The 113,757-nt window shown below is 59.2% G+C and carries 110 protein-coding genes, 2 tRNA genes, 1 pseudogene and 1 riboswitch (1 of these 114 only partly in view); of the genes and pseudogenes, 45 read left to right on the top strand and 68 right to left on the bottom strand.

The window, feature by feature from the left end; translation table 11 throughout:
* Positions 1-196: 196 nt before the first annotated feature.
* From MN186_RS06500 to MN186_RS06530, 7 genes are all read right to left on the bottom strand, one after another.
* A tRNA-Gln gene (locus tag MN186_RS06500) sits at positions 197-271 on the bottom strand.
* Positions 272-401: 130 nt separating this feature from the next.
* Positions 402-1,871: a phosphomannomutase/phosphoglucomutase gene (locus tag MN186_RS06505; protein ID WP_242113564.1), complete on the bottom strand. Its 1,470-nt coding sequence runs from the start codon at positions 1,869-1,871 to the stop codon at positions 402-404.
* Positions 1,872-1,873: 2 nt separating this feature from the next.
* On the bottom strand, positions 1,874-2,707 hold the full coding sequence (gene kdsA, locus MN186_RS06510; protein ID WP_242113565.1) for a 3-deoxy-8-phosphooctulonate synthase: 834 nt from the start codon (positions 2,705-2,707) through the stop codon (positions 1,874-1,876).
* A gap of 1 nt (position 2,708) precedes the next feature.
* Positions 2,709-4,358: a KpsE/RkpR family capsule polysaccharide export protein gene (locus tag MN186_RS06515; protein ID WP_242113566.1), complete on the bottom strand. Its 1,650-nt coding sequence runs from the start codon at positions 4,356-4,358 to the stop codon at positions 2,709-2,711.
* Positions 4,336-4,995, bottom strand: coding sequence for an ABC transporter ATP-binding protein (locus MN186_RS06520; RefSeq protein ID WP_242113567.1), 660 nt, complete (start codon positions 4,993-4,995; stop codon positions 4,336-4,338). Before MN186_RS06520 ends, MN186_RS06515 begins: the two co-directional genes overlap by 23 nt.
* A 180-nt stretch (positions 4,996-5,175) precedes the next feature.
* On the bottom strand, positions 5,176-6,474 hold the full coding sequence (locus MN186_RS06525; protein ID WP_242113568.1) for a Na+/H+ antiporter NhaA: 1,299 nt from the start codon (positions 6,472-6,474) through the stop codon (positions 5,176-5,178).
* Positions 6,475-6,812: 338 nt separating this feature from the next.
* On the bottom strand, positions 6,813-8,186 hold the full coding sequence (locus MN186_RS06530) for an SLC13 family permease (RefSeq protein ID WP_242113569.1): 1,374 nt from the start codon (positions 8,184-8,186) through the stop codon (positions 6,813-6,815).
* 66 nt (positions 8,187-8,252) lie between these two features.
* Between MN186_RS06530 and MN186_RS06535 the strand changes: the two genes are divergently transcribed.
* Positions 8,253-9,020, top strand: a complete 768-nt coding sequence (locus MN186_RS06535) for a helix-turn-helix domain-containing protein (protein WP_242113570.1) — start codon at positions 8,253-8,255, stop codon at positions 9,018-9,020.
* Between the two features lie 13 nt (positions 9,021-9,033).
* Here MN186_RS06535 and MN186_RS06540 read toward each other — a convergent pair whose 3' ends face one another.
* From MN186_RS06540 to MN186_RS06550, 3 genes are read right to left on the bottom strand one after another with little or no spacing between them, the layout of a single operon-like run.
* On the bottom strand, positions 9,034-9,903 hold the full coding sequence (locus MN186_RS06540; RefSeq protein ID WP_242113571.1) for an MBL fold metallo-hydrolase: 870 nt from the start codon (positions 9,901-9,903) through the stop codon (positions 9,034-9,036).
* Positions 9,904-9,962: 59 nt separating this feature from the next.
* On the bottom strand, positions 9,963-10,406 hold the full coding sequence (locus MN186_RS06545; RefSeq protein WP_242113572.1) for a Dps family protein: 444 nt from the start codon (positions 10,404-10,406) through the stop codon (positions 9,963-9,965).
* Between the two features lie 57 nt (positions 10,407-10,463).
* The gene (locus tag MN186_RS06550; RefSeq protein WP_242113573.1) at positions 10,464-11,108 is read right to left on the bottom strand and encodes a peroxiredoxin; all 645 of its coding nucleotides are present in this window, start codon (positions 11,106-11,108) and stop codon (positions 10,464-10,466) included.
* 104 nt (positions 11,109-11,212) lie between these two features.
* Here MN186_RS06550 and MN186_RS06555 point away from each other — a divergent pair, with 104 nt between their 5' ends.
* From MN186_RS06555 to MN186_RS06565, 3 genes are all read left to right on the top strand, one after another.
* A complete protein-coding gene (locus MN186_RS06555) occupies positions 11,213-12,121 on the top strand; it encodes a hydrogen peroxide-inducible genes activator (RefSeq protein ID WP_242113574.1) in 909 nt (302 codons plus the stop codon).
* A gap of 484 nt (positions 12,122-12,605) precedes the next feature.
* A complete protein-coding gene (locus MN186_RS06560) occupies positions 12,606-13,214 on the top strand; it encodes a uracil-DNA glycosylase family protein (RefSeq protein ID WP_242113575.1) in 609 nt (202 codons plus the stop codon).
* On the top strand, positions 13,211-13,999 hold the full coding sequence (locus tag MN186_RS06565) for an SseB family protein (protein WP_242113576.1): 789 nt from the start codon (positions 13,211-13,213) through the stop codon (positions 13,997-13,999). Before MN186_RS06560 ends, MN186_RS06565 begins: the two co-directional genes overlap by 4 nt.
* A gap of 81 nt (positions 14,000-14,080) precedes the next feature.
* Here MN186_RS06565 and MN186_RS06570 read toward each other — a convergent pair whose 3' ends face one another.
* Positions 14,081-14,332: an accessory factor UbiK family protein gene (locus tag MN186_RS06570; RefSeq protein ID WP_242113577.1), complete on the bottom strand. Its 252-nt coding sequence runs from the start codon at positions 14,330-14,332 to the stop codon at positions 14,081-14,083.
* Positions 14,333-14,424: 92 nt separating this feature from the next.
* Between MN186_RS06570 and lgt the strand changes: the two genes are divergently transcribed.
* The 3 genes from lgt to pgeF are packed head-to-tail and all read left to right on the top strand — an operon-like array spanning position 14,425 to position 17,173.
* Positions 14,425-15,333 (top strand): prolipoprotein diacylglyceryl transferase, encoded by a 909-nt coding sequence (lgt, locus tag MN186_RS06575; protein WP_242113578.1) that lies wholly within the window; start codon positions 14,425-14,427, stop codon positions 15,331-15,333.
* Positions 15,330-16,418, top strand: coding sequence for a class I SAM-dependent methyltransferase (locus MN186_RS06580; protein ID WP_242113579.1), 1,089 nt, complete (start codon positions 15,330-15,332; stop codon positions 16,416-16,418). The genes lgt and MN186_RS06580 overlap by 4 nt, the downstream gene beginning before the upstream one ends.
* Positions 16,415-17,173 (top strand): peptidoglycan editing factor PgeF, encoded by a 759-nt coding sequence (gene pgeF, locus MN186_RS06585; protein ID WP_242113580.1) that lies wholly within the window; start codon positions 16,415-16,417, stop codon positions 17,171-17,173. Before MN186_RS06580 ends, pgeF begins: the two co-directional genes overlap by 4 nt.
* A gap of 15 nt (positions 17,174-17,188) precedes the next feature.
* Here the strand turns inward: pgeF and MN186_RS06590 are convergent, their stop codons facing one another.
* A complete protein-coding gene (locus tag MN186_RS06590; protein WP_242113581.1) occupies positions 17,189-17,689 on the bottom strand; it encodes an Lrp/AsnC family transcriptional regulator in 501 nt (166 codons plus the stop codon).
* A gap of 242 nt (positions 17,690-17,931) precedes the next feature.
* On the opposite strand from MN186_RS06590, the gene trxB reads away from it, so the two are divergent.
* Together trxB and MN186_RS06600 are read left to right on the top strand one after the other, a co-directional pair.
* Positions 17,932-18,873: a thioredoxin-disulfide reductase gene (gene trxB, locus MN186_RS06595; RefSeq protein WP_242113582.1), complete on the top strand. Its 942-nt coding sequence runs from the start codon at positions 17,932-17,934 to the stop codon at positions 18,871-18,873.
* Between the two features lie 238 nt (positions 18,874-19,111).
* A complete protein-coding gene (locus MN186_RS06600; RefSeq protein ID WP_242113583.1) occupies positions 19,112-21,187 on the top strand; it encodes a bifunctional sulfate adenylyltransferase/adenylylsulfate kinase in 2,076 nt (691 codons plus the stop codon).
* A 73-nt stretch (positions 21,188-21,260) separates the two neighbouring features.
* Here the strand turns inward: MN186_RS06600 and MN186_RS06605 are convergent, their stop codons facing one another.
* The gene (locus tag MN186_RS06605) at positions 21,261-21,500 is read right to left on the bottom strand and encodes a DUF1150 family protein (protein WP_242113584.1); all 240 of its coding nucleotides are present in this window, start codon (positions 21,498-21,500) and stop codon (positions 21,261-21,263) included.
* A 4-nt stretch (positions 21,501-21,504) separates the two neighbouring features.
* A complete protein-coding gene (locus tag MN186_RS06610) occupies positions 21,505-21,918 on the bottom strand; it encodes an Hsp20 family protein (RefSeq protein ID WP_242113585.1) in 414 nt (137 codons plus the stop codon).
* A gap of 169 nt (positions 21,919-22,087) precedes the next feature.
* Between MN186_RS06610 and MN186_RS06615 the strand changes: the two genes are divergently transcribed.
* From MN186_RS06615 to MN186_RS06630, 4 genes are all read left to right on the top strand, one after another.
* On the top strand, positions 22,088-22,306 hold the full coding sequence (locus tag MN186_RS06615) for a YdcH family protein (protein ID WP_242113586.1): 219 nt from the start codon (positions 22,088-22,090) through the stop codon (positions 22,304-22,306).
* A gap of 54 nt (positions 22,307-22,360) precedes the next feature.
* The gene (gene purE / locus MN186_RS06620; RefSeq protein WP_242113587.1) at positions 22,361-22,849 is read left to right on the top strand and encodes a 5-(carboxyamino)imidazole ribonucleotide mutase; all 489 of its coding nucleotides are present in this window, start codon (positions 22,361-22,363) and stop codon (positions 22,847-22,849) included.
* Positions 22,842-23,918, top strand: a complete 1,077-nt coding sequence (locus tag MN186_RS06625; protein WP_242113588.1) for a 5-(carboxyamino)imidazole ribonucleotide synthase — start codon at positions 22,842-22,844, stop codon at positions 23,916-23,918. The genes purE and MN186_RS06625 overlap by 8 nt, the downstream gene beginning before the upstream one ends.
* 222 nt (positions 23,919-24,140) lie before the next feature.
* Entirely contained in the window at positions 24,141-24,893 is a 753-nt protein-coding gene (locus tag MN186_RS06630) for an outer membrane protein (RefSeq protein WP_242113589.1), read from the top strand.
* A gap of 5 nt (positions 24,894-24,898) precedes the next feature.
* Here MN186_RS06630 and MN186_RS06635 read toward each other — a convergent pair whose 3' ends face one another.
* The 3 genes from MN186_RS06635 to MN186_RS06645 form a co-directional block, all read right to left on the bottom strand.
* Positions 24,899-25,384, bottom strand: a complete 486-nt coding sequence (locus tag MN186_RS06635) for a DUF2937 family protein (protein WP_242113590.1) — start codon at positions 25,382-25,384, stop codon at positions 24,899-24,901.
* A gap of 139 nt (positions 25,385-25,523) precedes the next feature.
* A complete protein-coding gene (proS, locus tag MN186_RS06640) occupies positions 25,524-26,876 on the bottom strand; it encodes a proline--tRNA ligase (RefSeq protein WP_242113591.1) in 1,353 nt (450 codons plus the stop codon).
* Positions 26,877-26,979: 103 nt separating this feature from the next.
* On the bottom strand, positions 26,980-27,165 hold the full coding sequence (locus tag MN186_RS06645; protein WP_242113592.1) for a hypothetical protein: 186 nt from the start codon (positions 27,163-27,165) through the stop codon (positions 26,980-26,982).
* Between the two features lie 171 nt (positions 27,166-27,336).
* On the opposite strand from MN186_RS06645, the gene MN186_RS06650 reads away from it, so the two are divergent.
* The 4 genes from MN186_RS06650 to MN186_RS06665 are packed head-to-tail and all read left to right on the top strand — an operon-like array spanning position 27,337 to position 32,937.
* Entirely contained in the window at positions 27,337-28,422 is a 1,086-nt protein-coding gene (locus tag MN186_RS06650) for an AI-2E family transporter (RefSeq protein ID WP_242113593.1), read from the top strand.
* Positions 28,422-29,105 carry an HdaA/DnaA family protein gene (locus MN186_RS06655; RefSeq protein ID WP_242113594.1) on the top strand — a complete coding sequence of 228 codons (684 nt, stop codon included), beginning with the start codon at positions 28,422-28,424 and terminating at the stop codon, positions 29,103-29,105. Before MN186_RS06650 ends, MN186_RS06655 begins: the two co-directional genes overlap by 1 nt.
* A gap of 41 nt (positions 29,106-29,146) precedes the next feature.
* The gene (locus MN186_RS06660; protein WP_242113595.1) at positions 29,147-31,345 is read left to right on the top strand and encodes an RNA degradosome polyphosphate kinase; all 2,199 of its coding nucleotides are present in this window, start codon (positions 29,147-29,149) and stop codon (positions 31,343-31,345) included.
* Positions 31,346-31,395: 50 nt separating this feature from the next.
* Positions 31,396-32,937 (top strand): Ppx/GppA family phosphatase, encoded by a 1,542-nt coding sequence (locus MN186_RS06665; protein WP_242113596.1) that lies wholly within the window; start codon positions 31,396-31,398, stop codon positions 32,935-32,937.
* 7 nt (positions 32,938-32,944) lie between these two features.
* Here MN186_RS06665 and MN186_RS06670 read toward each other — a convergent pair whose 3' ends face one another.
* The 3 genes from MN186_RS06670 to MN186_RS06680 are packed head-to-tail and all read right to left on the bottom strand — an operon-like array spanning position 32,945 to position 35,022.
* Entirely contained in the window at positions 32,945-33,289 is a 345-nt protein-coding gene (locus MN186_RS06670; protein ID WP_242113597.1) for a hypothetical protein, read from the bottom strand.
* Positions 33,290-33,325: 36 nt separating this feature from the next.
* Positions 33,326-34,342 carry an endonuclease/exonuclease/phosphatase family protein gene (locus tag MN186_RS06675; RefSeq protein ID WP_242113598.1) on the bottom strand — a complete coding sequence of 339 codons (1,017 nt, stop codon included), beginning with the start codon at positions 34,340-34,342 and terminating at the stop codon, positions 33,326-33,328.
* Positions 34,342-35,022 carry a molecular chaperone DjiA gene (locus tag MN186_RS06680; RefSeq protein ID WP_242113599.1) on the bottom strand — a complete coding sequence of 227 codons (681 nt, stop codon included), beginning with the start codon at positions 35,020-35,022 and terminating at the stop codon, positions 34,342-34,344. The genes MN186_RS06675 and MN186_RS06680 overlap by 1 nt, the downstream gene beginning before the upstream one ends.
* 392 nt (positions 35,023-35,414) lie before the next feature.
* Here MN186_RS06680 and MN186_RS16690 point away from each other — a divergent pair, with 392 nt between their 5' ends.
* Positions 35,415-35,564 (top strand): Na+/H+ antiporter NhaA, encoded by a 150-nt coding sequence (locus MN186_RS16690; protein ID WP_255743907.1) that lies wholly within the window; start codon positions 35,415-35,417, stop codon positions 35,562-35,564.
* A pseudogene (locus tag MN186_RS06685) lies at positions 35,521-36,128 on the top strand (Na+/H+ antiporter NhaA); the annotation flags it as partial. The gene MN186_RS16690 and the pseudogene MN186_RS06685, both read left to right, overlap by 44 nt.
* 159 nt (positions 36,129-36,287) lie before the next feature.
* Here the strand turns inward: MN186_RS06685 and MN186_RS06690 are convergent.
* The 8 genes from MN186_RS06690 to MN186_RS06725 form a co-directional block, all read right to left on the bottom strand.
* The gene (locus tag MN186_RS06690) at positions 36,288-36,926 is read right to left on the bottom strand and encodes a VOC family protein (RefSeq protein WP_242113600.1); all 639 of its coding nucleotides are present in this window, start codon (positions 36,924-36,926) and stop codon (positions 36,288-36,290) included.
* Between the two features lie 45 nt (positions 36,927-36,971).
* Positions 36,972-39,098, bottom strand: coding sequence for a methylmalonyl-CoA mutase (gene scpA / locus MN186_RS06695; protein ID WP_242113601.1), 2,127 nt, complete (start codon positions 39,096-39,098; stop codon positions 36,972-36,974).
* A 35-nt stretch (positions 39,099-39,133) separates the two neighbouring features.
* On the bottom strand, positions 39,134-40,678 hold the full coding sequence (locus MN186_RS06700) for a hypothetical protein (protein ID WP_242113602.1): 1,545 nt from the start codon (positions 40,676-40,678) through the stop codon (positions 39,134-39,136).
* Positions 40,679-40,680: 2 nt separating this feature from the next.
* Complete coding sequence (locus tag MN186_RS06705) at positions 40,681-42,726, bottom strand: acetyl-CoA carboxylase biotin carboxylase subunit (protein ID WP_242113603.1); 2,046 nt, start codon at positions 42,724-42,726, stop codon at positions 40,681-40,683.
* Between the two features lie 131 nt (positions 42,727-42,857).
* A complete protein-coding gene (locus MN186_RS06710; RefSeq protein ID WP_242113604.1) occupies positions 42,858-43,064 on the bottom strand; it encodes a lipoprotein in 207 nt (68 codons plus the stop codon).
* 337 nt (positions 43,065-43,401) lie between these two features.
* Positions 43,402-43,749 (bottom strand): hypothetical protein, encoded by a 348-nt coding sequence (locus tag MN186_RS06715; protein ID WP_242113605.1) that lies wholly within the window; start codon positions 43,747-43,749, stop codon positions 43,402-43,404.
* A gap of 14 nt (positions 43,750-43,763) precedes the next feature.
* On the bottom strand, positions 43,764-44,228 hold the full coding sequence (locus MN186_RS06720; protein WP_242113606.1) for a DUF6497 family protein: 465 nt from the start codon (positions 44,226-44,228) through the stop codon (positions 43,764-43,766).
* A gap of 2 nt (positions 44,229-44,230) precedes the next feature.
* The gene (locus MN186_RS06725) at positions 44,231-45,763 is read right to left on the bottom strand and encodes an acyl-CoA carboxylase subunit beta (RefSeq protein ID WP_242113607.1); all 1,533 of its coding nucleotides are present in this window, start codon (positions 45,761-45,763) and stop codon (positions 44,231-44,233) included.
* 169 nt (positions 45,764-45,932) lie between these two features.
* Between MN186_RS06725 and MN186_RS06730 the strand changes: the two genes are divergently transcribed.
* From MN186_RS06730 to MN186_RS06740, 3 genes are all read left to right on the top strand, one after another.
* Positions 45,933-47,147 carry a multidrug effflux MFS transporter gene (locus MN186_RS06730; protein ID WP_242113608.1) on the top strand — a complete coding sequence of 405 codons (1,215 nt, stop codon included), beginning with the start codon at positions 45,933-45,935 and terminating at the stop codon, positions 47,145-47,147.
* A 72-nt stretch (positions 47,148-47,219) separates the two neighbouring features.
* A complete protein-coding gene (locus MN186_RS06735; protein ID WP_242113609.1) occupies positions 47,220-48,623 on the top strand; it encodes a helix-turn-helix domain-containing protein in 1,404 nt (467 codons plus the stop codon).
* On the top strand, positions 48,620-49,444 hold the full coding sequence (locus MN186_RS06740; RefSeq protein ID WP_242113610.1) for an alpha/beta hydrolase: 825 nt from the start codon (positions 48,620-48,622) through the stop codon (positions 49,442-49,444). Before MN186_RS06735 ends, MN186_RS06740 begins: the two co-directional genes overlap by 4 nt.
* Before the next feature lie 56 nt (positions 49,445-49,500).
* On the opposite strand, the gene MN186_RS06745 is transcribed toward MN186_RS06740, so the two are convergent.
* The 4 genes from MN186_RS06745 to betI form a co-directional block, all read right to left on the bottom strand.
* Entirely contained in the window at positions 49,501-49,740 is a 240-nt protein-coding gene (locus tag MN186_RS06745) for an HP1242/YdcH family protein (RefSeq protein ID WP_242113611.1), read from the bottom strand.
* Between the two features lie 87 nt (positions 49,741-49,827).
* Positions 49,828-51,483 (bottom strand): choline dehydrogenase, encoded by a 1,656-nt coding sequence (gene betA, locus MN186_RS06750; RefSeq protein ID WP_242113612.1) that lies wholly within the window; start codon positions 51,481-51,483, stop codon positions 49,828-49,830.
* Between the two features lie 24 nt (positions 51,484-51,507).
* Entirely contained in the window at positions 51,508-53,016 is a 1,509-nt protein-coding gene (gene betC, locus MN186_RS06755) for a choline-sulfatase (RefSeq protein WP_242113613.1), read from the bottom strand.
* Positions 53,013-53,594, bottom strand: coding sequence for a choline-binding transcriptional repressor BetI (gene betI / locus MN186_RS06760; protein WP_242113614.1), 582 nt, complete (start codon positions 53,592-53,594; stop codon positions 53,013-53,015). The genes betC and betI overlap by 4 nt, the downstream gene beginning before the upstream one ends.
* 190 nt (positions 53,595-53,784) lie before the next feature.
* Here betI and MN186_RS06765 point away from each other — a divergent pair, with 190 nt between their 5' ends.
* The 3 genes from MN186_RS06765 (at position 53,785) to choV (ending at position 56,680) form a co-directional block, all read left to right on the top strand.
* On the top strand, positions 53,785-54,717 hold the full coding sequence (locus MN186_RS06765; protein ID WP_242113615.1) for a choline ABC transporter substrate-binding protein: 933 nt from the start codon (positions 53,785-53,787) through the stop codon (positions 54,715-54,717).
* Positions 54,718-54,795: 78 nt separating this feature from the next.
* Positions 54,796-55,626, top strand: a complete 831-nt coding sequence (gene choW / locus MN186_RS06770; protein WP_242113616.1) for a choline ABC transporter permease subunit — start codon at positions 54,796-54,798, stop codon at positions 55,624-55,626.
* A gap of 1 nt (position 55,627) precedes the next feature.
* The gene (choV, locus tag MN186_RS06775) at positions 55,628-56,680 is read left to right on the top strand and encodes a choline ABC transporter ATP-binding protein (protein ID WP_242113617.1); all 1,053 of its coding nucleotides are present in this window, start codon (positions 55,628-55,630) and stop codon (positions 56,678-56,680) included.
* Here choV and MN186_RS06780 read toward each other — a convergent pair.
* From MN186_RS06780 to MN186_RS06800, 5 genes are all read right to left on the bottom strand, one after another.
* The gene (locus MN186_RS06780) at positions 56,677-57,159 is read right to left on the bottom strand and encodes a hypothetical protein (protein ID WP_242113618.1); all 483 of its coding nucleotides are present in this window, start codon (positions 57,157-57,159) and stop codon (positions 56,677-56,679) included. The genes choV and MN186_RS06780 overlap by 4 nt on opposite strands.
* A gap of 104 nt (positions 57,160-57,263) precedes the next feature.
* The gene (gene polA / locus MN186_RS06785) at positions 57,264-60,053 is read right to left on the bottom strand and encodes a DNA polymerase I (protein WP_242113619.1); all 2,790 of its coding nucleotides are present in this window, start codon (positions 60,051-60,053) and stop codon (positions 57,264-57,266) included.
* 128 nt (positions 60,054-60,181) lie between these two features.
* Positions 60,182-60,379 carry a zinc-finger domain-containing protein gene (locus MN186_RS06790; RefSeq protein ID WP_242113620.1) on the bottom strand — a complete coding sequence of 66 codons (198 nt, stop codon included), beginning with the start codon at positions 60,377-60,379 and terminating at the stop codon, positions 60,182-60,184.
* Positions 60,380-60,448: 69 nt separating this feature from the next.
* The gene (locus MN186_RS06795; protein WP_242113621.1) at positions 60,449-60,835 is read right to left on the bottom strand and encodes a histidine triad nucleotide-binding protein; all 387 of its coding nucleotides are present in this window, start codon (positions 60,833-60,835) and stop codon (positions 60,449-60,451) included.
* A 23-nt stretch (positions 60,836-60,858) separates the two neighbouring features.
* A complete protein-coding gene (locus MN186_RS06800) occupies positions 60,859-62,436 on the bottom strand; it encodes a DUF5928 domain-containing protein (protein WP_242113622.1) in 1,578 nt (525 codons plus the stop codon).
* A gap of 154 nt (positions 62,437-62,590) precedes the next feature.
* Between MN186_RS06800 and MN186_RS06805 the strand changes: the two genes are divergently transcribed.
* Positions 62,591-63,409, top strand: a complete 819-nt coding sequence (locus tag MN186_RS06805) for a sulfotransferase family protein (RefSeq protein ID WP_242113623.1) — start codon at positions 62,591-62,593, stop codon at positions 63,407-63,409.
* Between the two features lie 22 nt (positions 63,410-63,431).
* Here MN186_RS06805 and MN186_RS06810 read toward each other — a convergent pair whose 3' ends face one another.
* Complete coding sequence (locus MN186_RS06810) at positions 63,432-64,424, bottom strand: adenosine kinase (protein ID WP_242113624.1); 993 nt, start codon at positions 64,422-64,424, stop codon at positions 63,432-63,434.
* Positions 64,421-65,065, bottom strand: coding sequence for an endonuclease III (nth, locus tag MN186_RS06815; RefSeq protein ID WP_242113625.1), 645 nt, complete (start codon positions 65,063-65,065; stop codon positions 64,421-64,423). The genes MN186_RS06810 and nth overlap by 4 nt, the downstream gene beginning before the upstream one ends.
* Before the next feature lie 130 nt (positions 65,066-65,195).
* Here nth and MN186_RS06820 point away from each other — a divergent pair, with 130 nt between their 5' ends.
* On the top strand, positions 65,196-66,044 hold the full coding sequence (locus MN186_RS06820; RefSeq protein ID WP_242113626.1) for a bifunctional helix-turn-helix domain-containing protein/methylated-DNA--[protein]-cysteine S-methyltransferase: 849 nt from the start codon (positions 65,196-65,198) through the stop codon (positions 66,042-66,044).
* A 95-nt stretch (positions 66,045-66,139) separates the two neighbouring features.
* Entirely contained in the window at positions 66,140-66,805 is a 666-nt protein-coding gene (locus tag MN186_RS06825; protein ID WP_476726584.1) for a YiaD family glycine zipper/OmpA-like lipoprotein, read from the top strand.
* 160 nt (positions 66,806-66,965) lie between these two features.
* Here the strand turns inward: MN186_RS06825 and MN186_RS06830 are convergent, their stop codons facing one another.
* The 5 genes from MN186_RS06830 to MN186_RS06850 all read right to left on the bottom strand — a co-directional run bounded on the left by MN186_RS06830 (position 66,966) and on the right by MN186_RS06850 (position 69,658).
* Positions 66,966-67,532, bottom strand: coding sequence for a F0F1 ATP synthase subunit B (locus tag MN186_RS06830; protein ID WP_242113896.1), 567 nt, complete (start codon positions 67,530-67,532; stop codon positions 66,966-66,968).
* 7 nt (positions 67,533-67,539) lie between these two features.
* The gene (locus MN186_RS06835; RefSeq protein ID WP_255743913.1) at positions 67,540-68,103 is read right to left on the bottom strand and encodes a F0F1 ATP synthase subunit B'; all 564 of its coding nucleotides are present in this window, start codon (positions 68,101-68,103) and stop codon (positions 67,540-67,542) included.
* Positions 68,104-68,176: 73 nt separating this feature from the next.
* Positions 68,177-68,413, bottom strand: coding sequence for a F0F1 ATP synthase subunit C (locus MN186_RS06840; protein ID WP_242110043.1), 237 nt, complete (start codon positions 68,411-68,413; stop codon positions 68,177-68,179).
* Positions 68,414-68,475: 62 nt separating this feature from the next.
* The gene (locus MN186_RS06845; RefSeq protein WP_242113898.1) at positions 68,476-69,279 is read right to left on the bottom strand and encodes a F0F1 ATP synthase subunit A; all 804 of its coding nucleotides are present in this window, start codon (positions 69,277-69,279) and stop codon (positions 68,476-68,478) included.
* A gap of 28 nt (positions 69,280-69,307) precedes the next feature.
* Positions 69,308-69,658, bottom strand: coding sequence for an AtpZ/AtpI family protein (locus tag MN186_RS06850; protein WP_242113627.1), 351 nt, complete (start codon positions 69,656-69,658; stop codon positions 69,308-69,310).
* Positions 69,659-69,884: 226 nt separating this feature from the next.
* On the opposite strand from MN186_RS06850, the gene MN186_RS06855 reads away from it, so the two are divergent.
* A complete protein-coding gene (locus MN186_RS06855) occupies positions 69,885-70,208 on the top strand; it encodes an ArsR/SmtB family transcription factor (protein ID WP_242113628.1) in 324 nt (107 codons plus the stop codon).
* Between the two features lie 8 nt (positions 70,209-70,216).
* Here MN186_RS06855 and MN186_RS06860 read toward each other — a convergent pair whose 3' ends face one another.
* Both MN186_RS06860 and MN186_RS06865 read right to left on the bottom strand, forming a co-directional pair.
* Positions 70,217-71,476, bottom strand: a complete 1,260-nt coding sequence (locus MN186_RS06860) for a glycerate kinase type-2 family protein (RefSeq protein ID WP_242113629.1) — start codon at positions 71,474-71,476, stop codon at positions 70,217-70,219.
* 82 nt (positions 71,477-71,558) lie between these two features.
* Positions 71,559-71,645: transfer RNA gene (locus MN186_RS06865), tRNA-Leu, on the bottom strand.
* 125 nt (positions 71,646-71,770) lie between these two features.
* On the opposite strand from MN186_RS06865, the gene lipB reads away from it, so the two are divergent.
* The 4 genes from lipB to MN186_RS06885 all read left to right on the top strand — a co-directional run bounded on the left by lipB (position 71,771) and on the right by MN186_RS06885 (position 75,661).
* Positions 71,771-72,457 (top strand): lipoyl(octanoyl) transferase LipB, encoded by a 687-nt coding sequence (gene lipB / locus MN186_RS06870; protein WP_242113630.1) that lies wholly within the window; start codon positions 71,771-71,773, stop codon positions 72,455-72,457.
* Positions 72,458-72,580: 123 nt separating this feature from the next.
* Positions 72,581-73,072 (top strand): c-type cytochrome, encoded by a 492-nt coding sequence (locus MN186_RS06875; protein WP_242113631.1) that lies wholly within the window; start codon positions 72,581-72,583, stop codon positions 73,070-73,072.
* A 192-nt stretch (positions 73,073-73,264) separates the two neighbouring features.
* The gene (locus tag MN186_RS06880) at positions 73,265-74,938 is read left to right on the top strand and encodes a cytochrome c oxidase subunit I (RefSeq protein WP_242113632.1); all 1,674 of its coding nucleotides are present in this window, start codon (positions 73,265-73,267) and stop codon (positions 74,936-74,938) included.
* A gap of 219 nt (positions 74,939-75,157) precedes the next feature.
* Positions 75,158-75,661, top strand: coding sequence for a DUF2244 domain-containing protein (locus tag MN186_RS06885; RefSeq protein ID WP_242113633.1), 504 nt, complete (start codon positions 75,158-75,160; stop codon positions 75,659-75,661).
* A gap of 112 nt (positions 75,662-75,773) precedes the next feature.
* On the opposite strand, the gene MN186_RS06890 is transcribed toward MN186_RS06885, so the two are convergent.
* Positions 75,774-76,484 (bottom strand): class I SAM-dependent methyltransferase, encoded by a 711-nt coding sequence (locus MN186_RS06890; protein WP_242113634.1) that lies wholly within the window; start codon positions 76,482-76,484, stop codon positions 75,774-75,776.
* Positions 76,485-76,682: 198 nt separating this feature from the next.
* Positions 76,683-77,141 (bottom strand): GatB/YqeY domain-containing protein, encoded by a 459-nt coding sequence (locus MN186_RS06895; protein ID WP_242113635.1) that lies wholly within the window; start codon positions 77,139-77,141, stop codon positions 76,683-76,685.
* A 195-nt stretch (positions 77,142-77,336) separates the two neighbouring features.
* Here MN186_RS06895 and carA point away from each other — a divergent pair, with 195 nt between their 5' ends.
* The gene (gene carA, locus MN186_RS06900) at positions 77,337-78,503 is read left to right on the top strand and encodes a glutamine-hydrolyzing carbamoyl-phosphate synthase small subunit (RefSeq protein WP_242113636.1); all 1,167 of its coding nucleotides are present in this window, start codon (positions 77,337-77,339) and stop codon (positions 78,501-78,503) included.
* A 106-nt stretch (positions 78,504-78,609) separates the two neighbouring features.
* Positions 78,610-80,592: a glycosyltransferase family 2 protein gene (locus MN186_RS06905; RefSeq protein ID WP_242113637.1), complete on the top strand. Its 1,983-nt coding sequence runs from the start codon at positions 78,610-78,612 to the stop codon at positions 80,590-80,592.
* On the opposite strand, the gene MN186_RS06910 is transcribed toward MN186_RS06905, so the two are convergent.
* The gene (locus MN186_RS06910) at positions 80,564-81,208 is read right to left on the bottom strand and encodes a GntR family transcriptional regulator (RefSeq protein WP_242113638.1); all 645 of its coding nucleotides are present in this window, start codon (positions 81,206-81,208) and stop codon (positions 80,564-80,566) included. The genes MN186_RS06905 and MN186_RS06910 overlap by 29 nt on opposite strands.
* 154 nt (positions 81,209-81,362) lie before the next feature.
* Here MN186_RS06910 and MN186_RS06915 point away from each other — a divergent pair, with 154 nt between their 5' ends.
* The 3 genes from MN186_RS06915 to MN186_RS06925 all read left to right on the top strand — a co-directional run bounded on the left by MN186_RS06915 (position 81,363) and on the right by MN186_RS06925 (position 83,542).
* Positions 81,363-82,037, top strand: a complete 675-nt coding sequence (locus MN186_RS06915) for a pyrimidine 5'-nucleotidase (protein WP_242113639.1) — start codon at positions 81,363-81,365, stop codon at positions 82,035-82,037.
* A gap of 3 nt (positions 82,038-82,040) precedes the next feature.
* The gene (locus tag MN186_RS06920) at positions 82,041-83,240 is read left to right on the top strand and encodes an FAD-dependent monooxygenase (RefSeq protein ID WP_242113640.1); all 1,200 of its coding nucleotides are present in this window, start codon (positions 82,041-82,043) and stop codon (positions 83,238-83,240) included.
* A 101-nt stretch (positions 83,241-83,341) separates the two neighbouring features.
* The gene (locus MN186_RS06925) at positions 83,342-83,542 is read left to right on the top strand and encodes a hypothetical protein (protein WP_242113641.1); all 201 of its coding nucleotides are present in this window, start codon (positions 83,342-83,344) and stop codon (positions 83,540-83,542) included.
* A gap of 47 nt (positions 83,543-83,589) precedes the next feature.
* Here the strand turns inward: MN186_RS06925 and MN186_RS06930 are convergent, their stop codons facing one another.
* The 3 genes from MN186_RS06930 to MN186_RS06940 form a co-directional block, all read right to left on the bottom strand.
* Entirely contained in the window at positions 83,590-84,717 is a 1,128-nt protein-coding gene (locus MN186_RS06930) for an aminotransferase class V-fold PLP-dependent enzyme (protein ID WP_242113642.1), read from the bottom strand.
* 66 nt (positions 84,718-84,783) lie between these two features.
* A complete protein-coding gene (locus tag MN186_RS06935) occupies positions 84,784-85,239 on the bottom strand; it encodes an Lrp/AsnC family transcriptional regulator (RefSeq protein WP_242113643.1) in 456 nt (151 codons plus the stop codon).
* Positions 85,236-85,691, bottom strand: a complete 456-nt coding sequence (locus MN186_RS06940; protein WP_242113644.1) for an Lrp/AsnC family transcriptional regulator — start codon at positions 85,689-85,691, stop codon at positions 85,236-85,238. The genes MN186_RS06935 and MN186_RS06940 overlap by 4 nt, the downstream gene beginning before the upstream one ends.
* A 138-nt stretch (positions 85,692-85,829) precedes the next feature.
* Here MN186_RS06940 and ilvC point away from each other — a divergent pair, with 138 nt between their 5' ends.
* Positions 85,830-86,852, top strand: a complete 1,023-nt coding sequence (gene ilvC, locus MN186_RS06945) for a ketol-acid reductoisomerase (protein ID WP_242113645.1) — start codon at positions 85,830-85,832, stop codon at positions 86,850-86,852.
* A gap of 100 nt (positions 86,853-86,952) precedes the next feature.
* Positions 86,953-87,861, top strand: coding sequence for a DMT family transporter (locus MN186_RS06950; RefSeq protein ID WP_242113646.1), 909 nt, complete (start codon positions 86,953-86,955; stop codon positions 87,859-87,861).
* Here the strand turns inward: MN186_RS06950 and glmM are convergent.
* The 8 genes from glmM to MN186_RS06990 all read right to left on the bottom strand — a co-directional run bounded on the left by glmM (position 87,858) and on the right by MN186_RS06990 (position 98,284).
* The gene (glmM, locus tag MN186_RS06955; RefSeq protein WP_242113647.1) at positions 87,858-89,210 is read right to left on the bottom strand and encodes a phosphoglucosamine mutase; all 1,353 of its coding nucleotides are present in this window, start codon (positions 89,208-89,210) and stop codon (positions 87,858-87,860) included. The genes MN186_RS06950 and glmM overlap by 4 nt on opposite strands.
* Before the next feature lie 3 nt (positions 89,211-89,213).
* The gene (gene folP / locus MN186_RS06960; RefSeq protein WP_242113648.1) at positions 89,214-90,221 is read right to left on the bottom strand and encodes a dihydropteroate synthase; all 1,008 of its coding nucleotides are present in this window, start codon (positions 90,219-90,221) and stop codon (positions 89,214-89,216) included.
* The gene (locus MN186_RS06965; RefSeq protein ID WP_242113649.1) at positions 90,218-91,102 is read right to left on the bottom strand and encodes a dihydroneopterin aldolase; all 885 of its coding nucleotides are present in this window, start codon (positions 91,100-91,102) and stop codon (positions 90,218-90,220) included. The genes folP and MN186_RS06965 overlap by 4 nt, the downstream gene beginning before the upstream one ends.
* Before the next feature lie 98 nt (positions 91,103-91,200).
* Positions 91,201-91,863, bottom strand: coding sequence for a cell wall hydrolase (locus MN186_RS06970; RefSeq protein WP_242113650.1), 663 nt, complete (start codon positions 91,861-91,863; stop codon positions 91,201-91,203).
* A 152-nt stretch (positions 91,864-92,015) separates the two neighbouring features.
* Positions 92,016-94,565: a pyruvate, phosphate dikinase gene (gene ppdK / locus MN186_RS06975; protein WP_242113651.1), complete on the bottom strand. Its 2,550-nt coding sequence runs from the start codon at positions 94,563-94,565 to the stop codon at positions 92,016-92,018.
* Positions 94,566-94,647: 82 nt separating this feature from the next.
* Positions 94,648-96,873: a glycine--tRNA ligase subunit beta gene (gene glyS / locus MN186_RS06980; RefSeq protein WP_242113652.1), complete on the bottom strand. Its 2,226-nt coding sequence runs from the start codon at positions 96,871-96,873 to the stop codon at positions 94,648-94,650.
* A 5-nt stretch (positions 96,874-96,878) separates the two neighbouring features.
* Positions 96,879-97,346, bottom strand: coding sequence for a DUF6446 family protein (locus MN186_RS06985; RefSeq protein ID WP_242113653.1), 468 nt, complete (start codon positions 97,344-97,346; stop codon positions 96,879-96,881).
* Positions 97,343-98,284: a glycine--tRNA ligase subunit alpha gene (locus MN186_RS06990; protein WP_242113654.1), complete on the bottom strand. Its 942-nt coding sequence runs from the start codon at positions 98,282-98,284 to the stop codon at positions 97,343-97,345. Before MN186_RS06990 ends, MN186_RS06985 begins: the two co-directional genes overlap by 4 nt.
* Positions 98,285-98,546: 262 nt before the next feature.
* Between MN186_RS06990 and MN186_RS06995 the strand changes: the two genes are divergently transcribed.
* On the top strand, positions 98,547-100,388 hold the full coding sequence (locus MN186_RS06995; protein WP_242113655.1) for a trypsin-like peptidase domain-containing protein: 1,842 nt from the start codon (positions 98,547-98,549) through the stop codon (positions 100,386-100,388).
* A 60-nt stretch (positions 100,389-100,448) separates the two neighbouring features.
* Here the strand turns inward: MN186_RS06995 and MN186_RS07000 are convergent, their stop codons facing one another.
* From MN186_RS07000 to metZ, 3 genes are all read right to left on the bottom strand, one after another.
* Complete coding sequence (locus tag MN186_RS07000) at positions 100,449-101,897, bottom strand: TrkH family potassium uptake protein (protein WP_242113656.1); 1,449 nt, start codon at positions 101,895-101,897, stop codon at positions 100,449-100,451.
* A 105-nt stretch (positions 101,898-102,002) separates the two neighbouring features.
* Positions 102,003-103,109: a GTP cyclohydrolase FolE2 gene (gene folE2 / locus MN186_RS07005; RefSeq protein ID WP_242113657.1), complete on the bottom strand. Its 1,107-nt coding sequence runs from the start codon at positions 103,107-103,109 to the stop codon at positions 102,003-102,005.
* A gap of 84 nt (positions 103,110-103,193) precedes the next feature.
* Positions 103,194-104,375 carry an O-succinylhomoserine sulfhydrylase gene (metZ, locus tag MN186_RS07010; protein ID WP_242113658.1) on the bottom strand — a complete coding sequence of 394 codons (1,182 nt, stop codon included), beginning with the start codon at positions 104,373-104,375 and terminating at the stop codon, positions 103,194-103,196.
* A gap of 71 nt (positions 104,376-104,446) precedes the next feature.
* Positions 104,447-104,525: riboswitch (SAM riboswitch) on the bottom strand.
* A gap of 132 nt (positions 104,526-104,657) precedes the next feature.
* Here metZ and MN186_RS07015 point away from each other — a divergent pair.
* The gene (locus tag MN186_RS07015) at positions 104,658-105,359 is read left to right on the top strand and encodes a glutathione S-transferase N-terminal domain-containing protein (RefSeq protein WP_242113659.1); all 702 of its coding nucleotides are present in this window, start codon (positions 104,658-104,660) and stop codon (positions 105,357-105,359) included.
* Between the two features lie 21 nt (positions 105,360-105,380).
* Here MN186_RS07015 and MN186_RS07020 read toward each other — a convergent pair whose 3' ends face one another.
* The 5 genes from MN186_RS07020 to MN186_RS07040 form a co-directional block, all read right to left on the bottom strand.
* Positions 105,381-105,989 (bottom strand): inner membrane-spanning protein YciB, encoded by a 609-nt coding sequence (locus MN186_RS07020; RefSeq protein ID WP_242113660.1) that lies wholly within the window; start codon positions 105,987-105,989, stop codon positions 105,381-105,383.
* Between the two features lie 9 nt (positions 105,990-105,998).
* On the bottom strand, positions 105,999-106,901 hold the full coding sequence (locus MN186_RS07025) for an EamA family transporter (protein WP_242113661.1): 903 nt from the start codon (positions 106,899-106,901) through the stop codon (positions 105,999-106,001).
* Between the two features lie 3 nt (positions 106,902-106,904).
* Positions 106,905-108,245, bottom strand: a complete 1,341-nt coding sequence (gene ftsY, locus MN186_RS07030) for a signal recognition particle-docking protein FtsY (protein ID WP_242113662.1) — start codon at positions 108,243-108,245, stop codon at positions 106,905-106,907.
* A gap of 71 nt (positions 108,246-108,316) precedes the next feature.
* Entirely contained in the window at positions 108,317-108,952 is a 636-nt protein-coding gene (locus MN186_RS07035) for a lysoplasmalogenase family protein (RefSeq protein WP_242113663.1), read from the bottom strand.
* 116 nt (positions 108,953-109,068) lie between these two features.
* Positions 109,069-110,754: an NAD(P)H-dependent oxidoreductase subunit E gene (locus MN186_RS07040; RefSeq protein WP_242113664.1), complete on the bottom strand. Its 1,686-nt coding sequence runs from the start codon at positions 110,752-110,754 to the stop codon at positions 109,069-109,071.
* Positions 110,755-110,900: 146 nt separating this feature from the next.
* On the opposite strand from MN186_RS07040, the gene MN186_RS07045 reads away from it, so the two are divergent.
* The 3 genes from MN186_RS07045 to MN186_RS07055 form a co-directional block, all read left to right on the top strand.
* Positions 110,901-111,962, top strand: a complete 1,062-nt coding sequence (locus MN186_RS07045) for an alkane 1-monooxygenase (RefSeq protein ID WP_242113665.1) — start codon at positions 110,901-110,903, stop codon at positions 111,960-111,962.
* A gap of 246 nt (positions 111,963-112,208) precedes the next feature.
* Positions 112,209-113,093, top strand: a complete 885-nt coding sequence (locus MN186_RS07050; RefSeq protein ID WP_242113666.1) for a 5-bromo-4-chloroindolyl phosphate hydrolysis family protein — start codon at positions 112,209-112,211, stop codon at positions 113,091-113,093.
* Positions 113,094-113,110: 17 nt separating this feature from the next.
* Positions 113,111-113,757 carry the 5' portion of a toxic anion resistance protein gene (locus MN186_RS07055; protein ID WP_242113667.1) on the top strand. It continues 547 nt past the right edge of the window, so the window shows 647 of its 1,194 coding nt (coding positions 1-647); its start codon is at positions 113,111-113,113; its stop codon lies beyond the right edge, outside the window.

Below are 113,757 nucleotides of genomic sequence, written 5' to 3' on the forward strand. Positions count from 1 at the left end.
GGGCTAACCCCGTGGGAGTATCACCAACGGTCAAGAGAGGACCAAACCCTGAACAGAGCTAACCAATAAACGCGGACTCCAAGGGGAGCAGGTCACAAGCATTACTCAAGTGACTTAACTAACTGCTACGATTTGCTGCTACAATCTCAGAGCAGCAAGCTTCATAAGTCATTGATATTTATCAGTTTGGCGGAAATGGCTGGGGTGGTAGGATTCGAACCTACGGTACACTGTACCAAAAACAGTTGCCTTACCACTTGGCTACACCCCAGTGATGCGCGCCTAACTAGCCAAAGCCGATCAAAGGCGCAACCCCAAAATAGGGGAAATTGGCCCAGAACCAATTTGTAGCAAACAATCGTCTGTTCGGGTCACGCACTCAATGAAGGTTTGCCCCTTGCTCAGAGGTCAGGGGGCCGGTCTTGATCCGGCAATGTTTGATCATATGGTCCCACAATTGACTGTTGCCGCAGGATCGCGTCGATGCCATTAAATACAGCGCCCAAGTCTGATGCGCTGGTGAAACTTTCACAGACAACCACAAGATTAGGCGTGTTCGACGACGCGCGCACAAGCGCCCAGGCACCGTCTTCCAGTTGGACCCGTGCCCCGTTCAAAGTCAGGATATCCTCGATGTTGCGCCCTGCGATCCGCTGGCCGTCGCGTTGCATTTGAAAAAGCGTTTCCGTCAGCCGATCCACGACATCGTATTTCTGATTGTCTGGACAGGCCGGGGATAGGGTCGGCGAGGTCCAGCTTGCTGGAAGCTCGGCCATAAGGGTCGATAAGGTTGCGTCAGGGTGGTGATCCATCAACCGGCAAAGCGCGACCACGGCCCCCAAGGCACAGTCATATCCCCGCCCAAACGGCGAGCCGAAATAGAAGTGGCCGGACTTTTCAAATGCCGCCTGTGCGCCAGTTGCGCGAAGCTGTCGTTTCACATGGCTGTGGCCGGTCATACAGTACTCAACCGTCGCGCCATGCGATTTCAGCACCGGATCGGTCGCAAACAGACCGGTGGATTTCACATCCGCCAAGAACCGCGCGTTAGGGTGCGCGCCAGCCAGATCCCGCGCCATGAGCAGCCCCAGCTTGTCGGCAAACACCGGTGTGCCTGTTTCGTCGACCACGCCGATCCGGTCGCCATCGCCATCCATACCGATGGCGAAATCCGCCCCGCTTTCGCGCACTGCCGCCGCCATATCAGCCAGCATTTCAAGCGCTTCGGGGTTGGGGTTGTAATGCGGGAAGCTGTGGTCAAGCGTGCAGTGACATTCGACCACCTCGACGCCAAGACGGCGCAACAGGTCGGGCGCAAACGCGCCTGCCGTCCCATTGCCCGTTGCACAGACGACGCGCAGGGGCCGTGTGATCGGCTCGCCGGCCAAGAGGTCGTCAAGATAGGCATCCTGAACATCTGTCACGGATTGCGCCGCGCCACCATCTGCCCGGTCGAAATCCCGCGACAAAACAATATCGCGCAACTCGGCCATGTCTTCTGGGCCGTGGGTGCAGGGGCGGTCAAAACCGATTTTCAAGCCTGTCCACCCGTTTGGGTTATGGCTGGCCGTCACCATCGCCACCGCACCTACATCCAGATAAAATTGCGCAAAATAGGCCATCGGCGACAGGCACATACCGATATCCAGAACGTGCGCGCCTGCCTGGCCTAGCCCCTTGATCAGCGCTGCCTGCACCGCGGGAGAGTAGCAGCGATAGTCCCGCCCCACGATAATTTGAGGCCCAAGACCGCGCCGCGCAAGCTGCGTCCCAAGCCCCAGACCAACTGCGGTGATCCCCTCCAGATCAATATCCTGCGGGAAACGCCACCGGGCGTCATATTCGCGAAATCCACTGGGGCACAATCGCATGATCACACGTCCAAAGGCCGTTCTTTTGCCAGCCGGTCAAAGGCGGCCAGGTCGGCGACAAGCTTCGCCATCTGGTCCAGCGGCACCATGTTTGGCCCATCCGACGGCGCGTGGTCTGGGTCAGGGTGGGTTTCGATAAATACACCTGCCACGCCCAACGCCACAGCGGCCCGCGCGAGGGCAGGTGCAAACTGCCGCTGACCGCCCGAGCTCGCCCCTTGCCCGCCCGGCATCTGGACCGCGTGGGTGGCATCCATAATTACCGGGTGGCCGGTCGCGGCCATCTGCGGCAACGCACGCATATCGCAGACAAGCGTGTTGTATCCGAATGCGGTGCCCCGCTCGGTCAGCATTACCTGCTCATTGCCTGATCGGGTGATCTTGTCGACGACATACTGCATGTCCCAAGGGGCCAAGGCCTGACCTTTCTTGATGTTGATCGGCTTGCCCGTGCGCGCCGCGGCGATCAGCAGATCAGTTTGTCGGCACAAAAAGGCGGGAATCTGAAGAATGTCGACGACTTTGGCAACAGGGATGCATTGGTCAGGCAAGTGCACATCAGTCAGCACGGGCACGCCAACCTTGGCCTTGACCTCGGCCAAGATCGAAAGCCCATCAAACATGCCCGGACCGCGCGCGCCGGACAGGGACGTGCGGTTGGCCTTGTCAAACGAAGCTTTGAACACGTAACCCAGCCCGTTGTCAGCACATATCCTTGCCATATGCCGCGCAATCGCGATGGCATGGTCGGCCCCCTCAAGCTGGCAGGGGCCAGCGATGATCGTCAGCGGGCGGTCATTGCCGATACGAACGTTGCTGACAACCACTTCTGCCATGTCAGGACGACACCTGTTCGCGCAGAATTGACACGGTGATTGAGGCCATTAGGTAAACGCCTGAAAAGATCAGGAACGCCAGCAACGTATTCTCGAACGCGCGGGGATAGGTCGGTTCGTCTGGTGCGACGGGACGCACACCCAGTTCCAGATAGCGGGTCTGCTTGTTCGCCTCGATCCGCGCGTTTTCAAGCTGTTGCAAGGACTGCTGCATAAGAAGAGTGCGCGTCTCAAGATTGGTCTGGGCGATCCGCAGCCGTCCGCTGATCGACGCAAGCGACCCGTTCTCACCTGCCGTTTCCGTCAGCCGGCCACGCAGTTCAATGATCAATGTTTCTAGCCGTCCGATATCGCCGCGCAAGCCATCAACCCGCGCCTGATTGGGGCGAGCATTGTCCATAAGCTGCTGCAGGGCCAGTCGCTTTTCCTGAAGCTGGCTTTCAAAACCCGTGATCTGCGACATTAACGCGGCAGCGTCCGACGTGGCATCGAACACGCCCATTTCCTCTTGCAGACGCAGCACCTCAGCCTGTGCGTCCAGCATGTCCTGTTCGGCCTTTTCATAGCTTGCGATCGCGCCTTCCATCTGGTCTTCGCGCAACCGCTGGGTCAGATTGTCGACCCGTTCTTCAGCGTACGACACCAGCACCTCGGAAAACTGCGCACTTTGTTCGGGCGCCGGGGCGATGACTTCCATCTTGACGATGCCTTCGGTGGGGTCGAACCCGATTTTTACGTTCTTCTTATAAAGCTTATAGGCCGCTTCGTTCGATGCCCCCTCCTCCAACCGCTGTATGGGGTCGATGTTATCGTCTGAGAAGATCGACTTATATCCAAGGTCGCCATCCAGCCTAAGCATCGCATCGCGCGATGTCAGATAGCTTTGCACCGTGATGCTGTCTTGCGACGTAGCAAGGCCCGAACCTGCAAACAGGCTGCCCAGCCCACTGCCGCCCTGCCCGTCCGCCTTCTGGATCACGAACTCGGTCTTGGTGGCATACATCGGAGTGGCGTAGTTATAGTAGTAGAGTCCAGCGATCACGGTTGGCAGAAAGACGAAAAACGCCAGTCGCAAGAACAGGAACCATAGCTTACGCCGACGGCGACGGGCGATGTCCACCTGAATGGCGCGCACCGATCGCGCGCGATCCGCATCATCATAGACATGGTTGGCGGGCAGGCGCGGCATTTGACGTGGTTCAGGCAGGTTGTTCGCCCCACTGCCATCTGCCCCCACAAGGTCGAGCATATTTGTGCGTTTGAACGGGTCGATGCCAGCTTTGCGCAGCTTGTGCACCGCGTCGAACTCTGTTTCGAATGCGATGCCGTGTTTTTGCGCGACCCGCCGCGCCATGCGCAGTTGTCGCCCGGTCAAACCCTCTTTGCGGATCGCCTCGACGGCCGGGTCAGCATTCTGATCGGCGGAAGTGTCGGGCGCACGGTCGTTGGCTACAAACCCTTCCTTGGGGAAGCCATCTTCGACACCCGCTTGTGCCATTTCTTCGAACGGGTTTGGTTTTCGCGCGGGTGCCGCGGGTTGGTCGGCGTTGTGTGCAGGTTGGGGCGCGCCACTGGGTTGCGCCGCGTCGGTCGGACGGGGGCGCGATGTGCGGGTGATGCGAAATTTCTTAGCCCTGGGTTTGGTAGTCATAAAGACGCTTCGCTTCTTCCAACGTTTCAAACATGTATAACTGACCATCCCGCAGCACGGCTGCCGACTGGCAGAATTTCTCAAGCGTCTGTGCCTGATGGGACACGATGACCACGGTGGATTTCGCCAATCGTTCCCGCAGCACGTCGCCCGCCTTTCGATTGAACTGCGCATCGGTGCTTTGTGGCATGCCTTCGTCAATCAGATAGATGTCGAAGTCCAGTGCCAACAGCAGCGCAAAGGAAAACCGCCCCCGCATACCCGCGCTATAGGTCGCAACGGGGAAGTCGTAATATTCCTCAAGCTCGCAAAGCCAACGGGTGAAAGCTTCGACATAATCGGCGTCAAGCCCATAGAGCTTGGCAATGTAGCGCGCGTTTTCCTTTGCCGACAGTTTCCCGATGATACCGCCCATGAAACCCAGCGGAAACGATACCCGACAGCCACGGCGAACATCGCCTTCGTCCGGCTTTTCCAGCCCGGCCATCATGTTGATCAACGTCGTCTTTCCGGTGCCGTTCGGCGCAAGGATGCCCAAGGATTTACCCAGTTCGACCCGAAAGGACACATGGTCAAGGATGACCTTGCGCTGGCGTCCCGTCCAGAACGATTTGCTGACATTGTCGAATTCAAGCATGGTTGTCCCGACATGGCTGCGGCCTGACGCGAGTAGATCAGTATTCTTAACGTCGCACCATAATCGCATACTTGGGCAGCATTATGTCCGACAAAACCGCGACACACCAACGGTATGTCGCAGTTTATATCGAAAACTTTTCACATCGGCCCCGATCATGACTGATCGGTGGCCAGTGCATCAACCCTCTTGCTTTTGCACTTTCAGCAACTTTCCTGCCGCAAGCGAAAGGAACACGGCGCCAAAGCTAAACAGCGCACCCATTTTGGCGGCATCCTGCACCGGACCGGGCGCAAAGGCGACGGACGCAACAAACAGCGATACTGTGAAGCCGATGGCGGCAACAAAACCAATCACCACAAGGTCGATTGGGCGCATGCCAGCTGGAAGGCCCAGCTTCATTGGATAGGCCGCAAGCCAGCCCATCAGAAAAATTCCCACCGGCTTGCCGATAATAAGGCCCGCAAGAACCAACCATGTGGCCTCGGAAATCGCACCAAACTCAACGCCGGCGTTCAGAAGGCCGAAGAAGAACAGGACCACATCGACAGGAATGGCCAAGCCGTGCTCCATCTGGTTCAGGGTGTCGGACAGATATCGTTCAGCATCGGCGAAGATGCCAAAGGCACGGTCGGCATGCGGGATCGCGGGAATGACCGGCAGAAGACCCAGCGCCGGGTGAATGCCCGCCTGCGCAAAGCCATACCAACTCAGGCAACCCGCGATGGCATAGGGATACCAACGCAGCTTCTTGCGCGCCCAGGTCGAGCGGGTGCGCAGTTGATCGCCCCGGTCCATGCGGCGCGGCAACCAGTTGAACACCAGAAACACCCCGGCAGACGCGGCCACTGACAGCAACAGCCACACTGGCGCAAGTTCACCCGAGGGATAGAAGATCGCCAGAATGATCAGCCCCGCCGCATCATCGGCAATGGCCAGCAGAAGCAGGAACCGCACCGCAGGGTGGCCCGCGCCAAAGACCATCCGCCCGACCAGATAGCTGAACGCGATATCCGTGGCCGTCGGAATGGCCCAACCGCGCGACACCGCGTCAAACGTCGTCGAGCCAAGAAAATAGGCAATACCAAGATAAACAGCGATTGGCCCCAGCATACCGCCAGCAGTCGCAACCAACGGCGTGGCCGCTTTCTTGCCACGCAGCGAACCGTTTTTCAGTATCACCGCCTCCCAGACCTCTTTGCCCGCAATCGCGAAGAACAGGGCCATCAGCATATCGTTTATAAGGTAGTGGAAAGTCACCACGCGCTCCACATCGCCGTATTCGAAGTGATACGCGGCCTCGCCATAAACTTTTTCCCAATAGCCGATGTCGATTCCGATCCAGCTGTTGAACCACAACGGGTATTCGACCACGTGGTGATAGGAATGCGGATCTATGTTAGCCCAAACCAACGCCAGCACGGCCCCGCTGATCAGAAGAATCGAGTAGGTCGTGATAAAATTCCACACGCGATACATAAGGATGCCCCGTCTAGTTCCTGTTTAGAAACAGGCCGCGCCCCTGCAACAAGTGGCTGGGGCGCGACCGTTTTTATTCGTGTATTTTCGGAAATACGGCAACTGCCCCCAAACGACAATGGTCCAGCCTGAAGTTCAGGTTTTTCAACGGGTCAGGCGATACCTCTCCAACTTAGTCCCGCAGCGTTGGCTCTGACCTTCAGCCCTATTTGGCGTCCGCTTCAGGTGACGCATCTGGCGCGTGTGGTCTGGCCAAAAGTCGGTTATACATCGTGTTCCAGCAACCGCGTCAGTTGGGGTAGCCGGAGGAAAGAGCCAAACAGATGTTCGACCTACATTCAGATGACACCGAGCAGTTTCCACCACAGATAATCCACCGGTAGAAGGACGAGCACGGTAACAACGAACAGAGCCACTGTAACCTTCAAGAGGGGCCGCGTGCTTTCGCCAGCCAATCCCATAGCCACGATCAGCGGACCGACCTGATAGGGAAAGACAACAGTTGAAAATCCGATAACCTGCGTCATCAAAACCGCATTGAGCGAGAATCCCGTGGTCTCGGCCAGGTCGGGTGCAAGGGGCGTCAGAACGGCAGGAACTCCCGGCATTGTGGTGAAGATCGAGGTGCCAGCCCCCAAAAGGGACAGCGAAACGAAATTCATGAAATCCTGGCCCGCTTGCAGGGGCAGGATGGAAAATGCCTCGGTCGCGATGATATCACCCAGGCCGCTTGAACTGACGATCGTTCCAAGCGTCAAGGCGCCCGCCACGAACAACAGCATCGAAAAATCGACCGATGACTTGAAAACCGGCGGTGGCACAAAGCCCAGTTGTGGTACCATCAGGACAAGGGACGCACCCAAGCCGATCCAGGCTGCGTTGATCCCGTGGAGTTGATCCGTGGCCCAAAGCCCAAGTGTGATCAGAAGGATCGCCATCAACGCCACCTGATGACGCCCCGAGCCTGCGCGCTGCTCGTCCTGCGTGTCATCTGGTTGCACTTGTGCGGGGAAGAACAGCAGCACGAGGCCCACGATAATGGCTGATTTCAACAGCCCCAGCACCGGGTAGTGTAGCAACAGGTAATCGGCATAGCTGAACTGCAGTCCAAAAGACTGCTCGGCCACACCTGATAAGATGATATTGGGGATATTCGACGGCAGGATCGCAAAACTGGGCATATTTGTCCCGATGGCAATGACAACGGCGACGCCTGTGCGCCCGGTTGATCCCTTCCCCAGCCCCAATGCATCCGCCAGCGCCATACCCACAGGCACCAAGACAGCGGCGCGCCCAAGGGATGAGGGCATAACAAAGCCCAGCGCCATGCTCAGAAGCATGAGCCCAGCGATCAAAGTGGCATAGCTTTTGGACAGATGCGGGTGCGCCACCGCCCCCATGCGTGCGCCCAGCCCCGAATGGGTGATGGCCGCGCCGATGACAAAGCCCGCCACCACAAGCCAGATCGCAGATGATGAAAAGCTGGCGAAGACATCCTGCGGGGTGGCCAGCCCGCCCAAGATCAGCGCGGTGAACAGAAAGGTCGACCCGACATATCCCGGAACCAGACCCGTGCCCCAGATCGCCAGGGTGACAAGCATGACGCCGAAGGTCAGCGCTTGTTCTGTCGACATGCCTGCGGGTTGGGCAAAAGCGCTCCAAGCGGCCAGCAGAAGTGCCAATGCAAAGATGAGTTCTTTAGCGCGTGTCATGGTGGACCCCTTCATTCCTTGCACTCAGAGGTATGCCTTCATCGCGCCATGTAGTAGGATGACAAAATGACAAAAGATGTCGAGTTTCCGCCAAATCCACCTGCACGGCTCATTGCGTGGTCCGGACAGCTGGATAAGGGTGCGCGCCCCGCCACGCGTTACAGCGACAGGGCGCAGGTATTGTTCTGTTATGACGGGCTGATGCGGATCGATGCGGGACAGGATCGTTGGTATATTCCGGACCGTTTCGGGATTTGGCTGCCCAAGGGCCTGAACGCGCAAATCGAGGTGGCGGAGCAGATCGAGTTTCAAAGCTTCTCGCTCCATGCGCAGGTGGCGCAGAGCCTTGGCATGCCCGATCGGCCCACGGTTTTGCGTGCCACGCCGCTTATCCGTGGTATCGGGCGGCGCTTGATGGATGGCGATGCCCTCACGCCCGCCGCGCAACGGCGTCTGGGGGTGGTCGCTCTGGACGAAATCGCGCGGCTTGAGCGCCCTGATCTGCATTTGCCGGGAAGCCGAGAGCCGCGCCTGTCGCGTGTGATGTCCCATCTGCTGGAACGCCCTCAAGACGCAGGCAGTCTTGCGGCACTTGCGGCCCGCGTAGGCACGAGCGAACGCACACTCAGCCGCCTTTTCCAGAAGGAAACGGGAATGAGCTGGCGCGCGTGGCGCGACAGAATGCGCTTCGTTCTGGCGTTGGAAGGGCTTCAGATTGGGCGCAACAGCACAGAGCTTGCGGCAACACTGGGCTATTCCAGCCCTTCAGCTTTTGTCGCGGCGTTCAGACGCCAAAGCGGGATGACGCCAACACAGTGGCGTCATCAGCGCTAAGGGCTGAAGCTGGTCAGCGGCTTTCAAAGTAGTTCAATGGCACCGTCAGATAAGACCGGCCATTGCTCTCCGCGTCGGGAAGACGACCGCCGCGAATGTTGATCTGCAACGCCGCCAGCATCAATTTGGGAAGCGGTAAGGTTGCATCCCGGGCATCACGCAGGGCGCGGTATTCTGCCTTTGTCGGGGCGTCTTTCCAATGGATATTTGCGGCGCGGTGTTCGGCGACTGTTGCTTCGCATCGCGCCTCGCGATCTGGGGCGTAATCGTGGCCGACGAAAACCCGAGTCTCGTCCGGCAGCGCAAGGATGGCCGAGATGCTGTCATAAAGCGCGGCGGAACTGCCGCCCGGAAAATCGGCGCGCGAACTGCCGCTGTCGGGCATCATCAGCGTGTCATGCACAAAGGCCGCATCCCCCGCGACATAGGTGATCGACGCCAACGTATGCCCCGGAGAGAACATCACAGTGACGGGCACGTTGCCGACCATGAACGTGTCGCCGTCGGCAAACAGGCGGTCCCATTGGCTGCCGTCGGTCGGGAAATCGTCTGGCAGGTTATAGATGCCCTGCCACAGCTTCTGAACGTCTGTGACGTTTGCCCCGATGGCCGTTGGCGCACCCGTCTGCGCCTTCAACCATTGCGCCGCCGAAAAGTGATCAGCGTGGGGATGGGTGTCGAGGATCCATTCAAGCTTGATCCCGGTCTTGTTCACATAGTCCAACAGGCGTTCGGCATTCGCGGTCGACGTCGCGCCCGCCAACGGGTCGTAGTCAAGAACCGGATCAACGATGGCGCCTTTCATCGTGTCGGGGTCGTGAAAGACATATTGCCAGCTTCCGGTCGGTTCGTCCCAGAGCCCTTTGACGATTGGATTTGTCATTTTCCTGCTCCTTCTCGGTCTTTTGTGGGGCGCCGCGCCGATGGCACGGCACGCAAAGCTCAGCGCAGGCTGGCCTTCATCATCCACAGCTCTTTTTCGTGCCACTCCAGACGGTCGGTTAACAGGCCCGCAGAAACTTCGTCACCTGCATCGCTGGCAGTCGCGATCGTATTGCGCAATGTTGCCGCAAGCGCTTCGTGACCTGCAACCAGTTTTGCCACCATGTCGTCGGCAGATTTCGCCAGGTCGTCTTCGGCGCTGGCCTTTGCCATGAGGCCGGCAACAGTTCCCGGAGCATAGGCCCCCAGAATACGGATACGTTCGGCGATCTCATCCAGCGCGCCCCAGAGGTTTTGGTATTGCGCTTCAAAGACTTCGTGCAACTGGCGGAAATTCGGCCCCTCGACGTTCCAGTGGTAACCATGGGTTTGAACATACAAGCGAAAGGTTTGCCCCAGAACCGTGTTCAGCGCCTCGATATTGTCTTGGGTCGTGGTGGTCATGGTTTTAGCTCCTGAATTAAATGTGGGGGGCGAGCCGCAATGGCCCGCCCATTTGCGTCACAGCATACGGGTCGAGAAATACCAGTCGACCGTGTCGTAGCCTTCGCCCGCGCGCGCCATTGCGGCCTCGGGCGTCGCGGGTGTTGGCACAATGACCGGCTGGCCGGGTGTCCAGTTTTCCGGCATCGCGCAGGCGTTCTCGTCAGCGGTCTGCATCGCAACCAGCAGGCGGTAGATTTCATCAACCGAACGCCCCGCGTTCATCGGATAATAGACCATGGCCCGCAGCACGCCTTCGGGGTCGATCAGGAAGGTCGCGCGCACGGCTGCCGTGTCGGATGCGCCGGGCTGGATCATGCCATAGGCTTGGGCCACCGCCATGTTCAGGTCCGCGATGATCGGGAACTTGATCTCGACGCCGAACTTCTCTTTGATGTTCAGCATCCACGCGATGTGGCTGTAGTGGCTGTCGATGGACAAGCCCAGAAGCTCGGTATTGCGCGCGGCAAACTCCTCATGTTTCTTGGCGAATGCGATGAACTCGGTGGTGCAAACCGGTGTGAAGTCGGCAGGGTGCGAAAACAGCACCAGCCATTTGCCACGGTAATCTTCCAGCGTTTTACGGCCATGGGTCGTGGGCGCGTCAAATGCCGGTGCGGGTTCATTCAAACGGGCGACGGGTTGTTGTATTTGGTCGGTCATTTTTGCTGTCCTTCTTTTCAGCGTCTTGATGACACAGAGATAGTGGATGGACAGTTATAGGTGAAATTGAATATAAAGATCATAGTTATAGGATTTGTCTATCAATGCTGACCCTTCGCCAGTTGCGCTTTCTGACCGCCGTCGCCGAGACGCTGAACTTCTCGCGTGCGGCAGAGATGTGTTTTGTCACACAGCCAACGCTCAGCGCAGGGATAAAAGAGCTTGAAGACCGTGTGGGTGTGCAGTTGGTTGAGCGGACCCGGCGCAGCGTCATGCTCACCCCGCTTGGCAAAGACATCGCTGCGCGCGCAAGGCGTCTGCTTCTGGATGCCGCCGAGATCGAAACCCTCGCCCGGGCGCATCAGAACCCCTTGGAGGGCGATCTTAAACTCGGGTCGATCCCGACAATCGGTCCTTACCTTTTACCTCGTACCTTGCCTGCGATCCGCAAGGCCTTTCCCGATCTGCGCGTCTATTTGCGCGAAGAGATGACCGAGAGCCTGATTGATGGGCTCAATGCCGGTCGGCTTGATCTGATCCTGATCGCGCTGCCGTTTGAAACCGGTGCATTGGATATTCTGCCGCTTTTCGAAGATGGGTATCAATTGGCCTCGCCCGCCGATTGGCCCACCCCGCAGGACGCCAAAACACTGACCCAAAGCGGGCAACTGATGCTGCTTGAAAAGGGTCATTGCCTTCAGCGTCATGCACTGGAAGCCTATCCCGGCCGGATCGTGTCCGCGGAAGACAGCTTTGCCGCGACCAGTCTGACGACATTGATTGCGATGGTGTCCGAGGGGTTGGGCGTCACGCTTTTGCCGAACCTCGCGGTGTCCGCGGGGGTTGTTGGAAGCAGCGATGTGCGTCTGACCCCGCTTCCCGACGCCTGTCCGCGTCGTGTCGTTCTTGCATGGCGCCCCGGATCGGCACGCCAAGAGCTGTTCAAAAAACTCGGCAACCTGTTGCAGCGCGAAAGTCGGTCCAGTTCAGGAACACCAAGGGCATCCCCTTAGCAGATGCCCGCCAAGGCTTGCGCCAAGCCTCATTTGGAAAACGGCTGATGGCCGATTGCAGCAGCGCGCCATACAGATATTCCAATCAAAACCGCGCCGTCTTGGTTATCGCGATACCCCCGCGCGCCGACTCTGCGGTCAAAGCGCAGGGCTGGCTAATGCCGTCCCACAGCACGGTATATGCCATTATCGGCGATCTGGCGGAACCAGAACCCCGATTGGCCGACCTATGACATCCCTGCTGTTTTCTGTGTCGATAAGGGCAGCGTTTTCACATCCGAGCAGCTGCAGGAAGGCAATCAAAACAGGATGAACGGCGTTATGTGCAGCAGCGTGGCGAATTGCGCGGCTGCGATATCGACATTGACCGGTCCAACAGTTTTTCTCATGTTGTTGGACATCCGATAATGAAATGACGGGCAAGCCTTACTTCAACATTTCTTGAAGTATTGCATCACGACTCACGCGCTTCTAAGCTAAACTCATGACCAGCCTGCCCCGCGAGATTGCCGCCTGCCGGATATGTGCCGACCGCTTCGCCGCAACCGCGACAGGCCACACCCCGCGCCCGGTCGTTTGGTTCCAACCCGGCGTGCGGATACGCATTATTGGTCAGGCGCCGGGGATGCGTGTGCATAAATCCGGCCTGCCCTTCGATGATCCGTCCGGCGACCGGCTGCGCGATTGGATGGGGGTGGATCGCCACAGCTTTTACGATATGTCGACGATTGCCATCACGCCAATGGGATTCTGTTTTCCCGGCTATGACGCAAAAGGCTCTGACCTACCGCCACCCAAAATTTGCGCGCAGACATGGGCGGATCGTGTGGACGCCGCCCTTGCCGATGTGCCCTTGACGCTGGTGGTGGGCGGATATGCCCAAGCGCGCCATCTGGGCCGCGGCAAAGGCGTGACCGCCACCGTTCAGGGCTGGCGCGATCATGCGCCGCGCCTCTTCCCCTTGCCACATCCGTCCTGGCGCAATACGGCATGGCTGAAGAAAAACCCGTGGTTCGAGGCCGAGCTGCTGCCGGTTCTGCGAAGCCGCGTGGCCCAGGTTCTGAGCGACCCAAACACAAAGTCCGACCAATGACCGACACCACCCGTCTTGATGATGCCCACGCCGCCATGCAGGCGGACCTGAATGACGACACTGCCCGGCTCAGGTTTTACGAACGACTGGCGGATGGCGAGCTGTTCGTGCTGTTGACCGAAGAACCCGAGGGCGACGATATCACCCCGGATATTTTCACGCTCGAAGAAGCCTCGTTCATTCTGGTGTTCGACCGCGAGGATCGGCTGGCCGATTTCGTCGGCGCCCCTGCCCCCTATGCCGCCTTGCCCGGTCGGGTGATCGCGGGGATGCTGGCGGGTCAAGATATCGGGCTGGGGGTCAATCTTGGCGTTGCGCCGTCCTCGATCCTGATCCCGGCCGAGGCCGTCGCGTGGCTGGCCGACACCCTGAAAACCGGCCCCGAACAAATCGAGGCTCGCATCGCCGAAGTCCACCGCCCCACCGCGCCCGACGCCCTGATCACCGCGCTGGATGCCAAGCTGGCCAGCGCGCAAGGGCTTGCCAGCCACGCCTGCCTTGCGGGCGTGACCTATACCGATGGGCGAAAGGGGCATTTGCTGGGTTTCGTCGATGCAGCCCAAGGTGCCGAACGCGCGCTGGCCGGTGCCGCGAACGAGGCGCTGACCTTTTCCGGGCTTGAGGAAGGCGAGATGGACGTGGGCTTCTTTGCCGGCAGCGATCAGGTCGCAGGGAAGCTTGCCGCGCTGGGCGTGCGGTTTGACTTGCCCGCCCCGGCCGCACCTGAACCGGTGCAAAGGCAGGCACCGGGGTCAGACCCCGAAAAACCACCGATCCTGAAATAAACGTCCATCACAGCCGGTCAGCGGACACAAAAAACCCGCGGATCCGGGCAGATCGACGGATCAGGATGGGATTTGTGCACCCTATTTCTTCGTCTTTTTCGTCTCAAGCGCGTCCAGACGGGCCTTCAACGCCTCGTTTTCTTCGCGCGCTTTTTGGGCCATCGCGCGCACGGCGTCGAATTCCTCGCGGGTGACGAAGTCACGGTCGGCCAGCCAGCGGTCCATCCAGCTTTTCATCGCGGTTTCGGCTTCGTCTTTTGCCCCCTGCGCCACGCCCATGGCGTTGGTCATCAGTTGGGACATATCGTCCAGTATCTTGTTGCGCGTCTGCATCGGCATCTCCTCGCTTGCTGGGGCCTATATGGGGATTTCCGCGGGCATAGACAAGGTTGACTTGTCCCGCCTGTCAGGGTCAGGAAGGCGCCATGTTTTTGGCGATCCCCTTTCCCGCCATCTCGCCCGAGATCTTCTCGGTCGAGATTGGCAATTTCACCCTCGCATTGCGCTGGTATGCGCTGGGCTATCTGGTCGGCATCGCGGTTGGCTGGTGGATTATCGCGCGGGCCATTGCGAATGCGTCCCTGTGGCGCGGTGATGCGCCGATAACGCGTCCGCAGTTAGAAGATCTTGCCACATGGGCGATCCTTGGCATCGTTCTGGGCGGGCGACTGGGCTATGTGCTGTTCTATGACCCCGTGCATTTCATCCAGAACCCGCTGGATATTCCGAAGATCTGGACGGGCGGCATGTCGTTCCACGGCGGGTTCCTTGGCATTGTCGTGGTGACGTGGCTGTTTGCCCGGAAGCACGGCATTGCGGTGGCGAAGCTCGCCGACCTTATGGCGATTGCCGCCCCCGTCGGCATCGGGCTGGTGCGCGTTGCCAATTTCATCAATGCCGAGCTTTGGGGCCGCCCGACCACCGCGCCTTGGGGCGTGATCTTTCCCGGCGAGGCGGCGCGAACCTGCCCCGGCTGGGACGCGGCCCTTGGCGCATGTGCCCGCCATCCCAGTCAACTCTACGAAGCGGTGCTTGAGGGGCTTGTCCTTGCCGCTGTGCTTCTGATCCTCGCCTTTCGCCGTGGCTGGCTGAAACGTCCGGGGATGCTGACAGGGCTGTTCTTTCTTGGCTACGGGTTGGCCCGCTTCACGGTCGAGTTCTTTCGCCAGGCCGATGACCAATTCATCACCCCCGAAAACCCATTGGGTCATGTGATCGGGCTGGGTGACTGGGGGCTGACGATGGGTCAGACGCTGACCCTGCCGATGATCATTGTCGGGGTCCTGACCCTGATTTGGGCCGCCAGACGCACGCCAAAGGCCACCATGTCATGACCCCACTTGGCGACATTCTGGCGCGACGGATTGCGGCGACTGGCCCGATATCCATCGCGGATTACATGGCCGAATGCCTGCTGCATCCCGAACACGGCTACTACGCCACCCGCGACCCGTTGGGCGCGCAAGGGGATTTCATCACCGCGCCCGAGATCAGCCAGATGTTCGGTGAAATGCTGGGACTGGCTTTGGCACAAGCCTGGATGGACCAAGGCGCGCCGCATCCCTTCACCTTGGCCGAGCTTGGGCCGGGTCGTGGCACCTTGATGGCCGACATCCTGCGCGCAACCAAGGCCGTGCCGGGGTTTCACGCAGCGGCTGATCTGCACCTTGTCGAACGGTCCTCGGTGCTGAAAGCCGCGCAAGCCCGCACACTTGCCCCGCACGCGATCACCCATCACGACACCACCGCCACCCTGCCCGACGCTCCGCTGTTTGTGGTCGCAAACGAGTTCTTCGACGCTCTGCCCATCCGCCAGTTTCAACGCGATGGGGAAGGCTGGCGTGAACGGCAGGTGGGACTTGACGGGGACCTTCTGACGCTTGGCCTGACCGCCCCCCTGCCCGTGCAAGACCTTGCCTTCCGGCTGGACGACACGCGCGATGGAGACGTGGTCGAGCGTTGCCCCGCCGCCGCCGCCATCCTTGCCGACCTGTCATCCCGAATTGAACCCCGTGGAGGTGCCGCGCTGATCATCGACTATGGCGACTGGCGCTCGGTCGGCGACACGTTGCAGGCGGTGGCGCAGCACGACCATGTCGACCCGCTGGCCGTCCCCGGTCAGGCCGACCTGACCGCGCATGTGGATTTCGAAGCACTGACCCACGCAAGCGCCCCGCTGACACCACACCTGCTGGCGCCCCAAGGCGTGTTTCTTGAGCGTTTGGGCATCACCCAACGCGCGCAAACGCTGGCGCAAAATCTCAGCGGTGATACGCTGGACGCCCATATCAAGGCGCACCGGCGCTTGACGCACCCGGACGAAATGGGGACGCTGTTCAAAGTGCTTGGGCTGACTCGCGCGAAAGCGCCGGACTTGCCCGGCCTCACCCGAAACCGACCCCACGCTGACGCTTCATGACCTTGGAAATCATCACCTCAAACGCCCTTTTGCCGCTGAAACATGGGTTCTTTACCCGCCGGGGCGGAGCGTCTTCGGGCGTCTATCAAGGCCTTAATTGCGGTGTCGGCAGCCAGGATCAATCCGAATTGGTGTCGATCAACCGCAACCGAGTGGCGCAGGCCCTTCAGATTGATCACGATAATCTGTGCGGGGTTCATCAGGTGCACTCCCCCGATGTCGTCACGCTGGACGGGCCGATCACCGGCGACAAACCCAAGGCCGACGCACTGGTTACGGCCACACCCGGTCTGGCCCTGACAATCCTGACCGCCGATTGCCAGCCGGTGCTGTTTGCCGACACGGAGGCAGGCGTGATCGGCGCGGCCCATGCAGGCTGGAAAGGCACCATCGACGGCGTGCTAGAGGAAACTGTGGACGCCATGCTGGCCCTCGGCGCCAAACGCAGCTCGATTACCGCCATTATCGGCCCGACGATCAGCCAGCGTGCCTATGAGGTTGGGCCTGAATTCTTCGACGAATTCATGGGCGCGGATCCCGACTATGGCCGCTTTTTCGCAGGCGGACAGGGCGACCGGGCAATGTTCGATCTGCCGGGCTTTGGCCTGCACCGCCTGCGTGAGGCGGGCATAGACCGGGCCGAGTGGATCGGGCATTGCACCTATTCCGACCCCGACCGGTTTTATTCCTATCGGCGCAGCTGCCATGCGAACGAAGCCGATTACGGGCGCTTGATCTCGGCCATCAGGCTTTAGCCGCGCAGACTACGGTCAGGGCGCTGCGTTCATCCGCGCCTCAAGCACATCGAAGGGCACGCCCGGTTCATCCTTTGCGCCGCGAATGACCAATGACGTCTTGACCGACGCCACGTTTTCGGCGGCTGTCAATTCCTCGGTCAGGAAGGTCTGAAAGGTGGACAGATCAGGCGCCACGCATTTTAGCACGAAATCTACCTCGCCGTTCAGCATGTGGCATTCGCGGACCAGTGACCAGCCTTGGCATTGAGCTTCGAACGCGGACAAATCCGCCTCGGCTTGGCTAAGAAGCCCGACCATGGCGAAAACCTGAACTTCAAACCCCAAGGCGCGCGCGTTCACATCGGCGTGGTAGCCACGGATCAGCCCTTGTTCTTCCAACGTGCGAACCCGCCGCAAACAGGGCGGCGCCGAGATTCCAACCCGCTTAGCCAGTTCGACATTGGTCATACGACCATCTGCCTGAAGCTCAGCGAGAATCATGCGATCAATCGGATCGAGTTTACTTGCGGACATTGGAAACCTTTTTCAAAGGAAGCTCTGATCCCGGCAGAGCCAGCGTTATCGATGGAAGTTGCGCAGAGATTACCGCTGGCAAATCAAATGCGCAACAATCTTTCACAGATGCGCAACTTAATTTCTTGGACGGCGGCGCTGTGCGCGTCCATGGTGCGGCAGATGGTCGGTTCAGGCGGGGTTCCAACCTGCCGCGTGGCGTCCTATATGCGGGGGAACGCTGACCGCTCAAGGAAATTCGCATGTCCGATATTCGCAACACCAAAGTCCTTATCATCGGCTCAGGCCCGGCAGGTTATACCGCCGCTGTCTATGCCAGCCGCGCCATGTTGGAGCCGATCCTTGTACAAGGCATGGAACCCGGCGGCCAGCTGACCACCACAACCGACGTCGAAAATTGGCCCGGCGAGACCGAAATTCAAGGCCCTGATCTGATGATCAACATGGAAGCCCATGCCAAAGCCGTCGGCACGGAAATCATTGGCGACCTGATCACCGATCTGGACCTGTCCGAACGCCCCTTCACGGCAACCGGCGATAGCGGCATGATCTACAAGGCCGACGCGGTCATCCTGGCCACCGGCGCGCGCGCCAAATGGCTGGGGCTGGACAGCGAAGAGAAGTTCAAGGGTTTTGGCGTTTCTGCCTGCGCCACCTGTGACGGCTTCTTCTATCGCGGACAGGAAATCATCGTCATCGGCGGTGGCAACACGGCGGTCGAGGAAGCCCTGTTCCTGACCAACTTTGCGTCTAAAGTGACGCTCATCCACCGCCGCGACGAATTGCGTGCCGAAAAGATCCTGATCGACCGACTGATGAAAAACGAAAAGATCGAACCGCTCTGGGATCACGTGTTGGAAGAGGTCGTGGGTGACGAAGACCCACTTGGCGTGACCGGCGTTCGGGTTAAGCATGTGACCACCGGCGAAATCACGGAAATCCCCGCCAAGGGCGTTTTTGTCGCCATCGGCCACGCGCCCGCGAACGAGCTGGTCAAGGACGTGCTGGAGACGCATATGGGCGGCTATGTTGTGACGAAGCCGGACTCGACCGCAACCTCGATCCCCGGCGTCTTTGCTGCTGGTGACCTGACCGATTACAAATATCGGCAGGCCGTGACGTCCGCAGGTATGGGCTGCATGGCTGCGCTGGAGGCCGAGCACTTCCTGGCCGAACAAGAATGACATCTGACACCGGCAGTGTCGATCGCCTGATTTTTTGCGGTCAGGACGTGACACTGCCGGTGTAGCCCTCCAAGCGGCCGCGATCGCCGGATCACCCATTCCGATTCCCTAAGCGCGCCCGACCGCGTTGCGGCCGGGCCACGGTTGATAAATTCCCGTCGATTCTGGTGTTTCCGCTTTGCCTTTGCGGCAATCTGTGCGATGCGTTCATCCGTGAACACACCTTGAGTCGTCAGCCATGTCGTCACCAGTGACAAAACCCAACCCGGAGGCGGAAGATCAGCTCTTCCGGCTTCTGCGCCAGCTTGATTCGGCGCCGGACGCCTCGCAGCGCGCGACGGCGGTGGCCATTGGCATCTCGCTTGGACGGTTGAATGCTTTGCTGCGAAACTGTGCCGAACGTGGGCTGATCAGGATCAGCGAACGCGCCGGACCAGACAAACGACAGCGCTTTGCCTATGCAATCACTGCACAAGGCGCGGCGGAAAAGGTGCGGCTTCGTGATAAGTTTCTTGCCCGAAAATTCGCTGAATACGACGCCCTACATGCGGAACTGACTGGCACCTCCAGCGGTCTTTCGCCCCTTAAACACAGGACACATCCAATGCAAAACAACCTCTCACCCATCCCCGAACTATATGTCTCGTACGAAAGTGCGCAGAAGCTGAAAGTTGATGCCGCTGACCTGATCAGCCATGACCTGACCCCGCGCCAGACCTGCGATCTGGAGCTTTTGATGAATGGTGGCTTCAACCCGCTAAAAGGGTTCCTTTCCGAGGAAGACTATAACGGCGTCGTCGACAACATGCGCTTGGCAGATGGCACGCTGTGGCCAATGCCGATCACGCTGGACGTGTCCGAGGATTTCGCCGCCTCAATCGATTTGGGTCAAGATATAGCCCTGCGCGATCAGGAAGGCGTTATCCTGGCGACGATGACCGTCACCGATCGCTGGGAGCCGAACAAATCCCACGAAGCTGAAAAGGTGTTCGGCGCCGATGACGACGCGCACCCGGCGGTAAACTATCTGCACAACATGGCAGGCAAGATATATCTGGGCGGGCCGATTGTCGGCATTCAACAACCCATCCATTATGATTTCCGCGGTCGTCGCGACACGCCCAACGAATTGCGCGCCTATTTCCGCAAGCTGGGCTGGCGCCGTATCGTGGCGTTCCAGACCCGCAACCCGTTGCACCGGGCGCACCAGGAACTGACCTTCCGCGCCGCAAGAGAAGCGCAGGCCAACCTGCTGATCCACCCTGTTGTGGGCATGACCAAACCGGGCGATATCGACCACTTCACCCGCGTGCGGTGTTACGAGGCCGTGCTGGACCAATACCCCGCTGCCACCACGACGATGAGCCTTCTGAACCTTGCCATGCGTATGGGCGGTCCGCGCGAAGCGGTCTGGCACGGGCTGATCCGCAAGAACCACGGCTGCACCCACTTCATCGTCGGTCGCGACCACGCTGGCCCCGGCAAGAACAGCCAGGGCGAAAATTTCTATGGCCCCTATGAAGCCCAAGACCTGTTTCGCGAACATCAGGACGAAATCGGAGTCGAAATGGTAGACTTCAAGCACATGGTTTATGTGCAGGACCGCGCCCAATACGAACCGGCGGATGAAATTCTGGATAAGGACGACGTGACGATCCTGAATATTTCGGGCACAGAATTGCGTCGCCGCTTGTCGGAAGGTCTTGAAATACCTGAATGGTTCAGCTTCCCCGCCGTTGTGGAAGAGCTGCGCAAGACCAAACCGCCGCGCGCCGAACAGGGCTTTACCGTCTTCTTCACCGGCTTTTCCGGCTCGGGCAAATCCACCATCGCCAACGCGCTGATGGTCAAGTTGATGGAAATGGGCGGACGTCCGGTGACGCTTTTGGATGGCGACATCGTACGGAAAAATCTGTCAAGCGAGCTTGGCTTCTCAAAAGAACACCGCGACCTGAACATTCGCCGCATCGGCTATGTCGCGTCTGAAATCACCAAGAACGGCGGCATCGCCATCTGCGCGCCCATCGCGCCCTATGCGACCACCCGCCGGGCAGTGCGCGAAGATGTCGAGCAATTTGGTGCTTTTGTTGAAGTGCATGTCGCCACCTCGATCGAGGAATGCGAACGCCGTGACCGCAAGGGGCTTTATAAGCTGGCGCGCGAAGGCAAGATCAAGGAATTCACCGGAATTTCCGACCCCTATGACGTGCCAAAAAACCCGGAACTCCGCGTCGAGACCGAAAACGTGGACGTCGACAACTGCGCTCATCAGGTTCTGCTAAAGCTGGAAAACATGGGCCTGATCCGGGGCTAAGACCCACCCACAAAAACGCGAAAACCCGGGGCATGTCCCCGGGTTTTTCATGTTTTCAACGAGTTGGCGCAGCTTAGTGCAGCGACACCGGCGAAAAATCATTTTCGCGCGCCAGCGTATAGGCCAGTTCGCGGTCCACGACCAACGCCAATTGCTCGCCATCTTCGCGGTGCACGGCATAAAGCGTGTCGGCCCCATCGGCTTGCGCGCGGGCTTCATCCTGAATGGCATCGGGCAGGTCGTCAATCGCGACCGGCTTGACGTAAACGATGTTCCCGATCTCGGCTTCTCCGAACGGTAATTTATAGTTCATTTGCTCACCCCTTCTTGATCTGAATGGTCTGCACGACCTTTTCGGGCTCGGCGCGCTCAAGGTCGATGTGCAACAGCCCGTTTTCCGTATGCGCGCCCTTCACATCCACGCCGTCCGCAAGCACAAAGCTTTTGACAAATTGGCGCGCTGCAATACCGCGATGCAGGAACACACGTTCATCCCTAGCGTCCGCTTGCGCCCCACGAACCACAAGCGTGGCATTTTCAACCGAGATCGACAGGTCATTATCGGCGAACCCGGCCACCGCAAGCGTGATACGATACGCACGGTCGCTGACCTGTTCGATATTGAAGGGCGGGTAGCCATCTTTGCCCGACTTCGCGGCTTGCTCGACCATGCGTTCAAGCTGTTCAAATCCCAGCAAAAAGGGATGGGTTCCCAAGTTCATCTTTGTCATCGACACGTCCTTGATAAAGCGACACGTTTCAAGGCCCCAAACCCGGCGACCTTGATGAAAATATGGGGGCTGGCGACAATGCTTGCAAGGGGCGCGTTTTCCTTGGCGTTAGCGCGGGCTTGACGCTAAGCTGCGCATGCATGTGCCAAAGAAAGAATGACCCAAGAAAATGAGCAACGCCAAAGAGATGAAGACCGAAGACGTGCTTCGCGTCGAGCTGGAGGTCTTCCGCGCCAAACACCGCGACTTGGACGATGCCATTCACGCACTGGAAGAACGCGGGCGCGCCGATCAACTGCAACTCAGGCGGCTAAAAAAGGAAAAGCTGTGCCTGAAGGACAAGATCGCGCAGATCGAGGACAAACTGACCCCCGATATCATTGCCTGATTGCATCACGGCGACAGGCCCTTATAAAGCGGGCTTCCAAGACGCGAGGTCACTATGACAGATGTGAAAGTCGGGATCATCATGGGCAGCCAATCCGACTGGCCCACGATGAAAGAAGCCGCGACCATTCTGGATGAACTGGGCATTGGCTATGAGGTCAAGATCGTTTCGGCGCATCGCACCCCGGATCGGCTTTGGAGTTACGGCAAGGCTGCCGCAGACCGTGGCCTTCATGTGATTATCGCAGGCGCAGGCGGTGCGGCGCATCTGCCCGGTATGATGGCGTCGAAAACCCGCGTGCCTGTTGTGGGCGTGCCGGTGCAAACCCGCGCACTGTCGGGCGTCGACAGCCTGTATTCCATCGTACAGATGCCCAAAGGCTTTCCAGTCGCGACGATGGCCATCGGCGCGGCGGGCGCGGCGAATGCGGGTCTTTTGGCAGCGGGCATCCTTGCGGTGTCTGATGCAGAGTTGGCAAAACGGCTGGATGCGTGGCGCGATGCCCTGTCCGCCTCTATCCCGGATGAACCGCACGATGACTGATCCCCTTACACCCGGTGCAACGATTGGCATTCTTGGGGGCGGTCAATTGGGCCGAATGCTGTCAGTCGCCGCTGCGCGCCTCGGCTTCAAGACACATATTTATGAGCCCGGAGCCAACCCACCCGCCGGGCATGTCGCCGATTGTGTGACGACTGCGGATTACAACGACACTGCGGCGCTTGAGGTATTCGCCGCTGCGGTCGACGTCATCACCTATGAATTTGAAAATATCCCAACAGCTGCGCTGGATGTGCTGGAGGGCAAACGCCCCATCCGCCCCGGACGCGAATCGTTGCGGATCAGCCAGGACCGGCTGACGGAAAAGGACTTCTTGTCCGACCTTGGGATCGCAGTTGCGCCCTATAAAAACGTCGAGGTGGTTAACGACCTGCAAGACGCAATGGCGCATGTGGGCACGCCTGCTATCCTTAAGACCCGCCGGCTTGGATATGACGGAAAAGGACAAGTCCGTATCACCGCGTCCGGTCAGGCGGAACAAGCCTTTTCCGACGTTGGCAAGGCACCTTCGGTCCTGGAAGCTTTTGTGGATTTCACGCACGAGGTCAGTGTAATCGCCGCACGCAGCTTGGGTGGTGACATCGCCTGTTTCGACCCCGGTGAAAACGTTCACAAAGATGGTATCCTTGCAACGACGACCGTGCCCGCCCGCCTGACCAGCGCCCAGCGCACCGATGCGGTTTTGTTGGCGGCAAAAATCTTGAACGCGCTGGATTATGTCGGCGTGATGGGGGTCGAGATTTTCGTTACGAAACAAGGCCTTATCGTGAACGAGATTGCTCCGCGCGTGCACAACTCGGGCCACTGGACCCAGCAGGGATGTACGGTTGACCAGTTCGAACAACACATCCGTGCGGTTGCCGGATGGCCGTTGGGTGACGGCACACGCTATGCCGATGTAGTGATGGAGAATCTGATCGGCGAAGACATAAACCGCGTGCCAGATCTTGCACAACAGGCCAATACATCGTTGCATCTTTACGGCAAGGTCGAGGTCAAGCCGGGTCGCAAGATGGGGCATGCAAACCGCGTCACCTCGGTCTTGAAATAGCAGTTTTACGCTATTGCTCAGTCAAGCCACCGCTTGCCCTTCCACCACTCAATATTGAAATATTGCAAATTCAACCTGCCAAGCCCGTCTTGCGATACAGCCCACTTCACCCCACCAGACCAAACGCCGCGCCCGTCCTTGTCAGGCAGTGATGTGCCGACACAAAATCTGTGCTTGAAAACAGTTTCGTCCGCAAAGTTTTGTGGATACACAAAGGACATAATGACTATTTTTATTCTGTGGATCGGTATCTTGTCCCATTTAAGCCCCCGCAAACTCGCCATTTGTCTGCCCCTAATCATGTCGTCGCAACCGGCCCTTGCCGGAAGCCTGTCCGACCCGATCATCGACACCCCCGTCGAATTGACCCTTGATAACGCTCGTCCTTATTGGGAGGGCGCTTATGTCGGTGGCACGCTAGGCTATAACTTCAGCGGAGGCGATCGGATCGGCGTCACCCAACCCACAGGTGGACGCGCGGCCTTGGGCAACTATGACATCGAAGGCTGGACGGGCAGTTTGCGCGCTGGCTATCGCTGGCAATTTGATCAATGGGTGTTCGGCCCCGAAATCGCGGTCGAGGGCGGCCAGGTCAAAGACACGTTTTCCAACGGCGGCTATCAAGGCACAACGCGTTTGAACCATGCGCTATCTTTGCGGCTGAAGGCCGGGTATGTCTGGCCGGTTCTGAACTCGATTTTCTTTGGCACGGTCGGGGTTTCGCGTGGGGATTTTGACTATAGCGTGACCGGATCAGGCTCTGCCGGTCCCATCGCGATTAATGATAACTATGCCACCACTGGTTATGTTCTGGGTTTGGGGATCGAACAGCCGTTGACCAAGCGTCTGTCGGTGACTGGCGAATATGAATACGTCAATTACGGCAAAGACACACTGTTTGACGGGCTGGGTAACAGCACGTTGGCGACTCCGTTGTTTCATTCGGTCAAGGTCGGGCTGAACCTGCGGTTCTAGGCGCCTCAGGCAGCGCGACGAAACGGACGCAGAAGCGCGCCCAGAAGCAGCGAAACCAGAAGCCAGCCGCTGACGAAGCCGATGCCGGCACATAAAAGACCATCCGCTGTCATGGGAATGGCCGGGCGAAAATCGTCCCAAGTGCGTTTGACAATATCAGTGTCGCGGAAGTGCCAGACTTTCGCCAGCCGGGCCAACGGTTCAGTTCCTTTCAGGGCGGTGTAGGCGGTATCCAACCGCTCGTACCGAATGAAATTGGTTTTCATCTGGTCGCGCAGCCGGTCCTGAAAATTCGTGCCACCCATGTTTTGTAAGGCTTCTTCGCGAGTATATCCGGCGGCTTGAGCGGTCAGATCAAACCCTGCGGTGACGATCTTCAGCTCAGACCGCGCACCGGAAAGCCGCTGCATGTATTGCTGGGAAAACTCGGGGAACTGGCTGAACACCACCGCGCCACAAAGTCCGCCGACCATCGCCAATGTCCGGATCATGACTGTCACCTGCTCATATTTATTCTTGACAAGCAGCCTTCCAAACAGGGGTGATCAGGTCAAGGGAAACCAACAGGACAGCCGGAAACGAAAACGGCGCGCCTGGACGATCGCGCCATTTGAACCTTACCAGACGCGTTCACAGCCCGCGCACATGGTGCGGTTTGAAAATTTCCACCACTTTGGCAACGGCAGCTTCTGGCGTCAGTTCTTCGTTTTCACCGGTCCGGCGGCAGGTCAGTTCGACCACACCGTTTTTAAGCCCGCGCGGCCCCACGGTAATGCGCCACGGCAACCCGATCAGGTCCATGGTCGCAAACTTGCCGCCCGCACGTTCGTTACGGTCGTCGTACAGCGGTTCCAACCCCGCATTGGTCAACTGGTCATACAGCGCCTCGCACGCTGCGTCAGCCTCTTCGTCGCCCTGTTTAAGATTGACAATCCCACAGTGGAACGGCGTCACGCCTTCGGGCCAGATGATGCCCTTGTCGTCATGGCTGGCTTCGATGATCGCACCCAGCAGGCGGCTGACGCCGATGCCGTGCGACCCCATATGGACGGACACCTGTTTTTGATCCTTGTCGACCACGGTCGCGCCCAGCTTGTCGGAATAGGTTGTGCCAAAATAGAAGATTTGTCCCACTTCTATCCCGCGTGCGATACGGCGGCGGTCTTCTGGCACCTCATCGAACGCTTCGGCGTCATGGGTTTCGTCTGTGCGGGCATAGCGGGCGGTGAATTCGTCCATCACGCCCTGACATTGTGCCACATTGTCATAATCAATATCGCGATCGCCGAAAGTCAGGTCGGTGACTTCGCTATCATAGAAGACCTCACTTTCACCGGTTTCGGCCAGCACGAGGAATTCGTGGGTATAATCGCCTCCAATGGGACCCGAGTCCGCGCGCATCGGGATCGCTTGCAGCCCCATACGCTCATAGGTGCGCAGATAGCTGACCAAATGGCGGTTATAGGCGTGCAGCGCGTCCTCTTTCGTCAGGTCAAAATTATAGCCGTCCTTCATGTAGAATTCGCGGCCCCGCATCACGCCGAAGCGCGGGCGGATTTCGTCGCGGAACTTCCACTGGATTTGATACAGCGTCAGCGGCAGGTCTTTGTAGGAATTCACATGCGCGCGGAAGATGTCTGTCACCATCTCTTCCGCGGTGGGCGAAAACAACATGTCGCGGCCATGCCGGTCCTGCATCCGCAGCATTTCCTCGCCATAGCCATCGTAACGATTGCTTTCGCGCCACAGATCCGCGGATTGAATGGTCGGCATCTGCATCGGGATATGCCCCGCCCGCATCTGTTCCTCGTGTACGATATTCTCGATCTTGCGCAAGACCTTGAAGCCGAGCGGAAGCCAGGAATAGATACCGGCAGATTGCTGTTTGATCATGCCGGCACGCAGCATGTAGCGGTGCGAGACGATCTGCGCCTCGGACGGGGTTTCTTTCAGCACGGGCAGAAAATAGCGGGACAGGCGCATGTGGACCTCTGATCAATCGCGAAAACGTCCCTAGCGGTCTATGCCATCATGACGCGCGGGGCAATCAGGCAATAACCGGACGTGCCCCATTAACATGCGGGGGCTAGATCGAGCCACCAACACCGATAGTCAGTTTGGTTTCGGTATGTGGTTTGACCGCGCCATCCTTATAGACGACGCCCACCCCGGCCTCACCGGAATAGGTGACGCCTGTCTGTTGCGGCGGTCGATCGTGGCCGGTGCATCCGGCCAGCACGGCACAGACAAGGCTGATCGCAATGATACGCATTTGATGCTCCTTTCAGGCGCCGGATAAGGCCCAGCTCCGCTATCATCCACTCCGCAGCCTGCAGGGACAAGCCGAAAATTTCGCCAAAACCCAAGGACGGCCACATTCACCACGCCCTTGAAAAATGAAGGAACTTGCGCAACATAGGAACCTGCACCAGCAGGAGCGCGCATGTCCCTACCCATTTCGACGCAAGTAAAATACTGGTCCATCTCTATCGCCTTACTGGCGCTGGTTCTATGGTATCTGGGCGATGCGATCATGCCCTTCATCTTGGGCGGTGCGATTGCCTATTTCCTTGACCCAATCGCGGACCGTATTGAAAAATTAGGGCTTTCGCGTGTTTTTGCGACCATCATCATCTCGGTCCTGATGCTTTTGATCTTTACCATCGGCGTCTTGCTGGTGGTGCCGACCCTTGTGTCGCAAGCCGCCGATCTGGCGGACGCCGTGCCCGGCCTGTTACGGCGGCTGCAAGGCTTCCTGACCGAGCGGTTTCCGGCGTTGATCGACCAGGATTCGACCCTGCGTCAATCGCTTGAAAGTATTGGCAAGACGATCCAGGAACGCGGAGGAGAGTTGGTCGGAACCGTTCTCAGTTCGGCGATGGGGGTGTTTAACGTCGTGATCTTGCTGGTCGTGACGCCGGTCGTGGCGTTTTATATGCTGCTGGATTGGGACCAGATGGTGGCCAAGATCGACAACCTGCTGCCGCTCGACCACCGCCCTGCCATTCGCCAGATCGCCTCGGATATTGACCACACGCTGGCCAGCTTCGTGCGTGGGCAAGGCACGGTCTGCCTTGTGCTTGGCACCTATTACGCCGTTTCGCTGATGCTGGTCGGGCTGCAATTCGGGCTGGTCATCGGGTTCATTGCCGGGCTGATCACCTTCATCCCCTATGTCGGTGCAATCGTGGGCGGCGCGCTGGCGATCGGCCTTGGCCTGTTCCAGTTCTGGGGCGAATGGTGGAGCTTGGGCGCCGTCGCCGGTATTTTCTTTTTCGGCCAGTTCTTCGAAGGTAACATCCTGACGCCGAACCTGGTGGGAAGCTCGGTCGGGTTGCACCCGGTCTGGCTGATGCTGGCCTTGTCGGTCTTTGGCTATCTGTTTGGCTTCGTGGGCATGTTGGTGGCGGTTCCCGTGGCCGCCGCAATCGGCGTGGTCGCCCGGTTCTTCATTGGAAAGTACCAAGAGGGGCGGCTTTATAAAGGGCTGACCAGTCAATCATTGGCTGATAAAAGCGACGCCGACTGATGGCAGAACAACTGACATTCGATCTGCCCGCCCACGCGGCGCAGGGACTGGATGATTTTTTGGTCACGCCATCGAATGCCGCCGCGATGGGCGCGGTTGAAGGCTGGCAGGACTGGCCCAACCGCAAGCTGGTTCTTGTGGGCACCGAAGGCACGGGAAAAACTCATCTAACCCATGTCTGGGCCAGCCTGTCCGGCGCCCGGATCATCGATGCTGCAGCCCTTGCCGACGCGGACATCCAAAGCTTCGCAGGCCAATGCGTCGCGGTCGAGGACGCAGAGCACATCGCAGGTCACGCCAGCGCCGAGGCCGCGTTGTTTCACCTGCACAATCTGGTGCTGGCCGAAGGCGGCGCGCTCTTGGTCACGGCACACTCTGCCCCCTCGCGCTGGGGCATCTCGCTGCCGGACCTGAAAAGCCGGTTGGAGGGCACAACGCTGGCCCGGCTGGACGCCCCCGACGACATGCTGCTGTCGGCCGTGCTGGTCAAACTGTTCGACGACCGCCAGATCGCAGCACCTGCCAACCTGATCGACTATCTGTTGCCGCGCATGGACAGATCACTTGCGGCAGCAGCGCGCCTGGTCGACCAACTGGACCGCGCGGCACTATCTCAAGGCCGCCGTTTGACGCGCACGCTCGCCGCACGGGTGTTGGATAACAGTGCCGGGTCAGGGACATAACGCCACCTTCCCGTCACGCGCAGACGTGGTAAGATAGTGTCATGAACAAAAGCGACACACCCCATATCCCGCTTGCCGATTTTCTGGCGTCAGATTTCCCTGCAGCTCAGGACCTTCCCGCCGAAAGTTTCGCCGGCCCGAAACGGTTTTTCAATCGCGAGCTTAGCTGGCTTGGCTTCAACTGGCGCGTTCTGGAGGAAGCCGAAAACTCTCGTGTACCTTTACTCGAACGGCTGCGGTTTCTGTCAATCTCGGCTGCCAACTTGGACGAATTTTATACTGTCCGCGTCGCGGGCCTGCGCGAACTGGTGCGGGAAGACGTGACCACCCCTGCCGCCGACGGCCTAAGCCCGAGCGAGCAGTTAAAGCTGATCAACTCGGACGCCCGTGCGCTGATGACCCATCAGCAAAACGTGTTTGAGCGGCTGGCGACCGAAATGCAGGACGAAGGCATCACCATTTGCCGCCGGGACGACCTGTCCGACGATGATCGCACACGGCTGGACCAGGTATTTCTGAGCCAGGTATTCCCCGTGTTGTCCCCTTTGGCGATTGACCCGGCCCACCCGTTTCCGTTCATCCCCAACACCGGCTACACACTGGCGCTGCAGCTGGAACGCAAATCTGACAAGCAGAAACTGACCGCTCTTCTGCCCATTCCGCAGCAGATCGACCGCTTCGTACCCCTGCCCGCCGCCGACGGTCAGTTCCGCTTTCTGCCGCTTGAGGATCTGTTGCTGGAAAATCTGGGGTCGCTCTTCCCCGGATATGTTGAAAAAGGAAGCTGCGCCTTCCGCATTCTGCGCGACAGCGATCTTGAGGTTGAGGACGAAGCCGAAGACCTTGTCCGCGAATTTGAAACCGCCCTGAAACGTCGTCGCCGTGGCGAGGTCGTGCGTATGAAAATCACAAAAAGCGCCCCGCGCGGCCTGTTGTCGGTGATCATGCGCGAATTGCGGGTCTCGGACGATGAAATCGTCGAAATCGAAGGCATGATCGGCATGGCCGATCTTGACCAGCTTGTTCTGAAAGACCGGCCCGATCTTCTGTGGCCCAATTTCTCGCCGCGTGTCCCGGAACGTGTGCAGGACCATGACGGCGATATGTTCGCCGCCATCCGGCAGAAGGATATGCTGCTGCACCATCCCTATGAGACATTCGATATGGTGGTCCGCTTCCTGCATCAGGCAGCACGCGATCCGAATGTGGTGGCGATCAAGCAGACGCTCTATCGAACCTCGCATGACAGTCCCATCGTCACCGCCCTGTGCGAAGCCGCCGAAGACGGCAAATCCGTCACCGCGCTGGTCGAACTGAAGGCGCGCTTTGACGAAGCCGCAAATATCCGCCAATCCCGCCGGTTAGAGCGCGCAGGTGCGCACGTCGTTTATGGTTTCATCAACTACAAGACCCACGCCAAAATTTCGACCGTGGTGCGACGTGAGGGGGACGAGCTGGTGACCTATACCCATTACGGCACTGGCAATTACCACCCGATCACCGCGCGCATATACACCGACCTCAGCCTGTTCACCTGCGACCCTGCCCTTGGGCGCGACGCGACGCGGGTGTTCAATTATCTATCGGGCTATGCCGAACCGCAATCGCTGGAAAACCTCGCCATCTCTCCTCTCGATCTAAAATCCACGCTGCTCGCACGCATTCAAACCGAGGTCGACTTCGCCGCCAAGGGCAAACCAGCCGAGATCTGGGCAAAAATGAATTCACTGGTCGAACCCGATGTGATTGACGCCCTGTATGCCGCCAGCCAGGCAGGCGTAAAAATCAGCCTTGTCGTGCGCGGCATTTGCGGGCTGCGCCCCGGTATCAAGGGCCTGTCAGAGAACATCCGGGTCAAATCCATCGTCGGCCGCTTTCTGGAGCATTCGCGCATCGTGTGTTTTGGCAACGGGCACGGCCTGCCATCGAAGAAGGCACGGGTTTATATGTCGTCGGCCGACTGGATGGGACGCAACCTGAACCGGCGGGTCGAAACGCTGGTTGAAATCCAGAACGCCACCGTCAAGGCCCAGATCGTCAGCCAGATCATGGCGGCAAACCTTGCGGATGTCGCCCAAAGCTGGGTCATGCAGGCCGACGGTGATTTCAAACGGGCCGATTTCAGCACCGTTGAACGACCATTCAATTGTCACCGGTTCTTCATGGAAAACCCGTCCCTGTCGGGCCGAGGTTCAGCGGGGGCATCTGACGTGCCTGAATTGACACACTCGCAAGATTGATCACGACCAGTCGCGCGGCTAGGATACTGGCAGAAGATAGGGGAACATTCATGGACGCAGGCGGCGATACCGGCGAAGATTGGGGGCCGTTCGGGCGTCCGTTATTCAATGACCCATCGGTGCGGGCGCTTAGTCGTGTCGGGGTTGTGGATGTCGGGTCGAACTCGGTCCGGCTGGTGGTGTTTGACGGCGCAGCACGCAGCCCAGCCTATTTCTTCAACGAAAAAATCTTGTGCGGGCTGGGCACGGGGCTGGCAGAAAGCGGGCGTCTGCACCCCGAAGGCCGCGTGCGCGCCTTATCCGCGATCAAACGGTTTCAGGCGCTGGCCAACAGCATGAAGCTGCCTCCCTTGTCTGCTGTTGCCACCGCCGCCGTGCGCGATGCCAGCGATGGTCCCGATTTCTGCGCCGATGTGCTACGCGAAACAGGTTTGAACATCTTCGTCATCGACGGCAAGGAAGAGGCACGTTATTCTGCGCAAGGTGTTCTGTTGGGCTGGCCCGAAGCCAGCGGCCTGATGTGTGATATCGGCGGCTCGTCGCTGGAATTGGCCGCCATCACGGATGGAAAGGTGGGGCACCGAGTGTCCTCGGCACTTGGGCCGTTGAAGCTGGCGGGCGTTCCCGGCGGCAAGAAAGGTGTGAAGGCCGAGATTGCGCGCGTGGTCGGGCAACTGGCTGATGATTTCGGCACCAATCACAAGCGACTGTATCTTGTCGGGGGGTCTTGGCGGGCCATCGCACGGCTGGATATGGAGCGGCGCGGCTATCCTTTGACCGTTTTGCACGAATACCGCATGACGCCCAAATCCCTTGGCACCACCCTGAAATGGATAGATGAAGTCGATCTGGAGGAGGTGCGCCAGCGCACCGGCACATCAGCAGCGCGGATGGCGCTGGTGCCGATTGCCGCGTTGGTTCTGAAACGTCTGGTGCGCGAATTTCGCCCCAAGGAAATCGCCGTCAGTTCCTATGGCATCCGCGAAGGGCTGCTTTATGAGCAGATGCCCGACCAGCTGCGCAAGCGCGACCCGTTGATGGAGGCGTGCTATGTCGCCGAACAGAAAGACGCGCGCATTCCAGGCTTTGGCAAACGACTGTTCAACTTTCTTCAACCGGTGTTCAAATCGTCCAAGCCTTCCGAATTGCGGGTGATCAAGGCGGCCTGCATGTTGCACGACGTCAGTTGGCGGGCGCACCCCGATTACCGGCACGAGGCTTGTTTTGACAACGCCACACGCGCCAACCTTGGCGGGTTGACACATGAAGAACGGATTTTTCTGGGGCTGGCGCTGCTGCATCGTTACAAGAACGGTCGCCAAGGGTCACGATTCGAGCCGTTGTTCGATATCCTGTCGGAAAAAAGCATGCGGCGCGCCGAGGTCTTGGGCAAAGCGATGCGCTTCGGCGCAATGCTGACGATGAAAGACCCGACAAAGATCGCCACGCTGAAGTTGTTTCCCAAAAAACATGTGTTGACACTAACCCTGAACGAACAAGGGGCAGACCTGTTCGGCGAGGTTGCTCAGGCCCGATTTCAAACTTTGGCGCAGGCGCTAGAGGCTGAAGGCGTCGTGAAATACCGCCGCTGACACGGGATTATAGCTCGGTTTCGCCCGGCAGTGAATCGTTCGGCGCAAGGGGGGTCCGTCGCCGAATGATGATGTCACCGTTGGGCAATGTCTCGGGTGGGTAATAAACGCTCATATCCCCAAATCGCTCAACCAGGTTGGCCCAACCTTCGGCCCATTTGTCTGCCATCGGCTCAACCTCTTTCGACAAACCTTCAAGCAAAAGTTTGAAACCACGGTTCAAAAGCTGGGTCCCCTCCGAGATGTCGGGATTGTCAGACAAGCCCTCGCTTTCACCTTCGGCCCAGACGGGCGTGGTGGCAATCGCAGCGACCAAGATGGCAGCAGCCGTTGTTTTCGCAATCTGTTCCATACACCACATGTAAGCGCGATCCGTCGAATGTGAAGATCAGAGCATCAAATCCATCGACACCGGAAAATGATCCGAGGCCGTCAGAAGCGCGTCGCGCAACCGCGGCGCGTCGTAGCATTCCAGGTCATCGAACGGGTGCCAGATACGCCAGCACGGCGACATCGCTGCCAGATCGGGCGACACCATGATGTAATCCAGAAGCGCCTGAAGATACCGTTTTTCGCTTGCAATATAAAACCGCGACGACGCTGGCCGCGCTCCGGCCTTGCGGGTCAGGATCATGCGAGCGTGCGGGTCATACATACAGGTCGCGTCATCCTCGCCCATTACAATCTCGATACCCGAACGTCCGAACAGCTTTTCATATTCGTCCAGCCCCGGGCCATCGTTGAAATCGCCCATCACGATCAGCGATTCACCTGCCGCAAGGTGTTCATCCACCCGCTGGCGTATCCAGATGCACTGTGCCATCTGCTTGCGGCGATTTTCGATTGCAACGCGCATGATTTCAGCTGGGCCGCGCGCACCGTGCGGGGCTTTCGACTTGGCGTGAACGCCGATAAGCCGCAGAACTTTGCCGCTGTCTCGGTGGATCAGCTCGACTTCAAGAGGCGGCTTGGAAAAGACGATCGGCTCGGGCGCGGCATCGGTATCAAGGTCAAGCTGAAAGGTCGTGTCGAACCGCGGCGCAAAGAGCGCGCCCGCCTCGCCGCGCGGATCATGGCGGGCGAAAAACACGTCTGGATCATACAGAAGGGCAATTTCCTGCTGCGTGTCATTGGCGAACCCAATGATCGCCTTGCGCGCGCGCAGATCAAAGATATTTGCGAAATTTTCAAGGGCCAGAACCGTCTGGCGGCGGCTATTGTGATCCGGTGCCTCAATCACCATCACGGCGTCGGCGTCCAACATCTTGAACACAACGCCAACAGCCTGAAACTGCGCGCGCCGCGTCACGTCATGGCGGGCAGACCATTCATTGTCGATCAACGGGCGGCCTTCATCATCAAAAAGGGCATTGAACCATTCGACGTTATAGGTCGCGATCCGCATCAGGCACGTTCCCGGCTGATCTCGTCCCAGGCACGATTGACGGCGATCAGCCGTTTTTCGGCCATCTTCACGGCCTCTTGCGGGACGCCACGCGCAACCATGCGGTCCGGGTGGCTTTCGCGCACCTCGTTTCGCCAGACAGCGCGGATATCGTCCAATGCCATGTCCGGGGTCACTCCAAGAACGGCATAGGGGTCTGGATGGGCGTCCGGCACAAGCCGCGACCGAAGCGCGGCGAACTTGCGCGGAGGCAGACCGAAAATCTTGGCCACATTTTTCAGGTATTCATCTTCTGCCGGATGATATTCTCCGTCGGCGGTCGCGATGTGGAACAACCCCTCCATCAAGTCGCACAGCGCAGGATCGGCGGGGCCGAACATTGCCGCGACTTTTTGGGCATAAAGTTCAAATCCCGCGACATCGGTGCGGGCCAGATTAAACAGGCGGGCTGCGTTCTTTTCTTCGTCTGGCGGAATATGAAACACCTCGCGAAAAGCCGAGACCTCATCACGTGTCACCTGCCCGTCGGCCTTTGCCATCTTGGCCCCCAGTGCGATCACGGCAATCGCAAAGCCCGCCGACCGTTCAGGCTGGGTGCGCAGATAAGCGAAGACGTCCGAGAGGCTTTCGCCCTTGGCAAGCGCAGACAGCGCGTCAGTGATACGGGACCAGATCGACATATCAGCTTGTTACACAGTCCACGCCCCGAAAACGAGTGCAAACCGCACCATGCACAAGATGTTTCTTGTCGCAAAAGCATGGGGTTGCACTTGGTTTTTGTCGGCTTTCCCAGTTGAATTTTGTACTCAGGGCACCATCCACTAAAATTCTACCAAAACAGTAGGATACGTGAATGCTTCTCAGAACGTTTGACCGCTTCTTTCGTCATGATGCTTCCGGGGCATACTTTTGATGGTATCGGCGGTCGCGGCCATGATTGTGGCCAACTCACCCATCGCGGGGCAGGTCAGCGACATTCTGGGGTCTAAATTTTCCATCCTGATCAATGACGAAGGACTGCCCAAGCCTTTGATTCTTTGGATTTATAGCGATCTACTTCCTGCTGATCGGGTTGGAGTTGAAGCACGAGCTGATGGAAGGTGAACTGCGCAACCTCGGTGACATAATTCTGCCGGACATGGCGGCGGTTGGCGGTATGGCGGTGCCTGCAATCATCTATGCAGCGATCAACTGGACCAATCCGGCCGCTTTGGCGGGGTAGGCCATACCGGCGGCGACCGATATCGCCCTTGGCAGTCTTGCGCTGGTCCGGGCGCGCGCCTGTTGCGTTGAAGTTTTTTCTGCTGACCCTTGTCATTCTGGACGACCTTGGTGCGATCATCATGATCGCCCTGTTGTACACGTCAGAATTAAAGGTGGTGTATCTGATCTATGCGTTGGTGCCGCTGGATCTGATGTTCTGGCTAAATATGCGACGCTCTCCGACGTGGAGACTGCGTTTTTCATTCCGATGACGAACCGCTGGGGCAAGTCGCCCTTGCACAGCTTTGAACACGGCTTGTCCCCTTATGTCGTATTTCTGATTGTTCCTGTCTTTACCTTTGCCAATGCGGGCATGTCACCTGATGCGCTGCTTCAGCCGGTGCCTATGAGTGTTGTGGCAGGGCTGGTCGTCGGCAAGCAGTTGGGGGTGTTCGGTCTGACGTTTCTGACCGTGAAACCTGGCTTTGCGCGGCTTCCTTATGGCGTGAACTGGGTGCATGTTTATGGGGTGTCGGCACTGGCAGGCATCGGGTTTACCATGTCGCTGTTCATCGGCGGACTAAGCTTTAGCGATGCTTCGCTTATGAACGATGTGCGTCTGGAGGCTTGTCGCGTCGGCCTTTTCAGCGGTGACTGGGGCAACCGTGTCGCTGATGGCTGGGTAACACTGACGAAGACGCAGCCGGGGTCGAGGCGGAAACCGCCTGCCCCGCCGTACCCGTCAAGGCAGTTCAACCATCCCGCGCGGCGTATCCAGCCATGCCACCAGACCCGGCGCACCACCGTGCAACGTGATACGTCCATCCGCAACCAAAGGCGCAAGTGCGACCGACAGCGCGTCGGCCTCGGGGTGGGTGATTTCCAGCGCGGCAAGGCGCAGCCCGTGATCCGCAAGATCGGGCGCAGGCTGCGCACCCTTCCAACTCAGCAGTCCGGGCGCACAGCCCGAAAACGGCAGTCGGCCATCAATCGGGATCGCCATATCCCATGCATAGGCCCCACGTTCCAGCGCGACGGCATCACCCATCCCATTCGGCGCACGGTGCAACGCGCCTTGCAAATCCGGCACCCGAAGCGCCCAGTTTGTCAATCGGGCGGGCCCCGTGAAATAGTCCAGATCGAACCACCGGGCGCGGTCCGGTGCGGGCGCGTCGGGGTTGATCGCGATCACTTCTAGATACGTCTCGGGCCCCAATGACAGAAGGGCGTTGTGGGTGCCCATGAGCGGGTGTTCTCCTCCCCCGGTCATGGGCACCGCCAGCAGGTCCTCAATCAACGCGACGCCTTCAGCAAGGGTCGCGGAGGACACCACAAGGTGATCAATCTGTCCCAGAGCCAATGCGCCCTCCTTCTGGTCCACGGGAACGGTGGCGGCAAACCCGGCCAACCGCAAGGGGCTTGTCGATCAGGCGCGCACTTTACGAACCAGTTTCAGGATATCTTGGGCCGCCTCAGGAATGTTCGTGCCCGGCCCGAAGATTGCCTTCACGCCGTTTTCATAAAGAAAATCATAGTCCTGCTGCGGGATGACCCCGCCACAGATTACGATGATATCCTCGGCTCCCTGTTCTTTCAGCGCATTCACCAATTGCGGGGCCAAAGTTTTGTGACCCGCGGCTTGCGAACTGATGCCAACAATGTGCACATCGTTGTCGATAGCGTCCTGTGCGGCTTCCTCCGGGGTCTGGAACAGTGGGCCAACATCCACATCAAAGCCAATATCAGCAAAAGCAGTCGCGATGACCTTAGCGCCCCGGTCGTGACCGTCCTGCCCCATCTTCACCACCAGCATACGCGGGCGGCGGCCTTCGGCTTCGGCAAAATCCTCGACCGATTTCTGGATGGCGGCGAAACCTTCGTCACCTTCATATGCGGCGCCATAGACACCGGCCAGCGTCTTCACTTCGGCGCGGTGACGGCCAAATTCTTTTTCCATAGCCATAGAGATTTCTCCGACGGTTGCGCGCGCGCGCGCGGCTTCTACGGCAGCTTCAAGCAAGTTGCCGCCTTCCTTGGTGCGACGGGTCAGTTCGGCCAATGCAGCGTCGCAGGCAGCGCCATCCCGCGTTTCGCGGATCCTCTCTAGACGGGCGACTTGGCTTTCGCGCACGGCCACATTGTCCACGTCCAGAATATCGATCGGGTCTTCTGTTTCCCGCTTGTATTTGTTCACGCCAACGATGGTTTCCTCGCCACGGTCGATCATAGCCTGACGCTTGGCTGCAGATTCTTCGATCCGCAGCTTTGGCATGCCGCTGGCAACAGCCTTGGTCATGCCCCCCATCTCCTCGACCTCCTCCATCAGCTCCCACGCTTTGTTGATCAGATCATCTGTCAATGCCTCAACGTAATACGACCCGGCCAAGGGATCGACCACGTTGGTGATACCCGTTTCTTCCTGCAAGATGATCTGCGTGTTACGCGCAATCCGGGCCGAGAAATCGGTGGGCAGCGCGATGGCTTCGTCCAGCGCGTTGGTGTGCAGCGACTGCGTGCCACCAAGGGCTGCCGACATCGCCTCATACGCCGTGCGGATCACGTTGTTATAGGGGTCTTGTTCCTGCAAGCTGACGCCCGAGGTCTGGCAGTGCGTGCGCAGCATCTTCGAGCGGTCCGATTTGGCACCGAATTCGGTCATGACACGATACCAAAGCGTGCGCGCAGCGCGCAGCTTGGCGGCCTCCATGAAGAAATTCATGCCGATGGCGAAAAAGAAGGACAGACGACCTGCAAACTTGTCCACGTCCATGCCCGCTTCAATCGCGGCGCGCACGTACTCACGACCATCCGCCAGCGTATAGGCCAGTTCCTGCACTAGGTTCGCGCCCGCTTCCTGCATGTGGTAGCCGGAGATCGAGATCGAGTTGAACTTCGGCATCTCGTTTGAGGTATATTCGATGATGTCCGAGATGATGCGCATCGACGGTTCCGGCGGATAGATGTAAGTGTTGCGCACCATGAATTCCTTGAGAATATCATTCTGAATGGTGCCAGACAGCAGCGCTTTGTCATGGCCCTGCTCTTCGCCTGCCACGATGAAGCTGGCAAGGATCGGGATCACAGCCCCGTTCATCGTCATCGAGACCGAGACCTTATCCAACGGAATGTCATCAAACAGGATTTTCATATCCTCAATGCTGTCAATCGCAACGCCCGCCTTGCCGACGTCGCCCACCACGCGCGGGTGATCGCTGTCATAGCCCCGATGCGTCGCAAGATCGAAGGCAACCGACACACCCTGCTGACCTGCAGCAAGGTTGCGGCGATAAAAAGCGTTCGATTCCTCGGCGGTGGAAAAGCCCGCATATTGCCGGATGGTCCACGGTCTGCCCGCATACATGGTGGCTTTGACCCCACGCGTAAATGGGCCAAAGCCGGGCAGAGTGCCCATATGATCAAGCCCCTTGGTGTCGTCCGCAGTATAAAGCGGTTTGACGTCAATCCCTTCCAGCGTGTTCCAGGTCAGGTCATCAAGGGCGCGGCCGCGAAGTTCCTTTTCGGCCAGTTCCTTCCACTTGGCTGTATCGCTCATCACGTGATCCTTTTCATCTTTCTGTATCCGCCCTGTCACGGCGCATCCTCAACCCACATTTCTGCGGCACCGACGACGCGCGGGGCGAAGTCGGCAATCTGTTTGCGTAATTCGGGCGCGGCCTCGGCGGTGGTCGCGTAGAAGCTAACATTCCGCCCGCCCAGAAACCCTCCGGCGCCTTGGTATTGCAGCGTGCCAACCTTGATCCAATCTGCCCCGATCCCGCTGCCAATTAATTCGTCATAGATCATCGCAAGCTTGACCCCAGCGTCCTGCACGATCTCGTCCGCCCAGCCATCCTGCGGGTTGTCCAACCGGGTCGACAATGCGCGATAAGAGGCAAGGCCCCAAAGATCCAGCACGTAATTGGGGTTGTTCCACGCAACATAGCCCAAGTCATTCACCGCAACGGGTTTTTGATAAACCTCTTTCGCAAAGCTGCTCATGTTGCGCTGTTGCGAATAGATGGCCAGCGCGCCGTATTTACCGTTTTGAACCAGCCATATTCCATAAGAAAAAGCCAGATACGCGAAGCCGACCAGCAACAGCGCGCAGGCGGATTTCATGTCATCGGCTCGAAAAAGGCCAAGCATCAACATGCCCAACACGAAGCTGAGGGCATAAAGCTCGTATCGGTTGAACCACCCAAACTGCCCCAGCAAAAGATGCCCGGCGCCAGCAAACACCGCCCCGGCGATCAGCGCGCGGGCCCGCCCCGCGACCCGCACCAACGCGACCGCACCGATGATAACGGCGACAAGCATGACGATGGCCTTGTCGGACGCGGCGACCTGCGCCACCACTTTCAACGGCAGCGTCGTCAAGCTGAACCGGCTGTCCTGCCCGCCACCGGCCAGCTTTGCCATGACCGAATTGGGCAGAGGCTCCAGCCCGATCGAGGTCAGAAATACCATGAACCCGGCGACCAGCGCCGCCGCCGCCCCGAACAGCGCCGTGCCTGTTTTCCAACGCCCCGTCATCGCCAGCGCAAGCGCGGCGCCGCCGGTCACGGCCAAGCCTTCGAAGCGGATCATCGGCCCCAGAACCATGCCCGCAACCAACAACCAGTGCAGCCGACCTTGGTCGAGCTGTATTTGCAAACCGCGCAGCACAGCCATCCCTGCCAGCACATGCAGGGTATGTTCCATCCCCACCTGGGCAATGCCGGCAAGGTTGAAGGCCAGTGGACCAAGGACCGCCAACGCGAGCGCCGCGAGCCGATCCGTGACTGCATCCTGCACAATCCGGCCCCACAGAAACGCCACCAGCACCAGCGCAACCGCGTTCCACGCCAGCGGCAGATACACATGCCAAGCTGTTCCAGCGAAGGGGACAAGCAACAACGGATATATTGGCGACGACGCGGCCGAGGTGTATTCGCCGGGGTTTACCCCATACCCCCCGGCGGCGATCTGCTCGGCCACAGCCAAGTGGATATAGACATCATCCAACGGATACTCAAACGTCCCCACCAGTTGGTAAGCCATGGCCTGTACAAGGATGAACATCGCCACGCCAACACCTGCCGCAATCGCGGGCTCAAAGCGTCTTTCGGCTGTTAGTGTGGCGGCGTAGGCCATCCTTATTCGAACTCCATGATAACTTCGTCGACGCCAAGGCTGTCGCCCGGTCCCGCGTTGATCTTGGTGACGACACCCTTCTTTTCAGCGCGCAAGATGTTTTCCATCTTCATTGCCTCGATGGTGCACAAAGGCTGGCCTTCCTGCACCTCTTGGCCCGCTTCGACATCCACTTTCACCATTAGGCCCGGCATTGGGCACAACAGCATTTTCGAGGTATCAGGCGCGATTTTTTCCGGCATCAGCCGGGCAAGCTCGGCTTGACGCGGCGTGTAGACATGAACGCTCATATCCGCGCCGCGTGATCGCATACGGAACCCATTGGTGATATCGTCAACCTTCAAGACCAGCGGATCGCCATCGACAGTCAGGCGCGCCAAGCTGTCGCCCGGCGTCCAGTCGGATTTCACGCGCAGCTTCGATCCATCTTCGAATTTGACAGTCGATCCTTTCTTGTCCGCCTTTATTTTCACGGCAAACTCGGTCTCTTGCAGCACGACAACCCACTTCTTGCCCACCTTGCGTTCGTGATTATCCATCCGGCCGGTGACGCGCGTGCGGCGAATTTCTTCCACCCGGAACATTGCAGCCGCCGACGCGGCGATGCGCTTCAGAATATCCGGCGAAAGCTCGACCCCTTCGAACCCATCGGGATACTGCTCTTCGATAAAGGCTGTCGTCATCTCGCCCTTGATGAAGATCGGATGATCCATCACCGCCGACAGGAACGGCAGGTTGTGGCCGATGCCTTCGACCTCGAAACTGTCCAGCGCCACGCGCATGGCTTCGATTGCCTCGTCACGGCTGGGCGCCCAAGTGCACAGCTTGGCGATCATCGGGTCGTAATACATCGAGATTTCGCCGCCCTCGTAAACCCCCGTGTCATTGCGCACGGCGATATAGCCGTGGGGCGCATCGCCCTGCCACTTGTCGTTTTCCTGCAATGGCCCCGCTGCCGTTTCCGCAGGCGGTCGATACTGCGTCAGGCGCCCAATCGACGGCAGAAAGCCGCGATAAGGGTCTTCGGCATACAGCCGGTTCTCAATGGCCCAACCGGTCAGCGCCACGTCGTTTTGACTGATCGACAGTTTCTCGCCTGCCGCCACGCGGATCATCTGTTCGACCAGATCGACGCCGGTGATCAACTCGGTCACCGGATGTTCCACCTGCAGGCGGGTGTTCATCTCTAGGAAATAGAAGTTCTTGTCCCCGTCCACGATAAACTCGACCGTGCCAGCGCTGGCATAGTCCACCGCCTGCGCCAAGGCGACTGCCTGTTCGCCCATCGCCTTTCGGGTCGCCTCGTCAAGAAACGGGCTTGGCGCTTCTTCCACAACCTTCTGATTGCGTCGCTGGATCGAGCATTCACGCTCGCCCAGATAGATGCCGTTGCCATGAGTATCGCACAGAACCTGAATTTCGATATGACGCGGCTGGGTCACGAATTTCTCGATGAAGATGCGGTCATCACCGAACGAGCTTGCAGCTTCGTTCTTCGATGATTGAAACCCTTCGCGCGCTTCGTCGTCATTCCAGGCGATCCGCATCCCCTTGCCGCCGCCGCCAGCCGAGGCCTTGATCATCACCGGATAGCCAACCTCGTTCGAGATTTTCACGGCCTCGTCCGCATCTTCAATCAGACCCATGTAGCCGGGCACGGTCGACACGTCGGCTTCCTGAGCGATCTTCTTGGAGGTGATCTTGTCGCCCATCGCCTCGATCGCACCTTTGGGCGGGCCGATGAAGGCAACACCGGCCTTTTCCAGCGCCTCGGCGAATTTCGAGTTCTCGGACAGGAAGCCATAGCCTGGATGCACTGCTTCGGCGCCCGTCTCCTTGACCGCCTGCATGACCTTGTCGATTACGATATAGGACTGGTTCGCGGGTGATGGGCCGATATGCACCGCCTCGTCCGCCATGCGCACATGAAGCGCGTGCTTGTCCGCATCCGAATAGATGGCAACCGTCTGGATGCCCATTTTGCGGGCGGTCTTGATCACGCGGCAGGCGATTTCACCGCGGTTTGCAATCAGGATCTTCTTGAACATGTCCTGTCCCTTCCGTTCATATCTGTGCGCGGCGGGCATGGCCGCCGGACGAATTGGCATAGAAAAGCCCACCGGATTTACGTCCGGCGGGCTGATTGAAAAACTCGGAGCCGCCCGAGGCGGTGATTTGATCAGTTACAGATGCGCATACCGACATCGTCGCACAGCGCACCCGCGCCGGCACCGATGACCGCACCTGTAAGAAGGTTGCCGCTGGCCGCTTTCGCAACCACCGCACCAGTTGCTGCGCCGACGCCGGCGCGCTGAATGTCGTTCCACTGGCATCCCGCCAGCATGACAAGGGCCAAAGCCCCCACGAAGATTTTGCTGATCTGCATTTTTGACTGCCTCTGGTTGTGTTCTTATTGCAGAACATTGTGCCGCGCTTTGCTTGATTTCGAAAGCGAAATCTTGCGTCATACGGCAAAGCAGCCGTCCGCAGCGCAAAGCCGCGACCAAAAAAGAGGCCCGGTTCCGTTGCTAACGCAAAGAACCGGGCTAAAGAAGGGGAAGGGTAATGGTTTTGACAAACCATAGCGAAAAACGGGGATATGTCTTCCGCTTGAGAATGACATTGGCATGCTTCACCCGCTCTGCAAGAACGTGATTCCGTGGCACCCGCCTTTTGGGCTGGAATTTGCCGGTTCGACGTAAGGAGGGGCGATTTCATGCCGATCACCGCTCGAAAACATCAGGAAAAGAGACTGACGCGCGCGTCACGTCGATCACCAGCATAGCCTCGTAGCTTTCGGGGTCGAACGGATCTTCGGCGGCGATGACCTCGCGCCCGAACAGCCATGACAGGCGCCCGGCATCCAAATTTCCGCGTTCAAAAGGCTGATCGCCGAAATAGTCCCACAGCGCCTCCATGAAACCAGCATCCGCACGCCGGTCCGCTGGCCTGCGATCAGCATAGCGTTCGCGCGCAACAAGGGGAGTTGCGCCAATTTTGCTGGGGCGCCGGATGGTAAACTGATAATCCGTGCTGGGCAGACGTCCGGGAAAGCCCTTGTGTTTGGTCATATATGGCAAGGCCATCAGAACCCCTCCCAGATGCAATGGCCGTCCTCGGGACGGTAGGCTTCGAAAAACTGCGTGGCCTCGGGGTCGGCGACCCCAAATTCCACCACACGGTCGGACAGGACAATGATGATCTGCGTGGGCAGGTCCGCACCCATTGTCGTCAAAAGCGGCAGGGCATAGTCCTGACACAGCGCCGCCATGTCGTCTTCGGCCTGCATGAACGCAACGTCGCCCTTATCACGCGCAATGCGCGGGGCGAGAAAGCGAAAGCGAACCGTTGGGCCAAACGTGCCCTCATCATCTTCAATCATATCCAGAACGGTGATTTCTTGCCCGGATGGGACGGTGATCGAAGCGCCCTCTTCAACGAGGGTGTTGGCGGCGCAGGCCGCGCTTGGGGCGTTAAAAGCCAACGTGGCGGCAAGACCAGCCGCCCCCGTCAGACCCCCAAAGCCCTGATATCCCCCCGTGCAACCCATCACTACAGCGGAATATTGTCGTGCTTTTTCCACGGATTCTGCAGCTTCTTGTTGCGCAGAGATGCAAAAGCACGACAGATCCGCATCCGCGAAGACCGCGGCTGTATCACCTCGTCAATAAAACCACGCTCGGCAGCAACGAAGGGGTTGGCGAACCGATCCTCGTAATCCTGCGTGCGTTGAGCGATCTTCTCTGGGTCGCCAAGTTCCGACCGATACAGGATTTCCGTGGCGCCTTTTGCGCCCATCACCGCAATCTCGGCGGTTGGCCAAGCATAGTTGAAATCCCCCCGAAGGTGTTTTGATGCCATCACGTCATAAGCCCCGCCATAGGCCTTGCGGGTAATCAACGTGACCTTCGGCACTGTCGCCTCGCCATAGGCGAACAGCAATTTAGCGCCATGCTTGATCACGCCACCAAATTCCTGGCTGGTGCCCGGCAGAAAGCCCGGCACATCGACCAGGGTCAGGATCGGGATTTCGAACGCGTCACAGAATCGGACAAATCGCGCCGCCTTGCGCGAACTGTCGATATCCAGACATCCCGCCAACACCATCGGCTGGTTGGCGACAACGCCTACGGTCTGCCCTTCCAGCCGGACAAAGCCAGTAATAATATTGCGGGCGAAATCCTCTTGTATCTCATAAAAGTCGCCTTCATCCGCCAGCTTGGCGATCAGTTCTTTCATGTCATAAGGCGCGTTCGCATTCGCAGGCACCAAAGTATCAAGGCTTTCGTCAATCCGAGCCGGGTTGTCAAAGAAGGGCCGCGTGGGCGCTTTGTCGCGATTATTCAACGGCAGGAAGTCGACCAGTCGCCGGATTTCTGCCAACGCCTCGACATCGTTTTCAAAAGCCCCGTCGGCGACCGACGATTTCTTGGTATGGGTTGAAGCGCCGCCAAGCTCTTCGGCAGTCACGACCTCGTTCGTGACGGTCTTGACCACATCGGGGCCCGTCACGAACATGTACGAGGTATCTTTCACCATGAAGATGAAATCCGTCATCGCAGGTGAATAAACCGCCCCGCCAGCACATGGCCCCATGATGACCGAGATTTGCGGCACCACACCCGACGCCATGATATTGCGCTGAAACACCTCGGCATAACCGGCCAGCGACGCGACACCTTCCTGAATGCGCGCACCGCCGGAATCGTTGATGCCAATGACGGGTGCGCCGTTCTGCATGGCCATATCCATGATTTTGCAGATCTTTTCGGCGTGGGTTTCAGACAGCGAGCCGCCAAAAACGGTAAAATCCTGACTGAAAACATAGACCAGGCGCCCGTTGATCGTGCCCCATCCGGTGATCACGCCGTCGCCTGCGGGGCGTTCGGCCTCCATCCCGAATTCGGTGCAGCGATGGGCTTTGAACATGTCAAATTCTTCGAACGAGTCTTCGTCCAACAGCAGTTCAACCCGCTCGCGCGCGGTCAGCTTGCCTTTCTGGTGCTGGCTGTCGATCCGGCGCTGTCCGCCACCCAAGCGGGCGATCTCGCGGCGGTCCTCAAGTTCCTGAAGAATATCTCTCATCTGGCGCACTCCTTGATTTCGCCGCAAACTAGCGGTTTCCGGGACGTCCTGAAAGAGAAATCAGGCGAATTTGCAAACCCACTACAGAAGGCTGACTGCAAATTGAATATTTGCAAATACTCAACAGCACAGCATGGACAGTCCGCGCCCGTTTGCCTAGCCATAGCTTATGTCGTCCGCGCCCCCCTCCAGGTTTCTTGACCCCACCACACCGCCGCATGTCTTCACCCTGACATTCGTTGCGGCGGCCGCGACGGTGTCGATGAATGTTTTCTTACCCTCGCTGCCTGGCATGGCGGTCTATTTCGACGCCGAATATCGTATAGTCCAGCTGTCGGTTGCGCTTTATCTGTGCATGAACGCGCTGATGCAGGTTGCGGTCGGACCGCTATCCGACCGGTTTGGGCGGCGGCCGGTTATTCTGTGGGGCTTCGGCATTTACATTTTGGCAACGTTGGGTTGCCTTTATGCACCGAATATTCAGATATTTCTAGGATTTCGGATGGTGCAGGCGGCGGTCGTAGTCGGCGTCGTGCTATCACGCGCCGCGATCCGCGACATGGTGCCCGGAGATCAAGCGGCATCACTGATAGGTTATGTCACGATGGGCATGTCGATTGTCCCAATGATGGCCCCAACGATCGGTGGCGTTCTGGATGAAGCGTTCGGGTGGAAAGCGAACTTCTGGCTGCAAGCCGTCGCGGGCGTGGCTGCGATGGCGCTGACCTGGCGCGATCTGGGCGAGACGATCACCCCGCAGCCGGGCGGCTTCGCTGCGCAGTTCCGCGCCTATCCATCGCTGCTCAGATCGCCGCGTTTCTGGGGCTATTGCGCATCTGCCGCGCTGACCTCTGGCGCCTTCTTTGCCTATCTGGGTGGCGCGCCCTTCGTGGGCAGCGTCATTTACGGGATGAGCCCGGCCCGCTTGGGCTTGTTCTTCGGCGCACCCGCGGCAGGGTATCTGGTCGGGAACTATCTGTCAGGCCGATATTCGATGCGGCTTGGGATGACGAAAATGGTCTACTGGGGCGCGCTGATCACAGCCACAGGGCTGAGCATCTCACTTGCACTTTTCCTGCTTGGGCTGGGATCCGAGTATATCTTCTTCGGCTTCATGACCTGGGTTGGCGTTGGCAACGGGATGACCTTGCCCAACGCTAATGCCGGCATGATGAGCGTGCGGCCAGAGCTTGCCGGAAGCGCCTCGGGTCTTGGTGGCGCGATGAATATCGGTGGCGGCGCCGCGTTATCGGCACTTGCGGGATGGCTGCTTGCGCCGGGGTCCACCGCACTGCCGCTTCTGATTCTTATGTTAACCTCATCGGCTCTGGCAGTGGTTGCGATCTTGCTTGTGATAAAGCGAGAAAAGCGGCTGAACCTTTGACGGCACACATTTGCAAATGGTACAATACAGCGACAGCAAACTTTGCAAATCAAACACAGGATTTTCCCGTCAATGGCAACGCAAAAGCTTTATGCCGGCGTAAAACTTCGTGAAATCCGGTCACGCCTTGGGCTGACGCAGAAGGCGTTTGCCGAAAAACTGGGCGTCAGCCTGCCCTATCTGAACCAGATGGAGAACAATAACCGCCCCGTATCGACCGGCGTTGTGCTGGCACTGGCGCAAGAGTTTGGCTTTGATGTGGCCGAGCTGTCGACCGGCGACTCCGAACGTTTGGTCAGCGACATGCGCGAGGCGTTCGCCGACCCGGTATTCTCGGACGTGCCCCCATTGGCAGACATGCGCCTTGCGGCTTCGAACGCGCCTGCGCTGGCGCACGCGCTTTTGGAACTGCACCGCGCCTATCGCATGGGGCACGAGCGGCTGGCATCACTGGACGAAAACCTTGGTACTGACGAGCCGGGATCAAAAGCAAGCCCATGGGACGAAGTGCGCGACTTCTTTCACTATTGCGATAATTACATCGACGCGGTCGATCGTGCTGCCGAGCATTTCGCGAAAACTGGCAAGTCGCGTGGGCTTGATCCCGGCAGCATGGCCGAGGCAGTCTTGGGCGACCGCGGCATCACCGTCGAGCGGGCCAATCAAGACGCTCTGCGGACTTATGACCCTAATCACCGCGTCCTGACCCTATCGACCCGCCCGCCCCGCGCCACGCAACAATTTCAACTGCTCATGCAGGTCGCGTTACTGACACAGGATGCTTTGCTTGAGGCAACACTGGATTTCGCCCGTTTCCAGACAGACGAAGCCCGCGCCATCGCGAAATTGGGGCTCGCTAACTACTTTGCGGGCGCCGCCCTTCTGCCTTATGAGCAGTTTCTTGCCGCAGCCCGCGACACCCGCCACGACCTTGAACGGTTGGCTGTTCTGTTCGGCGCCTCGATCGAGCAGATCGCCCACCGTCTTTCCACGCTGCAACGCCCCGGCGCCAAGGGCATTCCTTTCTTTTTCGTTCGGGTGGATCAGGCGGGAACGATCACGAAACGCCATTCGGCCACGCGGCTGCAGTTTGCACGATTCGGTGGCGCGTGCCCTTTGTGGAATGTCCACCAAGCCTTTGAAACTCCGGGGCGTTTTCTACGCCAACTTGCTCAGACACCCGACGGGGTGAGGTATTTCTGCCTGTCGCGCAATGTCTCGAAATCCGGTGGCAGTTTTGATGCACCGGTGCGGCGCTATGCCATCGGGTTGGGATGCGAAGTCAAACACGCCCGCGCCTTGGTCTATGCCGACGTTCTTGATGTGTCGAACGACGCTGCGTTCGAACCCATCGGCGTGTCTTGCCGGATCTGCGAAAGACAACATTGCCACCAACGCTCAGTCCCCCCCCTTGAACGTAAGTTGCAAGTCGATCCATATTCGCGTGGCATGCTTCCCTACGAGATTAAAAGATGAAACGGTTTTTCTATTCGGTTGTTTTGGCAGTCTTCGTAATCGCGTCACTGCCCGGCAGTCCGGCAACTGCGCAGTCGGCGCAGACATTGTTGGAACGCCGGGTCTTTTATCAGTTCAATCCAAAATGGACCCATCCCAAAAACGTAGACGAACGGCTGAAACAACACAGGTTTGAGGGTCTTATCCTGTGGGTTGGCCAGCCTAAACCAGGCAAGCCAACGATCCTTTATCTGCCGGGATCTGGCGGCAACCTTGCATTGAGGCGTTACAAACTGCCCTGGTTCCTTGATCGCGGCTACGGCGTTGTTGCGATGAGCTATCCCGGCATGGGCGGAAGCGAGGGTAAACCAAGCCACCAGCGCATTCAGACGCTGGCGAACAAGCTGTATCAGCGGCTTCCGAAATATGTCGGTGACAGCCCCACGATCCTGTGGGGAGAGAGCCTTGGCACCGGCGTCGCACTTGAAATCGCCACGCACTCGGTCGCTCGGAAACGGCCACCACTTGGGATTGTATTGCAGGCACCTTATACGTCGATGGTCGATCTGGTTGCGCACAAAAAACCCGCGATGCTACCCTTGTTTCAATCGCGATCTGATCTTTGGCCTTCAAAAACTACCATCAAGCAGACCAAAGCACCGTTGTTCATCTTGCATGGTGGAAAAGACGACACTGTTCCCGTCTCAATGGGTAGGACGCTATACAAGCTGTCACCCAGCCCCAACAAAGTGTTCGTCACTGATCCAGAAGCCGGTCACACATCCATCTGGCGCAAAGACGCATTGGCCAAGATGCTTGATTGGATCGAAGCCCTTTATTAGGCTGCGACAGCGCCCCAGAGCTTCCTCTGGGGCGTATTGATCGACCATCTCGCGGCTTACGCTGAAGTCAGCATTCGATAGATTTCATCCTTCAGGGTTGCACGTTTCTTGCGCATATCCTCTTCGTTGAACTGGTCTGTCGGCTCCAGATTGGTTTCGGCGCGGTGAACGGCATGGTTCACCTCGTGATATTCATCGGCCAGTTTGGCGAAATGCGCGTCCGATTGTTTCAACGCGGCCATTTTTTCCACCATTTCGGGGAATTCTTCGTTCAACTCGTGCGGGGTGTGAGCCATTTGCAATCTCTCCTATCCTCATGGGTTAAGTTCAGAATGCTAGGGTTCGCCTGTCGACGCCTTGACCGGGATCAAACCCGAGGGCGTCTAACGCTGTTTCTCGTGCCAATTTGGGTGAATCCAAGGCGCGTCATTGGCCGATGCAAGCCTCTTGCCCAAAATATGGTCTGATGCTTTCTCGCCCACCATGATCGACGGGCCGTTCAGGTTCCCATTGGTGATCCGCGGAAAGACCGAGCTGTCGGCGACCCGCAAGCCATCGACGCCGATGACCCGCAGGTCAGGATCAACCACAGCGTTCGGATCATCGGCCCGACCAATCCGGCAGGTGCCGCAGGGGTGATAGGCGCTTTCGGCCTCGTCCCGAATGAAGCTGTCAATCTCGTCATCAGTTTGCAGCGCCTCGCCCGGTTGGATTTCATGCTTCACGTACTCTTTGAACGCATCCTGCGCGAAAATCTCGCGGGTCAGGCGAATGCAGGTGCGGAAATCCTGCCAATCCTGATCGGTGGACATGTAGTTGAAAAAGATGCGCGGCGCCTCGCTCGGGTCGGCGCTTTTCAACGTGACTTCCCCGCGCGAGGGCGAGCGCATCGGGCCAGTATGGGCCTGAAATCCGTGCCCCTCAGCCGCGGCTTGCCCATCATAGCGCACTGCCATCGGCAGAAAATGATATTGGATGTCCGGGTATTCCACCCCGGCGCGCGACCGGATAAAGGCGGCACTTTCAAACTGGTTGGATGCACCCAACCCCGTCTTGGTAAACAACCACTGCGCCCCCAGAATGCCCTTCCAGACCATGTTCCAATAGCGATAAAGCGTGATCGGTTTTTTAGAGGCATATTGGATATAGACCTCAAGATGGTCCTGCAGATTTTGCCCAACCCCCGCACGGTCGGCGATCACGTCAATGCCATGCTCGGACAGATGTGCGGCGGGACCGATACCCGATAACATCAGAAGCTTGGGCGAATTGATCGGGCTGGCGGCGATAATCACCTCGGCCTCGGCACGGATCACTTCAATCTTGCCGCCTCGCTCAACCTCAACCCCCACGGCGCGACCGTCTTCAATCACAATTTTGCGCGCAAGGGCGCGGACCAGGTCGCAATTATCACGCTTCAGCGCCGGACGCAGATATGCGTTCGCCGCAGACCAGCGTCGCCCGCGCCAGACGGTCTGTTCCATCGGGCCGAAACCTTCCTGCTGCTGGCCATTATAGTCATCCGTCGTGGGATATCCGGCCTCTTTTCCGGCCTCGACGAAAGCATGGAACAGCGGGTTGGCGCGCGGCCCGCGCGTGACATGCAGGGGGCCATCGGTGCCGCGCCAGTCCCTGTCGCCGCCGTGTCCGCCATCATGCCAATGCTCCATCCGTTTGAAGTAAGGCAGCACGTCGGCAAAGGCCCAGCCATCCGCGCCCATCTCGGCCCAGTGGTCGAAATCGCGCGCATGGCCGCGCACGTACACCATGCCGTTGATGGAACTGGACCCACCGATCACCTTGCCGCGCGGCGTGACCAGTCTGCGCCCGCCCAGATGCGGTTCGGGTTCGGTTTTGAAGCCCCAGTCATACTGCGGCATGTTCATGGGATAACTGAGCGCCGCGGGCATCTGGATGAACGGTCCCGCATCCGTTCCGCCATGTTCGATCACCAGCACACGTTTGCCAGCCTCGGCCAGCCGATAAGCGATTGCACAGCCGGCACTACCTGCGCCCACGATAATATATTCTGCTTGCATGTTCATTCCGTCGTTTGCCGCCGGTCATTCCCCGCGGGGAAACCGTTGACCATTCTCCAAAGTGTCCAGATTCATGTGGTTGCGCATGTAGCGTTCCGATGCTTTTTGCAGCGGTTGATAGTCCCACGGGAAATACGCACCGTTGCGCAAGGCTTCATACACCACCCAGCGTCGCGCTTGGCTTGCCCGCACATCTGCGTCGAAGTCAGCCAGATCCCAGCGCGCGTCAGCGTGCGCGCGCAGGCCATCCAGGGTCTCTTGATACACAGGATCGTCTGCGAGGTTCGTCAACTCGTGTGGGTCGACGTTAATGTTGAATAACTGCTCGGGATCAAGCACACAGCGGGTATATTTCCACGGCCCATGTCGTAAAAAGACAAGTGGGGCATAGGATGCCTCGGCCGCGTATTCCATGGCAACCGGGCTTTCACGCCCCCCACCGGTCGCAACCGGCAACAGGCTTTCCCCATCGACCCACGGCGTCACCTCGTCCAATGACACCCCCGCCAGATCAGCCAAGGTGGGGGTCACATCTAAGGTCGAAACCGGCGCATCAACCACCCCCGGCTCAAGCCCCGGCGCGGCAATCATAAGGGGAACCCGCGCGGACCCCTCATAGAAGTTCATTTTGAACCACAGCCCACGTTCACCCAGCATATCGCCGTGGTCCGAGACAAAGACGATGATCGCCTCTTGCCGGGTGCGTTCCATCACGTCCAGCATCTCGCCCACCTTGTCATCCAGATACGAGATGTTGGCGAAATAGGCCCGGCGCGAACGGCGGATGTCCTCGTCCGTGATGTCGAAACTACGCCAGTCATTGGCATCGAAAATCCGCTGCGCGTGCGGGTCGTGGTCGTCGTAATCCATCGCGGGCACGTCCGGCAGAAGGTGTTCGCAATCCTCGTAGAGATCCCAATACTTGCGGCGCGCCACATAGGGGTCGTGCGGATGCGTGAAGCTGACGGTCAGGCACCACGGGCGGTCGTCATGCCCCCGCGCCAGATCGTAAAGCTTGGCACAAGCGTGGTAAGCAACTTCGTCATCATACTCCATCTGGTTCGAAATCTCGGCCACGCCGGACCCAGTGACGGAGCCCATATTGTGATACCACCAATCGATCCGTTCGCCCGGCTTGCGATAGTCCGGCGTCCAGCCGAAATCGGCGGGATAAATGTCAGTGGTCAACCGCTCCTCGAACCCGTGCATCTGGTCGGGACCGACAAAGTGCATCTTGCCCGATAACGCGGTTTGATAGCCCGCGCGGCGCAGGTGGTGGGCATAGGTCGGGATATCGGACGCAAATTCTGCCGCGTTGTCATAAACGCGCGTGCGGCTTGGCAACTGGCCCGACATGAAACTGGCGCGACCGGGCGCACAAAGGGGGCTGGCGGTGTAGGCGTTGGCAAACCGCACGGATCGCGCGGCCAATTTTTTCAGGTTGGGCGCGTGTAGCCAATCGGCAGGCCCGTCTGGAAACAGGGTGCCGTTCAACTGGTCAACCATGATGATAAGGATGTTGGGTTTGGTCATTGGTGTGCCTCCAGCAGCGCGTCAAGACAAGCCAGCACACGATCGCAGGCGCGGCCAGCGTTGGGCGGAGCGTCACGCAGGGCGCGGCGGATATAGAGACCGTCGATCATCGCCGCCAGCGTATCGGCCACCTCGTGCGCCGCATCCCCCACAAGGGGGCGTAGGTCGTAGACAAGGTTGGAATGAAGTCGGCGCTGATAGACGCGCAACAGACGCCGCGCGCCATCGTTGCTTTGCGACATGACATAGAAATTCAGCCATGCCGACACAATTTCGGGGCGGAAGTTGCCCGCTTCGAAATTGGCGCGGATGATCGCCTCGACCCGGTCGCGCGGCGCGACTGCCCCCAGAAGAGCGGCCCGCACCTGCGCGCCGTAAAGCGACAGGATATGCCGCATCGCCGCAAGAAATATCTGATCCTTGCCGCCAAAATAGTGATGTGCCAGCGCACTGGACATGCCCGCGCGTTTTGCGATCTGCGTGACGGTCACATCCAGACTGCCCGCGCGCCCGATCTCGTGGATCGTGGCCTGCACCAGGGCGCCGCGCCGGATCGGCTCCATTCCTATCTTGGGCATAATACCTCCTGATCAAAAACGTACTATGGATTTGCGGGTTTTTGATTGACTCGTCAATCAACAAAAAGCACCCTAGTCGAAAATTATGCCGGTTTCACCTGTGCGCCTGCTGCGCTAATGTCACCACGAGCGGTGTAAGGGTCCACGCCTTTGCGCAACGAAACCGCACCAATATAACAGGGAGCAAAACATGAACCTCAAGACCACCCTATCCGCCATAGCACTGACGACCGCCGCGACAGCCGCGTTCGCCGACGAGCATTGCAAAGAAATCGTATTCTCGGATGTTGGCTGGACCGACATTACCGCGACAACCGCCGCGACAACCGTTGTTCTGGATGCGATGGGGTACGAAACCGATATCAAAGTGCTGTCGGTGCCGGTTACATATACCTCAATGGCCAATGGCGACATTGATGTATTCCTTGGCAATTGGATGCCCACGATGGAAGCCGATATCGCCCCGTATCGCGAAGCTGGCACCGTCGACACCGTCCGCATAAACCTTGACGGCGCGAAATACACGCTGGCCGTGAACAAGGCGGCGATGGATATGGGCATCAAGGATTTCGCCGATATTGCAGCCCAAAAAGATGCTCTGGACGGCCAGATTTATGGTATCGAGCCGGGCAATGACGGCAACCGCCTGATCCAGTCGATGATCGACGAAAACGCCTTTGGCCTTAAGGGGTTCAAGGTTGTCGAAAGCTCGGAACAGGGGATGCTGGCGCAAGTGGCGCGCGCTGATAAGAAGGACGATCCGGTTGTGTTTCTTGGTTGGGAACCACACCCGATGAACGCCAATTTCGACATGGGATATCTGACCGGTGGGGATGATTATTTCGGCCCCAATCTGGGCGGCGCGCAAGTGTTGACCAACACTCGGAAAGGCTATGTCCAGGAATGCCCCAACGTGGGTAAGTTCCTGCAGAACCTTGAATTCACCTTGGCGATGGAGAACGAAATCATGGGCGCCATTCTTGATGATGGCGAAACCCCCACCGATGCTGCCCGCGCGTGGCTGAAAGCCAACCCCGATGCGTTCACCGCATGGCTTGACGGCGTCACCACCGTCGACGGGGCTGACAGCACAGCGGCCGTGAAGGGCGAACTGGGGCTTTGATCTGACCCCACCCAATAATGCGCCGGGGCTGTCCCCGGCGCATTTCTTTGACCGACCAACAGACAGAGATGGACACAGATGGAGTGGCTGACGGACACGAAGATTCCGGTGGGCAAAACCGCCAAACGGCTTTTCGACTGGCTTCAGGACGCGGGCGAGCCGTTCTTTGATTGGCTCAGTTGGTTGATGGACCTTTTGATCGAAGGCATCCTCTGGGTGCTTCAGACCCCGCACCCCATCTTGGTCACATTGGTGTTCGTCGCCATCACATGGATTTTGCAGCGCAACTGGAAAACCTGCGCGTTGGTGTTCTTTGGCTTTCTGTTCATCCTGAACCAGGGGTATTGGGAGGAAACGACAGAAAGCCTGACGCTGGTCCTGTCAGCTTGCGTCGTATGCATGGCCATTGGTACCCCAATCGGCATCGCCGCAGCGCACCGGCCACGCCTGTTTCGCGTCATGCGCCCGGTTTTGGACCTGATGCAAACCCTGCCGACCTTTGTGTACCTGATCCCCGCCATCGTGTTTTTCGGCATCGGCATGGTGCCCGGCCTGATCGCAACGGTGATCTTCGTGCTGCCCGCGCCGATCCGCCTGACCCACCTGGGCGTCAGCTCGACCCCTTCTGCGCTGCTTGAAGCGGCTCAGGCTTTCGGAGCAACGCCGCGCCAGACGTTATGGAAAGTCGAACTGCCCTATGCGCTTCCGCAAATCATGGCGGGCCTGAACCAAACCATCATGCTGTCGCTGTCCATGGTGGTGATCGCGGCCCTTGTCGGGGCTGACGGCTTGGGCGTACCCGTGGTGCGGGCGCTGAACCAGGTGAACACTGCGCTTGGCTTTGAAAGCGGTATCATCATCGTGGTCGTCGCCATCATGCTTGATCGCATTCTTCGGGTGGAGCGTTGATATGACCCATCAAGAAAACACGACCGCCCGTGTTGCGGTGAAATTCGACAATGTCTCGATTGTTTTTGGCGAGCAGCCGAAAACCGCCCTGCCCCTGATGGATCAAGGGCTTAGCCGTGAAGAAGTGCAGCAGCAGACCGGCCAAGTGCTGGGCGTGCATGATTGTTCGTTGACGGTTCAAGAAGGGGAAATCCTCGTTCTGATGGGCTTGTCCGGGTCCGGCAAGTCGACGCTATTGCGGGCGGTGAACGGGCTGAATCCGGTGGTGCGTGGGTCGGCGCATGTATCGGATGGCGAAACCCTTGTCGATGTCACACACGCCGACAAGGCCACGCTGCGCCGCATCCGGGCGCGCCACGTCGCCATGGTGTTTCAGCAATTCGGTCTGCTGCCTTGGCGCACGGTCCGCCAGAATGTCGGACTTGGGTTGGAACTTGACGGCATCTCGGCCGCGGATCGCAAGGAGCGGGTGGATGCCCAGCTTGATCTGGTCGGCCTGTCCGAATGGGCTGACCGCAAGGTGGGCGAGCTGTCGGGCGGGATGCAGCAACGCGTGGGCCTTGCCCGCGCCTTCGTGACCAACGCCCCGATCCTTCTGATGGACGAGCCATTTTCGGCCCTGGACCCCTTGATCCGCACCCGCCTGCAAGACGAGTTGATGGAGCTGCAACAGACCTTGAAGCGCACGATCATCTTCGTCAGTCACGACTTGGACGAAGCGTTCAAACTGGGTGACCGGATCGCCATTCTGAAGGGCGGCCGGATCGTACAATGCGGCACACCACGCGACATTTTCACCGCGCCCGCGGATGATTATGTCGCTGATTTTGTGGCACAAATGAACCCGTTGGGCGTTCTGACCGCGCGCGATGTGATGACGGCAGGCGTCAGTCAAGGCAATGTCAGCATCGATACCCGCGCGCGGATGCCTGATGTCATGACCGCTCTGGACGGACAGGCCGAGATTTCCGTCACTGACCAGGGCACCCCCGTCGGTCGGATCACCGCACATGATGTCATGCAGCGCCTGCTTGACCCGCGCGGCGACGCCTAGTTCACAGCGACGCAATATCGGCGCGAAGGTTTCTTGCCCACCGCCTTGCGCGGACAGGCGGCACCGGTCAAGGCAGGCGTTGCCGCATTACCACTGCTGCGAACCGCGACAACCTCGTGCGCCCACCCGAACGGGCGGGCCTGCAACACCCAGCCAGCCAAGACCGGCGAAGCATCACCCGCCGCGCGCCCCAAATGCCGGTCATCGGCGGGCAGCAACACCCAATAACTGCGCGTGCGTAGACGGGGATGGACCTTTGCGACCTTCACCCAGACGCCATCGCCCGCAGGCTTGGCGCAGACCTCGGCGCGCGTGACTGCCCGTTCGGCCTCTGGCTCGCCGTTGATCGGTTGCCATCCCACGACGCGGTCGCAAAATGACGCAGCCCCGCGCGAAGTTTGGGCGTTGCTTTTGTCTGATTGGCACCCTGCCAAAGCGATGGTTGCCGCCGTTGCGGCAAGAATGGTGAAACGGCGCATCAAGGCCCCCTGTTTGATTATCGAGACCTTACCGCGCCCGGTAATCTGGTCAAGCGGCACGAACATCGGGCCGGACTTGTGCGGGGGCACGCTTACGGCGGGCGTTAATGCGCTTCAGCCCAGTTCATGCCAACGCCAGCATCAACCGTCAGCGGCACGTCCAGCTTGACGACTGGGGCCGCCGCGCCCTCCATGACGCCGCGCACGACCTCGATCACATCGTCAATGGCGCCGTCTTCGACTTCGAAGATCAATTCGTCATGCACCTGCAACAGCATCTTGGCGGGCAGCTTGACGATGGCGTCGGGCATACGGATCATCGCCCGGCGGATGATATCGGCGGCAGTCCCTTGAATAGGTGCGTTGATGGCGGCCCGTTTGGCAAACCCCGCTTGCGGCCCCTTGGCGCCGATTTCCGGCGTGTGGATGCGACGTCCAAACAGGGTCTCGACCCGTTTGTGCTCCTTGGCGAACGCCACCGTGTCATCCATGTATTTGCGAATACCGGGAAAGCGTTCGAAATAGCGGTCGATGAAGCCCTGCGCTTCGGACCGTGGGATGCGCAGGTTGCGGGCCAAACCAAAGCCCGAGATGCCATAGATCACCCCGAAGTTGATTGCCTTGGCTTGGCGGCGAATGTCCGGCGTCATCTCGTCCATCGGCACGTCGAACATTTCAGACGCGGTCATGGCGTGGATATCCTGCCCGTCGCGGAACGCTTGTTTCAGTGCATCAATCTCCGCCACATGGGCCAGGATGCGCAGTTCAATCTGGCTGTAATCAAGGCTGATAAGCTTCGTGCCTTCGGGGGCGACAAATGCCTCGCGGATGCGACGCCCTTCTTCAGACCGGACGGGAATGTTCTGCAAATTCGGATCGGTCGAGGCCAGCCGCCCTGTGTTCGCCCCGGCAATCGAATAGGACGTGTGCACGCGCCCCGTATCGGGGTGGATGTGGTCTTGCAGCGCATCGGTATAGGTCGATTTCAGCTTCTGAAGCTGTCGATAATCCAAGACCCGAGCGGCAAAGTCATGTTCGGTGGCAAGGTCGGCCAGCACATCGGCTGGCGTGGACCACTGGCCGGATTTTGTGCGTTTGCCGCCCTCAAGCCCCATTTGTTCAAACAGGATTTCACCCACCTGCGCGGGGCTTTGGACATTAAATTCGCGGCCCGCCATCTCGTGCAACTCAGCCTCGAACCCCGCCATTTTCTGCGAGAACGCGTTGGACATGCGCGACAGCACCTCGCGGTCGACCTTGATGCCGTTCATTTCCATCTGTGCCAGAACCGGCACCAGCGGGCGTTCAAGCCGTTCATAGACCCGCGTGACCTTGGCGCTGTGCAGGCGGGGCTTCAAGTAATGCCACAGGCGCAAGGTGATATCCGCATCTTCAGCAGCATACTTCACCGCGTCCTTGACCGGCACACGGTCAAAGGTGATCGCCGATTTGCCCGACCCCAGCAGAGGTTTGATCGGTATCGGCTGGTGCCCCAGATAGCGGTCGGACAGCGTGTCCATCCCGTGATTATGCAGGCCCGCATTCTGCGCGTAAGACATCAGCATCGTGTCATCAATCGGCGCGATATCGACCCCAAGGCGCGCCATGATCTTCGCGTCATATTTCATGTTCTGACCGATTTTCAGGATCGCAGGGTCTTCAAGCATCGGCTTAAGGATCGCCAACACCTCGTCCAGTGTCATCTGCCCGTCGGCCAGATCGGTGCCGCCGAACAGATCGTCGGTCTGGCTGGTCTTGTGAGTCAACGGGATATAGCACGCCTGCCCCGGTTCGACCGCCAGCGAGATTCCCACCAGATCGGCCCGCATTTCATCCAATCCGGTGGTTTCCGTATCAAACGCCACATATCCGCGCGCCTTGATCCGGTCGAGCCAGACGGTCAGCGCATCGGCATCCTTGACCCATTCATAGGCGCTGGCGTCGATTTCGTGCATTTCGGGGGCGGTTCTGGCCTCGGGTTCGGCGATCTTGATCTCGGGGGGCTCCACCCCCATTTTTTTCGCCACGCGGTTGGTCAGGGTGCGAAATTCCATCTTGGCAAGGAAGTCCAGCAGAGTGTCAGCCTCCGGCTCTTTCAGCTCCAGTTCCTCGAACGGCAGGTCCATATCCATCCCGTCGTCCAGCTTCACCAGATCGCGGCTGACGCGGATCTGGTCGGCGTAGTCGATCAGGGTCTGGCGGCGTTTGGGCTGTTTGATTTCGTCCGCGCGGGACAAAAGCGTTTCAAGATCACCGAATTCGTTGATCAGAAGCGCCGCAGTCTTGACGCCGATCCCCGGCGCGCCGGGCACGTTGTCTACGCTGTCCCCGGCCAGCGCCTGCACGTCCACGACCCGGTTGGGGCCGACGCCGAATTTTTCTTCAACGCCTTCGGTATCAATGCGCTTGTTTTTCATGGGGTCCAGCATTTCAATGCCACCGCCCACAAGCTGCATCAGGTCTTTGTCGGACGACAAGATGGTGACGCGCCCGCCCGCCTTGTCCGCACGTTTGGCAAGGGTTGCGATGATGTCGTCAGCCTCGAACCCTTCGACCTCGATGCAGGCCACGTTGAAGGCACGGGTGGCATCCCGGGTCAGGGGAAATTGCGGCACAAGGTCTTCGGGGGCCGGGGGTCGGTTCGCCTTGTAGGCCGGGTAAAGGTCATTGCGGAACGTCTTGCCCGAGTGGTCAAAGATCACCGCCACGTGGGTCGGCGCGTCGGGGCCTTCGTTATCCTCGATAAACTTGAACAACATATTGCAGAACCCGGCCACCGCACCAATCGGCAGACCATCGGATTTGCGCGTCAGGGGCGGCAGCGCGTGATAGGCACGGAAGATAAAGGCCGACCCGTCGACCAGATGCAGATGACAACCTTTTCCGAAGCTCATCGCCCCCTCCCATTCATTCACGCGCGGTTGGGCCTGCAAGGACGGCAAAGGCCGCGAAGCCCCTGCCCGCGGCCCAGTCAATTCCAGTCATCTCCGGTCCGGTCAAGTGTCACGGATGGCACGACCGCTTAGGCGGCGTGCCCGCCACCCAGCTTGTCGGCGAAGTCTTTATGAACGTATTTGCAGTCGCAATAGGGGCATTCGACCCATCCATCCTCGGCCGGAATAAGCAAATAGACGCGCGGATGGCCAAGGGCGCCTTCGCCCCCGTCGCACGAGACCTTGAAGCTGTCGACGATCTTGGTTTCCGGTGGGGTGTGGGTCATCTGTGACACCTCGTTCATTCGTTTCGCGCCATGATACCAGCGCCGCAACTCTCTGCAAGCCAGAACCGATCAATCGGCGGCGCGTTCCAGCATTCGGCCCAGCGGGCGACCGCCCAGAATGTGAGTGTGAAGATGTGGCACTTCTTGCACCCCATCCTCGCCCGCGTTCGAAATTGTGCGAAAGCCCTGCCCCCCCGTGCCCGGCTCGACCCCCATCAACGCGCAGACCTTGCCGATGGCGCGGGTATAGCCAATGATCTCGGCATCCGTGGCGGTGTCGGCGAAATGGTCATAGGTGACATAGGGGCCTTTGGGAATCACCAGCACATGCACCGGCGCTTGGGGCTGGATGTCACGAAAGGCCAGCGCATGTTCATCTTCGTAAACTGTATCGTTGGGGATCTCACCCCGCAGGATTTTCGCAAAGATGTTCTGGTCGTCATAGACATAGGTCATGGGTCTTCTCCGTATTGATGGGGTTAGTCCAAGAACAGGTGGCTCAATCCGGCAATCTCGCGCGCCCGATCCTCGGTCACGGACAGAAACCGCGAGATGGCGATGGTGTTTTCTTCAAGGCTCGCCGTTTCACTCATCCGGTAGTATTCCGCAAATCCCGCATCCCTGATCTGATCGCTTTCGAACGCCACATCCGACCGGATCGTCGGCAGCAGACGGGCAATGGCCGTCGGGGGCGTATTGTCCCCAGCCAAGCCGACACGTTTGGCGTGACCAAGCAGGTAGTCATCCGAGAACTTGCAGTCGATTTCAAGTAATCGCGTCGTCGAGCGGTCGGCAAAAAAATCCTGCATCAGATCAAGGTTGTCCGGGTCCATGCAGACAACCAAACGATCCGTATCGTAATAGTCAAACAACATCCGCATCAACGCCCGACGGTGCCGCGTGCGTTTGCCCAGACGGGTCTGAATGCCGCCCAGATCGGGCATCGGGCAGCTTTCTTCGTCAAACAGGTATTCGATCGTCGGAAGGCCAGTCACCTGCCCGATCTTGTGCACAAGCCGTTTGCCCACGTGCCATTTCTTAGCAACGATGATCAGTAATTCCCGATCCCGGCCCAGCGTGCTTTCGGCTTCCCAGAACCGAGGGGCGAAACGTTGGCCAATGCGACCACGCCCGGTCATGAACTTGAACAGGCTGCGCCCCTCGTTCGAAATCTGGAAGCTGACCCCTTCGGCGGCATACAGGTCGCCAAGGCGGCTTTTCAGCTCATGCGCTTCGGGGCTGATCTTGCGGGCGAACAGGAAATCCTGGCTTAGCAGCAGGTCATAGTGATCATCGTAAAACGTCACCGGCATCCCGTAATCCGTAAACATCAGGAATGTGGGCGTACGCGAGCGTATTTCATGTTCGGGCACCAAATGACGCACAAGGGTCTGAAAGAATGTCTCGTCCGGTATCCAGGTGGTGCGGAAGAACCGCATCACGTCCTTGCGCTTGCGGGTGAAGTCGACGATCCATTCCACCGTGCGCCGCCTCAGGCACCACCACTGGCTGCCGATCATCACCTGCACATCATGCGGCACATCGCGCGTCAGACCAAGCTTTTGTTGCAGGTTGAAGCTGGTATAGAAACGGCGCTTTTGCGTACGTTCGTTGAAGAAATGGCGATAAATCAGCCGCTCTTCCTTCATGCCGGTCTTGATCCAATCGCTTTCGAAATAATCGAAGCTTTCGATGTAATCCACATCAGAGGCATCCAGAAAGTTATGTGTGTATTCGGCCGATTTGATCGCCATACAGTCGCCCGACACCATGTAGAAATGCGTGGCGCGGGGAAAAGCGTCCAACGCGGCCTCGACGGCATTCAGGGTGGCCTGCACCAAGGACCATTCTCCCCAACCGCATTTCACACGTTTGCGCGCGAAGGTAACGTTGGGGTTATCGGCCAACGCTGCGCGGATCTTCTGGTAATGCTCGGCCTTGGCGCTTGCATCGAAATGGATCGCCATGCAATCGCCCACCGCCGTCAGCTGGATCGCCTGGTTGATGATGGCATCAGGGTCCTTGTGACAAAGCAATATGAAGGCGATTCTGGCCATGAGGACGTGACATATTCCTGAAGAACACGAAGACTGCGATTCTTTGATAGCGTGAAAGGTGTTTGAATAAACAGTGTTTCTTTGCTTTTTTCCCACTGATATAGCTATCATCTAGATTGACGGTCGTCGATCCCGCCAAGAAGGAACTAAACATATGGGATTTCCCGGCACATGGATGACCGAAAGCGAAAGCGTCGTATATCGGGTCGTTCCCAAATGCGCGTGCTCGACCATTGGTCAGATCATGTATTATTCCGATCACGGCCAATTTTTCGACGGTGACATTCACGACAGCACGGATCGGCTGCACAAGTGGGCGCAGGACGAATCGCAACCGCTGATCGAAGCGAATGTTCTGGCGCACAAAAGCTATGCGTTCACCTGCGTGCGAAACCCGTATACCCGCATTCTGTCCAGCTTCTTTGACAAGATTTGCGGCATCCAGCGCAACGGGCGGCGTTATCGTGGCAACCTGGTGCCGCTTCTGATCCAGAAATACGGAATCGAAGTTGGCGACCCCGACAATGGCTTCGAATTTGACCAAATCCAGAGCTTTCGCCGCTTTTTGCTGTTTGCCCGCGACACCATCCGCTGGCGAAAGCCGATGGACCCCGACATTCACTGGTCTGCCATGTCAGGCCATGTTGCGACGTTCATCGCCAATGGCGGGCATTATGACAGGATTATCTGGACCGAGCAGTTCAATGACGGGATGCAGCAGGTGCTGGACGCGATCGAGACACCGCATGACGTCACGCTGTCCGACATTCCCCGTTTCAACGAAAGCGAAGGCCACGGCCCCAAACGCGCCCACCCCGTAGAAGATTATTTCGACGACCTGTCGATGCACTTGGTTTACGAGATATACAAACGCGATTTCGAGCTGTTCAAATATGACTTTGAAAATCCCGCCAACAAGATGCCGGTGGGCGAGGTCGATCTGGACGAGGTGCACGCCAAGCTGGGCGACTGATCCGAAAGCAAGGGCGCGCGGCCTAGGCCAGTCCCTTGTCGCGCAAAAGTGCCAGCAGATTGCGGTCGGCACGCGGCCCGATATGGCGGATGACCTCGCCTGCGATGGTGCAACCCATCTCGCCGCAGGTGCGCATGTCGCGACCCTGCGCCAGCCCATACAGGAACCCGGCAGCAAAGCCGTCCCCCGCCCCGGTCGCATCAACCGGCACGATGCGTTCTACGGGCACGTCCACACGTTCGCCATGCGCCAGAATGGCCACGCCATCGCCCGAACGGGTGCAGACCACCATCGAACAGATCGCGGCGGTCTTGGCAATCGCCTCCTCCCTGTCGTCGGTCTGAAACAAGGATTTGATCTCTTCCTCGTTGCCGATGACGTAGTCCAGTTCATGTTCGATCAGGGTCAGGAAGTCAGCCCGGTGACGCTCCACGCAGAAGGGATCGGAAATCGCGATTCCCGCCAGCCCGCCAGCCGCCCGACAGGCCCGCGCCATGGCAATAAACGCGTCCTTGCCCTTGTCCTTGTCGAACAAATAGCCTTCGAGGAACACTATTTCGGCATCGGCAGCCACCGCAGGGTCGACGTCTTCGGACCCAAGCTCTGCCGAAATGCCCAGATACGTGTTCATCGACCGCTCGCCATCCCCCGACACAAAGATCATCGACCGCGAGGTCGGAAGCTCGCCCCCCGGCACCGGCGCGTTGATGAACCGGGTGCCGTCCATCTCCATCGCGTCGGCATAAAAGTGCCCCAGCGCGTCATCATGCACCCGTCCAACGAACCCGGTCGGCAGACCCAGCTTGCCGATCCCGGCCAGCGTATTGGCCACCGACCCACCCGCCGCCTGCTTTCGGTCTTTCATCGCGGCATACAGCACCTCGGCCCGGTCACGTTCGACCAGCTGCATGATGCCTTTTTCAATGCCCATCAGTTCAAGAAAACTATCATCGGCCACGGTCAACACGTCCACAACGGCATTGCCGATGCCGACAACCTTGTACTTTTTCGTCATATGTTCTTGTCCTCGAAGGGGCAAAGGTCCCGGATAATGCAGTTTGCGCACATTGGCTTGCGCGCCTTGCAGGTATAGCGGCCGTGCAGGATCAGCCAGTGATGGGCGTGTTGCTGGTAATCGGCTGGCACGTGATCCTCGATCGCGCGTTCAACCGCATTTACGTCCTTGCCCACCGCGATACCGGTGCGATTGCCGACGCGAAAGATATGCGTGTCCACCGCCTGTGCAGGCACGCCCCACCACATGTTCAACACGACATTCGCGGTCTTGCGCCCCACCCCCGGCAGTGATTGAAGGGCGGCGCGGGAATTGGGCACCTCACCACCGTAATCTTCCGCCAGAATGCGGCTTAGCTTGATGACGTTCTTGGCCTTTTGCCGATACAGGCCGATGGTCTTGATGTGTTCGGTCAGCCCTTCTTCACCCAGTGCTAGCATCTTTTCAGGCGTATCGGCGACCTTGAACAGCGCGCGGGTGGCCTTGTTGACGCCGACATCGGTGGCCTGCGCCGACAGCGCCACCGCCACGACGAGGGTGTAGGCATTCACATGCTCAAGCTCGCCTTTCGGCTCTGGCTCGGCTTCGTGAAAACGGTCGAAGATCGCGCGGATCTGGTGATAACCAAGTTGTTTTGCCATGCAAACGCTATGCCTGTTTCTGGCCAAGGCGACAAGATGCCAGCCGCCCGTTTTTTCGGATGCGCAACTTCCGGGTCGCTTTGGCAGGCCGATCTGCGCCATTGTGAAGGAAGAAAAAAGGAACAGGCCCATGACCGCGCATGACAACAGCTATCATTACAACGTGATCCGCCGCGCGATTGACGAAATCGACGGTGCCGGAGGCGAGGCACTGTCGCTGGACGCACTTGCCGCTAAAATGGACATGTCGCCCGCCCACTTTCAGCGGGTCTTTTCGCGCTGGGTCGGTGTGTCACCCAAACGCTACCAACAATTTCTGACGCTGGGACATGCCAAGACGCTGCTGCAAGATAGGTTCTCGACCCTCGACACCACGCAATCGGTGGGGCTGTCGGGCCAAGGGCGCCTGCACGATCTTTTTCTGCGGTGGGAGGCGATGAGCCCCGGCGCCTATGCAACGGGCGGCGCGGGTCTGACGATCCGCTGGGGGTGGTTCGACAGCCCCTTCGGTCCCGCGCTGGTCATGGGGACTGGCAAGGGGATCTGCGGGTTGGGGCTGGCATCCGAGACAGGCGAAGCCGCAGCGATGGAGGATCTGCGGTCGCGCTGGCCCAACGCTGAGTTCATCGAAGGTTCCGCGCAACTTGCCCCTTGGGTCGAACACGCGTTCAAGGCGCGTGGCATGACCCCCCTGCACCTGATCGGCGCCCCTTTTCAGATCAAGGTATGGGAGGCCCTGCTGGCCATCCCCTCGGGCCACGTGACGACCTATTCGCAAATCGCAGAGAAGATCGGATCGCCTCGCGCGGTGCGGGCTGTCGGCACGGCGGTCGGGCGCAACCCGGTCAGCTGGCTGATCCCCTGCCACCGGGCGCTGCGTAAATCCGGCGCATTGGGTGGTTATCACTGGGGTCTACCCATGAAACGCGCACTTCTGGCATGGGAAAGCGCGCAGGCGGATGCGGCAGACACCGCCTGAGCGCGGCCATTCACCGCCCGTTTCGGGGCTTGTTATTTGATATCAAAGCGCATTCATATAAACCAAATGCGAATAACAAACCCGAGGAACGCAGTATGCACCTGAAACACTCTGTATTGACGATGGCCGTTGTGGCCACAATGACCGCCACGGCTTGCACAGCCCCGATGCAAAGCCCCACCAGCAACGTCGGCCCACGCACGCAAAGCGGCGCAGCTATGGGCGCGGTCGCGGGTGGGCTGCTTGGCGCGACGCGCAAGGGCGACGGCAAGCTTGGCAAGGCAGCCGTCGGCGCCGTAATCGGCGGCATTGTTGGTGGCGCCATCGGTCAGCAACTGGACAAGCAGGCCGGCGACCTGCGCCAGTCAATCGACAACGACCGAGTTCAGATCGTGAACACCGGCAATGAGCTGATCGTCACCCTGCCCCAAGACATCCTGTTCGCGACCGACAGTTCGCAGGTCGGACCGGCCCTGCAAAGCGATCTGCGCGCGGTGGCGCAAAACCTGCGCGCTTACCCCAATTCGGTTGTCGAAGTCGTGGGCCATACCGACAATGTGGGCAATGCCGACTATAACCTGGCATTGTCAAAACGTCGCGCTGCTTCGGTGGCCTCGGTTCTTTTGTCAAACGGCGTACCCTCGTCGCGGGTGGTTACAATCGGCTATGGCGAAGATCGACCAGTTGCCTCGAACCTGAACGAATATGGTCGCCAGCAGAACCGCCGGGTCGAGATCATCATTCGTCCGATTCGGAACTGACGCCTGCCAAATCCACGTCAAAAGCCGGGCCTCATCGCCCGGCTTTTTTCGTTGAAATTATACCCTCATTGGGTGTGTTCCGCTGTGAAAAGTCAAATCGAGCAACAAAAAAACCCGACCACTTGGGCCGGGTTCTTTAAGTGCTTTTTTTAAGACGTGCTTAGTGCAGCTTGGTTTCGACCGTCTTGATCGCGTCGTCAATCAGGCTATTGCCCTCGGTCGCGGTCATCTGTTTGGCGATCACTTCGCGGGCTGCAGCAACTGCCACCTGTGCGGCGGTGTCGCGCACCTCTTTCACAGCGGCGGACTGGGCCGATGCGATCTGATCTTCCGCCGCGGCCAGACGGCGCGCGATTGAGGTTTTCAGGTCTTCCTTGGCGGACACCGCAGCATTCGCGGCCTCGTCCTTGGCGTGGGCGATGATGCGTTCGGCTTGCTCTGCCACTTCCTTTTGCTTGCGCTCATAAGTTGCCAGAATGGTCTGGGCCTCTTCCCGCAAGGCGCGGGCTTCATCCAGTTCAGACTTGATGCCGTCCGCACGCTTGTCCAGCTGGTCACCCAGCATCTTGTGAACGCCCATATAACCCAGGAACGTCACGAACAGCAGGAATGCCAGCGTGACGACCATGTTGGTATTCGCCAAGTCCGTCCAGCCTGCATCCCCCGCCGCAAGGGCGGGTGACGTCGCTGCCATCACGGCAACCGGGACAAGGATGTAATTTTTCATCATGCTCTTACCCCTTCATCCGTGCGTTGACAGCCGCGGTGACGCTTTTGGCATCGGCCTTGTATCCCATCGTCGCAAGGATTTCCTTGGCGGCATCCTTGGCAACAGTCTTGACGCTGTCGACCGCACCGGCGCGGATTTCGGCGATTGCGGCTTCGCTTTCGGCGGCCTTGGCAGCGATTTCCGCGTCTGCCTTGGCAGCGGCGGCATCAACATCAGCCTGAATTTCGGCACGCGCTTCGGCGACGATCTTGTTCGCTTCCGCACGGGCATCAGCCAGCGCCTTGTTGTAAGCGTCTTCGGCCTCGACGGCCTTCTGCTTCAGGTCTTCGGCCGCAGCCAGATCACTGGTGATCGTGCCCCGACGTTCGGACAACACGGCCTCGATCCTGGGCAGTGCGACCTTTGTCAGAACGAAGTAGATGACAACCAGCGTCACAACGAGCCAGAACACCTGGTTCCCGAAGGTCGAGAAATCCAGCTGAGGCATACCCGTCGCTGTTTCCATGCCTTCTATCTCGCTTGCATGACGCGCGGCGTCGCCTGCAACCTCTTGCGTAGTATTTGCCATGTCTTCTCTCCCGGAACCGGACTACATCGGGCGGCGGATCAACCCCCGCCCGCGCGTAAGGATGGTTCAGGTCTTAGACAGCAAACATCAGCAGAAGTGCGACCAGGAACGAGAAGATGCCCAGTGCTTCCGCAAATGCGATACCGATGAACAGGGTCGCCGTTTGTGCAGCAGCAGCCGACGGGTTGCGCAGGGCGCCCGACAGGAAGTTACCGGCAACGTGGCCCACACCGATAGCGGCGGCACCCGAACCGATAGCTGCCAGACCTGCACCGATGAATTGACCCATTTGAGCGATATTGCCTTCCATTGTGATTTCTCCTTACGTTGGAATGCTAGAATTAGATGGATGAGCGGGCTGCACCCAGCCGCTTAGTGCGACGGGTGCAGGGCGTCTTTCAGATACACGCAGGTCAGGATCGTGAACACGTAGGCCTGAATGAAGGCCACCAGAACCTCCAGCGCATAGACGGCCGAGATGGCCAGGATCGGCAGGAAGCTGAACAGGCCCAAGGCCGCAGCAAAGCCGGCGAAAACTTTGATCACCGCGTGACCGGCCATCAGGTTGCCCGCCAAACGAATGGAGTGGCTGACCGGGCGCACGAAATACGAGATCAGCTCGATCACAGCCAGGATCGGGCGCAACGCCAAAGGCGCAGCCGTTACCCAGAACAGACCAAGGAACCCCGCGCCGTTTTTCACAAAACCCAGCACGGTCACGAAGACGAATACGATCAAGGCAAGAACACCTGTGACCGCGATGTGGCTGGTGGGGGTGAAGCTGGTGGGGATCAGACCAAGGACGTTGGCAAACAAGATGAACATGAACAGGGTCATGATGCCGGGGAAATATTTGACGGCATCCTTGCCCGCCACATCCTCGACCATCTTGTATACAAAGCCGTATGCCAGTTCGGCGACCGACTGCCCGCGTGTCGGCACGATGGCGCGACCGCGCGACCCGACAACAAGCAGGACCACGACACCGACGATGGCCAGAACCATCCAAAGCGTTTGATTGGTAGGTGTGAAGAGGCCCAAATTATCACCGCCGAAAAGCGGTTTGATTTCAAACTGGTCCATCGGATGAATGGCAAGGCCGGGATGTTCGGGCGAAAAAATTAGCCCCGAAATCAGGACCAACGCCAAAACGGCAAAGAATGCAATCTTGATGATCGGGCCGCCACCCTTGTTTGCGCCTTGTTCAGCCACGTCCGTTACCCTTTTCTTCTGCGGCGGTCTGCGCGTCCTGCGCTTCTGCCGCTTTCTTCTGCATCTGGGCCGCAGTGGACAGCATGACCTTAACGCCCGCCGCAAAACCCAACATTATGAACAGCACCATGAAGATAGGTTTCGTGCCAAACAGCGTATCCAACCCAAATCCGATGCCGAAGCCGATCAGCAGACCGACCGTAAGCTCGATGACCATCTGCCAAGCGAAGGATGCCTGGTTATAAGCCGCGTCACTGGTGTCTTCTTGCTTGACTTCACCCGCCGCCTTTTTCAAGCGCGCCTCGAGCTGTTTCAGCCGCTCGGGATCAGGGTTGTCGGACAAAAAGGGCCTCCGATGACAGTTGGGCATTAGCTAAGGCCATGGCGGCACCGAGTCAACGATGTTTAGCGCCAACATGAACCTTGCTAATTCACTGTAATCATTCGAATTTCGTTACGCCCGCGAATCTAGGGCGCCTGCCATCCGGTGATCCACCAGCGTTTCGCGACGAAACCCCTTATTCAACCATTTGGTTGACGATTGCCGCGTCCCGACCTAACCCGATGGCATGGACACCCGCCTTGACCTTGCTTTCGCCGCCCTGTCAGACCCGACCAGACGCGCCATTCTGACCATGCTTCTGGAAGATGACATGGCAGTGACGGATGTGGCCCAGCCCTTCGATATGTCGCTGGCGGCGGTGTCAAAGCATCTAACGATCCTGACCCGCGCCGGGCTGATCAGTCAGGAAAAGCGCGGGCGGGTCAAATGGTGCAAGCTGGAGCCCGACGCCCTGCGCGATGCATCGGTCTGGATGCAGGGCTTCGGGCAGTTCGAGCCGGTCAACCTTGACGCCTTCGAACGCTTTCTGGAAGCCGAACTGGGCGACTAGGCCACCCCCTATCTGATCAGGATGGCGCGGAAATCGTTGACATTGGTGCCGGTCGGCCCCGGCGAAAACAGATCGCCCAGCGCATCGAACGCGCCCCATGCGTCGTTGTCCGACAACAGCGCCGTCGGGTCATAGCCCATCGCGCGCAGCCGCCTAGCGGATTGACCGTCTGCAAAGGCACCGGCGTTATCTTCCGATCCGTCAATCCCGTCTGTATCGGCTGCCATGGCAGTGAAACCCTCCAGCCCGTCGCAGGTGATCGCCAAGGACAACAGAAACTCGGTGTTGCGCCCGCCACGCCCGGCACCTCTTAATGTAACGGTGGTTTCACCGCCCGAAAGCAGAACACACGGGGTGCGGAAGGGGCGGTTGTGGGTCAGAACCTCGCGCGTCATGGCGCCGTGCATCCGAGCCACCTCGCGCGCTTCGCCCTCAATCGCGTCGGACAGGATGACCGCCGGGACGCCGAGCGCTTCGGATCGCGCCGCCGCCGCTTCAAGGCTTAACCGGGCCGAGGCGACGACCTGCACTTCGTTTTGTGCGAAAATGGGGTCGCTTGGTGACGGGGCCGGGTTGGCGCGAATGTGGTCAAGGATGCGGGTGGGCAGATCAATGTTCCATGCCGAGATTGCCGCCAGCGCCAGCGCCTGATCGGCACCATCCGGCACCGTGGGGCCCGAAGCAACCTGCGCGGGCGCATCCCCCGGCACATCAGACACGATCAGCGTGACCACCCGCGCCGGCGCCGCAGCCATCGCCAGCCGCCCGCCCTTGATACGCGACACATGCTTGCGGATCGCGTTCATTACAGAAATCGGCGCGCCCGACGACAAGAGCGCCTTGTTCAACTGCTGCTCGTCCTCAAGACCCAGCCCGTCCGGCGGGGCTGGCAACAGGGCCGAGCCGCCCCCGGTGATCAGGGCGACCACCAGATCATCTTGGCCCAAGCCGCTGACCGCTTGGATCAACGCCTTTGACGCCTCTATCCCGGCCTTGTCCGGCACCGGGTGCGCGGCTTCGATCACACGAATGTGCTTGCAGGGCGCAGCGTATCCATAGCGCGTTACCACAATGCCCTCGACCGGGTCGCCCCACAGGTCTTCGAATGCGGCGGCCAGTTGCGCGGCCCCCTTGCCAGCACCGACTACGACGGTGCGACCCTTGGGTTTTTCAGGCAGATGCCCTTGCAGCACCACCCGTGCATCCGCGGCCGCGACGGCGGTATCAAACAGGTCTGTCAGGAACGCTTGGTCGGCTGCATCAATCATTGCACGACCATAGCCGCGCATCGGAATGTGCCGCAAGCTGGCAACGCACTGCGTTGAAGCGATAATTGATTTTTTGGGGGGATGGTGCGGTCGGTGGGACTCGAACCCACACGAGTGTTACCTCACAGCGACCTCAACGCTGCGCGTCTACCAATTCCGCCACGACCGCGAGCCCAGGCTTGGTGACGCGCTTCATAGCGAAGGGGTTTGGGGTTGTGAAGTCCAAAAAACATCCGCGGGACGGAAATCGCCATGCGCTTTGACAAAGCGGCGGCGCGGTGCCAAATGATGCCCATGAAAGCCCCGCCCGATATGCCGCCCGTCACATGGGAAACTGCCGACACGCTGGTCGACTATGACGCCGCCGTTGCAAGGATGGAGGCACATGCCGACGCCATGGCCCGCGGTGAGGCGGGCGAGATGATATGGCTGCTGGAACACCCGCCGCTTTACACCGCCGGCACGTCGTCCGACCCCAAGGATCTGGTCGCGCCGGATCGGTTTCCGGTCTATCCGTCCAAGCGGGGCGGGCAGTATACCTATCACGGCCCCGGTCAGCGCGTGGCCTATGTCATGCTGGATGTGGGCAAGCGCGGGCGCGACGTGCGCGCTTTCGTCGCCGCCCTGGAAGAGTGGGTGATCCGCACGCTTGCGGAATTCAACGTCACCGGCGAACGGCGCGACGGGCGCGTGGGCGTCTGGGTCGTGCGCGACGACAAACCGCTGACCGCTCTGGGTCAATCGCCCGAAGACAAGATCGCCGCTATCGGCGTGCGGCTGCGCAAATGGATCAGCTTTCACGGCATCTCGATCAATGTTGAACCTGATCTTGAACATTTCTCGGGTATCGTGCCCTGCGGCATTTCCGATCACGGCGTAACAAGTTTGGTTGATCTGGGTCTACCTGTGACCATGGGGGATGTGGACATTGTTCTGCAGCAGTGTTTTGATAAGGTGTTCGGCCCGATCGGCGACAAATAGCCAAAGGGCAACCGTGGACGATATGCGGCCGTTCGGTATCTTGTTATCGGGTCGTAATTGTTGCAGGGTCCGCGCGACCAAAAAACGTATGATACGTAAAACAGATCTAGCATGAGGACACACATGAAGACGATTATTTCTTCCGCCGCCATGATCCTTGCCCTGTCGGGCACCGCATTTGCCGAAGGCGATGTCGAAAAGGGCGAAAACGATTTTAAGAAATGTAAAGCCTGCCACATGATCGTCGATGATGAAGGGGAAAAACTGTTCAAAGGCGGTCGCACCGGCCCGAACCTTTACGGTATCCTTGGCCGTCAGGCTGGCACCATTGAGGACTTCAAATATGGCGATTCGATCATCGCCGCAGGCGAAGCTGGCTTGGTCTGGACCGAAGAACTGCTGATGGATTACATCAAAGATCCCAAGACGTTCCTGAAAGAGCAGTTGGACGATCCGAAAGCCAAGTCGAAGATGACCTTCAAATGGGGCAAGCCGGAAGATCTGGTCGCGTTCCTTGCCACCTTCTCGCCCGAGGATGCCGGCGAAGGTGAAGCAGCTGAAGGTGAAGCGACCGAAGGCGAAGCCGCCGAAGACGATTCGGCCAAGACTAACTAATTGCCCCGGCCCCATGGCCGATCGCATACCTGAATACGACGCCCCGCCCGGTAAAACCCCGTGCGGGGCGCTTTTTTTGCGACTTACTGTCATTGTGACATTGCCCCGACCCCGCCCCGCATATTACACACGTTAAAAAGCCGGGTGGAAAATTCCCCACCCCGGCCACGTAAACCCTAAAGGGAGGGAAGCATGGCGGACGCAGCCATTCACGACCACGACCACCACGACGAGCGCGGGTTCTTTACCCGGTGGTTCATGTCGACCAACCACAAAGATATCGGCATCCTGTATCTGTTCCTGGCCGGTGTGACCGGTTTCATCTCGGTCTGTTTCACCGTTTATATGCGGCTAGAGCTGATGGACCCGGGCGTTCAGTATATGTGCCTTGAGGGCGCCCGCTTTATTGCCGACGCGTCGGCCGAATGTACGCCGAACGGGCATCTGTGGAACGTTCTGATTACCTATCATGGCGTTCTGATGATGTTCTTCGTGGTCATTCCGGCGCTGTTTGGCGGGTTCGGCAACTATTTCATGCCGCTGCAAATTGGCGCACCGGACATGTCCTTCCCGCGGATGAACAACCTGTCTTTCTGGCTTTACGCGGCTGGTGTTGCGCTGGGCGTCGCTTCGCTGCTGGCGCCGGGGGGCAACGGTCAGTTGGGATCGGGCGTTGGTTGGGTGCTGTATCCGCCGCTGTCAACGACCGAAGGTGGGTATTCGATGGATCTTGCGATCTTCGCAGTGCACGTTTCGGGTGCGTCGTCGATCCTTGGGGCAATCAATATCATCACCACCTTCCTGAACATGCGTGCCCCCGGCATGACGCTGTTCAAGGTGCCGCTGTTTGCATGGTCGATCTTTGTCACCGCGTGGCTGATTTTGCTGTCGCTGCCGGTTCTGGCCGGTGCCATCACCATGCTGCTGATCGACCGCAACTTCGGTGGGACATTCTTTGACCCGTCCGGTGGCGGCGATCCGGTTCTGTATCAACACATCCTGTGGTTCTTCGGCCACCCGGAGGTGTATATTGTGATCCTGCCCGGTTTCGGCATCATCAGCCATGTCATCGGCACGTTTGCCCGCAAACCGATCTTCGGCTATGTGCCGATGGTCTGGGCGCTGATCGCCATTGGCTTCATCGGCTTTGTCGTGTGGGCGCACCATATGTACACGGTCGGTATGTCGCTGACGCAGCAATCCTATTTCATGCTGGCGACCATGGTGATCGCGGTGCCCACGGGGATCAAGATTTTCTCATGGATTGCCACGCTATGGGGCGGCTCGATCGAGTTTCGGACACCGATGCTGTTTGCAATGGGCTTCCTGTTCCTGTTCACCGTTGGCGGTGTAACCGGCGTGGTGCTGTCGCAGGCGGGCGTGGACCGACTGTATCACGACACCTACTACGTCGTGGCGCACTTCCACTATGTCATGTCGATTGGCGCCGTGATGTGTATCTTCGCTGGCATCTATTACTGGATCGGAAAAATGTCCGGACGCCAGTATCCCGAATGGGCCGGCAAGATCCACTTCTGGACCTTCTTCGTCGGTGTGAACCTGACCTTCTTCCCGCAGCACTTCCTGGGTCGTCAAGGTATGCCACGCCGGTATATCGACTATCCCGAGGCTTTTGCTTATTGGAACAAGATCAGCTCTTACGGTGCGTTCCTGTCCTTTGCATCATTCGTGTTCTTCATCGGCATCGTGTTCTACACGCTCTTCAAGGGCAAACGTGTGACCGAGAACAATTACTGGAACGAATACGCGGATACACTGGAATGGACCCTGCCCAGCCCGCCGCCCGAGCATACGTTCGAGACCCTGCCAAAGCAGGAAGATTGGGACAAAGGTCATTCACACTAAGACAACCTGACAGACCAAGAAGGCCCGGACAGATCGTCCGGGCCTTCGTCGTTTGCCGCCGCATCTTACTGTTTCGCAGGCAGGTTCAGCCGATACCGCGCTTCGTCCGACCCATCCGCGCTGATGTGGCCACTTAACTCTCACTCTCACTTTTTCCTTGCCTCATGTCCCACGCCGGGTTTTCTTGAGGTTTCTCACGACGATGGACCCTTGCGCGCCATGCCCTATGAATGGATGCCCACCGATGCCCCCGACAGCCCACAGGCCGAACTGCACCTGTGGCCGTTTCGGTCCCTGCCTCGGCGTGGCTTTGTGTGGGTGATGGGGATTGGGTTTTCCATGATGCTTATCCCGTTGCTGGGTTTGCTTGGGTCAATCGCGCTTTGGTGGCTTCTGCCATTCGCGTTGGGCGCGATGGGCGCGCTGTGGTTCTTCATCGAGAAAAGTTACAAGGATGGCGAGATCCTTGAGGAGCTTCTGATCCAGCGCGACCTCATCACACTGACCCGCCATGACCCGCGCGGCGACGAACAGCACTGGAACGCCAACCCCCATTGGGTCACCGTCGAGATACACAAACGCAGTGGCCCCGTGCCGAATTACGTGACCCTCAAGGGGAACGGGCGCGAGGTCGAGATCGGCGCGTTTCTGTCCGAAGACGAACGCCCCAAGCTTTACGAAGAACTGCGCGAGGCTCTGTTGCGGGTAAAGTCGTTCGGTTGAGTTGTTCAGCCACGACGCAAATGTCATCTCTGCGGTTGCAACACACGATGATACATAGATCTTCGTTATCACTTCCCAGCTAGATGGATGACCGGGAATTAATAAGGAAAACCTAAACCACCGGATAGGAGGTATAGTGGCTTTGAACGATCGGCGCCTCCGGTCCGTCCCGATGCCGCTTGCGCACGGCATAAAAGATAAACTGAGGTTTTTTGAACGACTGTTCACCTCCTCGCGGTTTGCCCGTCGGGTCTGGAATTTCCTGGAAGTCGCCCGAACTGCGATTATACACGCAGCATTCCATCATTTCGTATCCTAAACTTGCGACCCAATAGCGCCAGGGAATATCTGGCCCGATCTGATAGAACCCATGACCAAACCAACCGTCTGCACCAACGTTCGAGATAAACACCCCGTCGTCAGTCAGCATCTTGTCAATATTCCGAAATGCTTGCGCGATGTCAAAAATATGCTCGGTGGTACCGCCGTCATAGATCAGATCAAATCGGCCTTTCAGGTCATCAGGAATGGGTTGCCCGAGATCATGAACATACTCGGCACCCTCCATAGGAGTGAAATCCAAACTCTCCATCTTTGGCCATCCGATCGCGTTCAGATAGGCCTCGCAAAATTTGTCCTCCTGAAACAGATCGTCCTGTTGCACGTCATACCCTAACGCATTCAGGCGTTTGGTAATCTCTTCTTTCCATCCGGGTCTTTTGAAATGCATCTTCTGCCGACCAAGCATCAGACCATTGCGACACTGACCTAGCTTTGGAGATATCCGCGCGAGTTGCGTCGCAATGTTCAGACTTATGCCCATACCTTTATGCCCATACCGGAATCTCTATTGGTTGTCCCCAACTGCAAATGAGAATGTTTGCCAAGTTACTCAACCAAACGGAAGTTGATGCGACATGATATAAGGGCCACCGACGGCAATGCACGTTTGGCCGTTACGATGTTCCTTCGCGCCCCTCGCGGTCACATTGTTTCGGACGGGTCCAATCAGGCCCGCAACCTATCCCAGCTTTTCCTTCACCATTGGGCCGACCTTGCCGAAATCCATCCGGCCAGTGTATTCGGCTTTCAATTCGCCCATCACCTTTCCCATGTCGCGTATGCTGTCAGCGCCCACATTGGTAATTGCTTTTTCGACGGCGACATCAGTCTCGTCTTTGGACAGTTGCTTGGGCAGAAAATCCTCGATCACCTCGATCTCGGACAATTCCTTTTCGGCCAGTTCCAGTCGCCCGCCTTCTTCATAGGCGCGCGCGCTTTCCTGGCGTTGCTTCACCATCTTGCCCAGAATCGCCAGGATGTCGTCATCGGTCAGCTCACGCTCGTCATCCGAGCCGCGCATGGCGATGTCGCGATCCTTGATGGCGGCGCAGATCAACCGCAGCGTCGACAAACGCTCGGCATCCTTATTTTTCATGGCTGTTTTCAGGGCATCATTTACCCGGCTTCGCATGTCCATGGCACCATCCGTTTGCTGTGACCGTTACGAAGCTCGCAATTTACCGAAAAGGGGGCAAGCATTCAACCGGGCTTCAACACATGTAAGTCATTGAAAATAAACGATCAGTGAAAATGGTTGTGGAATCGACCGCCCCTTGACCTTACCCGCCCGCGACACTAGTTTCACGCAGATTTGACGTTCGGGAGTCGCCCCATGACCGCTGCCACCGCCCCAGTTGGCGCAAAACCCACCGCCTGCTTGGCCCTTGCCGATGGCACCATATTCTATGGTCACGGCTTTGGCGCCACCGGCATCACCACCGCCGAGCTGTGCTTCAACACCGCGATGACAGGGTATCAAGAGATCATGACCGACCCGTCCTATGCCGGTCAGGTCGTCACCTTCACCTTTCCGCATATCGGCAATGTCGGTGTGAACCCCGAAGATGATGAAGCCGGCGATCCGGTCGCGGCTGGTCTGGTGGTCAAGTGGGACCCGACCGAACCTTCGAACTGGCGGTCAACCGAAAAGCTGGTGGATTGGCTGGCAAAACGCGGCCGCATCGGGATCGGCGGGATCGACACCCGCCGCTTGACGCGCATGATCCGGCAGCAAGGCGCGCCGCATGTGGCGATTTCGCATGATCCGGACGGGAATTTCGACATTGACGCCTTGGTGGCTGAAGCCCGCAACTTTGCCGGTTTGGAAGGGGTGGATCTGGCGAAAGATGTCACCTGCGCGCAAAGCTATAAATGGGACCAGATGCGGTGGGCTTGGCCTGACGGCTATCCGACACAAACCAACCCACGCCACAAGGTTGTCGCGCTAGATTATGGTGCGAAACGAAACATTCTTCGCTGTCTTGCCTCGGCAGGGTGCGACGTGACCGTTTTGCCCGCGACCGCAACAGCAGATGAGGTTCTGGAGCACCAGCCCGACGGGATCTTCCTGTCGAACGGCCCGGGCGATCCTGCCGCGACCGGCGAATACGCCGTCCCGATGATCAAGACCATTCTTGAGACAACGGACCTGCCAATTTTTGGAATTTGCTTAGGTCATCAGATGCTTGCGCTTGCCTTGGGCGCCAGCACAATCAAGATGAACCACGGCCACCACGGCGCGAACCACCCGGTGAAGGATCACGATACCGGCAAGGTCGAAATCACGTCGATGAACCACGGCTTCGCGGTGGACACCGACAGCTTGCCCGACGGGGTGATTGAAACCCACGTGTCCTTGTTCGATGGGTCGAACTGTGGGCTGCGCTTGAAAGATCGCCCGGTCTTTTCGGTTCAACACCACCCCGAAGCCAGCCCCGGCCCGATGGACAGCTATTACCTGTTCGAGCGGTTCGCCAAAGCGATGGAAGACCGGGGCTGAAACGCCTCAAATCGCACAGAAAATTCTTGCTCAGGTGGCTTGGTTAACCTTGTGTTAACCAATAGTCCGCAATGGTCCTCTGGTCTGATTGCGCAAAGAGCCTCTGATGCCCGCCACCAACCTGCGTCTAGTTCCGTCTGATGCCCTGCCCGCAGGGGGTGATCGTCGTTCTGCGCGCGCCGGGTCGGGGCGTCACCGCCGCAAGCCGCTGGGTCAGATTCTGGTCGAGATGGGGGCGCTCACCCCTGAAAACCTTGCCATGGCGGTGTCACTTCAGTCGCGTGAGGACGCGCGGTTTGGCGACATCCTTCTGACCAATGGCTGGGTCCGCGAAGCCGATCTGTATGCAGCGCTCGCACAGCAATATGATTGTCAGATCGCGAATTTGCAGGACGATCCCCCCGACGTCCGGCTGATCGACCGGCTTGGGGCGACCTATTGCATCCGGCACGGGATCGTGCCGTGGAAACAAGCGGGCGGCGCGACCGTCATCATTTGCTCGCATCCAGACGAATTTCAGCGCGTGCAAAAGGACTTGCCCAGCGATTGGGGGCGCTGCTTTTTGGCCATCGCGCCAGAAGGCGATATTCAGGCCGCGTTGGTCTCGATGCGTCACAGATCACTGGCCGCGCACGCCGAAAACCGGGTGACGCAGGCCGAAAGCTGCCGGGGGTGGCGTACCGGCGCGGTGGCGCGCTTTGCCGCCGCGCTGTTTATCGCGCTGGCTGGCTTGTTCGTCGTGTCGCCCTTCGCGGGATTTGCAACGCTGGTCGCGTGGGCTGTGGTGACATTGCTGCTGAACTCGACGCTGAAGGGTATTGCGGCGCTGCAATATTGGCGGCGGGGTCGTGCAACCGATGGCACGGACGTTCCCCCCGACGCCGACCGCGGGTTTCTAAAACTTCCTACTGTGTCGATCCTCGTCCCCCTTTATAAAGAGCGCGAGATTGCCGGGCGACTGGTAGAACGGCTCGCCCGCCTGTCTTACCCGCGTGAACTGCTGGATGTGTGTTTGGTGGTCGAAGAAGACGACACCCTGACCCAGCAGACCCTTGCCCGGTCAAACCTGCCGCGCTGGATGCGCCAGATCGTCGTGCCGCGCGGGGTGGTCAAGACCAAGCCGCGTGCGATGAATTTCGCGCTGGATTTCTGTCGCGGTTCGGTGATCGGGGTCTACGATGCCGAAGACGCGCCGGCACCGGACCAGATTCACAAGATCGTGCGCAGGTTCGCCCAGCGCGGACCAGAAGTCGCCTGCCTGCAAGGCAAACTGGACTTCTACAATGCGCGGACGAATTGGCTGAGCCGTTGTTTCACGGTTGAATATGCGACCTGGTGGGGCATCGTCCTGCCGGGCGTCGAACGGGCGGGCTTTGCCATTCCACTGGGCGGCACGACGCTGTTTTTTCGCCGCGACGCGCTTGAGGCGCTGGGTCGATGGGACGCCCACAATGTTACCGAAGACGCCGATCTGGGCATTCGGCTGGCCCGCCATGGTTATCGCACCGAGCTTGTCGACACCGTCACCGAGGAAGAGGCGAATTGCCGTGTTTGGCCATGGATCAAGCAGCGGTCCCGTTGGATCAAAGGCTATGCGATGACCTATGGCGTGCATATGCGCCACCCACGCAAGCTGTGGCGCGATCTGGGGTGGTGGAAATTCCTGGGCTTTCAGATCCTGTTTCTGGGAAGCCTGTCGCAATTCCTGCTGGCCCCGATCCTGTGGACTTTCTGGGCCTTTCCCCTTGGCCTACCCCACCCGTTGCGGGGTGTCATGCCGAATGAGCTTCTGATCATCCTGGGCACGGTATTCATGGCGACCGAGCTATTGACGATCACAGTGGGCGTGCAGGCCGTCAGCAACGCAAAGCTGCGCTGGTTGCGGTTCTGGGTGCCGACCTTGCATTTCTATTACCCGCTGGCATCTCTTGCTGCGATGAAAGGCTTTGTCGAGATCGTGACAAAGCCGTTTTACTGGGACAAGACCCAGCACGGGAAATTCGACGCAACTGTTTCCGGGGGCGATGCACCAACCGACGCCCTGCCCCACACGGACGCAGTCATTCCCCCGCCATTGAATCCAGCTTGATCCGCGTCTCGAATGCCTTGGAAATATGTGTTTTCAGGGCCTCGTGCGCTGCGGCCTGGTCGCGCGCTTCGATCGCGGCGACGATGGCGTCATGTTCGGCGATCGCCTTTTCGCTGCGCCCTTCGGCGGCCAGCGACGTGGTGGCCAACAACGCCATGGTGCGATGCACAAGGTCGAGTTGTTGGACCAGATACCGGTTGTGCGACGCCAAATGCAATTGCTTGTGAAACCGTCGGTTCGACCGAGACAGGGCGGCGGGGTCGGACAGGCGTTTTCGATCATCCTCGACCATTTCGCGCAGCACGCGGATTTCTTCCGGCGTGGCGTGTTGCGCGGCCAATGACGCCGCCAGCCCCTCAAGCTCGGACCGCACGACGTAGAGTTCGGCCAGTTGATTATGGCTCAGCGATGCGACGATCAGGCTGCGCCCGTCGCGGGTCAGAAGCGATTGTGTCTCAAGCCGCTGCAAAGCCTCGCGGATGGGGGTGCGTGACACGCCGAACCGATCGGCCAGTTCACTTTCCACCAGACGGTCGCCCGGTCTGTAGGTGCCGGTATCTATCGCGTCGAGGATCAACTCGTATGCGTCTTTTTGTCCCTGCTTGGCGTCTGCCACGGTGTCCTCGTTTCTTGGTCGTGCGTTCTAATGCGCCAACATAATCACGTGCATCACGCCAAGGCAAACACGAAGGCGGCAACAGACTATCACCTGCAGTCGATTTCCCGTCTGCCCCCTTTCCCCCACCAGCCAAGCCGAGTAGTTTGGGACCATGATTGCCGATAATTTCTCTCATGTCAGCGCGTGGGTCTTTGATCTGGACAACACGCTTTACCCGCCACATGCGCGGCTGTTTGACCAGATCGAGGTTCGCATGACCAACTGGGTGATGGACGAACTTGGCGTGGACCGCGACCGGGCAAACCATCTGCGCCACCATTACTGGCAAACCTACGGCACGACGCTTGCCGGGTTGATGCGCGAACACGGCGTTGACCCGGCCCCTTACCTGCATGACGTGCACGATATTTCCATGTCGGGGTTGGAGGTCGATCACGGCCTTGCCCAGAATATTCGCGAATTGCCGGGGCGCAAGATCGTCTATACCAACGGCTCGGCCCCCTATGCCGAAAGGGTGCTGGCCGCCCGCGGGCTAAGCGGCCTGTTCGACGCGATCTATGGGGTCGAACATGCGGACTTCCACCCTAAGCCCGACCGTGCCGCCTTTGACAAGGTCTTCGCCCGCGATGGGCTGACCCCCAAAGTTGCCGCGATGTTCGAAGATGACCCCCGCAACTTGGCCGTGCCCCACGAATTGGGGATGCGCACCGTGCATGTTGCCCCGGACCCGCACTCGGCGGATCATATTCATCACCATACCGACGATCTGACCGGGTTCCTGAACGATCTTATCGGTGGCCAACGCGCGGCAGACACGAAAGACTGAACCATGACAGACCATCATGCAGACATCTTCATCTCGGGCGGCGGGATCGCCGGACAAGTCAGTGCTGCGGCCTTCGCCGAAGCTGGATTTACCGTGGTCATGGCGGACCCGTTCACACCCGTCGTAACGTCGGATGACGAAAAATCCGACCTGCGATCAACGGCGTTTTTGCAACCCGCCCGACAGCTTTTCGACCGGATCGGTCTTTGGCCACTGCTGCAACCCCACGCCAAACCGCTGGAGCAGTTGGCGATCATCGACACGGTGGGTTGGCCACCGGAAATTCGCGACCGGCGGGTTTTTCAATCCGGCGATATGGGGGACGAGCCATTTGGCTGGAACCTGATGAACTGGGTCGTGCGGCGCGAAATATGGGGGTATCTGCAACAGCAGCCGCGGATCACGGCGCTTTATGGCACCGGTTTTCGGTCGATTGTGCAGCGCACGGGCGAGGTGATCGTCACCCTGACCAATGGTGACACGGTGCGCGCCCGGATGGCGGTTGCGGCCGACGGCAAGATGTCACCCCTGCGCGAGGCGGCGGGCATTTCCGTTTCCACCACCCGCTATGGCCAGAAATCGCTGGCCTTTACGGTGACGCATGATCTTCCGCACGACAACATCTCGACCGAGATCTATAACGAAGGCGGCCCGTTCACCATCGTGCCCCTGCCGGATATCGACGGGCAGAATGCGTCCGCCATCGTGTGGATGAACAAGGGGCCGCGCGCGGTTGAGTTGTTAAATATGCCCGTGCCGGAATTCGAAGAGGTAATGTATGCCCGCTCGACCGGTCTTTTGGGCCGGATGCGGCTGAAAGGCCATCGCTCCAGCTGGCCGATCATTACCCAGACGGCGGACCGGCTGACATCGGGCCGCGTCGCGGTAGTGGCCGAAGCCGCCCATGCCCTGCCGCCCGTTGGGGCGCAGGGGCTGAACACCTCGTTAAACGATGTGATCGCCCTGCTTGAACTGGCCGAGGCATCGCCCGGCACGCTGGGCAACCCGGGCATGATGCGATCCTATGAGAAAGCCCGCAGCGGCGACATCGCCAAGCGCGCCCGCGTGATTGACCTGTTCAACCGGGTCACGGGGTCGGGCGACAGTGTGGTGCAGACGATCCGATTGCTCGGATTGAAAGCCGTGCATGACGTGGCCCCAATGCGCAAGCGCGTAATGCGCGCAGGATTGGGTCCGGGTTGACCCGCCTGCGACATCCCGCCGCACTGCGGCTTTGTCACATTTCAATATGAACGGCGCCAGTGGATACCCGGCGTCACGCAGCGAACAAGGAGAACCCGATCATGACAACCGAACAGACCCCCGAACAGAAAGCCGCCGAATCCCGCGCCGAGAAGATCACTTTCGGGATCTTCGCTGCAATCATTGTCGCGCTCGTGTTTGGTTGGGCCGCCCTGGGACTGGTCGGTGTAGGGTTGGTGGCGCTGGCAACCGTTCCGGTGATCTATGTCCTGTTGATCATGATGGCGGGCGGCAAGGGCTGAGACCTGCGCAAGACTGGCGCGCAGGGCGAACCCCGCGCGCCTGTTCGTTACAGCACTTTTGACAAGACCGCATCCAGCCGTGCGACGCTTTCGTCCACGTCATAGAGCTTGTCCAGACCAAACAACCCAAGACGGAAGCTGGAATAGTCGTCACCTTCATCGCACATCAGGGGCACTCCGGCGGCGATTTGCATACCTTCGGCTGCAAACGCCTTGCCGGCCTTGATATCCGGATCTGACGTATAGGCCACGACGACCCCCGGCGCGGTGAACCCGTCCGCCGCCACTGATTTCACACCCTTTGACGCCAGCAATTCGCGCACCCGACGACCCTGTTCCCACTGCGCATCGCAAAGCTTGTCGAAGCCGTATTCCTTGGTCTCCAACATCGTATCGCGGAAAGCACGCAGCGCATCCGTGGGCATTGTCGCGTGATAGGCATGGCCTCCGCCCTCATAGGTTTCCATGATGGACAGCCATTTGCCCAGATCAACGGCGAACGAGGTCGACGTGGACGCCTTCGCCAGTTCGCGGGCCCCTTCGTCCATCATCACCAACCCGGCAGAGGGTTGCGCCGACCAGCCTTTTTGCGGGGCCGAGATCAGCACATCGACGCCGGTCGCTTTCATATCGACCCAAGCGCAGCCTGATGCGATACAATCCAAAACAAAGATGCCGCCCACAGAATGCACAGCGTCCGCGACGGCTTTCAAATAGTCATCCGGCAAGATCATGCCGCTGGAAGTTTCAACATGCGGCGCGAACACCACGTCTGGGCGTTCATCCTTGATCCGGGCGACCACCTCGTCAATCGGGGCGGGTGCGAAGGGGGCGTCGGGCGTGTTGCCGACGCGACGCGCCTTCATCACCGTTTCTTCCGCCGGGATCGACCCCATCTCGAAAATCTGGCTCCACCGGAAGGAAAAGAAGCCGTTGCGGATGACCATGACGCGTTTGCCGGTGGCAAACTGACGCGCGACAGCCTCCATCGCATAGGTCCCGCCGCCGGGCACAACGGCCACGGCATCTGCATTGTAAACGTCTTTCAAAATGGACGAAATGTCGTTCATCACACGCTGAAAGGCCGCCGACATGTGGTTAAGGGATCGGTCGGTGAACACGACCGAGAATTCCAGCATTCCATCGGGGTCAATATCGGGCAAAAGGGCTTTCATTTCGGGCTCCTATCTCATCCATGTGTTGTCGTTACCGTGACGTAAATCGCGCAGGATGGGAAGGTGTCAAATCGGGCCGGGCCGACGTTCTTCGGACATTACGACGTTCGCTTCGACATCACCTACGCCAGGCAACGGCATGATGCGACGGCGCAAGACCCGTTCGAAATCGGCAATGTCGCGGGCCACGACACGCAGACGAAAGTCGTAAAGGCCCAGCACATGCTCGACCGTTTGCACCTCGGGAATAGCGCAGACGGCGCGTTCGAAATCCTCAAGGCTCACCCGCCCCTTGGTGGCCAGTTTGATGCCCAGAAAGACGGCGACGCCAAAGCCCAAGGCCTCGCGATCAAGATCCAACCGCCGCCCAGCGATCACGCCGTGATCGGTCAGTCGCTTGATCCGACGCCATGTTGCCGGTTGGCTCAGCCCGACATCACGCCCCAACGCCCCCGCCGATTGCGTGGCGTCCTTGGACAAGGCGCGCAGCAACGCGCGGTCGATATCATCCAGATCAATCACAGCGGCAAAGCCTCGTCCGACTTGATGCGTGCAACATGCATTAGCGCCTCGATATCCGCGATATGGGGTAGTGATAGCAGTTGGTCGCGATAGATCGCCTGATAATGCGCCATGTCGCGGGCGATGACGGACAAGCGGACGTCAACGCGGCCCAGAAAGGTCTGGATCTCGATCACCTCGCGGATGTCACGCGCGGCGGCGATGAACTCGTCAAATGCCCGCGCCTGTGTTTTGTCCAGCGTGATGCGCAAGCTGACCTCGACCGTGTAGCCCAAGGCGCGCCAGTTGATGACGGCCCGCGGCCCTCGCAGGATATTGCGGTCTCGCAGCCGTTCAATGCGGCGGGACAGGCGTGCGGTGGACATGCCTGTTAGGTGTGCAAGGTCGGGTGCGGCCATCGCCGGGTCGCCTTGCATCTGTCTTAGAATGCGCCTGTCAGTGTCATCAAGCATGATTTCATCATTATCAGCACCTATAACGAATTGAAATATCCATCTTGGCTAAAGAATATGCCGGTTCTCATATCGCCACCCCGCCCCCGCATCCCTAAGATGCCCAGCAGAATGAAACCGATGGAAGGAGCGCCCAATATGCGCGTTTATTATGATCGCGATTGCGACATCAACCTGATCAAAGACAAGAAGGTGGCCATTCTAGGCTATGGTAGCCAAGGCCACGCCCACGCGCTGAACCTGCGCGACTCGGGTGCGAAGAACGTTGTGGTCGCCCTGCGCGAAGGGTCGAAATCCGCCAAGAAGGCCCAGTCCGAAGGGCTGGAAGTCATGGGTATCGCCGAAGCGGCTGCCTGGTGTGACCTGATCATGTTCACCATGCCCGACGAATTGCAGGCCGAGACCTACAAGAAATACGTGCATGACAACATCAAGCCGGGTGCCGCCATTGCGTTTGCTCACGGCCTGAACGTCCATTTCGGCCTGATCGAGCCGAAAGAAGGCGTCGACGTCATCATGATGGCCCCCAAAGGCCCCGGCCATACTGTGCGCGGCGAATACCAGAAAGGCGGCGGCGTGCCCTGCCTTGTGGCCGTTGACACCGACGCCACCGGTAAGGCGCTGGAAATCGGCCTGTCCTATTGCTCGGCCATCGGTGGCGGGCGCTCGGGCATCATCGAGACGAACTTCCGCGAGGAATGCGAAACCGATCTGTTCGGCGAACAAGCCGTTCTGTGCGGCGGCATTGTTGAACTGATCCGTTGCGGTTTTGAGACCCTGGTCGAAGCAGGCTATGCGCCCGAGATGGCATATTTCGAATGTCTGCACGAAACCAAGCTGATCGTGGACCTGATCTATGAAGGCGGGATTGCCAACATGGATTACTCGATCTCGAATACGGCGGAATACGGTCAATACGTCTCTGGCCCGCGCATCCTGCCCTATGAGGCCACCAAGAAAGCCATGAAAGAAACGCTGACTGACATCCAGTCGGGCCGTTTCGTTCGTGACTTCATGCTGGAGAACGCTGTGGGGCAGCCGACCATCAAAGCGTCGCGTCGCGCCAATGACGAGCACCAGATCGAGGTTGTCGGCAAGAAACTGCGCGACATGATGCCTTGGATCTCGGCTGGCAAGCTGGTCGATCAGGAGAAGAACTGATCCGGATCAAGCTTCGCGGCGGGTTGCAATCGACCCGCGCATCAGATCAGGTGGGGCGTCGAATACCGGCGCCCCATTCACTTTTTGCACGGGCCACAAGATGACCGACCAACCCACACGCCGCGATTGGGGCGGCGTCATATCGTTGGGCCTGATCTGGGGTGCGACCTTCATGGTGGTGACCATTGCGCTGGACGGCTATGGCCCGGTCACAGTCGCAACCGCCCGCACGACGTTGGGGGCAGTGGCACTGTTGGCCGGCATGATCGCAACCGGGCGCCGGATACCGGGCTGGAACAGGACGCTTTGGACAGCGATCATCTGGATTGGCATTCTGTCGACTGCCCTGCCCTTCGTTCTGCTGAGCTGGGGCCAGCAATATGTGCCGTCGGCCTTTGCTGGGCTATCGATGTCGGCCATCCCCTTGATGGTGCTGCCATTGGCGCATTTCTTTTCGGACGAACCTTTGAACTTGCGCAAGTTCATTGGCGTGTCGTTGGGATTTTGCGGTGCCTTGGTACTGATCGGGTCGGGATTGGCACAGCTTGGGCAAGGGTCCGAACCGCTGGCCCAGCTTGCCTGTGTCGGCGCGGCGCTGTGTTATTCAATCGCGTCAATTTTCACCCGACGTTGTCCACCCGTTGACCCGGTGGTGTTGGCCGCGATGACGCTGGTGGTTGGCTCGGTCCTGCTGCTGCCGCTTATGTTGATCACTGAAGGCGTGCCCGGTTGGGCTGGTGCGCAACCGGGGCTGGCCATCATCGCGCTGGGGCTGATCCCCACTGCGCTGGCCACATTGCTGAGGGTGTCGGTTATCCGCAGCGCCGGGTCGGTGTTCATGACACTGGTCAATTATCAGGTGCCCGTCTGGTCGATGGTCTTCGGTGCCTGGGTCTTGTCCGAGGTGCTGCCCTTGCGCTTTTTCATCGCTCTTGCGCTGATCCTGACGGGGCTTGCGATCAGTCAATGGGCCAGCCTGAAAAAGATGCTCGGCGGTCGGGACGCTTAACCGGTCGCAGCGACGGCTTCGACCTCGGCCACGATGCCGTCGACGATCTTGCCCAGAAGCACGTCATCCTCGCATTCCGCCATCACGCGTATCAGGGGTTCCGTGCCTGACTTGCGGATCAGCAACCGCCCCTGCCCATCAAGCTTCGCCTCGGCGTCCGAGATCACGGCTTGCACGCTGTCCGCCTCAAGCGGGGTTTGCCCCGCGGAATAACGGACGTTCTTGAGAAGCTGCGGCACGGTGTCGAACATCTTGCACAGCTCGGACGCAGGTTTGCCGGTTTCGACCATGCAAGCCAAAAACTGGATGCCAGCCAGCAGACCATCGCCTGTCGTGGCAAAATCAGTCATCACGATATGACCCGATTGTTCGCCGCCAAGGTTATAGCCGCCCTTGCGCATCGCCTCGACCACATGGCGGTCGCCGACTTTGGTGCGCAGCAGCTGCAAGCCTTGGTCGGACAGGAAACGCTCTAACCCAAGGTTCGACATTACGGTGGCCACCAGCGCCCCGCCCTTCAGGCGACCGGCGCGCGCCCAGTGGCTGGCAAAAAGCGCCATGATCTGATCGCCATCCGCCACCTGCCCCTTTTCGTCGATGATCATGATGCGGTCGGCGTCGCCATCCAGACAGATGCCCAGATCAGCGCCAGTTTCGACAACGGTGCGCGCCGCCAGCGCGGTGTCGGTCGACCCGCAGCCCTTGTTGATGTTCTTGCCATTGGGTTCCACCCCAACGGGCACAATCTCGGCCCCTAATTCCCAAAGTGTTTCCGGTGCGGTGCGATAGGCCGCGCCATTGGCGCAGTCGATCACGACCTTGATCCCGTTCAGGCGCTTATTGTCGGGGAAGGTGGTTTTCAGATACTCGGTATAGCGCATCCGCCCTTCGTCGATCCGCTTGGCCCGGCCGATATTGTGGTTCTGCACGGGTTCGACCCCTTCATGCACCAGCCGTTCGATCTGGGCTTCATCATCATCGGACAGTTTGAACCCATCGGGGCCGAAGAATTTGATACCGTTATCGTGAAACGGATTGTGCGAGGCGGAAATCATGATCCCCAGATCCGCGCGCATCGAATGGGTCAGTCGGCCCACAGCTGGCGTTGGCACCGGGCCAAGCAGCAACACGTTCATCCCCGTCGAGGTCAACCCGGCCGTCAGCGCGTTTTCCAGCATATAGCCCGACAAACGTGTATCTTTGCCGATGACAACCCGGTGGCCGTTCGACCCATCGCGGCGAAAATGGCGCCCCGCAGCGGCCCCAAGGCGCAACGCCATATCGGCGGTCATCGGCCAGTTATTTGCCAGACCACGCACGCCATCGGTTCCGAAAAGCTTATCAACCACTGCTCAAATCTCTCTTTCCATCATTGCCTGTTGCAGGCGGATGGCCTGCCGGGTTTCATACGTGTCGTGCACCCGCAAAATTTGTGCGCCCTGCTGGGTGCCATGCAGCGCAACCGCCAACGACCCCGCCATCCGGTCTTTTGCCTTGTCCGCCCGCCCGATGGTTCCGATGAAGCGCTTGCGCGACACGCCAAGAAGGACCGGCAGGCCCAGATCGTGTAACAGCGACAGGTTCCTGAGCAAAGTCACATTGTGTTCCAGAGTTTTACCAAAGCCGATGCCGGGATCGGTCACAATCCGCTCACGCGCGATGCCCCGGCTGGTGGCAAAGGCGATGCGGTCGTCCAGAAACTCCATCACGTCGAGCAGCACATCGTCATAGCGCGGGTCGTTCTGCATCGTGTCCGGGCGGCCTTGCGCGTGCATCAGGCAGACCGGCACATCGCGTTCTGCCACAAGGTCCGCAAGCTCTGGATCAAAAGTGAAGGCGGCTACGTCGTTGACCATGTCGGCGCCAGCGTCCAACGCAGCCTCGGCTACGCGGGCCTTGCGGGTGTCTATGGAGATTGGTGTCTCGACCCCTGCCGCGCGCAAAGCCGCGATCACGTCAGATGTGCGGCGAATCTCGTCGGCAATGGTGACATCGTCGGCGCCGGGTCGGGTGCTTTCGCCACCAATATCAAGGATATCGACGTCGCCAGCCATCTGTCGCGCGCGCGCCACAGCGGCGGTCAGCGTCGCATGATCGCCACCGTCCGAGAAGCTGTCCGGCGTCACGTTCAACACGCCCATGATCCGGGGCCGGTCCATTGCCAACCCACAGATCGGCGCGCGGGGTTCGGTCAGGCGGGTCTGAGCGTCCGGGGCGCAATCAGCCAAGGGCACCGGGCCTGTCACTGACTCACGCCCGCGTAAGATCACCTGATCGCACCAGACCGTCGCCGATCCGGCCAACGGCGGCCCGTCGAACGGCGCACCGCTGCGGGGGATCGGTTGGCAGCGCCGGGTCATGGCCGCCCCGTCAGAAAGGGGTGATCGAGGGCGATGACCTGAGGCGCGTCCGCGCCCAGCGTCATGGCAAGCCAGCCGGCAAGCGCGCGTGCATCCGTGTCGCGCGGCCCGTCAACAGCATCCAGAACCAGTTTCGAGGGCGCCCAGACACTGATCTGGTCGTTCTTCACGCCCCAGTCCAGCTCGGTCCGTGTGCCGACGACCACGCAGCGCGGGTCAATAGCCGCCAGGCGCCATGCGTTCTGTTCGATGGCCAGAAGGTCGATATGCCGCTGCGCCGTCGCCTGCCCCACCTGCGGGACGGTATGCGCGCCCGTGCCGACACACAGGACAAAGGCGTGCGGGTCAGCACGCAGCCGGTCGACAAGGTCCGGCAGTTTGGCGTCCGTGAAGACCGCATCCTCGACAAACAGGATCACCGGAGCGCTGACTGGATCATCGGTCGCGCTTGGCGCGGCTGCTTGGCGCGTGCGCACGATCTCAACCCCCAGCTTGCCGGGGCCGCGGTCAAGTTTCTCGATCCGCAGAAACACGCGGAGGGGTTGCGGGGCGGTTAAGATCCGGTCCGCGATCCGCTCGGCCAGTGTTTCCAGCAGGTTCAGACGCTCGGCCGCAAGCTCGGCCGCAATAGCGTCGGTGATCGTGTCATAGGAAAGGATATCGTCCACGTCGTCGGTCTGCGCGCCGTCACTGGGCGCGACTTCGACCACGACGCTGAAGCTGAGCCGTTGGGTGGTGTCGCGTTCGGACTGAAAGGCGCCGATCTCGACTTCGACGATATGATCGCGCAGGGAAATGCGGTCGGGCGGGTTGCCCGCGTCGCCCTCTTGGCTTGCGCGCTGGTCAAGTGCAGCAAAGGCGATGGATGTGTCGTCCGTCATTTTGACCCTCGTCCAGAATGGGGGCACATTGCCCTTATCCGGCACCCGATGACCAGTGCAAAACGAACAGGTCCAAGCCGTTTCGGGCCAGAAACACGCTAGCGATAGAAGCGATGAATGCCGATCTTGGTCGTATGGGTCAGCCTTTTGGCCCAGACGGGTGCGACGGCGCTGGTGTGATAGTGGGTTGCCCCGCCGGTCAAGGCGCGTTCGGTCCCATCCAGCATGGCGCGGGCAATCTTACCCAGACGGGCGAAGGACGCGGGTTCGTTGATCACCTCGGGTCGCCCGTCACAGGTGAACGTGAACTGGCACGCAAACTTACGTCCCGTTCCTTGCTTGATCACCCCGCAGACCGAATTGGGATAGCGCGGATTGTCTACCCGGTTCAGGATCACCTCGGCCACAGCAAATTGCCCCTTCAGCGTTTCACCACGGGCTTCGAAATACAGCGCCTCGGTCATGCAGCGCCATTCGGCGTCTTGCTGCGGGCGGGGCTGTGTAGACAACCATTTGGTGGAGTATTTGGAGGATAGGACCTCGCCCCCCTGTTTGACTGACCGCGCGGTCGGCAAGGTGCCCAAAGCGGCGATCCGGTCACCTGTCATCGCCCCTACGCCTGCCCGGTCTTGCGACAATAAAAGCCCGAACGGATTAGCGTTCGCTTGGGCCACACCGTCTGTACCAGCCGATGCCGGAGCCGTTAACATGGTCAGCGCGACGCAAACTGACGCCGCCATCTTCATAAGAAGTTGGTTCATTTCGTTTCCCCCACACCTTTTGGGTTCAGGTGACGTGCGGTTGAATAGCAAAAAAAGCGCCAATGCGTCCAGCCCGGCAGGTTGTCACAGTGTAAAGGCGCAGAAACACGGCGAAACCACGTGTATATCACCGTTTTTATTGCTTTTTTAAATCAATCAGTTGCAAGATCTTTTCGCACATAATCTTCCAACGCCAAATGGGCAGCGGCGAGCCGCGCCACCGGCACGCGGAAAGGGGAGCACGAAACATAGTCGAACCCGGCATCACGGCAGAATCGGATTGATTCTGGGTTGCCGCCATGTTCGCCGCAGATTGATAGGGTCAGGTCGCGGTCCACGTCCCGTCCGCGGGCGGCACCGATTTGCAAAAGCTCGCCCACACCATCGGTGTCCAGCGTGTGAAACGGGTCCTCTTCATACACGCCTTGCGACACATATTCGCCCATGAACCGACCCGCGTCGTCGCGCGACAGACCATAAGTCATTTGGGTCAGGTCATTGGTGCCAAAGGACAGAAACGCGGCGTGTTGCGCAATCTCGCCCGCCCTAAGCGCTGCGCGCGGAGTTTCGACCATCACGCCCAACCGATAGGTGAAATCCGCACCGGTTTCGATCCGCACTTCGGCGGCAACCGCATCAACACGGGCTTTCACGATCTCGACCTCGCGCTTGGCTGACACAAGTGGGATCATCACCTCGGGCACAACCGGATCACCGCGCTTTGATGCCTCGACCGTTGCTTCGAAAATGGCGCGGGCCTGCATATCATAGATCTCGGGCACAGTGATGCCCAGCCGCACACCGCGCATTCCCAACATCGGATTGAATTCGCGCAGGCCCGCGACACGCCGTTCGACATCGCGCAGGGGCAAGTCAAGTGCCTCGGCCAGTTCGCGCAGACCTTCGCGCCCATGTGGCAGGAATTCGTGCAACGGTGGATCGAACAGCCGGATGCAGACGGGCAGACCCTGCATGATCTCGAACAGCTCGGTGAAATCGGCGCGCTGCATGGGCAGCAGGCGGTCGAGTGCCGCGCGGCGGTCATCGGCATGGTCAGCAAACACCATTTCGCGCATGGCCAGAAGGCGGTCATCGTCGATGAACATATGTTCGGTGCGGCACAAGCCGATCCCTTCGGCGGCAAACATCCTTGCGTTGCGCGCATCGGGCGGCGTGTCGGCATTGGCCCGAACGCCGATGTCGCGAAAGTCATCCGCCCATTCCATAAGCGTCTGAAACGCGATGCCCAGTTCTGGCGACAACATGGTGACGGCGCCTGCATATGCCTCGCCGGTAGAGCCATCGATGCTGATCACATCACCTTCGGTGAAGCTGCGCCCATCACGAGTGGCGAGCTTGCGTTGCTTTTCGTCGATCATCAGATCCTGCGCCCCAACCACGCAGGGCAGACCCAGCCCCCGTGCAATCACCGCTGCATGGCTGGTGATCCCGCCGCGAACGGTCAGGATACCCCGCGCGGCGTGCATGCCGCGGATATCCTCGGGGCTGGTTTCGCTGCGCACAAGGATGCAATCGTCCCCCTTCGCCGCCGCAGCCTGCGCCGCGCGGGCGTTGAACACAATCTTCCCAGTCGCCGCGCCGGGACTGGCGGCGATGCCCAGCCCGAAGCGATCACGTTTGTCCGTGGGGTCGAACTGGCTGTGCAACAGTTCGCTGAGCGCGCGGGGCGGGATGCGCAGAACGGCATCTTCACGGCTAATGATCCCGTCATTGGCCAGTGACACCGCGATGCGCACATTTGCGCGTTCGCTGCGCTGGACTCGCACGGCGTCAAGGATAAACAGCTCTTCATTATCGATGGTGAACTCGATCTCCATCTCTTCGCGCAGGCGGGTGCGACACAGATCACCGAATTTGACAAGGTTCGCGAAATTCTCGGGCAGAACCTCTTCGATCGAGCGTCCGCGCGAATCTTTCGTCAGATACATGACGTCGCGATCACCCTCTTCGGCCAAGGCGTCCCGACCTTGGCTTTTGCACAGATACCGCCCACGGATTTTGCGATGCCCGGTACGGCCATCCACGAATTTGATCACACCCGAGCCGCAGGTATTCTGCCCCACGCCCAGCGCCATTTTCTGAACCACAAGCCCCAGCCCCGCATCCGCCGGCGCCCCCTTGGCCTGCCTGAGCAGACGCGCAGTGGTGCCTTCCCAAGCGCGTGCCATGGAGCGCAGGATTTCGGCCAGTTGCTCTTTCGGGTCTTGCGGAAAATAGCTTTCCGTTTCCTCTTCATAAAGCTCAAGCGCGGCGCGCAGCGCGTCATCGGTGGCAATCGAAAAAGTTTCGAATTCGTCCGGGTCAAGGCGGCCAACATGCACCGCATAGGCTTGGATAAACCGCAAATAAAGCGCGTTCGCCGCCACCTCGCCATGGGTACTTGTCAGCTTGGCATGCACGGCGTCGTTCATCCCGATATTCAGAATGGCGCCGGGGCCGCCCCAGTCGGGGTCCTCTGACGACGGCCGCACCGAGACAAGAGGATCGGGGCCGAAAAGCGCCAGCATCGCGTCCAGATCGGGCATATCGCCCGTGGAAATGCGGTGAACGGCATCAAAGCTCAGCGCGACGGTGCGCGGTACTGGCATATCAAGCCGGATCAGACGTTGCAGGCACTTTGCCCGCCCGCCGTGGCGCGCATCTTCAATGGTCGCCGATGGTGTGATCTCTGTAAAGGTCATGTTACCCGATTTCTGCAACGCAGCACTCAGATTACCATAACGTGCAGATCGCATCGCACAAGAGTTAGCCTTGCACCCCGCGTCAGCCTTCGATGCGCGACAGGTCCGCAACCCCCGCACTGATGACACGGATGCGCGCCAACAGGTTCAAACGATTGCGACGGACGATCTGATTGTCAGTGTTAATCTGGACCGCTTCGAAAAACGCATCAATGGGGGCACGCAGCGCGGCTAGGGCGGCCATAGCGGCCGCGAAATCCTCGGCCTCGATCGCGGGTTTGATGGCCGCCTCGGCCACGTCAAGGGCCGCGAACAGGGCTTTTTCCTCGGCCGCATCAGCGAATTTGACATCCGCCCCATAGGAGTATTCGACCCCGTCCTTCTGCTCGGCCTGCGCCAGAATATTGGCCGCGCGTTTGACCCCTAGCAGCAGGTTTTCACCATCGTCCGTGGCAAGAAACGCGCCCAGCGCCTCGGCCCGTTTGACCAGCAGGGTCAGGTCGTCATTGCCTGGCATCGCAAGGCAGGCGTCGATCACGTCATGGCGCACGCCCTTGTCGCGCAGGTGCACCTTCAACCGGTCATGGAAAAAGTCCAGCAGGTCATGCGCGATGTCGGGCAGGATGTCTTTCACCTTCTCAAGATGTTTGGACAGAGTGCCATCGAAATGATCCAAAACCGTGCGGATGGCCGCGCCGAACACGCCGTGTTTCGCGATTTCGTTGTCCAGATCGCGCAGCAACGCCTGCCGCACCGACCCGTTTTCGTTCAACGCGATCTCATGGCGTAAGACTTGGGCATCGAAAAGCTTGACCAGCGACAGGCGCAGGTCGTTGTTCAGGATCAACCGGATCACCCCAAGGGCCGCGCGACGCAGCGCGAACGGGTCTTTCGATCCCGTAGGCTTTTCGTCGATGGCCCAGAACCCGGTCAGAATATCCAACTTGTCAGCCAGCGCGACCGCAACAGACACGGGCGCCGAGGGCACATCATCCGTCGGCCCAAGGGGGGAATAATGGTCCAGCGCCGCATCTGCGACCTGCGCAGAATAACCCGCCGAAGTGGCATAATACTTGCCCATCAAGCCCTGAAGTTCGGGGAACTCATACACCATTTCGGACGAGAGATCGGCCTTGGCCCAACGCGCGGCCTGTTCTGTCAGGTCCGTGTCGGCGTCAACCAAGGGCGCAATAGCGCGGGCCAATTGGGCAATACGTTCGATCCGTTCGCCCTGCGTGCCCAGTTTGTTATGAAACGTCACGTTTGACAGGCTGCCCAACCACGCCTGCCCGCCGGTTTCCGCGATGCGCAGGTCATTTTCCCAGAAGAATTTCGCATCGGCCAGACGGGCCGACAACACCTTCTGATTGCCGGCCAGAATAGTGGCCCCGTGGTCGGCGGTTTCACGGTTAGCGACGGTCACGAATTTCTCGATCAGGTCAGATTTAGGGTTCTTCACCGAAAAGAACTTCTGATGTTCACGCATCGAGGACTGAAGCACTTCAGGCGGCAGTGGAATGAATTCATCGTCAATATCGCCGATCAACACGACGGGCCATTCGACCAGCCCCGCGACTTCGGCCAGCAGACCCTTGTCCTCGACGATTTCCAGCCCTTGGGCGAAGGCAGCGTTCTGCGCTTCGGCCCAGATATGATCGGCACGTTCTTCCGGCGACAGGATGACTTTGGCGGCTTTCAGTTTGGCTTCGTAATCGGCAAAGCCCGTTACGGCGAAGCGGCCGGGGGCCATGAAGCGATGACCTTCGGTGGTGTCGCCTGCCTTGATCCCGTCAATATCCACCGGCACGATGCTTGCGCCTGCCTCATCCGACAAAAGACACAGGATCGAGTGCAAGGGCCGCACCCACCGCAGGCTGCCCGCGCCCCAACGCATCGACTTGGGCCACGGGAAGTTGCGGATCGTGGCTTCCAGAACCTCGGCGACGATCTCGGCGGCGGGGCGGCCTTTCTTTTCGATCAGCGCGAAATAGACCGGTCCTTTCGGGGTTTCACGTTCCTCAAGCTGGTCGCGGGTCAGGCCAGCGCCGCGCAGGAAGCCTTCAATGGCCTTGTCAGGCGCGCCCACTTTCGGGCCCTTGCGTTCTTCGCGCGTGTCAGGCGATTTGTCCAACAGCCCTTCGATTGCCAGCGTCAAGCGGCGTGGTGTCGACAACGCGTGGGCACCAGCATAGGTCAACCCCGCCTCGACCAGACCATCGGTCACAAGTTTTTTCAGATCATCCGCGGCGCGTTTCTGCATCCGCGCCGGGATTTCTTCGGAAAAGAGTTCAATCAGCAGGTCGGGCATATCGTTCACTCGCTGTATTTTTCGTTCAGCTGGTGCCAGGCATAACCCCGGCCATCGGGAAAGATCGCGACCACGCGATCCACCCCGTCCTGAATATTGCGTTCGCCCAGAAAGGCGATCGCCTCGCCGGTTTCAAGGGCCGCACCGATCTGGCTGGCGTCAAAGCAATCAAACCAGTTGGGCGCGGTCAGGGGCGTGGCGTTTTCATAGGTCTCAAACGTCTCGGTCAGCATCGCAAGGCTCATCGTCGTGGTGAAACAGCCCCGAAACCGAAGCGGAGAGCTATCGGCGTCGATCCCCTGAAAGCTGTCATAAAGCACAACTTCTGGTTCGCCCGTCACGACATTCGTCATACGCAATTCGGTGTCCGACGACACGTCGTCATAGAACGCATAAAGTTGCAGCCAGTAGATGGCGATGCCCGCGATCAGTGCCGTTACCACGATGAATATTCCAATGATCCTGCCGCTCACGCCGCGTTCCCGTCTGTCCAGCCGCCGGCGCGGGTCTGCACGAAGGCATCCGCACACAGTTTGGCCAGCGCGCGCACCCGCCCGATATAGGCCTGACGCTCGGTGACTGAAATCACGCCGCGCGCATCCAGCAGGTTGAACAAGTGGCTGGCCTTGATGCATTGATCATAAGCGGGATGCGCCATGACGATGCGTTTGCCGGTTTTTGGGTCCACCGGGGCCTGATCAAGGATGGCTTTGCATTCGGCCTCGGCCTCTTCGAACTGTTTCAGCAGAACATCGGTATTGGCCACGTCGAAATTCCAACGGGCATATTCTTCCTCGGTCTGCTTGAACACGTCACCATAGCTCAGCGGGATCGGTGCGCCGGGGTCGTTGAACGGCATGTCCATGACGTGATCGACGCCAAGGATATACATCGCCAGACGCTCGATCCCATAGGTCAGCTCGCCCGAGACCGGGTGGCAGTCATGGCCGCCAACTTGCTGGAAATAGGTGAACTGGCTGACTTCCATACCGTCGCACCAGACTTCCCAGCCAAGACCCCAGGCGCCCAGCGTGGGGCTTTCCCAGTCATCTTCGACGAAACGGATGTCGTGCAGGTCCATATCGATTCCGATGGCCTGCAACGAGCCAAGATACAGGTCTTGCAGATCGGGCGGGCTGGGTTTGATCAGCACCTGATACTGATAATAATGCTGCAACCGGTTCGGGTTCTCGCCATAGCGCCCGTCGGTCGGGCGGCGTGAGGGCTGCACGTAGGCCGCCGCCCATGGCTGCGGGCCGAGCGAGCGCAGGGTGGTGGCGGGATGGAAGGTGCCCGCGCCAACCTCCATGTCATAAGGTTGCAGCATTGCGCAGCCTTGCGTGGCCCAGTAATTCTGAAGCCGCAGGATAATCTCTTGAAAACTTTTCGGACGCGTGTCGCTTTTGGCCATGGCCCTGCCCATCTGGTCGTTGCCGGAATGTCAGCCCTCAATACGGGCTGGGTCTGACCGGGTCAACGCGCGAAAAGGGGCGATTTTCCGCGATCAGGCGCATGTTTTGAACCCAACCGCCGCGTTTCAGGTTAAAATTGACGAAGCCGCTGGACCCGCCCCGCGAAACTGTCATATTCCCATCTTGGAAATAACACGATCCGGGCATATCGCACGATACGCCACAACAATTTCAAGCCGCGCCGGAAGGCCACGAGGTTCCATGACGAAACGTATTGCTGCTGCCCTTTTCACCGGACTTGCGACAAGCTTGATCAGCCTGCCAGCAACGGCCCAGCAAGATACGCGAGCCGCATCCGGGACGCAGGCGGAAAACCTGTTCTGGATCCAGATCGAGGCGCAGCCTACCTTGGCCGAGGCCAACGATCGGGTGCGCAGCTATGCCGGGCGGCTGGACGGCGTGAACGGGTTTCGCATCGGTGGCAACTGGTATGGCATCATTCTGGGCCCATATACCGAGGACGCCGCGAAAATCCAGCTTCGGTCCCTGAAAAACGCAGGCCTGATCCCGCGTGACAGCTTCATCACCTATTCCAATAAGCTGCGGCAGCAGTTCTGGCCGGTGGGCGTCAATGCGCTTGGCACCGAACCGCTGGCCGCTTCGGCGGAAACTGACACCGCCAGCAGCACGCCATCCTCGGCAGCCGGCGATCAAGTCGCGTCGGTGGCCCAACCCAACACATCCACACCCCAGACCCAACCCGAGCCGCCGCGCTTTGAAACCCGGCGCGAGGCGCTGAACAGCGAACGCCAGTTGGACCGCGCGCAACGCAAGGCGCTTCAGGTCGCGCTGAAATGGGAAGGGTATTACACCGCCGCCATCGACGGTGCATTCGGGGCGGGCACACGCCGGTCAATGGCCGCATGGCAGTCTGATCGCGGCTATGACCCGACCGGCGTTCTGACCACTCGCCAGCGCGACGAGCTTTTAACAAGTTTTCAGACCATCATCGCCTCAATGGGCATCCGTCCTTACGAAGATCAAAAGGCCGGTATATCGGTCGCCATTCCCGGTGCGATGGTTGAATTTTCGCATTACGAAGCCCCGTTCGTCCATTTCGACACCAAAGAAGACAGCGGCGTGCGCGTGCTTCTGATCAGCCAGACTGGCGATCAGAACACGCTTTACGGCCTTTACGACATTCTGCAATCGCTAGAGATCATGCCGGTCGACGGCCCGCGCCAGCGCCGGGACAGCTCGTTCACCATCGAAGGGACGGACGGCAAGATCACGTCCTATACCCAAGCCGAACTTGTGGATGGGACCGTCAAAGGCTTCACGCTGATTTGGCCGGTGGGGGACGAAAAGCGGCGCAATATGGTGCTGGGTGATATGAAAGCAAGCTTTGCCTCGCTTGGGCCACAAGCCTTGGCCGACAATGCAGGGCTGGATGCGGCAACCCAAAGTCTTGACCTTGTGTCAGGGTTGGATATCCGCAGGCCGAACCTGTCGCGGTCGGGCTTTTTCGTCGATGGGCAGGGTATGATCGTGACCACCGCCGCGGCCGTGCAGGAATGCGCGCGCATCACCATCGACGACGCTTATGATGCGGAAATCGTTGCACTGGACGACGCGCACGGTCTGGCGCTGCTGAAACCCAAAGACCCGCTGGCCCCTTTGGCACATGCGGCGTTCCTGTCTGTCGACCCACGTCTGAAGTCGGATGTGGCAGTCGCAGGTTATTCCTTTGAAGGTCGGCTGAGCGCACCCAGCCTGACCTATGGCAGCCTGTCCGAGCTTGAGGGCCTGAACGGCGAGAACGAATTGAACCGCCTGACTTTGGCGGCCCTGCCGGGCGACGCGGGCGGGCCGGTTCTGGACGCCGGCGGCGCGGTGACGGGAATGCTGTTGCCCAACCAAGCCCCCGCAGGCCGCAGTTTGCCCGAAGGCGTCAGCTTTGCGCTGGATGCCGCTTCGATCACGAAGTTCCTGTCCGACAATGGCGTCACGGCTCAGGCAACCGATCCGGTGGCCTCGATTGACCCGGTGGACCTGAACGCACGGGCGGCGGATATGACCGTTCTGGTTAGCTGCTGGAACTGACCGACGTTTGCTTATCCTTGCGAACACCTGCTGCAAAGCCTGCCCCTTTGGGCCGGCTTCTCAGCCGCGCCAGAACGACACGGTGAACAGGACATAAACGGCCAGAACCTCTAGCCGCCCGATCAGCATGGTCAGGGCAAGTATCCACTTCGCAGTATCATTCAAGCTGCCAAAGTTGCCGGCAGGCCCGATGATATCACCCAGACCCGGCCCGATATTGGCAACCGCAGTTGCCGCCCCCGAAACCGACGTGGTGAAGTCCAGCCCGGTCATGCCCAGAAGCACGGCAACGATCCCCAGCGTCACCACAAAAAACACGAAGAACCCCATGACCGAGGACAAGACCTCCTCATCCACGCGGCGCCCTGCATAGCGGGGCATGAACAAGCCGTGGGGCGAATGGATCGCGCGGATCTGCGCCTTGATCGACGAAAACAGCAGTTGATAGCGGAACACCTTGATCGAACAGGCGGTCGACCCGGCACAACCGCCGATCAGGCCAACGAAGAAGAACACGACCACCGGAAACGCACCCCAGAGCTGGTAATCGACGCTGGCATACCCCGTGCCGCTGATGATCGAGGTGACGTTGAACAGCCCCTCGCGAAACCCGTGTTCCAGATGATCGCCGTTCGCCACCAGCCTGAACAGGGTCATCGCCAGCGTAATCGTCAAGATGATCGTCAGATAGACCCGGATTTGCGAGTCGCGCAGGATCGGCTGTGCGGTGCCAGCAAGCAACTGGATATAACGCACGAAGGGCAAGCTGGCCAAAATCATGAAGACCGAGGCGACATATTCCGGCGCGCCTTGAAACGCCCCGAACGATCTGTCGGTGGACGAAAAGCCCCCCGTCGAAAGTGTGGTGAGGGAATGGTAAACCGCCTCGAACGGGGGCAGGCCAACCGCAACATAGGTGGCGGCGCATAGAAGCGTCAGACCAACATAAATCTGGCTGATGCGCCCGGCGATCTGGGCTGCCCGGGGCAAAACCTTGCCCATTGTATCAAACGCCTCGGACCGGAAAATCTGCATCCCGCCAACCCGAAGTTCAGGCAAAAAGACCATCGCGACGACGATGATCCCAATGCCGCCATACCACTGCAAAAGCGCGCGCCAGAACAAAAGCCCCTTGGGCATATCATCCAGCCCCGACAACACGGTTGATCCGGTGGTGGTCAGGCCCGACATCGCCTCGAAAAACGCATCGACGGGGCGCACTCCGACCTCAGACAGGACGAAAGGCAACGCACCAAAAATCGGCAGCGCCACCCAGACACCAGTGGTCAATAAAAAGGTCTGCTGGATCGAAAGCCCCTCGCCGACACCATTGGCGGTGGCCAACGCCATCGATGCACCGATCATGGTGGTGATCACCGCGCTTTCCAGAAAAACCGCCCAACCGGGGCTGTCATAATATAGGTCGACCCCCATTGGGATCAGCATGGTCACCCCAAGCGCGGCGACCAGAAGGCCGATGACATATACAACTGGTCGCAGATCGAACATTCGGGAAGGGTTGGCGTCACCCGCGCAAACTGTCAAGGATCAGATGGTGCTGAGGGTCGCATGGCGCGAGGCCTGTGTCCGATCTGTTCTGCGGCCGGGGCGGCGCTAACCGACGTGAAACAGGGTCGAAAACAGCTTGGGGTCAAGGCTCTCGGCCTCGAACGTTTCGCCTTCGGTCAGGATCGACACGGCGTCATGGCTGTGCAGGCTTTCCTGATGGCTGGCAACGACACGAAAATCCCCGATGCGCGCGTCTTGCTGCAAATGCTCGCAAAACAGCCGCGCGGCGTCTTCGACGAAAACCGGGTTCGCGGCGTTCAGTTCGGCAAAGGCTTGTTCATCCTCGCGCTTGACCATCACCTGGGTTTCCGTGGGCACCGCGCCGCGACAGATGTCGATCAGATCTTCAAACCACAGGGTATGGTTGGGCTGGTGGATCTTCTCGACCGAGATCCGCGCAACCGACCGTTGCGAATGCGGCGTTGCCAACTGGCCCCGCATCTGCCGCGCATGTTCGGACAATTCCAGCGAACACGGACAAGTCGAGGAATAGACATAGTCCAGATGCATGAACTTGCGCCGCTGGTCGCGGTGTTCGACCAATTCCAGCGCAATGTCGTAATATTGATAGCCAGACAGGCCAGACCGCAGGCTTTCGACCCGCGCGGGGTAGGAAAAGCGCATTTCTATGCGCGCGTCCAAGCTTTCCAGATCGGTTTTGTAGTCGTCCAACGCGGCCTCGATCACATCGAAGCTGAAGGTCTTTTCGGCATGGCCATAGAAGCTGCGCATGATGCGCGACATGTTGATGCCTTTCTTGCCTGCCTCCAGACTGACCGTGCCGGTAACAGCTGTCTCAAGTGTCACATCTGCGCCATCGCGCGTGTGATACCGAATTGGCAGGCGAAAATTCGAGATGCCCACATGCTGAATATGTCGCTTGGCCCCTTGGATCAGGCTGGCAGGGCCGTTTTGCAGGTCAGGCATGGTCGCCTTATAGGCAACATCTGGCGCAAAGTCAGATGGGTAATCGCGGCTGAGGTCCGGGTAATTGGGCAACTCGGCCCCCGGCAACAGACGCGCAATCGCGGGGTCAAGCTTTGCCACCTCGACCGGGTCCGCCGTTCTGGCCCAGTGGCGCAGAACCTCAAGCGCGTCGCGCGCCGCGGCCTCGTCCGGGGCAGCGCCCCCTTTGCGTTTCATCTGGTTCATCGCGAACCCTCCGGTCCTGTCGCACCCTACCAACATAGGCATGTGGCAGAGTTTTTCCAAACACGATACGAAAGATACGACAGATCAGGCGGCGTTTAAGGCACCGGTCAGATCCGCAACCAGGTCTTGCGTATCCTCAAGCCCGATGGAGAGGCGCAAAAGGCCCGGGGTAATCCCCAACTGCGCTTTCTGGTCATCGGGCAGACGTTGATGTGTCGTCGTCGCTGGATGCGTCACGATGGATTTCGCGTCGCCAAGGTTGTTAGAAATCAACACGATCTCAAGCGCATTCAGAAACCGGAACGCTGCCTCTTTCCCGCCAGCCAGTTCCAGTGCCAGAACGGTGCCTGCCCCGCCAACCATTTGGCGTTCGGCCAACGCCTTGTCCGGATGGCTGTCCAGAAGCGGATGTATGACGCGGGCCAGTTTTTCGTGGCCTTCCAAAGCGCGCGCAATCTCAAGCGCAGAGGTTGCTTGCGCCTTCACGCGCAGCTCCATTGTCTCCAACCCCTTCAGCATGACCCACGCATTGAACGGGCTCATCGCGCCGCCGGTGTGTTTCAGGTAAGGCTCCAGCGTTTTGCGGATATACTCCTGCGTGCCCAGCACCACACCGCCAAGACACCGCCCCTGCCCGTCCACATGTTTCGTGGTGGAATAAACAACGACATCGGCACCTTGGTCGATCGCACGGCTGAATACTGGGGTCGCGAATACGTTGTCCACGACGACGGAGGCGCCAACGTCGTGTGCGATCTTGGCGACACCTTCGATGTCGATCACGTCAAGTGCGGGATTGGACACGCTTTCGAAAAAACAGACAGCGGTGTCGGGGCGCACGGCTGCGCGCCATGCGTCAAGGTCGGTGCCATCCACCAGCGTCACCTCGACCCCAAACCGCGCAAGGATGTCTTCGAGAACATAGAGGCATGATCCAAACAACGCCCGCCCGGCAACCACATGGTCACCAGCCTTCAGCAAGGACATCAACGCGCCGTTGACAGCCGCCATGCCCGAGGCGGTCGCAAAAGCGTCCTCGGCCCCTTCAAGCGCGGCCATCCGGTCTTCAAACATGGCAACGGTGGGGTTGCCATAGCGGGCATAGATAAACTCTTCCCGGCTGCTTTGGATAAAGCGTGCCTCGGCCTGTTCCGCACTGTCATAAACGAAACCTTGCGTCAGAAAGATCGCTTCGCTGACTTCGTTATACTGGCTGCGGCGCGTGCCGCCATGCACCGCCGTTGTCCGTTTTGATCTGCCTGTCACCGCGCGTTCCTTTCGCACAAAATACCCCCACCGCCTCACGAGCGTCGGGGGTATTTTTGCAGAGCATATCGCCCGCAAGATCCCTGACCTCTTTAGCAGTTTATTTTACGTGGCCTGCAATCCGGTGAACAAATCCCCACGCGAAAGCGTTACTGTCTGTACGATTTTGCGTCAAGGGGGCAAGGAGTTTGGGCGCACCGGATCGTGACCGCGCGCACCTATCCGCGGTGTTGCCATTCGTGCGCCACCTGTCATCCTGCCTGCAACAGAAAGGAGGCCCCGATGCCCAAACCCATAGAGCTTTATTATTGGCCCACGCCGAACGGCTGGAAAATCTCGATCGCACTTGAGGAGATGGCGCTGCCCTATGACGTCAAGCTGGTGGATATCGGCGCAGGCGACCAGTTCGACCCTGATTTTCTGAAGATTGCGCCAAACAACCGAATGCCCGCAATCGTCGACCCGGACGGACCTGATGGAGCGCCGATTTCGATCTTCGAGTCCGGCGCGATCCTGCAATATCTGGCGCGCAAGACCGGGCTATTCTGCGGCAAAACCGAGCGGGAACGGGTCGCGGTGGACCAATGGCTGATGTGGCAGATGGGTGGCATGGGGCCGATGGCCGGACAGGCGCATCATTTTTTGAAATACGCACCTGCGATGGATCCGCCCCACGATCTGCCCTATGCCAAAGATCGCTATCGCGCTGAAACTGCACGGCTTTACGGCGTGATGGATCGGCAGCTTGCAGACAATCAGTATCTGGCAGGCGACTCCTATTCCATCGCGGATATGGCGGCGTGGGGCTGGGCATCATTGTGGGAAGGCCAGGAACAGTCGCTGGACGACAAACCCAACCTTGCGCGCTGGCTTGATGAGGTGGGCGCGCGCCCAGCAGTGCAACGCGGCCGCGCCGTTGCATCCGACCAACGCAGCGATCCACAAAGCGACCGGAAGGCGCAAGAGGTGCTGTTTAAACGTTAGTCGCTGTGCGACACAGGGGCGTCAGCCTTCGCTGGCGTCCTCTTCCGTGCCATAGCGTTTGAACAGTCCGGCCTGTGTCATGAAGAACGCGAACATTGCCAGCGGCAGGCCGAAGGTCTTGAAATTCACCCAGGTATCGGTGGACATGCTGCGCCAAATCACCTCGTTCGCGATGGCAAGGCCAAGAAAGAACAGCGCCAGCCGCTTGGTCAGGATCATCCAGCCCGCCCGCTCCAATGGTAGGGCGCGGTCCATCACGGCCTCAAGATAACTGGTGCCGCGCATCAGCCCGAAGCCCAGAATTCCGGCGAACAGCACATAGATCATCGTCGGTTTCATCTTGAAAAAGCGTTCATCATTGAACCAGATTGACATGCCGCCAAAGCCGACCACCAGCACAAGCGTCACGATCTGCATTTTCGACAGGTGGCCGGTGATCTTCCACATCGCCAAAGTTGCCAGTGCCAGCACCGGAATGAACATCGCCGTCACCGCGACAAAGCCTGAATATTCGGTGCCCGCAACCATGAAGCTGCGATCCTTCAGGAACGTATAGGCCACGAAGAACAGGATGATCGGTCCATATTCCAGCGTTGCCCTGAGGGCGGGTGTTGCCTGCTTGTCTTGCATGGTGCCTCCTTATGCGCCCATCTCGACTATCACGGCGCCCGCCGCGATCAAAGCCATCATCGTCAGGCGACGCGGCCCGACCCGTTCTTTTAGCACAAGCCAGCCGATAAGGGCTGCAAACACTGTCGATGTTTCGCGCAGAACGGCGGCTTCGCCCACATTGTCCAGACGCGTCGCCAACATGATCGACCCGAAACTAAAATAGGCCACGACCGCCCCCAACACGCCGCGCCCCATCAGCGGGCCAAGCGCGGGGCGATCGGGCATGTTCCACCAACGCAGTGCCGCGATCACAGGCATGAAGAAACCGTCGATGAAGAAAAACCAAGCCAGGAAGGTGAAGGGGTTGGCCGTCGCGCGGATGCCATAGGCGTCATAGGTGGTATAGGCCGCGACAAACAACCCGGTCACGACCGCCATCGCCAGCGCCGGTTTCAACTGATCGCGCCCCAACTGCCAATGCCGCAGGTTATAGGCCGCAAGCGCGAATATTCCGGCCACCAGCGTCGCCACGCCGCCCCACTGCACCCAAGTGAAATGTTCCCCGAACAAAAGTCCCGCGCCTATAACAGTGAACAACGGCCCGGTGCCGCGGACGACCGGATAGACAACGGTGTAGGAGCCAAGCGCGTAGGTGTAGCTTTGCGCAAGTTTGTAGCCAACATGGATCACAAACACGACGGCGAAAATCGGCCACATATGCGGCTCGGGCCACGGAACGACGAACAGCGCGAAAGGGGCCGCAATCAGCCCATAAGACAGATCAATCGCCCCGCGTGACAGCCACGGATCATGGCGCCCCTTTTGCAGCGCGCCGAACAGTGCGTGCAGGAACGCGGCAGACAGCGCAAGGATCAGCGCAAGTTGGCGGCCCGAATCGGTGCCTTCTAGGGAAACGAGCCAGTCGCTCATCCCCTAGGCCTGATCAGTAATGCCGATCAGGGCGCGGGCGAACTCTTCGGGGTCGAAGGGTGCCAGATCGTCGATCTGTTCGCCCACCCCGATGGCGTGAATCGGCAGCGCGAACTTATCGGCCAGCGCGACCAGAACGCCACCCTTGGCGGTGCCGTCCAGCTTGGTCATCACCAGCCCTGACACATCGGCAAGCTTCTGGAATGTCTCGACCTGCGACAAGGCGTTTTGACCGGTGGTCGCGTCCAGCACCAGAATGGTGTTATGCGGTGCGGTCTCGTCTTTTTTCTTGATGACGCGCACGATCTTGGCCAGCTCCTCCATCAGATCTGCTCGGTTTTGCAAGCGCCCGGCGGTATCGATCATCAGAAGGTCGGCGCCGTCGGCTTCGGCCTGTGTCATCGCATCATAAGCCAATGACGCTGGGTCGGACCCCTCAGGCGCGGTCAACACGGGCACGCCCGCCCGATCGCCCCAGACCTGCAACTGTTCGACCGCTGCGGCGCGAAATGTGTCACCGGCAGCGATTACGACCTTTTTGCCGGCCGCGGTGAATTGGCTGGCCAGCTTGCCGATGGTGGTGGTCTTGCCCGCGCCGTTTACACCCACGATCAACACAACCTGCGGGCGTTTGGAATAAAGCGGCATCGGTGCGGCGACTGTATCCATGATACGCGCAACTTCGGCGGCCAGAACAGATTTGATCTCGTCCACCGACAGTTTTCTGCCGAAATAGCTTTCCGAAATGTTGGCGGTCACACGCATCGCCGTGTCCACCCCCATATCCGAGGTGATCATCAGATCCTCAAGGCTTTCCAGCATGTCGTCGTCGACGATGCGGCGCACAACGGTCTTGGCCTCACGCCGCCCGAACATACGGCCCAGCAGGCCGGGTTTGGCGGCGGCGATGGGCGCGACCTCGGCGGCGACATCCAGCGGTGCTGGTTCGGCTTGCGCGACGGGTTCGGGTTCGGGTTCGGGTTCGGGTTCGGGTTCGGGTTCGGGTTCGGGTTCGGGTTCGGGTTCGGGTTCGGGTTCGGGTTCGGGTTCGGGTGAAATTTCGTCGACCACAACCACTTCGGCAACAGGCTCAGGCTCAGGCTCAGGCTCAGGCTCAGGCTCAGGCTCAGGCTCAGGCTCAGGCTCAGGCTCAGGCTCAGGAATTACATCGGCGGGGTCCGGGTCCCGGTCAACCTGTTCCGGCGCGTGCGTCGGGGCCGCGTCTTCTGGCGCGACATCGGCAAGCTCTTCTTCGCCGCCATCTTCAACGATCGCCTCCAGCCCTTCTTCCAGCTTGGATGACGATTTGAAAAGCCGTTCCTTGAGTTTCGAGAAAAAAGCCATGTGCGCCCTCTTGATCGCTTTCTATCCACCTAAGCCACATGGGGGCCGGATGGAAGAGCCAGCAAACGGCGTCAGCCGTGCAAACCACCCCAAAGGATCATGAACTGACCCGAGACATAGAACGCCCATACTGCATAACCCGCCCAGCTGCGGTAGCGGTAGGTTTCGGACATACGGAACAACTGCACCGCAAGGATCACGTCCGAGATTATGAACACCCCCGCGCCGACCACTGCCCAGCCGAAGGGGGCGCCAAGCGCGGACAGACCCATCAGGCCAATGATCAGCACATAGATACGCACCGGCCAACGCAACGCACCAGTGTGCGGGATCAACCATAACTCGGTCGAAACGACAAGCCCGACCAAAGCAAGCGCGGGAACCGGGTGGTTGGCAAAAGCTTCGTATAACGGAGCGTCCGCCAAGCCGCTGAAGTGCAGGATGTAAACGACGTGCGCCAACGCAAAGGCTGACAGTCCATAAAGAAACAGCGCAGCACCATCGCGCGACAGGGCAAAATCGCCCAGCGCAGACAGGAAAAGACCCGCGACCAGAAAAGCCCCGCCATTCCCAAGATAGGCCGACAGCGAGAACAGGAGGAGTGGAACTGTCTTGATCGCCGACCGGACCAAACCCACCGGCGCAGGGCTGCACGGCAGATAAGCCAATGCGGTCAAGACGCCCAAAACCATCGAAAGCTGTGTCATGAACGCCTTATACTTCCCGACCGGTTAACCAACGGTTTGCGACCGCAAAACCATTGGCCTAGCGTTGGACGACAGCAAAGGATCGGTCAAGGGTGACGCGGGCGGCGCGCGACACCCTAAACCTCGTCGGGGAAGTGTTTCATGGTTGACAGGATCGGGTTCGGCGCCGCCTGCCCCAGCCCACAGATCGAAGCATCCTGCATCACGGTGCACAACTCTTCCAGCAAGCCCTGATCCCAGCGATCAGCTTGCATCAGCTTCACCGCTTTCTCACAGCCAGATCGGCAGGGGGTGCATTGGCCGCAACTTTCGTCTTCAAAGAAACGTAGCATATTCAGCGCCGCGTCGCGCGCGCTATCCTGATCGGACAGGACCACGACCGCAGCAGACCCAATGAACGAGCCATGAGGCTGCAATGTGTCGAAATCCAGCGGGATGTCGTCCATTGACGCCGGCAACAGGCCCGAGGACGGCCCCCCCGGCTGATAGGCTTTGAAACGGTGTCCGTCGGCCATGCCCCCGCAGGCGTCGATCAGGTCTCGGATCGTGGACCCGGCGGGCAGCAGATAGACACCCGGATTGGCCACGCGACCCGAGACGGAATAGGACCGCAGCCCTTTGCGCCCATTCTTTTCGACCGAGGACAGCACCTCGCCCCCTTCGCGCAGGATACGCGCGACCCAGTGCAGGGTCTCGACGTTGTGAACCAAGGTCGGGCGGTCGAAAATACCCACCTGCGCCACGAAAGGCGGGCGGTGGCGGGGCAAGCCGCGCTTGCCTTCAATCGATTCGATCATCGCGCTTTCTTCGCCGCAGATATAGGCCCCAGCACCGCGCCGCAGGTCAATATATCCGGGCGCGACGATGCCAGCTTCTTCCAGCGCCGAAATCTCGCGCCGCAAGATTTCCAGCACGGCAGGGTATTCGTCGCGCATGTAGATAAAACAGGTTTCGGCCTCGACCGCCCAAGCTGCGATCAGCATGCCTTCCAGCATCAGATGCGGAGTACCTTCCAGATAGTAACGATCCTTGAAGGTGCCCGGCTCGCCCTCGTCGCCATTGACAGCCAGATAGCGGGGGCCATCATTTGCGCGCACGAAACCCCATTTCTTTCCCGACGGGAACCCGGCCCCACCAAGCCCGCGCAGACCGGCGTCCAACACTTGGGTCTGCACGGCCTCCCAATCGCCACCCGCGCGCAGATCTTCCAGCGTTGCGTAGCCGCCCCCGGCACGATAGGCCGCGAGGTCTTCGTAGTCTGGCAACTTGGCATGCGTATCACCCGCCGCAATCGCCGCGTGCACCTTTTCGGGCGTGGCGTGGTCGATGTGGTTGTGACCCAGTTCCAGAACCGGCGCGGCATCACAGCGCCCCATGCAGGGCGCGCGCACGACCCGTACCTTATCCGCGTCCAGCCCGTCTTCCAGCGCCTTCTGAAGCGCCTCGAACCCGGCCAGTTCGCACGACAGGCTGTCGCAAACACGGATCGTCAATGCGGGCGGAGGCGTCTCCCCTTCGCGCACCACATCAAAATGGGCATAGAAGCTGGCCACCTCGTAAACCTCGGCTTGGCCGACCTTCAACTCATGCGCCAAGGCGCGCAGATGGGCGGCAGACAAGTGGCCATAGGCGTCTTGGATCAAGTGCAAAAACTCGATCAACAGATCGCGGCGGCGCGGACGGTCCCCCAGCAGGGCCTGCACTTCCTCAAGCGCGGCGGGATCAACCTGCCGTCCCTTGGGCTTGCGCCGACCTTTGCCTTTGCCAGATTTCCAGATGCCTTTTTTCTCGCCCAACGCCATTGCGATCCCCGATTTGACCTTGATCTTACAATAGACGGGCCGGGGCGGGCGACGCCATCCAAAAGCGACATGCGCGCAGCGGATTGCGCAACTTCGGTATTTGCCCGATATTCAACACGTCACGTCCCTTGCCCGAAAAGGTGCCCATGTCCGCGATCTTATCCCATCCCTTGAAGGTCTTTGCCATCACCACGCTTTGCCCGGTTATTCTGATCGCCTTGGGGGCTGTATTCGGCGGCTGGTTTGCGGGGGCCGCGCTGATTTACATGACGCTTCTGACCCACCTGCTGGACCGGCTGATCACGCGCGTCACCCCCGCGATGGACGAGGATGAGACCGGCGATGATGCCGACGCCTTGTCGGTCGTGTTGGCAATCTGCCATTTCGGGCTTTTAGCGCTGGTGGTGTTTGCGCTGGGGGGTGGTCTTGGTCTCGGCATCGGGGCGTCGGCGATGATTTTTCTGGCGGCGGGATTGTTCTTTGGACAGGTCTCGAACTCGAACGCGCATGAACTGATACACCGCCGCGATTGGCGCTTGCGCATTTTGGGCCAATGGGTCTTTACCTCGCTTCTGTTCGGACATCACGCATCGGCACATCCGAAAGTGCACCACCGCTGGGTGGCGACACCCGACGACCCCAACACCGCGCAAGAGGGTGAAAGCTTCTATGATTTCGCGCCCCGCGCCTGGGTCGGGTCATTCACAGCAGGTTATGAAATAGAAAAGCAGATTCGCGCCCGCAGCCGAAAAATCGGGCTGAACCCGTATTACCTGTATGTGGGTGGGGCCGTTCTGATGATGGCGCTGGCCCTGTGGATTGGTGGTATCGGAGGCTTCGTGGCCTATCTTCTTCTGTCCCTTCACGCCCAAATGCAGCTGCTATTGTCCGACTATGTCCAGCATTACGGCTTGGTGCGGGATCGGCGCGGCGATGGCAGCTATGGCCCTGTTGACGCACGGCACAGTTGGAACGCGCCGCATTGGTTTTCGTCGCACCTGATGTTGAACGCACCCAGGCATTCGGACCACCACACTCACCCCTCGCGGCCCTATCCGTCACTGCATATGCCGACCCAAGATGCCGCCCCGACGCTTCCCTATTCGCTGCCCCTGATGGCTACGATCGCCCTGATCCCGCCGCTTTGGGGCCGGGTGATGGGTCGGGCGCTATACAAGTGGCGAATACAGGCGGCGCAGACCTCGTGACCCTTCGGGCAGACAATCCAACCCTTCCAAAGACTTGCCCTTTAAAACGGCTTGATTTCCGCCCGTGCACTCATATCACAACCATATCACAACAAACTCATGGCGATACGTGCCATCCGCCTCTATATTGGCGATGTTGCAGCGATCCAGAAAAGGGCCCGACGTGTCTGAAACCGGACTACAGAAAACCGCATTTTTCGTGCTTGTCGCACTGATCCTCTATGTTTCGATCACTGGGGGGGCGTAATGGTGCAGCGTTATGGTGGCACTTACAGCCCGAAAGGGTCGGATGACGGTCACACGCCCGCCGAACGCTCGCCCTATCACGGCAAAACGCGGACACGCGCGGGTGGGCGGGTGAACCTTCTGTTTCTTGCCCCGCTTCCACTGGCGTTTCTGGCGTTCTTCAGCGAACCGGGCGATTTGATCCTGCGGCTTTTGGGTTTTGGCGCGCTGATCGCTGCGGCATGGCTGACCCGCGAGGGCGTGCTGGCGCACGAAGCTTATGACGCTCGCAAGATCGCACGCCGTCCCGCCATCCCGCGCAAGATTTTCGGGGCCGCCCTGACCGGGCTGGGCCTGTTTCTGGCCGGGTCCGTTGATGGCGCGCCCCTGATCGCGGCCGGACTGGGCGCACTAGGCGCAGGGCTGCACCTGTTTTCCTTCGGGCTGGACCCGCTGACCCACAAGGGCATGGACGACATCGACACGTTCCAGACCGACCGTGTGGCCCGTGCCGTGACCGAGGCCGAAAAGCACCTGCGCACCATGCAACAGGAAATCGAGCGGACCAAGGACCGGCACCTGAAGGACCGGCTGGACAGGTTCATCACGACTGCCCGCGACATGTTCCGCACGGTCGAAGATGACCCCCGCGACCTGACCGCGGCGCGCAAGTACCTGGGCGTCTATCTTCTGGGCGCCCGCGATGCGACGACCAAATTCGTTGATATCTACATGCGCGACCCCAGCGGAACGGCACGCGCGGACTATGAAACCCTGCTGGATGACCTTGAGGCGAATTTCACCGCCCGCACCCGACAACTTTTAAACGACAACCGCACCGATCTTGATGTTGAAATCGAGGTGTTGCGTGAAAGATTGGCGCGCGAAGGCGTGCAGACTGATTAAATTGCAAGGATTTTCCAATGAGTGAAACAACACGCCAAAAGGCCGAAGCGGCCCTGAAAGAAATCGAAGATGTGACCGCCATCGTGCTGCCCGAACCAGCAGGAGAGTTGGTGCCTCTGGAAAAAGCCGACAAGAAAAACACCGCCGAAATCGAAAAACGGATGGCTGAGATCGACATCGAAAACACCCAGTCGATCATTGAATTCGGGTCCGCCGCGCAGGCCGAATTGCAAGTGATCAGCCAAGACATGCTGGCCGGTGTGCGTAACAAGGATGTTGGCCCGGCGGGCGACAGCCTGCGAGGTATCGTTACCACGATCCGGGGCTTTTCGATCAGTGAACTGGACATGCGCCGCAAGCGCAGCTGGTGGGAAAAGCTTTTGGGTCGCATGGCCCCCGCGGCCAAGTTCATGGCGCGTTACGAAGGTGTGCAAGAGCAGATCGACAGCATCACCGATAACCTGCTGGGCCATGAGCATACGTTGCTGAAAGACATTAAGTCGCTGGACAAGCTCTATGAAAAGACGCTGGAGTTCTATGATGAGCTTGCGCTTTATATCGCGGCGGGCGAAGCGAAACTGACCCAACTGGACGACGTCGTCATCGCCGCCAAGGAAACCGAGGTCGCCAATGCCCCCGAAGATCAGGGTGTCATCAAGGCGCA

This window comes from Aliiroseovarius sediminis, assembly GCF_022678485.1.
GTDB classification, from domain to species: Bacteria; Pseudomonadota; Alphaproteobacteria; order Rhodobacterales; family Rhodobacteraceae; genus Aliiroseovarius; species Aliiroseovarius sediminis.

Excerpts from the sequence above, each read along its gene's own strand:
- MN186_RS06725 (WP_242113607.1), bottom strand. The coding sequence starts at position 45,763 with ATGAGAGATATTCTTCAGGAACTTGAGGACCGCCGCGAGATCGCCCGC.
- MN186_RS06645 (WP_242113592.1), bottom strand. The coding sequence starts at position 27,165 with ATGCGTATCATTGCGATCAGCCTTGTCTGTGCCGTGCTGGCCGGATGC.
- MN186_RS06570 (WP_242113577.1), bottom strand. The coding sequence starts at position 14,332 with ATGCAGACGCGCAACAAGATACTGGACGATATGTCCCAACTGATGACC.
- MN186_RS06805 (WP_242113623.1), top strand. The coding sequence starts at position 62,591 with ATGGGATTTCCCGGCACATGGATGACCGAAAGCGAAAGCGTCGTATAT.
- MN186_RS06790 (WP_242113620.1), bottom strand. The coding sequence starts at position 60,379 with ATGACCCACACCCCACCGGAAACCAAGATCGTCGACAGCTTCAAGGTC.
- MN186_RS06895 (WP_242113635.1), bottom strand. The coding sequence starts at position 77,141 with ATGGACATGCGAAGCCGGGTAAATGATGCCCTGAAAACAGCCATGAAA.
- MN186_RS06800 (WP_242113622.1), bottom strand. The coding sequence starts at position 62,436 with ATGGCCAGAATCGCCTTCATATTGCTTTGTCACAAGGACCCTGATGCC.
- MN186_RS06680 (WP_242113599.1), bottom strand. The coding sequence starts at position 35,022 with ATGTCGATCTGGTCCCGTATCACTGACGCGCTGTCTGCGCTTGCCAAG.
- MN186_RS06885 (WP_242113633.1), top strand. The coding sequence starts at position 75,158 with ATGCCCTATGAATGGATGCCCACCGATGCCCCCGACAGCCCACAGGCC.
- MN186_RS06875 (WP_242113631.1), top strand. The coding sequence starts at position 72,581 with ATGAAGACGATTATTTCTTCCGCCGCCATGATCCTTGCCCTGTCGGGC.
- ilvC (WP_242113645.1), top strand. The coding sequence starts at position 85,830 with ATGCGCGTTTATTATGATCGCGATTGCGACATCAACCTGATCAAAGAC.
- MN186_RS06995 (WP_242113655.1), top strand. The coding sequence starts at position 98,547 with ATGACGAAACGTATTGCTGCTGCCCTTTTCACCGGACTTGCGACAAGC.
- MN186_RS06970 (WP_242113650.1), bottom strand. The coding sequence starts at position 91,863 with ATGAACCAACTTCTTATGAAGATGGCGGCGTCAGTTTGCGTCGCGCTG.
- MN186_RS06675 (WP_242113598.1), bottom strand. The coding sequence starts at position 34,342 with ATGCGGATCGCGACCTATAACGTCGAATGGTTCAATGCCCTTTTTGAT.
- MN186_RS06705 (WP_242113603.1), bottom strand. The coding sequence starts at position 42,726 with ATGTTCAAGAAGATCCTGATTGCAAACCGCGGTGAAATCGCCTGCCGC.
- MN186_RS06905 (WP_242113637.1), top strand. The coding sequence starts at position 78,610 with ATGCCCGCCACCAACCTGCGTCTAGTTCCGTCTGATGCCCTGCCCGCA.
- kdsA (WP_242113565.1), bottom strand. The coding sequence starts at position 2,707 with ATGGCAGAAGTGGTTGTCAGCAACGTTCGTATCGGCAATGACCGCCCG.
- polA (WP_242113619.1), bottom strand. The coding sequence starts at position 60,053 with ATGAGCTTCGGAAAAGGTTGTCATCTGCATCTGGTCGACGGGTCGGCC.
- MN186_RS06555 (WP_242113574.1), top strand. The coding sequence starts at position 11,213 with ATGCTGACCCTTCGCCAGTTGCGCTTTCTGACCGCCGTCGCCGAGACG.
- purE (WP_242113587.1), top strand. The coding sequence starts at position 22,361 with ATGACAGATGTGAAAGTCGGGATCATCATGGGCAGCCAATCCGACTGG.
- MN186_RS06540 (WP_242113571.1), bottom strand. The coding sequence starts at position 9,903 with ATGACAAATCCAATCGTCAAAGGGCTCTGGGACGAACCGACCGGAAGC.
- MN186_RS07040 (WP_242113664.1), bottom strand. The coding sequence starts at position 110,754 with ATGGCGTTGGGCGAGAAAAAAGGCATCTGGAAATCTGGCAAAGGCAAA.
- MN186_RS07000 (WP_242113656.1), bottom strand. The coding sequence starts at position 101,897 with ATGTTCGATCTGCGACCAGTTGTATATGTCATCGGCCTTCTGGTCGCC.
- MN186_RS07025 (WP_242113661.1), bottom strand. The coding sequence starts at position 106,901 with ATGAGCGACTGGCTCGTTTCCCTAGAAGGCACCGATTCGGGCCGCCAA.
- MN186_RS06990 (WP_242113654.1), bottom strand. The coding sequence starts at position 98,284 with ATGGCCAAAAGCGACACGCGTCCGAAAAGTTTTCAAGAGATTATCCTG.
- MN186_RS06950 (WP_242113646.1), top strand. The coding sequence starts at position 86,953 with ATGACCGACCAACCCACACGCCGCGATTGGGGCGGCGTCATATCGTTG.
- MN186_RS06965 (WP_242113649.1), bottom strand. The coding sequence starts at position 91,102 with ATGACGGACGACACATCCATCGCCTTTGCTGCACTTGACCAGCGCGCA.
- folP (WP_242113648.1), bottom strand. The coding sequence starts at position 90,221 with ATGACCCGGCGCTGCCAACCGATCCCCCGCAGCGGTGCGCCGTTCGAC.
- MN186_RS06820 (WP_242113626.1), top strand. The coding sequence starts at position 65,196 with ATGACCGCGCATGACAACAGCTATCATTACAACGTGATCCGCCGCGCG.
- MN186_RS06835 (WP_255743913.1), bottom strand. The coding sequence starts at position 68,103 with ATGGCAAATACTACGCAAGAGGTTGCAGGCGACGCCGCGCGTCATGCA.
- MN186_RS06880 (WP_242113632.1), top strand. The coding sequence starts at position 73,265 with ATGGCGGACGCAGCCATTCACGACCACGACCACCACGACGAGCGCGGG.
- trxB (WP_242113582.1), top strand. The coding sequence starts at position 17,932 with ATGTCCGATATTCGCAACACCAAAGTCCTTATCATCGGCTCAGGCCCG.
- proS (WP_242113591.1), bottom strand. The coding sequence starts at position 26,876 with ATGCGCCTGTCCCGCTATTTTCTGCCCGTGCTGAAAGAAACCCCGTCC.
- MN186_RS06840 (WP_242110043.1), bottom strand. The coding sequence starts at position 68,413 with ATGGAAGGCAATATCGCTCAAATGGGTCAATTCATCGGTGCAGGTCTG.
- MN186_RS06940 (WP_242113644.1), bottom strand. The coding sequence starts at position 85,691 with ATGCTTGATGACACTGACAGGCGCATTCTAAGACAGATGCAAGGCGAC.
- MN186_RS06745 (WP_242113611.1), bottom strand. The coding sequence starts at position 49,740 with ATGGCTCACACCCCGCACGAGTTGAACGAAGAATTCCCCGAAATGGTG.
- MN186_RS06890 (WP_242113634.1), bottom strand. The coding sequence starts at position 76,484 with ATGGGCATAAGTCTGAACATTGCGACGCAACTCGCGCGGATATCTCCA.
- lgt (WP_242113578.1), top strand. The coding sequence starts at position 14,425 with ATGTTTTTGGCGATCCCCTTTCCCGCCATCTCGCCCGAGATCTTCTCG.
- MN186_RS06560 (WP_242113575.1), top strand. The coding sequence starts at position 12,606 with ATGACCAGCCTGCCCCGCGAGATTGCCGCCTGCCGGATATGTGCCGAC.
- MN186_RS07050 (WP_242113666.1), top strand. The coding sequence starts at position 112,209 with ATGGTGCAGCGTTATGGTGGCACTTACAGCCCGAAAGGGTCGGATGAC.
- MN186_RS06920 (WP_242113640.1), top strand. The coding sequence starts at position 82,041 with ATGACAGACCATCATGCAGACATCTTCATCTCGGGCGGCGGGATCGCC.
- MN186_RS06655 (WP_242113594.1), top strand. The coding sequence starts at position 28,422 with ATGGCAGAACAACTGACATTCGATCTGCCCGCCCACGCGGCGCAGGGA.
- MN186_RS06700 (WP_242113602.1), bottom strand. The coding sequence starts at position 40,678 with ATGGCCTACGCCGCCACACTAACAGCCGAAAGACGCTTTGAGCCCGCG.
- MN186_RS06515 (WP_242113566.1), bottom strand. The coding sequence starts at position 4,358 with ATGACTACCAAACCCAGGGCTAAGAAATTTCGCATCACCCGCACATCG.
- MN186_RS06860 (WP_242113629.1), bottom strand. The coding sequence starts at position 71,476 with ATGATTGATGCAGCCGACCAAGCGTTCCTGACAGACCTGTTTGATACC.
- MN186_RS06630 (WP_242113589.1), top strand. The coding sequence starts at position 24,141 with ATGACTATTTTTATTCTGTGGATCGGTATCTTGTCCCATTTAAGCCCC.
- MN186_RS06660 (WP_242113595.1), top strand. The coding sequence starts at position 29,147 with ATGAACAAAAGCGACACACCCCATATCCCGCTTGCCGATTTTCTGGCG.
- MN186_RS06925 (WP_242113641.1), top strand. The coding sequence starts at position 83,342 with ATGACAACCGAACAGACCCCCGAACAGAAAGCCGCCGAATCCCGCGCC.
- MN186_RS06720 (WP_242113606.1), bottom strand. The coding sequence starts at position 44,228 with ATGGGTTGCACGGGGGGATATCAGGGCTTTGGGGGTCTGACGGGGGCG.
- betC (WP_242113613.1), bottom strand. The coding sequence starts at position 53,016 with ATGACCAAACCCAACATCCTTATCATCATGGTTGACCAGTTGAACGGC.
- MN186_RS06635 (WP_242113590.1), bottom strand. The coding sequence starts at position 25,384 with ATGATCCGGACATTGGCGATGGTCGGCGGACTTTGTGGCGCGGTGGTG.
- lipB (WP_242113630.1), top strand. The coding sequence starts at position 71,771 with ATGAAAGCCCCGCCCGATATGCCGCCCGTCACATGGGAAACTGCCGAC.
- betA (WP_242113612.1), bottom strand. The coding sequence starts at position 51,483 with ATGCAAGCAGAATATATTATCGTGGGCGCAGGTAGTGCCGGCTGTGCA.
- MN186_RS06795 (WP_242113621.1), bottom strand. The coding sequence starts at position 60,835 with ATGACCTATGTCTATGACGACCAGAACATCTTTGCGAAAATCCTGCGG.
- carA (WP_242113636.1), top strand. The coding sequence starts at position 77,337 with ATGACCGCTGCCACCGCCCCAGTTGGCGCAAAACCCACCGCCTGCTTG.
- MN186_RS06830 (WP_242113896.1), bottom strand. The coding sequence starts at position 67,532 with ATGAAAAATTACATCCTTGTCCCGGTTGCCGTGATGGCAGCGACGTCA.
- nth (WP_242113625.1), bottom strand. The coding sequence starts at position 65,065 with ATGGCAAAACAACTTGGTTATCACCAGATCCGCGCGATCTTCGACCGT.
- MN186_RS06625 (WP_242113588.1), top strand. The coding sequence starts at position 22,842 with ATGACTGATCCCCTTACACCCGGTGCAACGATTGGCATTCTTGGGGGC.
- MN186_RS06735 (WP_242113609.1), top strand. The coding sequence starts at position 47,220 with ATGGCAACGCAAAAGCTTTATGCCGGCGTAAAACTTCGTGAAATCCGG.
- MN186_RS06520 (WP_242113567.1), bottom strand. The coding sequence starts at position 4,995 with ATGCTTGAATTCGACAATGTCAGCAAATCGTTCTGGACGGGACGCCAG.
- MN186_RS06605 (WP_242113584.1), bottom strand. The coding sequence starts at position 21,500 with ATGAACTATAAATTACCGTTCGGAGAAGCCGAGATCGGGAACATCGTT.
- ppdK (WP_242113651.1), bottom strand. The coding sequence starts at position 94,565 with ATGACCTTTACAGAGATCACACCATCGGCGACCATTGAAGATGCGCGC.
- MN186_RS06855 (WP_242113628.1), top strand. The coding sequence starts at position 69,885 with ATGGACACCCGCCTTGACCTTGCTTTCGCCGCCCTGTCAGACCCGACC.
- MN186_RS07015 (WP_242113659.1), top strand. The coding sequence starts at position 104,658 with ATGCCCAAACCCATAGAGCTTTATTATTGGCCCACGCCGAACGGCTGG.
- MN186_RS06715 (WP_242113605.1), bottom strand. The coding sequence starts at position 43,749 with ATGACCAAACACAAGGGCTTTCCCGGACGTCTGCCCAGCACGGATTAT.
- MN186_RS06740 (WP_242113610.1), top strand. The coding sequence starts at position 48,620 with ATGAAACGGTTTTTCTATTCGGTTGTTTTGGCAGTCTTCGTAATCGCG.
- glyS (WP_242113652.1), bottom strand. The coding sequence starts at position 96,873 with ATGCCCGACCTGCTGATTGAACTCTTTTCCGAAGAAATCCCGGCGCGG.
- MN186_RS06730 (WP_242113608.1), top strand. The coding sequence starts at position 45,933 with ATGTCGTCCGCGCCCCCCTCCAGGTTTCTTGACCCCACCACACCGCCG.
- MN186_RS07045 (WP_242113665.1), top strand. The coding sequence starts at position 110,901 with ATGTCCGCGATCTTATCCCATCCCTTGAAGGTCTTTGCCATCACCACG.
- MN186_RS06535 (WP_242113570.1), top strand. The coding sequence starts at position 8,253 with ATGACAAAAGATGTCGAGTTTCCGCCAAATCCACCTGCACGGCTCATT.
- MN186_RS06825 (WP_476726584.1), top strand. The coding sequence starts at position 66,140 with ATGCACCTGAAACACTCTGTATTGACGATGGCCGTTGTGGCCACAATG.
- choW (WP_242113616.1), top strand. The coding sequence starts at position 54,796 with ATGGAGTGGCTGACGGACACGAAGATTCCGGTGGGCAAAACCGCCAAA.
- MN186_RS06600 (WP_242113583.1), top strand. The coding sequence starts at position 19,112 with ATGTCGTCACCAGTGACAAAACCCAACCCGGAGGCGGAAGATCAGCTC.
- choV (WP_242113617.1), top strand. The coding sequence starts at position 55,628 with ATGACCCATCAAGAAAACACGACCGCCCGTGTTGCGGTGAAATTCGAC.
- MN186_RS06530 (WP_242113569.1), bottom strand. The coding sequence starts at position 8,186 with ATGACACGCGCTAAAGAACTCATCTTTGCATTGGCACTTCTGCTGGCC.
- MN186_RS06550 (WP_242113573.1), bottom strand. The coding sequence starts at position 11,108 with ATGACCGACCAAATACAACAACCCGTCGCCCGTTTGAATGAACCCGCA.
- MN186_RS06930 (WP_242113642.1), bottom strand. The coding sequence starts at position 84,717 with ATGAAAGCCCTTTTGCCCGATATTGACCCCGATGGAATGCTGGAATTC.
- MN186_RS06590 (WP_242113581.1), bottom strand. The coding sequence starts at position 17,689 with ATGTCCGCAAGTAAACTCGATCCGATTGATCGCATGATTCTCGCTGAG.
- scpA (WP_242113601.1), bottom strand. The coding sequence starts at position 39,098 with ATGAGCGATACAGCCAAGTGGAAGGAACTGGCCGAAAAGGAACTTCGC.
- MN186_RS06765 (WP_242113615.1), top strand. The coding sequence starts at position 53,785 with ATGAACCTCAAGACCACCCTATCCGCCATAGCACTGACGACCGCCGCG.
- MN186_RS06650 (WP_242113593.1), top strand. The coding sequence starts at position 27,337 with ATGTCCCTACCCATTTCGACGCAAGTAAAATACTGGTCCATCTCTATC.
- MN186_RS06610 (WP_242113585.1), bottom strand. The coding sequence starts at position 21,918 with ATGACAAAGATGAACTTGGGAACCCATCCCTTTTTGCTGGGATTTGAA.
- MN186_RS06545 (WP_242113572.1), bottom strand. The coding sequence starts at position 10,406 with ATGACCACCACGACCCAAGACAATATCGAGGCGCTGAACACGGTTCTG.
- ftsY (WP_242113662.1), bottom strand. The coding sequence starts at position 108,245 with ATGGCTTTTTTCTCGAAACTCAAGGAACGGCTTTTCAAATCGTCATCC.
- MN186_RS06710 (WP_242113604.1), bottom strand. The coding sequence starts at position 43,064 with ATGCAGATCAGCAAAATCTTCGTGGGGGCTTTGGCCCTTGTCATGCTG.
- MN186_RS07020 (WP_242113660.1), bottom strand. The coding sequence starts at position 105,989 with ATGCAAGACAAGCAGGCAACACCCGCCCTCAGGGCAACGCTGGAATAT.
- MN186_RS07035 (WP_242113663.1), bottom strand. The coding sequence starts at position 108,952 with ATGACACAGCTTTCGATGGTTTTGGGCGTCTTGACCGCATTGGCTTAT.
- MN186_RS06665 (WP_242113596.1), top strand. The coding sequence starts at position 31,396 with ATGGACGCAGGCGGCGATACCGGCGAAGATTGGGGGCCGTTCGGGCGT.
- MN186_RS06565 (WP_242113576.1), top strand. The coding sequence starts at position 13,211 with ATGACCGACACCACCCGTCTTGATGATGCCCACGCCGCCATGCAGGCG.
- MN186_RS06505 (WP_242113564.1), bottom strand. The coding sequence starts at position 1,871 with ATGCGATTGTGCCCCAGTGGATTTCGCGAATATGACGCCCGGTGGCGT.
- pgeF (WP_242113580.1), top strand. The coding sequence starts at position 16,415 with ATGACCTTGGAAATCATCACCTCAAACGCCCTTTTGCCGCTGAAACAT.
- MN186_RS06915 (WP_242113639.1), top strand. The coding sequence starts at position 81,363 with ATGATTGCCGATAATTTCTCTCATGTCAGCGCGTGGGTCTTTGATCTG.
- MN186_RS06780 (WP_242113618.1), bottom strand. The coding sequence starts at position 57,159 with ATGCGCCGTTTCACCATTCTTGCCGCAACGGCGGCAACCATCGCTTTG.
- MN186_RS06810 (WP_242113624.1), bottom strand. The coding sequence starts at position 64,424 with ATGACGAAAAAGTACAAGGTTGTCGGCATCGGCAATGCCGTTGTGGAC.
- betI (WP_242113614.1), bottom strand. The coding sequence starts at position 53,594 with ATGCCCAAGATAGGAATGGAGCCGATCCGGCGCGGCGCCCTGGTGCAG.
- MN186_RS06615 (WP_242113586.1), top strand. The coding sequence starts at position 22,088 with ATGAGCAACGCCAAAGAGATGAAGACCGAAGACGTGCTTCGCGTCGAG.
- folE2 (WP_242113657.1), bottom strand. The coding sequence starts at position 103,109 with ATGAACCAGATGAAACGCAAAGGGGGCGCTGCCCCGGACGAGGCCGCG.
- MN186_RS06525 (WP_242113568.1), bottom strand. The coding sequence starts at position 6,474 with ATGTATCGCGTGTGGAATTTTATCACGACCTACTCGATTCTTCTGATC.
- MN186_RS06580 (WP_242113579.1), top strand. The coding sequence starts at position 15,330 with ATGACCCCACTTGGCGACATTCTGGCGCGACGGATTGCGGCGACTGGC.
- MN186_RS06670 (WP_242113597.1), bottom strand. The coding sequence starts at position 33,289 with ATGGAACAGATTGCGAAAACAACGGCTGCTGCCATCTTGGTCGCTGCG.